General features: G+C 44.0%; 99 protein-coding genes and 5 tRNA genes (2 of these 104 cut by a window edge). 24 read left to right on the forward strand and 80 right to left on the reverse strand.

The features are described from left to right. Window positions 1-198: the 3' portion of a winged helix-turn-helix transcriptional regulator gene (locus B5X68_RS20250; protein ID WP_082216607.1), read on the forward strand. It extends 141 nt beyond the left edge of the window; only the last 198 of its 339 coding nucleotides appear in the window; its start codon lies off the left edge, out of view; it ends in the stop codon at window positions 196-198. A gap of 83 nt (window positions 199-281) precedes the next feature. On the opposite strand, the gene B5X68_RS20255 is transcribed toward B5X68_RS20250, so the two are convergent. The 3 genes from B5X68_RS20255 to B5X68_RS20265 all read right to left on the reverse strand — a co-directional run bounded on the left by B5X68_RS20255 (window position 282) and on the right by B5X68_RS20265 (window position 3882). Next, complete coding sequence (locus B5X68_RS20255) at window positions 282-848, reverse strand: cupin domain-containing protein (RefSeq protein WP_082216608.1); 567 nt, start codon at window positions 846-848, stop codon at window positions 282-284. Between the two features lie 221 nt (window positions 849-1069). Beyond that, a complete protein-coding gene (locus tag B5X68_RS20260; RefSeq protein ID WP_082216609.1) occupies window positions 1070-2389 on the reverse strand; it encodes a DUF389 domain-containing protein in 1320 nt (439 codons plus the stop codon). 71 nt (window positions 2390-2460) lie between these two features. Further along, the gene (locus tag B5X68_RS20265; protein ID WP_082216610.1) at window positions 2461-3882 is read right to left on the reverse strand and encodes an alanine/glycine:cation symporter family protein; all 1422 of its coding nucleotides are present in this window, start codon (window positions 3880-3882) and stop codon (window positions 2461-2463) included. Between the two features lie 251 nt (window positions 3883-4133). Between B5X68_RS20265 and B5X68_RS28980 the strand changes: the two genes are divergently transcribed. The 8 genes from B5X68_RS28980 to B5X68_RS20300 all read left to right on the forward strand — a co-directional run bounded on the left by B5X68_RS28980 (window position 4134) and on the right by B5X68_RS20300 (window position 10424). Continuing rightward, window positions 4134-4310 carry a hypothetical protein gene (locus tag B5X68_RS28980; protein ID WP_170916694.1) on the forward strand — a complete coding sequence of 59 codons (177 nt, stop codon included), beginning with the start codon at window positions 4134-4136 and terminating at the stop codon, window positions 4308-4310. A gap of 79 nt (window positions 4311-4389) precedes the next feature. Then, complete coding sequence (locus B5X68_RS20270; RefSeq protein WP_082216611.1) at window positions 4390-4869, forward strand: RNA polymerase sigma factor; 480 nt, start codon at window positions 4390-4392, stop codon at window positions 4867-4869. Then, complete coding sequence (locus B5X68_RS20275; RefSeq protein ID WP_082216612.1) at window positions 4866-5405, forward strand: hypothetical protein; 540 nt, start codon at window positions 4866-4868, stop codon at window positions 5403-5405. The genes B5X68_RS20270 and B5X68_RS20275 overlap by 4 nt, the downstream gene beginning before the upstream one ends. Window positions 5406-5624: 219 nt before the next feature. Continuing rightward, window positions 5625-6206, forward strand: coding sequence for a Crp/Fnr family transcriptional regulator (locus tag B5X68_RS20280; RefSeq protein ID WP_082216613.1), 582 nt, complete (start codon window positions 5625-5627; stop codon window positions 6204-6206). 78 nt (window positions 6207-6284) lie between these two features. Next, window positions 6285-6908 carry a hypothetical protein gene (locus tag B5X68_RS20285; protein ID WP_082216614.1) on the forward strand — a complete coding sequence of 208 codons (624 nt, stop codon included), beginning with the start codon at window positions 6285-6287 and terminating at the stop codon, window positions 6906-6908. A 503-nt stretch (window positions 6909-7411) separates the two neighbouring features. Further along, the gene (locus B5X68_RS20290; RefSeq protein ID WP_082216615.1) at window positions 7412-8056 is read left to right on the forward strand and encodes a pseudaminic acid biosynthesis-associated methylase; all 645 of its coding nucleotides are present in this window, start codon (window positions 7412-7414) and stop codon (window positions 8054-8056) included. Window positions 8057-8135: 79 nt separating this feature from the next. Further along, window positions 8136-9050 carry an LEA/WHy family protein gene (locus tag B5X68_RS20295; RefSeq protein ID WP_082216616.1) on the forward strand — a complete coding sequence of 305 codons (915 nt, stop codon included), beginning with the start codon at window positions 8136-8138 and terminating at the stop codon, window positions 9048-9050. A 24-nt stretch (window positions 9051-9074) separates the two neighbouring features. Next, complete coding sequence (locus tag B5X68_RS20300) at window positions 9075-10424, forward strand: alginate export family protein (protein WP_229208501.1); 1350 nt, start codon at window positions 9075-9077, stop codon at window positions 10422-10424. A gap of 10 nt (window positions 10425-10434) precedes the next feature. Here B5X68_RS20300 and B5X68_RS20305 read toward each other — a convergent pair whose 3' ends face one another. Next, entirely contained in the window at window positions 10435-12864 is a 2430-nt protein-coding gene (locus tag B5X68_RS20305; RefSeq protein WP_082216617.1) for an ABC transporter permease, read from the reverse strand. Between the two features lie 25 nt (window positions 12865-12889). Further along, entirely contained in the window at window positions 12890-14188 is a 1299-nt protein-coding gene (locus tag B5X68_RS20310) for an amidohydrolase family protein (RefSeq protein WP_082216618.1), read from the reverse strand. A gap of 196 nt (window positions 14189-14384) precedes the next feature. Between B5X68_RS20310 and B5X68_RS20315 the strand changes: the two genes are divergently transcribed. Then, the gene (locus B5X68_RS20315; RefSeq protein WP_082216619.1) at window positions 14385-16547 is read left to right on the forward strand and encodes a xanthine dehydrogenase family protein molybdopterin-binding subunit; all 2163 of its coding nucleotides are present in this window, start codon (window positions 14385-14387) and stop codon (window positions 16545-16547) included. Between the two features lie 64 nt (window positions 16548-16611). Next, window positions 16612-20037 carry a putative type IX secretion system sortase PorU2 gene (porU2, locus tag B5X68_RS20320; protein ID WP_229208502.1) on the forward strand — a complete coding sequence of 1142 codons (3426 nt, stop codon included), beginning with the start codon at window positions 16612-16614 and terminating at the stop codon, window positions 20035-20037. A 3-nt stretch (window positions 20038-20040) separates the two neighbouring features. Here the strand turns inward: porU2 and B5X68_RS20325 are convergent, their stop codons facing one another. Beyond that, window positions 20041-20424: a hypothetical protein gene (locus tag B5X68_RS20325; protein ID WP_082216620.1), complete on the reverse strand. Its 384-nt coding sequence runs from the start codon at window positions 20422-20424 to the stop codon at window positions 20041-20043. Window positions 20425-20465: 41 nt separating this feature from the next. Further along, window positions 20466-23915: a ThuA domain-containing protein gene (locus B5X68_RS20330; protein ID WP_082216621.1), complete on the reverse strand. Its 3450-nt coding sequence runs from the start codon at window positions 23913-23915 to the stop codon at window positions 20466-20468. Between the two features lie 125 nt (window positions 23916-24040). Between B5X68_RS20330 and B5X68_RS20335 the strand changes: the two genes are divergently transcribed. Next, window positions 24041-24766, forward strand: coding sequence for an NUDIX hydrolase (locus B5X68_RS20335; RefSeq protein ID WP_082216877.1), 726 nt, complete (start codon window positions 24041-24043; stop codon window positions 24764-24766). A 58-nt stretch (window positions 24767-24824) separates the two neighbouring features. On the opposite strand, the gene B5X68_RS20340 is transcribed toward B5X68_RS20335, so the two are convergent. Both B5X68_RS20340 and B5X68_RS20345 read right to left on the reverse strand, forming a co-directional pair. Continuing rightward, window positions 24825-26291, reverse strand: a complete 1467-nt coding sequence (locus tag B5X68_RS20340; RefSeq protein ID WP_082216622.1) for a Gfo/Idh/MocA family protein — start codon at window positions 26289-26291, stop codon at window positions 24825-24827. Between the two features lie 164 nt (window positions 26292-26455). Next, the gene (locus tag B5X68_RS20345) at window positions 26456-28681 is read right to left on the reverse strand and encodes an outer membrane beta-barrel family protein (protein ID WP_082216623.1); all 2226 of its coding nucleotides are present in this window, start codon (window positions 28679-28681) and stop codon (window positions 26456-26458) included. Window positions 28682-28925: 244 nt separating this feature from the next. On the opposite strand from B5X68_RS20345, the gene B5X68_RS20350 reads away from it, so the two are divergent. Together B5X68_RS20350 and B5X68_RS20355 are read left to right on the forward strand one after the other, a co-directional pair. Next, window positions 28926-29966, forward strand: a complete 1041-nt coding sequence (locus B5X68_RS20350; RefSeq protein ID WP_082216624.1) for a sensor histidine kinase — start codon at window positions 28926-28928, stop codon at window positions 29964-29966. Window positions 29967-29990: 24 nt separating this feature from the next. Continuing rightward, complete coding sequence (locus B5X68_RS20355) at window positions 29991-30695, forward strand: LytR/AlgR family response regulator transcription factor (protein ID WP_082216625.1); 705 nt, start codon at window positions 29991-29993, stop codon at window positions 30693-30695. Window positions 30696-30732: 37 nt separating this feature from the next. Here B5X68_RS20355 and B5X68_RS20360 read toward each other — a convergent pair whose 3' ends face one another. From B5X68_RS20360 to B5X68_RS20395, 8 genes are all read right to left on the reverse strand, one after another. Then, complete coding sequence (locus B5X68_RS20360; protein ID WP_170916695.1) at window positions 30733-31917, reverse strand: alpha/beta hydrolase family protein; 1185 nt, start codon at window positions 31915-31917, stop codon at window positions 30733-30735. Next, entirely contained in the window at window positions 31918-33693 is a 1776-nt protein-coding gene (locus B5X68_RS20365) for a RagB/SusD family nutrient uptake outer membrane protein (RefSeq protein WP_082216626.1), read from the reverse strand. It lies immediately after the preceding gene. Window positions 33694-33715: 22 nt separating this feature from the next. Continuing rightward, window positions 33716-36832 carry a SusC/RagA family TonB-linked outer membrane protein gene (locus tag B5X68_RS20370; protein WP_082216627.1) on the reverse strand — a complete coding sequence of 1039 codons (3117 nt, stop codon included), beginning with the start codon at window positions 36830-36832 and terminating at the stop codon, window positions 33716-33718. A gap of 238 nt (window positions 36833-37070) precedes the next feature. Continuing rightward, on the reverse strand, window positions 37071-38099 hold the full coding sequence (locus B5X68_RS20375) for an FAD:protein FMN transferase (protein WP_212568026.1): 1029 nt from the start codon (window positions 38097-38099) through the stop codon (window positions 37071-37073). A 12-nt stretch (window positions 38100-38111) separates the two neighbouring features. Next, on the reverse strand, window positions 38112-39323 hold the full coding sequence (locus B5X68_RS20380; RefSeq protein ID WP_082216629.1) for a Gfo/Idh/MocA family protein: 1212 nt from the start codon (window positions 39321-39323) through the stop codon (window positions 38112-38114). 99 nt (window positions 39324-39422) lie between these two features. Continuing rightward, window positions 39423-40724: an alpha/beta hydrolase family protein gene (locus tag B5X68_RS20385; protein WP_170916696.1), complete on the reverse strand. Its 1302-nt coding sequence runs from the start codon at window positions 40722-40724 to the stop codon at window positions 39423-39425. A 12-nt stretch (window positions 40725-40736) separates the two neighbouring features. After that, window positions 40737-41486: a glucosamine-6-phosphate deaminase gene (locus tag B5X68_RS20390; protein WP_082216631.1), complete on the reverse strand. Its 750-nt coding sequence runs from the start codon at window positions 41484-41486 to the stop codon at window positions 40737-40739. A gap of 37 nt (window positions 41487-41523) precedes the next feature. Then, entirely contained in the window at window positions 41524-42942 is a 1419-nt protein-coding gene (locus B5X68_RS20395) for a Gfo/Idh/MocA family protein (protein WP_082216632.1), read from the reverse strand. 127 nt (window positions 42943-43069) lie between these two features. On the opposite strand from B5X68_RS20395, the gene B5X68_RS20400 reads away from it, so the two are divergent. Further along, window positions 43070-44086, forward strand: coding sequence for a LacI family DNA-binding transcriptional regulator (locus B5X68_RS20400; RefSeq protein WP_082216633.1), 1017 nt, complete (start codon window positions 43070-43072; stop codon window positions 44084-44086). Between the two features lie 51 nt (window positions 44087-44137). Here B5X68_RS20400 and B5X68_RS20405 read toward each other — a convergent pair whose 3' ends face one another. Then, window positions 44138-44500 (reverse strand): hypothetical protein, encoded by a 363-nt coding sequence (locus tag B5X68_RS20405; RefSeq protein ID WP_082216634.1) that lies wholly within the window; start codon window positions 44498-44500, stop codon window positions 44138-44140. A gap of 125 nt (window positions 44501-44625) precedes the next feature. Here B5X68_RS20405 and B5X68_RS20410 point away from each other — a divergent pair, with 125 nt between their 5' ends. After that, on the forward strand, window positions 44626-45924 hold the full coding sequence (locus B5X68_RS20410) for a YihY/virulence factor BrkB family protein (protein ID WP_082216635.1): 1299 nt from the start codon (window positions 44626-44628) through the stop codon (window positions 45922-45924). A gap of 81 nt (window positions 45925-46005) precedes the next feature. Here the strand turns inward: B5X68_RS20410 and B5X68_RS20415 are convergent, their stop codons facing one another. Next, on the reverse strand, window positions 46006-46317 hold the full coding sequence (locus B5X68_RS20415) for a hypothetical protein (RefSeq protein WP_141110370.1): 312 nt from the start codon (window positions 46315-46317) through the stop codon (window positions 46006-46008). Between the two features lie 268 nt (window positions 46318-46585). Between B5X68_RS20415 and B5X68_RS20420 the strand changes: the two genes are divergently transcribed. Next, a complete protein-coding gene (locus B5X68_RS20420) occupies window positions 46586-46834 on the forward strand; it encodes a hypothetical protein (protein WP_082216637.1) in 249 nt (82 codons plus the stop codon). A gap of 103 nt (window positions 46835-46937) precedes the next feature. Here the strand turns inward: B5X68_RS20420 and B5X68_RS20425 are convergent, their stop codons facing one another. The 22 genes from B5X68_RS20425 to B5X68_RS20530 form a co-directional block, all read right to left on the reverse strand. Further along, window positions 46938-47330, reverse strand: a complete 393-nt coding sequence (locus tag B5X68_RS20425) for a hypothetical protein (RefSeq protein WP_082216638.1) — start codon at window positions 47328-47330, stop codon at window positions 46938-46940. Between the two features lie 288 nt (window positions 47331-47618). Further along, window positions 47619-49559 carry a KUP/HAK/KT family potassium transporter gene (locus B5X68_RS20430; RefSeq protein ID WP_082216639.1) on the reverse strand — a complete coding sequence of 647 codons (1941 nt, stop codon included), beginning with the start codon at window positions 49557-49559 and terminating at the stop codon, window positions 47619-47621. 42 nt (window positions 49560-49601) lie between these two features. Next, entirely contained in the window at window positions 49602-50567 is a 966-nt protein-coding gene (locus B5X68_RS20435; RefSeq protein WP_082216640.1) for an aldose epimerase family protein, read from the reverse strand. A 115-nt stretch (window positions 50568-50682) separates the two neighbouring features. After that, the gene (locus B5X68_RS20440) at window positions 50683-52827 is read right to left on the reverse strand and encodes a xanthine dehydrogenase family protein molybdopterin-binding subunit (protein ID WP_082216641.1); all 2145 of its coding nucleotides are present in this window, start codon (window positions 52825-52827) and stop codon (window positions 50683-50685) included. 2 nt (window positions 52828-52829) lie between these two features. Further along, the gene (locus B5X68_RS20445; RefSeq protein ID WP_082216642.1) at window positions 52830-53291 is read right to left on the reverse strand and encodes a (2Fe-2S)-binding protein; all 462 of its coding nucleotides are present in this window, start codon (window positions 53289-53291) and stop codon (window positions 52830-52832) included. 139 nt (window positions 53292-53430) lie between these two features. Then, on the reverse strand, window positions 53431-53760 hold the full coding sequence (locus B5X68_RS20450) for a DUF3467 domain-containing protein (RefSeq protein ID WP_082216643.1): 330 nt from the start codon (window positions 53758-53760) through the stop codon (window positions 53431-53433). A 136-nt stretch (window positions 53761-53896) separates the two neighbouring features. Then, window positions 53897-58219: a DNA-directed RNA polymerase subunit beta' gene (gene rpoC / locus B5X68_RS20455; RefSeq protein ID WP_082216644.1), complete on the reverse strand. Its 4323-nt coding sequence runs from the start codon at window positions 58217-58219 to the stop codon at window positions 53897-53899. Between the two features lie 90 nt (window positions 58220-58309). Beyond that, on the reverse strand, window positions 58310-62173 hold the full coding sequence (gene rpoB / locus B5X68_RS20460; RefSeq protein ID WP_082216645.1) for a DNA-directed RNA polymerase subunit beta: 3864 nt from the start codon (window positions 62171-62173) through the stop codon (window positions 58310-58312). Between the two features lie 321 nt (window positions 62174-62494). Beyond that, complete coding sequence (rplL, locus tag B5X68_RS20465; RefSeq protein ID WP_026631780.1) at window positions 62495-62881, reverse strand: 50S ribosomal protein L7/L12; 387 nt, start codon at window positions 62879-62881, stop codon at window positions 62495-62497. Between the two features lie 86 nt (window positions 62882-62967). Beyond that, entirely contained in the window at window positions 62968-63498 is a 531-nt protein-coding gene (gene rplJ / locus B5X68_RS20470) for a 50S ribosomal protein L10 (RefSeq protein ID WP_082216646.1), read from the reverse strand. 1 nt (window position 63499) lies between these two features. Then, the gene (gene rplA, locus B5X68_RS20475) at window positions 63500-64198 is read right to left on the reverse strand and encodes a 50S ribosomal protein L1 (protein WP_082216647.1); all 699 of its coding nucleotides are present in this window, start codon (window positions 64196-64198) and stop codon (window positions 63500-63502) included. Window positions 64199-64235: 37 nt separating this feature from the next. Beyond that, on the reverse strand, window positions 64236-64685 hold the full coding sequence (gene rplK, locus B5X68_RS20480) for a 50S ribosomal protein L11 (RefSeq protein WP_026631777.1): 450 nt from the start codon (window positions 64683-64685) through the stop codon (window positions 64236-64238). 77 nt (window positions 64686-64762) lie between these two features. After that, window positions 64763-65317 (reverse strand): transcription termination/antitermination protein NusG, encoded by a 555-nt coding sequence (gene nusG, locus B5X68_RS20485; RefSeq protein ID WP_082216648.1) that lies wholly within the window; start codon window positions 65315-65317, stop codon window positions 64763-64765. Window positions 65318-65353: 36 nt separating this feature from the next. Beyond that, complete coding sequence (gene secE / locus B5X68_RS20490; protein WP_082216649.1) at window positions 65354-65545, reverse strand: preprotein translocase subunit SecE; 192 nt, start codon at window positions 65543-65545, stop codon at window positions 65354-65356. A 16-nt stretch (window positions 65546-65561) separates the two neighbouring features. After that, a tRNA-Trp gene (locus tag B5X68_RS20495) sits at window positions 65562-65632 on the reverse strand. A 102-nt stretch (window positions 65633-65734) separates the two neighbouring features. Further along, window positions 65735-66922, reverse strand: a complete 1188-nt coding sequence (gene tuf, locus B5X68_RS20500; protein WP_026631774.1) for an elongation factor Tu — start codon at window positions 66920-66922, stop codon at window positions 65735-65737. 279 nt (window positions 66923-67201) lie between these two features. Then, window positions 67202-67273: transfer RNA gene (locus B5X68_RS20505), tRNA-Thr, on the reverse strand. Between the two features lie 85 nt (window positions 67274-67358). Next, a tRNA-Gly gene (locus tag B5X68_RS20510) sits at window positions 67359-67431 on the reverse strand. A 59-nt stretch (window positions 67432-67490) separates the two neighbouring features. After that, window positions 67491-67573, reverse strand: a tRNA-Tyr gene (locus B5X68_RS20515). A gap of 167 nt (window positions 67574-67740) precedes the next feature. Then, window positions 67741-68841 (reverse strand): hypothetical protein, encoded by a 1101-nt coding sequence (locus B5X68_RS20520; RefSeq protein ID WP_141110371.1) that lies wholly within the window; start codon window positions 68839-68841, stop codon window positions 67741-67743. Between the two features lie 10 nt (window positions 68842-68851). Further along, window positions 68852-69658 carry a hypothetical protein gene (locus tag B5X68_RS20525; protein ID WP_082216650.1) on the reverse strand — a complete coding sequence of 269 codons (807 nt, stop codon included), beginning with the start codon at window positions 69656-69658 and terminating at the stop codon, window positions 68852-68854. Continuing rightward, the gene (locus B5X68_RS20530; RefSeq protein WP_082216651.1) at window positions 69639-70229 is read right to left on the reverse strand and encodes an RNA polymerase sigma factor; all 591 of its coding nucleotides are present in this window, start codon (window positions 70227-70229) and stop codon (window positions 69639-69641) included. Before B5X68_RS20530 ends, B5X68_RS20525 begins: the two co-directional genes overlap by 20 nt. A gap of 159 nt (window positions 70230-70388) precedes the next feature. On the opposite strand from B5X68_RS20530, the gene murI reads away from it, so the two are divergent. After that, on the forward strand, window positions 70389-71198 hold the full coding sequence (gene murI, locus B5X68_RS20535) for a glutamate racemase (RefSeq protein ID WP_082216652.1): 810 nt from the start codon (window positions 70389-70391) through the stop codon (window positions 71196-71198). A 3-nt stretch (window positions 71199-71201) separates the two neighbouring features. On the opposite strand, the gene B5X68_RS20540 is transcribed toward murI, so the two are convergent. The 21 genes from B5X68_RS20540 to smpB all read right to left on the reverse strand — a co-directional run bounded on the left by B5X68_RS20540 (window position 71202) and on the right by smpB (window position 93993). Next, window positions 71202-73718 carry a glycosyl hydrolase gene (locus B5X68_RS20540; RefSeq protein ID WP_082216653.1) on the reverse strand — a complete coding sequence of 839 codons (2517 nt, stop codon included), beginning with the start codon at window positions 73716-73718 and terminating at the stop codon, window positions 71202-71204. A gap of 132 nt (window positions 73719-73850) precedes the next feature. After that, a complete protein-coding gene (locus B5X68_RS20545) occupies window positions 73851-74132 on the reverse strand; it encodes a CAMCR motif-containing small membrane protein (RefSeq protein WP_082216654.1) in 282 nt (93 codons plus the stop codon). Next, on the reverse strand, window positions 74129-74668 hold the full coding sequence (locus B5X68_RS20550; RefSeq protein ID WP_082216655.1) for a DUF420 domain-containing protein: 540 nt from the start codon (window positions 74666-74668) through the stop codon (window positions 74129-74131). Before B5X68_RS20550 ends, B5X68_RS20545 begins: the two co-directional genes overlap by 4 nt. Window positions 74669-74670: 2 nt before the next feature. Continuing rightward, window positions 74671-75300 carry a hypothetical protein gene (locus B5X68_RS20555; RefSeq protein ID WP_082216656.1) on the reverse strand — a complete coding sequence of 210 codons (630 nt, stop codon included), beginning with the start codon at window positions 75298-75300 and terminating at the stop codon, window positions 74671-74673. Window positions 75301-75309: 9 nt separating this feature from the next. Then, window positions 75310-75639, reverse strand: a complete 330-nt coding sequence (locus B5X68_RS20560) for a cytochrome C oxidase subunit IV family protein (protein WP_082216657.1) — start codon at window positions 75637-75639, stop codon at window positions 75310-75312. A 29-nt stretch (window positions 75640-75668) separates the two neighbouring features. Beyond that, complete coding sequence (locus B5X68_RS20565) at window positions 75669-76439, reverse strand: cytochrome c oxidase subunit 3 (RefSeq protein ID WP_082216658.1); 771 nt, start codon at window positions 76437-76439, stop codon at window positions 75669-75671. Between the two features lie 11 nt (window positions 76440-76450). After that, window positions 76451-77038 carry a cytochrome c oxidase subunit 3 gene (locus B5X68_RS20570; RefSeq protein ID WP_082216659.1) on the reverse strand — a complete coding sequence of 196 codons (588 nt, stop codon included), beginning with the start codon at window positions 77036-77038 and terminating at the stop codon, window positions 76451-76453. 19 nt (window positions 77039-77057) lie between these two features. Beyond that, window positions 77058-77951: a heme o synthase gene (gene cyoE, locus B5X68_RS20575; protein WP_082216660.1), complete on the reverse strand. Its 894-nt coding sequence runs from the start codon at window positions 77949-77951 to the stop codon at window positions 77058-77060. Between the two features lie 18 nt (window positions 77952-77969). Continuing rightward, window positions 77970-78995: a COX15/CtaA family protein gene (locus B5X68_RS20580; protein ID WP_082216661.1), complete on the reverse strand. Its 1026-nt coding sequence runs from the start codon at window positions 78993-78995 to the stop codon at window positions 77970-77972. Then, the gene (locus B5X68_RS20585) at window positions 78973-80853 is read right to left on the reverse strand and encodes a cytochrome c oxidase subunit I (RefSeq protein ID WP_082216662.1); all 1881 of its coding nucleotides are present in this window, start codon (window positions 80851-80853) and stop codon (window positions 78973-78975) included. The genes B5X68_RS20580 and B5X68_RS20585 overlap by 23 nt, the downstream gene beginning before the upstream one ends. Window positions 80854-80881: 28 nt before the next feature. Then, window positions 80882-81988: a cytochrome c oxidase subunit II gene (locus B5X68_RS20590; RefSeq protein WP_082216880.1), complete on the reverse strand. Its 1107-nt coding sequence runs from the start codon at window positions 81986-81988 to the stop codon at window positions 80882-80884. Window positions 81989-82009: 21 nt separating this feature from the next. Beyond that, window positions 82010-83365: a quinol:cytochrome C oxidoreductase gene (locus B5X68_RS20595; protein ID WP_082216663.1), complete on the reverse strand. Its 1356-nt coding sequence runs from the start codon at window positions 83363-83365 to the stop codon at window positions 82010-82012. 32 nt (window positions 83366-83397) lie between these two features. Continuing rightward, on the reverse strand, window positions 83398-84021 hold the full coding sequence (locus B5X68_RS20600) for a c-type cytochrome (RefSeq protein WP_082216664.1): 624 nt from the start codon (window positions 84019-84021) through the stop codon (window positions 83398-83400). Beyond that, window positions 84021-84551 carry a DUF3341 domain-containing protein gene (locus B5X68_RS20605; RefSeq protein WP_082216665.1) on the reverse strand — a complete coding sequence of 177 codons (531 nt, stop codon included), beginning with the start codon at window positions 84549-84551 and terminating at the stop codon, window positions 84021-84023. Before B5X68_RS20605 ends, B5X68_RS20600 begins: the two co-directional genes overlap by 1 nt. Window positions 84552-84586: 35 nt before the next feature. Then, window positions 84587-86020, reverse strand: a complete 1434-nt coding sequence (gene nrfD, locus B5X68_RS20610; RefSeq protein ID WP_082216666.1) for an NrfD/PsrC family molybdoenzyme membrane anchor subunit — start codon at window positions 86018-86020, stop codon at window positions 84587-84589. A gap of 50 nt (window positions 86021-86070) precedes the next feature. Further along, window positions 86071-89163: a TAT-variant-translocated molybdopterin oxidoreductase gene (locus B5X68_RS20615; RefSeq protein ID WP_082216667.1), complete on the reverse strand. Its 3093-nt coding sequence runs from the start codon at window positions 89161-89163 to the stop codon at window positions 86071-86073. Between the two features lie 46 nt (window positions 89164-89209). Continuing rightward, window positions 89210-90505, reverse strand: a complete 1296-nt coding sequence (locus B5X68_RS20620) for a c-type cytochrome (protein ID WP_082216668.1) — start codon at window positions 90503-90505, stop codon at window positions 89210-89212. A gap of 261 nt (window positions 90506-90766) precedes the next feature. Further along, window positions 90767-90840 (reverse strand) — tRNA-Cys (locus B5X68_RS20625). 82 nt (window positions 90841-90922) lie between these two features. Beyond that, window positions 90923-92749 carry a 30S ribosomal protein S1 gene (rpsA, locus tag B5X68_RS20630; RefSeq protein ID WP_082216669.1) on the reverse strand — a complete coding sequence of 609 codons (1827 nt, stop codon included), beginning with the start codon at window positions 92747-92749 and terminating at the stop codon, window positions 90923-90925. Window positions 92750-92948: 199 nt separating this feature from the next. Next, window positions 92949-93458 carry an HNH endonuclease gene (locus B5X68_RS20635; protein WP_082216670.1) on the reverse strand — a complete coding sequence of 170 codons (510 nt, stop codon included), beginning with the start codon at window positions 93456-93458 and terminating at the stop codon, window positions 92949-92951. A gap of 76 nt (window positions 93459-93534) precedes the next feature. Next, window positions 93535-93993, reverse strand: coding sequence for an SsrA-binding protein SmpB (gene smpB, locus B5X68_RS20640; RefSeq protein WP_082216671.1), 459 nt, complete (start codon window positions 93991-93993; stop codon window positions 93535-93537). A gap of 59 nt (window positions 93994-94052) precedes the next feature. Here smpB and B5X68_RS20645 point away from each other — a divergent pair, with 59 nt between their 5' ends. Further along, window positions 94053-94544 (forward strand): nuclear transport factor 2 family protein, encoded by a 492-nt coding sequence (locus B5X68_RS20645; protein ID WP_229208503.1) that lies wholly within the window; start codon window positions 94053-94055, stop codon window positions 94542-94544. Here the strand turns inward: B5X68_RS20645 and B5X68_RS20650 are convergent. Together B5X68_RS20650 and accD are read right to left on the reverse strand one after the other, a co-directional pair. After that, on the reverse strand, window positions 94541-95518 hold the full coding sequence (locus B5X68_RS20650) for a radical SAM protein (protein WP_082216672.1): 978 nt from the start codon (window positions 95516-95518) through the stop codon (window positions 94541-94543). The genes B5X68_RS20645 and B5X68_RS20650 overlap by 4 nt on opposite strands. Before the next feature lies 1 nt (window position 95519). After that, window positions 95520-96362, reverse strand: a complete 843-nt coding sequence (gene accD / locus B5X68_RS20655; RefSeq protein ID WP_082216673.1) for an acetyl-CoA carboxylase, carboxyltransferase subunit beta — start codon at window positions 96360-96362, stop codon at window positions 95520-95522. A 241-nt stretch (window positions 96363-96603) separates the two neighbouring features. Between accD and B5X68_RS20660 the strand changes: the two genes are divergently transcribed. Continuing rightward, window positions 96604-97146 carry an NADPH-dependent FMN reductase gene (locus B5X68_RS20660; RefSeq protein WP_082216674.1) on the forward strand — a complete coding sequence of 181 codons (543 nt, stop codon included), beginning with the start codon at window positions 96604-96606 and terminating at the stop codon, window positions 97144-97146. Between the two features lie 37 nt (window positions 97147-97183). Here the strand turns inward: B5X68_RS20660 and ftsZ are convergent, their stop codons facing one another. The 15 genes from ftsZ to B5X68_RS20735 form a co-directional block, all read right to left on the reverse strand. Continuing rightward, window positions 97184-98617, reverse strand: coding sequence for a cell division protein FtsZ (ftsZ, locus tag B5X68_RS20665; RefSeq protein ID WP_082216675.1), 1434 nt, complete (start codon window positions 98615-98617; stop codon window positions 97184-97186). Window positions 98618-98653: 36 nt separating this feature from the next. After that, on the reverse strand, window positions 98654-100012 hold the full coding sequence (gene ftsA, locus B5X68_RS20670; RefSeq protein ID WP_082216676.1) for a cell division protein FtsA: 1359 nt from the start codon (window positions 100010-100012) through the stop codon (window positions 98654-98656). Window positions 100013-100027: 15 nt separating this feature from the next. Beyond that, window positions 100028-100804 carry a cell division protein FtsQ/DivIB gene (locus B5X68_RS20675; protein ID WP_082216677.1) on the reverse strand — a complete coding sequence of 259 codons (777 nt, stop codon included), beginning with the start codon at window positions 100802-100804 and terminating at the stop codon, window positions 100028-100030. Between the two features lie 25 nt (window positions 100805-100829). Further along, the gene (gene murC / locus B5X68_RS20680) at window positions 100830-102221 is read right to left on the reverse strand and encodes a UDP-N-acetylmuramate--L-alanine ligase (RefSeq protein WP_170916697.1); all 1392 of its coding nucleotides are present in this window, start codon (window positions 102219-102221) and stop codon (window positions 100830-100832) included. Window positions 102222-102254: 33 nt separating this feature from the next. After that, a complete protein-coding gene (gene murG, locus B5X68_RS20685; protein WP_082216679.1) occupies window positions 102255-103352 on the reverse strand; it encodes an undecaprenyldiphospho-muramoylpentapeptide beta-N-acetylglucosaminyltransferase in 1098 nt (365 codons plus the stop codon). A 1-nt stretch (window position 103353) separates the two neighbouring features. Next, a complete protein-coding gene (locus tag B5X68_RS20690; RefSeq protein ID WP_082216680.1) occupies window positions 103354-104508 on the reverse strand; it encodes an FtsW/RodA/SpoVE family cell cycle protein in 1155 nt (384 codons plus the stop codon). Window positions 104509-104526: 18 nt separating this feature from the next. Continuing rightward, window positions 104527-105900 (reverse strand): UDP-N-acetylmuramoyl-L-alanine--D-glutamate ligase, encoded by a 1374-nt coding sequence (murD, locus tag B5X68_RS20695; RefSeq protein WP_082216681.1) that lies wholly within the window; start codon window positions 105898-105900, stop codon window positions 104527-104529. 130 nt (window positions 105901-106030) lie between these two features. Beyond that, window positions 106031-106363 (reverse strand): large-conductance mechanosensitive channel protein MscL, encoded by a 333-nt coding sequence (gene mscL, locus B5X68_RS20700; protein ID WP_082216682.1) that lies wholly within the window; start codon window positions 106361-106363, stop codon window positions 106031-106033. Window positions 106364-106388: 25 nt separating this feature from the next. Beyond that, on the reverse strand, window positions 106389-107312 hold the full coding sequence (locus B5X68_RS20705; RefSeq protein WP_082216683.1) for a DUF3078 domain-containing protein: 924 nt from the start codon (window positions 107310-107312) through the stop codon (window positions 106389-106391). 101 nt (window positions 107313-107413) lie between these two features. Beyond that, a complete protein-coding gene (locus B5X68_RS20710; RefSeq protein ID WP_082216684.1) occupies window positions 107414-108010 on the reverse strand; it encodes an RNA polymerase sigma factor in 597 nt (198 codons plus the stop codon). A 135-nt stretch (window positions 108011-108145) separates the two neighbouring features. Then, window positions 108146-108982, reverse strand: coding sequence for a translation elongation factor Ts (gene tsf, locus B5X68_RS20715; protein WP_082216685.1), 837 nt, complete (start codon window positions 108980-108982; stop codon window positions 108146-108148). Window positions 108983-109165: 183 nt separating this feature from the next. Then, the gene (gene rpsB / locus B5X68_RS20720; RefSeq protein ID WP_082216686.1) at window positions 109166-109993 is read right to left on the reverse strand and encodes a 30S ribosomal protein S2; all 828 of its coding nucleotides are present in this window, start codon (window positions 109991-109993) and stop codon (window positions 109166-109168) included. Between the two features lie 87 nt (window positions 109994-110080). Then, a complete protein-coding gene (rpsI, locus tag B5X68_RS20725; protein ID WP_082216687.1) occupies window positions 110081-110467 on the reverse strand; it encodes a 30S ribosomal protein S9 in 387 nt (128 codons plus the stop codon). Window positions 110468-110470: 3 nt separating this feature from the next. Then, complete coding sequence (gene rplM, locus B5X68_RS20730; protein WP_082216882.1) at window positions 110471-110914, reverse strand: 50S ribosomal protein L13; 444 nt, start codon at window positions 110912-110914, stop codon at window positions 110471-110473. Between the two features lie 166 nt (window positions 110915-111080). After that, window positions 111081-111785 (reverse strand): hypothetical protein, encoded by a 705-nt coding sequence (locus B5X68_RS20735; RefSeq protein ID WP_082216688.1) that lies wholly within the window; start codon window positions 111783-111785, stop codon window positions 111081-111083. Window positions 111786-111925: 140 nt separating this feature from the next. Between B5X68_RS20735 and B5X68_RS20740 the strand changes: the two genes are divergently transcribed. The 4 genes from B5X68_RS20740 (at window position 111926) to B5X68_RS20755 (ending at window position 115235) form a co-directional block, all read left to right on the forward strand. Beyond that, a complete protein-coding gene (locus tag B5X68_RS20740) occupies window positions 111926-112645 on the forward strand; it encodes a 3-keto-disaccharide hydrolase (protein WP_212568027.1) in 720 nt (239 codons plus the stop codon). 52 nt (window positions 112646-112697) lie between these two features. Continuing rightward, entirely contained in the window at window positions 112698-113501 is an 804-nt protein-coding gene (locus B5X68_RS20745; RefSeq protein ID WP_082216689.1) for a Rossmann-like and DUF2520 domain-containing protein, read from the forward strand. Between the two features lie 65 nt (window positions 113502-113566). Further along, window positions 113567-114088, forward strand: a complete 522-nt coding sequence (locus B5X68_RS20750) for a KdsC family phosphatase (protein WP_082216690.1) — start codon at window positions 113567-113569, stop codon at window positions 114086-114088. A 31-nt stretch (window positions 114089-114119) separates the two neighbouring features. Further along, complete coding sequence (locus tag B5X68_RS20755) at window positions 114120-115235, forward strand: acyltransferase family protein (RefSeq protein ID WP_229208505.1); 1116 nt, start codon at window positions 114120-114122, stop codon at window positions 115233-115235. A gap of 3 nt (window positions 115236-115238) precedes the next feature. Here the strand turns inward: B5X68_RS20755 and B5X68_RS20760 are convergent, their stop codons facing one another. Next, window positions 115239-115343: the 3' end of a polysaccharide deacetylase family protein gene (locus B5X68_RS20760; RefSeq protein WP_229208506.1), read on the reverse strand. 648 nt of this gene lie beyond the right edge of the window; 105 of the gene's 753 nt are visible here — the last part of the coding sequence; the start codon falls outside the window, past its right edge; the stop codon is at window positions 115239-115241.

The raw sequence follows: 115343 nt of genomic DNA on the forward strand, positions 1-115343 counted from the left end.
CCAGGCATCACAGATAAAACCTTATCCAAAGAGCTTAAAAATCTGGAAGGCAACAAGCTAATCACGCGGCGTGTTTACGATACCTTTCCGCCAACCGTTGAGTACACAATTACGGACCACGGCAAATCGTTAGAAAATGTACTTGAAGCACTACATTACTGGGGCTTAGCACATCGCGCAGTCGTGATAGAAAAGTAAAAGACTATGAATTGTATATTGGGAAGTTCAATTAATCCACACGCTACTAATTATTGTGTACAATGGGTTGGTAACATTATGTATTAATCCAGCTTTAGCGGTGGCCCTAATACCTTCATCCCGTTTGCTTCGAACAATTGCGCAATTTCCTGTTGTGAAGGCTCGTGCGTTAGCGCTGCCATTTGAACAAAAAAGTCTTCTAATTTTCCAGCCGGCTGTAAGGTTACCAGCATTTTTCCTTTGGGTGATGCCTGTGTCCAGGCATGAGGGACTTCGCGGGGCAAAAAGATGCTATCGCCAGCCGTAAGACTAAACCTTTGCCGATCGACAAGGAATTCGTAGGCCCCTTCGATCACGTAAAAAACTTCGTCCTGGGCCGGATGCACATGTAATGGGGTTCCACGGCCCTGACTTAATGAAGTTTGCTCGAAGATTGCAAAGCCGCCGTCTGTATCACTACCCGAAACCTTAACGTCCAATACATTCGCATTGACACCCTTTAGTTGGAGGTGCCCATATTTACGTCCTTCACCGTTTTTCGCCTTGAATACCTTTCCGATCTTTTTCGTCAAAGCAGCTGCCTTCGTAGATATAATCGAGGTAATTGAAGTGATGATAGCCATACTACCAATGAATGCATTTCTTTTCATATTGATCAATATATGTTGAAAGTTATTTCAGTCTGATGAAGGGCATTCAGAAGAGTGTCCAAATTTGCACATCTTGGGTAAACGATCGCGTAGGGTTTTCTTTGAGCCTAAACCGAGAGCATGTATGAACCGTGCAACCCAGCTGACATAAATATAAGGTTGCTAGACTTGCTAAGCGCTACCTCTAAATAATTTTATCCCTCTGACATGTAGAAACTCATTCAAGGAACTGCCTTTTCTACATACAATTTGATCGAGTCACTTTTTAGCCTGACCTGCAACCAGTTCTTTATTTTTGTAAAGTCCCTGCCGGTTTGCTTCACATTGCCAGAACCTAAAACAACAACTGTATAATTGCTTGTTTTACCCCCATTGGTAAAAAATGTTTGCCGATCAGCTGAGCAGTATTTGACGTCGGGGAATAGGGGTTTGATCTCATTTAACAAAAGACCGGTCGCTCTTTTAAGTGCGCCAATGCTGTCCTGCCTTTGAAGATTACGGCTGAGCTCGGTTTTTAGCTGATTAATTTCGGCCTGATACCGGTCGCTCTGTGTGAGCTCGCTTGAAACATCATTAATAGAAAACCCTTGCTGAACAATCAGCGTCGTTCTTGCAAGTCCATAAATTCCCTTTCGGCTGTTTAACCGTTTCTTTTCGGAGTCGTCGATCAGTTTTCCTCCATAAATAAGCTTGATCTGATTTTTAGCTGCATCCAGTTCGTGCTTTAAAAGGAAATCACCCTCGATATAGCTTTCATTGGTGATAAAATTGTTGGCATTTTGAATGAAATGCTCTTTTTGAACCAATAAGTAACCATAGTAAATACTGGGGATAGTAGTCAGGAGCACTAAGAAACTGACCCAGCGGTTTGCCATCTTCTTTTGGTACTGGTTGGCATAGTCACGGATGGGATATTGAAGCAGCCTTACAGTGATCAGGGTTGCACTTCCGATAAATACAGTGTTGATTGTAAGCAGATAAAACGCGCCAAAAAAAAAGCCCCAATTCGCCGTCGCGAGTCCATAACCTGCCGTACAAAGCGGCGGCATCAGTGCCGTTGCTATGGCAACTCCCGGAATTACATTCCCTTTATTTTTACTGGAAATCGCAACGATTCCGGCAAGTCCTCCCACCAACGCGATAATAACGTCATAAATATTGGGCTGCGTCCTGGCCAACAACTCAGAATGCGCCTGGTAAATGGGTGTAACATAGAAATACGTGGCAGACGTAAGCAGGCCGGCCACAATGGCAAATAAATAATTAACGAGTGCTTTTCTGAAAAGTGAAAAATCATAAGTCGCAATGCTATATCCCATGCCAAGGATCGGCCCCATTAATGGTGACACGAGCATAGCCCCAATGATTACGGCGGTCGAATTGACATTCAAACCGACCGATGCAATGAAGATGGCAAAAATAAGGATCCACAAATTTGTGCCTTTGAACTCAATCCCACTCTCGACTGTATCGTGAATCTTTATGTAGTCCTCCCGCTCAGAAGAAATGTCAAATCTTCTGAGTAACTTTTCAATGATCATAGCAGTGGCTTATAATGAGGTAATTGGCGACGGGCAGAATCACATGAAAAGATTCAATTTGCCCGATCATATCAGTTCCATTCTTCTGCATTTTTGACTCCCAACTCAGACGCCTTGTAGACCGGGTCCTTGCCTTGCTTTTTCTGCTGCTGGTAATCTTTAAGTGCGTCCAGCGCAGGTTTTCTCAGAAGCAAAATCGCTATGATATTCAGCCAAGCCATCATCCCAACACCAATATCCCCGATCGTCCAGGCCAGTTCCGCTGTTTTTACCGAACCATAAAATGTAGCAGCCATGATCAGGCCACGCAGGAGCCACAGCATAATTTTACTGTCGCCGTCTTTCATTAAATAACTTAGATTGGTTTCTGCAATGTAGTAGTAGGCCATAATGGTAGTAAATGCAAAGAAAAGCAGTGCTATGGAGACAAATCCGCTTCCCAGAGCAGGAAAGTGCGCATTGATGGCCTGTTGCGTAAATTCAGATCCGATTGCCATTCCTTTTACATTCTCGACCAAAAAGCCACCATTGGGATTGACCACATTGAACTTGCCTGTAAAAAGGATCATCAGCGCGGTAGCCGTGCATACAAACAAAGTGTCGACATAGACAGAGAATGCCTGAACCAGGCCTTGTTTAACGGGATGGCTGGCTTCTGCGGCTGCGGCAGCATGCGGCGCTGTGCCCTGCCCTGCCTCATTGGAATAAATTCCGCGTTTAACACCCCAGGAAACGGCCATACCAAAAATCCCGGCAAATGCAGGCTCCATATCGAACGCGGAACGGATAATCAGACTGAAAACGGCCGGAACTTGCGTGATATTGATGGCAATGATAACCAGGGCCATGAGAATGTACGCACCCGCCATAAACGGGACAACTAGTTCTGCCACCCTGCCAATCCGCTTTACCCCGCCAAAAATGATCAGCCCGAGCAGTATTGTAATGGCAGCTCCTGTCATTTCAACCGGAATGTCAAAAGCTGTTTTTGCGCTTGTGGCAATGCTGTTGCTCTGGACGCCAGGTAAAAACAATGCGGTGCTGGCAATGGTAGCAATCGCAAATAATGTCGCGTACCACTTCACACCCAGCCCTTTTTCAATGTAGAATGCCGGGCCTCCCCTGTATTGCCCATCTTTGACCTGCTTATAGATCTGTCCGAGTGTGGCTTCCACATAAGCAGATGCGGCGCCCAAAAAAGCAATGGCCCACATCCAGAATACGGCGCCGGGCCCTCCCATCGCAATTGCCGTTGCGACACCTGCAATGTTGCCGGTCCCTACCCTTCCAGAAATTGCAATCGCAAAAGCCTGAAATGATGAGACCCCTTTTTCGGATGCCTTGTTGCTAAAAAGCAGGCTAACCATATCCTTTAAAAACCTGACTTGTAAGAAGCGTGTAACGACCGAAAAATAGATCCCTGTTCCAAGGCAGAGTGCGATGAGCGCATTGCTCCAAATAACACCATTAATTGAATTGACGATTTGCTCCATGTATCGGGTTTAGAGAAGGTAGATTAAATGTTTCGGATCTGCTGCCTAAATAAAACTAAAATTTGTTGATTCCCGGCACCTTCCATCAAATACGATGCTGAACTTTACATTATACCAGGCGCATTTTGGCGATTATGTGTAATCATTTCACTGATCACTGCAAATTCGTATTCGGCAAATAAACATTTCTTTATCACTTGTCATCTTTTTCAATAAATCCCTACTAATGGTGCGGATTAACAGAAAAAAAGATGAACAGATTACAAATTTTTATACTCGTTGTTATTTGTGTACCAGGTCTTCCGACAAGATACATTGCCCAGACCCAGAAAGAACAGACTGACTTGATTGACCGTTATTTGAGCGTGCAGCAGCGATCAATTGGCTTTAACGGCACAGTAATGCTTGCCAGGAATGATCGAATTTGAAAAGATTCAGATGACACCATTAAAGGCCTCAAAGCCAATCTAAGGGGACAATCGATTCGTTTTTTAAAAAACAGATAGCATGGAAAAACAGTTTTTGGAGATGATCACTATGCATAAGGCCACCATTCATAAGGTGACACGACTTTACCGGGACAGTCCTGAGGATCGCGCGGATCTTTTTCAAGAGATCGTTTTACAGTTGTGGCAGTCTTTCTCAAAATTCGAGGGGAAGTCCAAGCAAAGTACTTGGATATACAGAATTGCCCTTAACACCGCAATGGCCTGCTATCGAAAGAAGAGCATAATATTATCATTCCCCGAACGATTACCTGACAAGGAAGATACCAACATTGATTATGAGAGTCGGGAGAGAGAAGAGCAGCTGTTTGTAATACTGAAAAAGCTAAATGAAGCAGACAGGGCTTTACTCGCATTGTATTTCGAAGACTTCGACTATCGCCAGATGGCAGAAATAACGGGGTTGAGCGAAAACCATATCGCCGTAAAAATGGGAAGAATTAGGTCCAGTTTAAAAAAAATATTAAATCCAGTAAAATGAATCTCGATGAACTTAAAAACGATTGGAAAAGCATTCAGCCAGAACATACCGGCATGAAAGAGCAGCCAATGCTAAAAAAAGGAACTAGCCAGTTAAATGCTATAAGGCTGCGGCTTGTGATAGAAATAGTGTCCTACATCCTATTTCTCGCCGTTTACTATACGATGTTTGATGGGGACAAAAAACCGTTGTACGCCAATTTCTTATTGGTAGGATCTTTTCTCCTGGTCATCATACATAGCTTGACGGGCTACCTGGCCGCAAAAAACATTGTATCAGGAGAAGATATTTTACAGTCGATGATTAAATATCACAAAAAGCTTAAAGGATATGCTATGGTTTCTTTGCTGACACGGACGGTCTCATTGATTTGCCTGTTAATTTTCTTTGTTTCTTCTGTAGAGCTTGATACTGAAAAAAACTGGATGCTAATTGGCCTTCTGTTGCTCGTCGCCTTTCAGGCTTATATAAATCATAAGATATGGTCTGCGAGAATAAACAGAATAGGGCATTGCATTGAAAATTGGCAGTCATAAACATAAGACATTAGGCTACCACAGCCACTAAGCCACCGTGGCGCGGCGGCGGCGCGGTTCGACTCTGTCATCCCGACAAAAACCTGGTCTTCGGACCGGGCTTTTTCGGTTTTAGTGCACTAGCGAAAAATATTGTAACTTGTTAAGTGTAACATAGCCAACGCAAAGCCCCAAAACGCTGGTGGCAGTGTAACAGAACGACAGTAACAACATAAAACAATGCAAGATTTATTATTTGACTTTATAGCAAAATACATTTCTCTGACAGATGATGAAAAGAACGCTATCGTTTCTTTAGACATATTCCGTTCTTTTAAAAAGGGAACAACTTTACTCAAAGAAGGACAAAGGTCTAATGATGGGTACTTTGTTCTTAAAGGTTGTATCCGGACCTATTATATAATAAGCGGAGAAGAAAAAACAACGGCATTCTACACAGAAATGGAAGCTTTGACGCCGCATTGTGTTATTAATAAAGCCCCTTCCGAATATTACATATCGTGTGTGGAAGATACAATCCTGATAATTTCAACCCCTGATATGGAAACTGAGATGTTTAGCAAGTTTCCAAAGTTTGAAAGCCTTTGCAGAATATTGGGAGAGGAACTTTTGGTTAAGCAACAAATTAATTTTGATGAGTTTAAGACCTCTTCTCCCGAACAACGATATTTGAATCTGTTACAAAAAAGACCTGACTTGATTCAACGTGTTCCGCAACACCAGTTAGCCAGTTATCTTGGTATAAAACCACAGTCATTAAGCAGGTTAAGGGCAAGGATTTTGGAAAAAGATAAAGGTTAAGAGTCATTTCTTAACTTAAGTGAACGTATTTAAGCAACCTGCTAATCTAATTTGCAGTATCATTTAACAGGAAAAGATATGCAAAAGAGATTTTTACGTTTCGCGTTAATTTTAATGATGGCAAGCACTCTACAAGTTAGAGCGCAATATGCCAAACAAGACAGCACCTATAAGAAGTTTTTTGTAGGGAGTACTTTATTCATGCTGGCTAATCTTATTCCTGATAACAATAAGCCTGAAATGGTTTATCTGAACTTAGGTTATCGCATTACAGGAAAAGATGTAATCTCACTTGAATTTAAAACCTGGAAATATGGCTGGCCAATTGGCATTCCTTTTGGAAAATCATATGAAGCAGAAGGTGAGGGGTTTCCAGGTTATATTCGAGAATACGGAGTTTCAGTTTCGTATTACAGGTTTTTATGGAAAGGTCTTTTTGCTCAAATTGACGTGATGCCTGCTTTGCAAACTTTTGCAAATGATAACGGTAATAAAATTGACAATGGCTTTCAAATCTTTAACACTTACTCCATTGGTTATCACGTTAAACTTTTCAAGGATAGGTTTTTTATACAACCTTCAATTGCAATAACGCATCGTCCCTATCAATCAAAAATGCCTGATTCGTTTAAACAGATTGATGACAGATGGTCAAGATTCTTCTTCGGGCAGCCGGGATTGCACTTTGGTTTTAATTTTTAAGACTGCAATGACAGGATGAAGGCAACTATTTTATTTCGATACCACAGCTCGGGGGCTGTTTTCATCGGGTAATCCAGGAATAAATTATAACCGCGCTATACTATTACCTCCGCCATTTCCGTTGTATCGATGGCATTGGCGATAGATAACTTGTAATTTAGTACTATCCAGTCATTTACCGGCATTCTTTCTTTGCAACTCAAACTGAAACAATTATTATTGTTTGACAGTTGCCTCCCTAGGAAAAACTGCTACACTCAACATCCTTTATTGGAATTGTGATCGTTCATATGGCGCTGATAACATAGCCGCCAAGATCTGACGCATCTAGCGAAATGTCCAAAATCCGATGCGACCAGCCGCAAAGAGTTTTAACGTTCGTAATTTTTGCACTAGCGCTGACGCTGTGCCAATATCGAGTATGAAGGCTGTGGCAATATATGTCCCACATTTCTCATAGAAAAACAGGAATTTATAATTAGTCAAATAAATCTAATTTAACTATGAAAACTGATCAGGAGAATTTCTGGAGTAAAAATTTCGGGCAAGAATACAGCGACAGGAATTCCTGGCAATCTGATGCAGAGTGGGATAAATTTTATCTGGACAATTGGGGCAAGTCAAAATTAGATATTAACAATATCGTGCTGGAAGGTTTGCCTAAGGATATCAGGATATTGGAAGTCGGCTGCAACATTGGTATGCAGCTAAGAGGTTTTCAGAGAATGGGTTTTGAAAATCTATATGGCATAGAGTTACAACATTATGCCGTGGAAAAAGCCAAGCAAATTAACAGCAAAATCAACATTATGCAGGGTTCTGGCTTTGACCTGCCTTTTAAAGATGCGTTTTTTGACCTGGTATGTACCAACGGGGTCTTAATCCATATAGCTCCCGCAGACCACAGCCGTATCATGAAGGAAATGTACCGCTGCAGCAATAAGTATATCATGGGATGGGAATACTATGCCGACGATATTCAAGATATCAACTACCGGGGAAATACCGGCTATCTCTGGAAAGCTGATTTCGCCGGCATTTTTATGAAAAACTTCCCCGATTTAAAGGAGGTCTCTCGTGCCAAAGTTCCTTATATCTCTGAAAAAGAAAAGGGGAATGTGGATGAGATCTATTTATTGACAAAATAACGAATACACATTTTCCTCTCACCGTTGGCTGGCATAAGAATTATATCGGGAAAGCAGAAGAAATCTTAATTCTGAGCACATGCGGTTCAACAAATGGTACATTATATCGCTATTAATATTGTTGCTGGCCGGAGCTGGGATCTGGTGGTGGAAATCGCCCAGTTCCGACCAGGCAAAAGAGAAAGCGGCCGATAAAGTAATGCCGACTATTGGCGTGGCATCGGCCAAGATCACCGATATCGATGCGGAGCGGATCAAGCTGGTTAGCCAGGTGACGCTCTATAACCCACTCCCGGTGGATATTAAAACAAGCCGGTTGAATTATATCATTTACATTGACTCGGTAAAGGTTATTGAGGATGCCTATGAAAAACCTATTAGTATCCAATCTTCGGACAGCTCCACAATAACACTTCCCATGCAAGTGCTGGCCAAACCCCTGGCACAGATTCTGACATATTTTGAAGATAAAAAGATTGATAGTGCTGACTATTCAATGAAGGCTTCTTTTGAAGTAGACGTCCCGATTGCCGGAGATCGGAAGTTTAACATGGATATCTCGAGACGGTTACCTGCATTAAGGTTTCCGAAAGTCAAGGTCAGACATGTTGACCTGAATGCGCTCAAATTGAAAAGCAAAGGGATGGACGTTGAAGTGGAAATCTTTAATCCAAATTTGTTCCCATTAAAATTAAGCGATGCCAAATTCCATTTTAGTGTTGAAAATGCATTGGAAATGGACGGTGTTTTAGAAAAAGTAATCCGGATTCCTGCAAAAGGGACTCAAAACGTTTCCATGCATGCGCTGATGACGGACGGGAATATGCTTAAAACCGGCTGGAAGATGCTGACAGACAAAAAGGATACGCAATTCGCTGGCAAATTTACCGGCAACATTGATTCGGAAAACAAAATGCTGAGCGGCAGCAAAATGAATGCCACCATCACAGGCACGCTTGACGAGATCGTAAACACCGTCAAGAAAGTGGACTAGGATTTGATAGATTATCAGCTAGTTTTGCATGACGAACAAGTATTTTTTGTGTCCAGGCTGATCTCCCCCAACCCTGCAATTCTTAATTTCTATTTTGTAGCGTTTCTAATCACGTTTTTTAGAGCCGGTGATTTGTCTGCACAATCGGCAGATACCTTACACCGGGAAATATCAATTGATTTTGAGTTAAGGCCCAGAGCTGAGTTCCTTGATAATTTTCGGTGGACAGCAGCCGATACGGCCAAGCCCAATTTATATATCACCCAGAGGAACCGGCTCAGCATTACTTACAAGACTAATCGCCTTAGTTTACACGTTTCGCCGCAGGAAATACATGTTTGGGGTGATGCAGGACGCTTTTCCCGCGTCGGCAGTGTTAATTTTTTTGAGCTGTACGCCGAACCCGTTCTTACTAAAAATTTTTCTGTCAGGATTGGCAGACAAGCTTTATCACTCGACAATGGCAGGATTTTCTCCGCTGCGCCCTGGGGACAGCAGAGCCGGGCGCACGAAGGTATCCGGCTGCTTTACAAAAAGAGATTAGAAACAGACCTGACATTGGCTTTCACCCGTCCATATGGACAGTATTTCGACCCCGCCTACTCACCGGTTGCTTCGCATACATATAAATATCTTTTTGTCCATCACCTGAAATACAGGTTCAGTAATAACATTACCCTCACAACGATCAATGCGATGGATGTATTCAGGAGAACGACCAACGACCGGCAGTACTATCAACGTATTAACAACGGCGGACGGCTTGAATACACTCAGGGCAGCATTTACGGAACAGTGAGCGCGTTTTATCAATATGGTGAAAACGCAGCATCGGAAAAATTACGGGCTTATTACATTCAACCCGAGATCAGCGCCAATACCGGAAAAACATTGTTCCGACTCGGTGCCGAAATATTGAGTGGCGAGAAAAATACTGCTTCGAAAGAAATATCCCGCTCGTTCGTACCGCTTTATGGGGTTGCCTGGAAATTTATGGGCAATATGAACCTGTTCACCAGGTTCCCGGCGGATGTTAATGAAAAAGGGCTGGTCAACCCTTACCTGTTTATCATTTTCCAGGCCGGTGAAAAGCTATCTTTGCGAAGCGATGCCCACCTATTTTACTCACAATATCCACTGCTGAATGAAGGCAATGAAATCGATGGAAAGTACCTGGGGTTTGAAAGTGACTTGTCTTTGAATTACAAGCCCCTCAAAGGAATAGAAATCACTTATGGGTTTTCGGTTACCGTTGCCAACAAGCGCATGGAACTACTCAACAAGATTCCGGATGCAGGAAAGACGCCGGTTTGGAGCTATCTGATGGTATCCCTCTCCCCTCGCCTGCTAAGCCGGAAATGGATTACGCTTTGAATTTGGATAGTTATTCTCTTTTTAACGATTCCGTTGGATTGGCTTTTGCCGCTTTAATTGTTTGCAGACTTACTGTAAGCACGCCCGTGAACAAAGCCAGCGCAGCTGCCAGAACAAAAGTCCACCATTGAATGTCTATGCGGTTTGCAAAATCCTGTAACCACCGATTCATTCCATACCACGCAACCGGGGAGGCGATCACGACCGCGATGAGAATCAGTATTATGAAATCCCGGGACAGCAACAAAGCGATTCCGGATACAGATGCACCCAGTACTTTTCTAATGCTGATTTCCTTTGTTCGCTGTTTAACAACTAATGCGGCCAGACTAAATAACCCCAAAGCGGATATTGAAATCGCCAGTAAGGCAAATGAAGTAAAAATGGAGGCCAGCCGGTTCTCTGACTCGTAGAGTTTTTGCAAATTGTCGTCAGCAAAGGAATAATGGAAATTTTCTGTTGGAAAAAATTCCTTCCAGGTCTGCTCAATGTAACGGATGCTTTCCGGAATATTTCGGTTATTCAGACGAATGTAAGTGGTTGTGCCAAACCATCCTTTTTTTGGCTTATAAACAAGCAATGGGCTTGTCTCTTTCAAAGTGGTAACCTGAAAATCATTTACGACGCCTATCACGGTCCCTTGCAATGCGCCGAGTTTTATCACTTCATTCACAGGCTGTTTTAATCGCAACGCTTTTGCCAGGCTTTCCGTGATAATAATTGGACTTTGATAAAGCAATTCATCGGCAAGCTTGGTGTCCGATTCCTTCCTCGCAGCTGTGTACAGCGAATCGTAATCCATGTAGTCACTTGGAGATTCGTGTGAAAAATCCCTGCCGCTTTTAACCTTTATGTCCATTGTTTTAAGAAAATCCTGATCGCCATAAACAAATCCAAAGTGTAAACTATGCGAACTATCGGCCGGATCGGTCATACTTGACGTGTTTCCTATGGAATTGCCTAAGTTAAGTTCTGCAAAACTGACGGAGCCAATATTTGGGCTGCTAAGCAATTTTGATTTGAATGCTTCCGGTTTACTACTGAGATGAATGGATGGTAAAATCAGCAAATGATCTTTATTGAACCCTAGCGGCCTGCTGTTGAACAAGTGAAGCTGCTGCCAAACAACGATAGTGGCAACAATGAGGACTAATGAAATGCTAAACTGCAATACAATTAATATTTTACGCAGACTGAAATTAATGTTCAGGCCACCACTCCTGTCTTTTAAGATGCTGGCGGGCTGCAATTTACTGAGGAAAAGAGCTGGATAAATTCCTGACAATGCCCCTGCCCCGAGTGAGATCAGGAGAAACAAAACCAGGTTTCGAAGGCAGAGAAGGTCACTTACCAGCAAATTGACCTGTAACAATTTGTTGAACACAGGCAACGCCAAAACTGAAACAATAGCTCCCAATCCAGTTGCAAGCACAAAAAACAAAAACGATTCTCCTATAAATTGAAAGGCAAGCTGAGCACGTCCGCTTCCCAATGTTTTCCGGATACCCACTTCCTTAACCCGCTGTAATGCCTGGGCGGTTGTCAAGTTCATGTAATTAATGCAACCGATCAATAATATGAGCACCGCGGCAATGCCAAAAATATATATGTAGCGGATGTCACTTAGATTTAGATTGGCACTTGAAATTTTACCAGTGCGTAAATGAATGTCGATTAATGGCAAAAGACGGATACTGGTGGTTTTATTCAGGTTGTACTTTGTCAAAACATTCTGCATTCTCGCTTCGACCCTGGCAATGTTGGCTTTGGGCTTAAAAAGTATATACTGCGGTAATCCTGAATAACCGCGAAAATTTAAAGTTTGGGTGCTAACAGGTTGAGATAAAATGACATCTGCACTGAAATGCGTATTTGCGGGGATATTTTCAGCGATGGCTGTAACCGTGTAATAGGTTAGAGCCCCATTGAACGATTTACGGGTCAGTGTTTTACCAACTGCGTCTGTGCCAGGAAAAAGCTTTTCAGCCGTTTCTCTGCTTAATACAATGCCAGATTTATCTTTCAAGGCAGTGGCTTTATCCCCTTGAGTGATTGGCAAATCAAAAATTTCCAGAAAATTGGGATTAACCATAATGGAATTCAACTGCACAGGCCTGTCGTCCACCAGATACGTTGTTTTGTAAGGGAGCAGGGAGGTGAATGTTTCAATCTCAAAAAATTCCGCAGCCAGTGTTTTTCCAAGTGCTTCGGGCGTTTGTACGGTCCTCTCGATTGGATCCGTGCTGTTCGACTCCATTACCAGATAATATATCCTGTCAGAATTGGAAAAATGTTTATCAAAAGACAGTTCATACCTAATGTAGGCGATGATCAGCATCACACTGGATAAGCCCACAACAAGTCCGAAAAGATTAGTGAAGGAATAAATACGCCCTTTCCTAAAATTCCGATAACCAATAGTCAAAAAGTTTCTGATCATAGCGCCGAAAATTTGAGAATCTAAGTCAGTTTTGAGCCTCCACCTCGCCGTTTTTCATCACCATTTTTACGTCAAAAAGAGCCTTCTTGAAGTCCATTTGCATATCCCCGTTAAAAACCGAGATATCTGCCTTGGCATTTTCTTTCAAAACGCCGATCTGACCCTGCATTCCCAATGCGATGGCAGCATTGTAAGTGGCCGTTTTTAATACATCAGCAGCCGACAACCCCGCATCGAAATAACCGGAAACACTATACTTCGCCAGCTCCCCTCTAGGTAGATTAAAGTCCATATAAGCATCCGAACCGGCTACGATCATGACGCCTGCCTTATGAGCGGCCTGTATTCTGTCCTGCAATGGTTTGAAATTTTTCTGTGCTTCCTGCTCATTAAATGCCATGTTCTGCCCCTTCATATAAATTCTCTGGAGATCTACAGAACCGTCTGTCGGAACCAGATAAATTCCCCTTTTTGCCATAGTATCAAGTGTAGCAGGCTTAAAACCGTAGCCATGTTCGAGTCCGTCAACGCCCGCTTCAATAGCCGCATGTACGGCCCAGTCCCGATCACAATGTGCAGTAACTTTGATTCTTTCGCTATGGGCAGCTTTTACGATTGCCTTCATTTCCTCCAATGTTAAGGTCAGGCGATTTCCGATGGCTGTGATCTTGATCACGTCGACACCCCGCGCAATATGCTCTTTCACCGCTTTTGTTGCCTCCTCTGCACCACTGACCATTGTGTACTCTTTGCTCGAATATTTATCAAATTCCTTAACCGGCATACCATACAGCTGCCCATCCATTGCGCTAATGATCGGGCCGGAAAAAATCATCCTGGGGCCTGGAAAATCACCTCTCTCAATTGCTTTATTAACTTCCAGATCCAGATATTGTTCGGAATTCCCCAAATCCCTTATCGAAGTAAAGCCTGCATTCAAATAGCTTTTTGCATAGCCAACAGCTCTCAGCACCCTTGTTTCGGGAGAGTTCATCATCCCGTCGAAAGCAAGATTTTCATTGACCCCCTGCCGAAAAAGCAAATGCGTGTGGGCGTCAATTAAACCCGGGGTAACGGTGGCATTGCTATAGTCCAGAACGGTTGTACCTGACGGCGCATCAAGTTTATCACCGATTTTCAAAATGATGTCGCCTTTGATCAGGATCTGTTTGTTTTTCAGAAATTGATTTTTTTCCGAATCATACATTTGCCCTGCTTTGATCAGATAATATTTCTCTGCGGGCTGGGCGGAAATTGTTTTTACAAAAAATAAAATGGTGAGGATACAAAGTGAAAGAGGTCTGGTAAAGTTTGTGAGCAGCATCAGGTTATATTTATTTTTAGTCTTCCAATAATAACAAATATTCTTAGTTCTGCAATAGGAAAATTCGCATTTGGTAGCAACTTGGTTACATCGGGCGATCCCATTGAAATCCTCCAGAAAAAGGACGTATCTCGGCACTTACATTCTTTTTTCGTATTATTATACAGCGAATTAGCGAAAATTTAGATTCGTAGCCATGGGACAAAAAGGAGATTTTTCCAGAAGAACTTTTCTGCAAAAGGCAGGTTTTTCTAGCATTGTACTGACACTCGGCTGGCAGTGGCCTGCATCAGGAGCAACCGCTTGTAATATTGTTCAGTTTGATAGTACAGCGCAGGCTGAAACCGAGCTGATGGCCTGGATATCCATAGATGGAGCTGGAAAAGTTACCATTTTTAACCACCGGTCGGAAATGGGACAGGGAACCTGGCAGGCAATTCCGCAAATCATTGCTGAGGAACTGGAAGTAAGCATGGACGATGTGCAGATCCGGTTTGCCCAGGCCAATCCTCAAAAATATGGGCCCCAGCCACAGGAAGGAAGCTTTTCCGTTCGAGGCTGGTATCAGCAGCTGCTAACCATCGGCGCATCTGCAAGGGAAATGCTCATTGCAGCGGCGGCAAACCAATGGAATGTTGATAAAGATCAGTGTTATGCGGAGAATGGTCATGTTCTCCACCGCGCCTCAGGAAAAAAGCTAGGCTACGGGATGCTCGTCAAAGATGCTGCGGCATTAAAGCCACCCCTGCTGGTTCAACTAAAAGCTAGAAAGGACTATAAAATCATCGGTAAGCCTCTTCGGCGCAATGATATTGTCTCCAAAGTGAATGGCTCCGCCGTATTCGGGCTCGACAAACAACTCCCCGGTATGCTGTACGCGGTTGTAGAGCGGAACCCCCGTTTTAGGGGAAAAGTTAAAAATTTCGACGACAAGGCTACCAAATCAGTGAAAGGGGTAACTCATGTGCTGAAAGTACAAAGGGTTGTGTTCGGCCTGGTGTACGAAGGCGTCGCTGTAGTTGCAGATTCGCTATGGTCGGCGATGAAAGGGCGTACATTGCTCAAAGTGGAATGGGACGACGAAGGTTTTGAGCACCTGGCTTCGGAACAGCTTTTTACAAGAATGAATGAGGATCTTGAAAAGCCCTTGCCATCTGATGATTTTGAAACAGCATTTAAAAATACTTCGAAAACCATTGACGCACACTATGAAATGCCCTATCAGTCGCACAGCTGCATGGAACCGCTCAATTGCATTGCCAATGTAAAAGACGACAGCATTGAAATTTGGGGTCCCATACAGGAAGCCAACTGGATCCAGGCCGATTTGAGCGACAGATTCAAAATTCCAATTGCAAATGTGAAGGTAAACATGACGTTTCTCGGTGGCGGTTTCGGGCGAAAAGCATTTCCTGACTATCCTTTGGAAGCCGCCCTTATTTCGAAAGAGATCAAGACGCCGGTGCAGGTCGTTTGGACGAGGGAAGATGACATGAGCATGGGCCCGTTCCGTCCGGGAGCCACATACAAATGCAGAGGCGGCGTGGATAACCAAAATAAGATCTTTTCATTCCAGATTATTTCTGCATCCCAGCCTATCGGACCCGGGCAGGACAAAGACGCCACTCCGGAGCTTGTAACCAAGAATACAGGCGGAATAGCCGGTCTTGTTGCTGATTATTACAAATCTATTCCGCATTATAGTTTTGGTGGTATGCCCACAAAATCTCCCATTCCTACTATGTGGTGGCGTGCACCTGGTGCCAATGTAGATACATTCGCCTGCGAAAGTTTTATTGATGAGCTAGCACATCTCGCCGCTCAAGATCCCCTGGAATTTAGAAAAGCACATTTCATCACTCCACGTTACCAGGCACTGATAACTAAACTCGCATCGGTCAGCGGCTGGCAGTCGAGGAATAAGAACGGTGGTTGGGGAATGGCTCTCACCGAATGTTTCGGCGGCATTGTTGGCCAGGCTGTGAAGGTTTCCCGCCAGCAGGACGGAAAGATCCGGATCGATAAAGTATATGCAGTTATGGATTGCGGCTGGTACGTTAATCCAGACATTATACGCGCCCAGGTCGAAGGCAGCATTGTAATGGCCATTGGCGCATCTGTTAACCACGCCACGCATTTCGAAGACGGAAGAGCCATTGAAAAAAATTTCCATACCTACCCTTTGCCGCGCATTGGCGAGATCCCGCAAATGGAGGTGCACATTATGGAAAATGATGAAAAGCCAGGCGGCGTAGGCGAACCCGGATTGCCCGCATTTGCACCCGCACTGTGCAACGCTATTTTTGATCTCACCGGCAAACGAATCAGGAAATTGCCTTTTAAACTGGATGAAGTTTAGATTTGACGCGGGTGACGCTTTTCCAAAATTTACCTCAGAATAACCCATATCGCACGGTTGCTAAATGGAGAAGTATTTAGTGGATTGTTCGCATTTCCTTGCAAGACAATGGCTTGAATCAGGCCGAGGTTTTTCGAGAAGCAATATGCGTTACCATAATCATACACTCATTAAATTAATATTTTTCTCAATTTGGCTATCTGCAAATGTGGCCAATGCGCAGTGGGGAGCGCCTTATGCCAACAACTGGATCGATTATACAAAGCCTTATGTGAAGATTGGGATTGAAAAAAAAGGACTCCATAAAATATCGCTTTCGGCCTTACCCAAAAGCTTTCCGACGAATTCCCCCGACAAGATTCAATTGTGGAGAAGGGGAAAACAAGTATCCATTATAAGCGCGTCCAATAAAGAAATCCTTTTCTATGCTGTACCCAATGACGGCGCAAGCGATTCGCTCCTGTACCGGCCGATGAGCTCCCGCGTCAATCCGTATTTTAGTATGTATTCCGATGAAGGTGCTTACTTTCTGACAGTCGGCGATTCGCCGGGCAACAGAGCTAAAATCATTGACGAGCCGATTGATAATAATGTGCCCTTATTGCCTTTTCACAAAGAAACATTAACAACGGTTTACCAGGATGATTATTCATTAAGTACGCTCAAAGCCATAAGCAAACCACCTTTTCTGAATAGCTATTTCGAGCTAGGTGCCAGCAGGACCGGAAAAGTGCAGGATAATGATGGTGCCGGCTTGATAACCGTAAATTTCAAGTTGCAAAATCATATAAATGCTTCTCAAAAACCCTTCATTAAGCTGCTGATCCATGGCAGAAGCGATAAGGAGCATAAAATTGAAGTCTATGTTGGTAAGAATCCAAAGTCGCTGCGGCATGTAACCGTGCTGACAAATTCACGATTTAGTCCCACAAAATATTCATTTGAATTAAAACAAGAGGATACGGATGCTGATAAAAATGGAGTGATCTCTCTTAAAACAGTTAATGCAGATAGATTGGACAGATTTTCGTTGACTTATTTCTCAGTTGAATTCCCACAGTCATTTTATATCGAAAAACAGGCAAGTAAGGAATTCAGGCTTTTTCCCGTCCAGGATGATCGGAGCAGGATCTCATTTAAAGGCGCTTCCGCAGACTTCACATTCACAGATATTTCTGATCCTGACAAACCCATTGTCATTAAAGCCAAAAATGAAAGCATTATAGTGCCTCGCCAGGCTGGAGAAGAACAAACCTTGTTTGCTACGAAAGAGGTTTTTAATGTTGATGTATCGAAAATAAAGGATATCAAGTTCCAGCCACTAATCCCAAAGGAACCGGACTACATTATCATTACCACAGACAGTTTGCTGGAAGGCGCCACACAATTTGCCAAATACCGGGCTTCACAATCTGGCGGTGGCTTCAAACCTCTGATTGTCAACATTCGGGAGATTTACAATCAATTCAATTACGGCGAGCCCAGCCCAGTTGCGGTCCGGAAGTTTATATCCTATATGCTTACTGAGGGAGGCAAGGATAAATATTTGTTCCTCATTGGCAAGTCTATTACACAAAATGAAGCAATGAAAAGGGAACTGCCAGACGAAGTGCCAACAATCGGGTACCCTGCTTCGGACATGCTGCTTGTAGAAGGACTAGCCGGAGCCCCACAGGATGTCCCGGCGATTCCGGTAGGTCGCCTATCTGCCGTTACAAATCAACATGTTATCGATTACCTGCAGAAAGTTAAGGATTACGAAAGCATGAAAGATTACAGCTGGCGAAAAAACGTGCTGCACTTGAATGGTGGAAAAACAGTCGAAGAAATCAGCCAGCTGAAAGGCCTTTTAAGCGCATTGGAGACCGATGTAGAAAATGGTGAACTGGGAGGAAAAGTGAAGCAATTTGCCAAACAACAGGCAATGCCGGAACCGGAGCCAGTTAATATAACGCCCGAAGTGAATGCGGGCGCCGGGCTGATCACTTTTTTTGGACATGGATCCTGGTATATTACCGATCTTGATATGGGCTACATAACCGATGCTGCACGCAGTTATAGCAATCTGCATAAATATCCAGTGTTGTATTTCAATGGCTGTGGTGTCGGGAACATTTTTGCTGACAAGTTTAATCAAAAACCAAAAACACCTAAATCAGCTGACCGGATCACGCTTTCGCTCGATTGGCTTCTGGCTCCTAATCGCGGAGCGATTGCCGTTATTGCCAACTCCTATGAAAGTTATGTAAGCCCTTCCGCAGCCTATCTGCAACGGTTGTATCATTATATGTTCATGGATTCCGCCACCGCCCATTTACCGATCGGAAAAATTCAAATGGCCGTGGCAAATGACATCCTGTCAAAGCATAAAGATGCGCACAGCATTGCCAATACACACCAGACTATACTACAAGGTGATCCTGCTTTGAAGCTCATCACGGTGGATAAACCCGACTATGCAGTTGATCCTGATGAAAGTATTGCACTGCAGGCGCAATCTCCGAATAAGTCGATAGAAGCCTCTGATTCCTTGAAAGTTCTGATCAAAATATCAAATAATGGCCGGTTTATTGCCAAACAACATGTGCCTGTTACTTTGACTTATTTTGGAAGAAAGGGCAACATTACTAAAACAGAGTCAATCAAATCATTCCCTTCTCAATTTGCATGTCAAGTCACCTTACTCAATTCCCGCGACATTCAGAAAATCCGTGTTGAAATCGATCCGAAACGTGCCATCAGTGAGCTGAATGTTGATAATAATGTTGCAGAACTGGACATTGACTGGGATTCAGTAAAGGATAAAAACGCATTCTCCTCAGAGCATGCAAAGGACATCGTCCCGCCGTTGTTGACCGTCAAATTTGACGATAGATTGTTGGAGCACAAAGAAACTATTGCCGCCAAGCCGCAGATAACAATCTATCTGTCAGATGACAAGCAGCTTTTAGCCGACACATCCCTGATTGAAATATTCATCAAGCATTGCGGAGATGATAAATGCGATTTTGAGAGGATCAGCTATTTAGAAAATAATATTAAAATAAACGCACTTGATTTAAAAGCGCTGAAACTAAATTTTGCCACGGACTTGAAAGCAGGCGCGTACGAAATTTTAGTTAATGCCAAAGATCGCGCCGGAAATGCAGTTGCTCAGCCTTACAGAATGCTTTTTGAGATAAGCGATGACGAAAATCCGCCTTCCGAACTCGTAGTAAGCCCAAATCCTGCCTCATCGTATTTACGTTTCGAGCTCAAAACTGCCGTTAACGCTGATCTGAAATCAATTAAATACATCATTTATAATCAAAGAGGCATTGTGGTTGAAGACAAAAGTCTTCAACCAGCCTCAGGAGCGCTCACAAATGAATGGTATTGGATGCCATCCGACCTGTCAGCCGGACTTTATATGTACAAGGTTTTGCTCGTGAATGCCCGGAACGAAACCTTCGTCACATTTCCGGGCAAAGTAATTATTTACGGAAAGTAAATCCTATTCTTTAATCCTCACCGCTGTCGCATCAAACATTCCGCTCATCACGGAGCCTTTCAAATGGTCATCATCCACTTTTGCAAGATCAAGCGAAACTTCCGTTCCCTGTGCTTCAAAATAGATGGTCATCTTATTTCCTTCCTCAATAATGTTCGAAATAGGCAAGGCATTCGGATTTTTGCCTGTCGGGTCTTTTAATTCGCCGGTCAGTTTACCCTCTTTTCTGGTGAGTTCCGTTACCAATTTCGAATCTCCGTCTGGCGTGCCCACGACAAGAATCTCCCATTTGCCCAAGAACAGGTCGTTGGGAGTTGCAGTTTGCGAAAAGCCATTCACGGCAATCCCTAAAAATAAAAATACGATAGCGATACAGGTTCTTTTCATTGCATAATTGATTTTAAGTGAGAATGATATATTGATAATTGTTATTGATTTTCAACAAGTTTGAATTCCGCTCCAAGAACGACCATTAGTGAATGTCCGTCTGCCGCCGGATTGGTAAAGACCAGATACACATCATGCAATTTGCCATCCGCCTTGTCCGAAACCTTAATCGGGACACTAAGCAGGTTCGGCTTAAAATCAAGCTTTTCAGAAGGTTCCAGAAATTCCGAGGAGCCTACCAAAGGACCTGTGGGGCTGTCCAGCCGGACTTCCACTTTTCCCCCAACAGCATTGAGCTGAGGTTTTGGTGCAACTGCCTGTAATTGCAACTCCGAAATTCCGTTCAAATCCGTTTGTTTCAGAACAATGTATGCGCCGGATTTGGAAGCAATTGCCAGGTTCATTCCACCATTGGAAATCTTCATAATGTCTTCGTACACATCAAAACTGTGCATATCCACCTTAGCATTTTTCAAAACAAGCGTTTTTTCGGATTTCAATGATGGCAATCCGCTCGCCCCGCCGTCTTCATATGCTGCCCTGACAATGTACACACCCTTGCCCTTATCGCCTGTTGGCACTTTGGCCACATAGCTGCCTTTCACCGGCATTGACTTCTCCTTCGGCTTCTCATTGGTAACATTCAAAATATATTTGACCATTTCCGACGCATCAGCCGCCGATAATTGCGGATGTGCCGCCATAGCCGTTTCACCCCAAACGCCTCCTCCCCCGGCAATCACTTTCTTCGTCAGTCTTTCAACGGCGGACTTATCGTCTTTATATTTTGTGGAAACCTCCCGGTAAGCCGGCCCGATGGACTTTTTATCCACACTATGACAAGCTTTGCAATCGCTGGCTTCAATTAGTTTTTTACCCGGGGCAAAAGCTGCGCTCGCGTCTGCCGATCGGTGTCCCTGGGCAATGGCAATTTTGTCAAAACCTTCTGCCAAGTAATCAATATTGACTGCAACACGCTCTGCATCAATGCCTTTTTCCAATGTCCCATCTTCCTTGTCCGAAACTTTGACGTCGTAGTTGAATGGTTTGTTAGCCGAATAGAACGACTTATTGCCCATCGGCATATTGAGGCTCAATACAGGCGGCTCATTCCCCACCGTAATGTCCATCGACTGCGTGTTAACGCCACCTTTGCCATCATTCACAGTCAATGTTGCTTTGTAAATTCCAAGTTTCGTAAGGGTTAAACCCGCTTCGGGTGTGTTGATCTGTTTGCTAAAACCATTTTTGGAGGTGATTTTCCATGAATAACTCAGCGGATCATTATCGGCATCGACAGTCCCTTTCGCATCCAGTTTCAATGCAAGCGGTGCGGCGCCTCCCATTTTATTGGCAGCCATTTGAATCTGCGGTTTGCGGTTGCCGCCGTTGTATTCAATGCGGATCAACCGGGCATCATCGTTCGCTGAAAACCAGCCTGTCCCGTATTCAAGCATATACAAATCACCATTTTCCGCAAATTCCATGTCCATTGGATTTGAGAATTTGTAGCTTGGCATAAACCGTTCCATCGCAGCAAAATTGCCTTCCTTATCCATGGTAACAGACATAATCCAGCCGCGCATCCAGTCGTAAGTGAGCAGCTTGCCGTTGTAATATGCTGGAAATGCATGAGGCGCATTTTTGAGACCATCCGAATAAAAGACCGGGCCCGCCATTGCGTTCCTTCCACCACTTCCCGTTAATGGAAACTCTTTGGACGTTCCATAAGGATACCAGATAAATGCTTTTTGAGCTGGTGGAAGCACTTTTAGGCCTGTATTACTTGGCGAATTATTCGTAGGAGCATCAACGTCCCACTTTTCCAGTGATTTACTTGCCGTGAAATCATACTTGTTATATGCCTTGTTGTCTCCTACAAAATGCGGCCAGCCAAAATTTCCGGCCTTACGCGCTTGCCCCACTTCATCATGGCCGGCCGGGCCTCTTAGCGAATCCGGTTTAGCCGCATCAGGGCCAACCTCTCCCCAATATACGTAACCGGTTTTCTGGTCAACCGAAATTCTGAACGGGTTTCTGTGGCCCATGGTAAAAATTTCGGGGCGGGTTTGTGGTGTGCCTTTGGCGAACAAGTTGCCGTCCGGAATGGTGTAGGTGCCATCCGGCTGTGGCTTAATGCGAATGATTTTCCCGCGCAGGTCATTGGTGTTGGCAGAAGATTTTTGCGCATCCCATGCCGATCTGCCCTCCCGCTCGTCGCTCGGACTGTAACCATTGGAGCCATGCGGATTGGTGTTGTCCCCTGTCGACAAATACAAGTTACCCGCTTTGTCCCAGGCAATTGAGCCTCCTGTATGACAGCATTCCTCGCGCTGTGTTTCAACTTCCAGCAACACTTTTTTAGAATCAAGATCCAGCTGGTCGCCTTTCATTTCAAACCTTGCAAGCACATTTTTCGGTGCTTCCGGGATAGAATAGTATAGGTAAATCCAATGATTCTGCGCAAAGTTGGGGTCTTTATTCAAACCTAAAAGGCCGTCCTCACCGGTTGATTCCTTGCCTTCCTTGTTTTTGTACTTTGTACTAACAGGAATGGTGGCAATGTTTTTCAATTCTTTGGTTTTAACATTATAAAGCCTGACTTCGCCCTTCCGCTGAATAAACAGGATACGGTCGTTATCCAGCACGCTCAGCTCCATGGGCTCATCCAATTTTTCTTCCAGAATAACCTTGGTAAATCGGTTCTCCTCTGGTCTGGATTTAGTAAAATCGACTGCCTTAGGTGCATCGCCTCCCGTTGTATATTTTATGCCGGCATAAAGGTGATTCAAGAAAAGAGGATCTGAGAATGTCTCATCTGTGTGTCCCATAGCGGTATAGAAAGAACGGCCTCCGTCAAATTCCTGGTACCAGCTCATAGGGTGAAAATCAGGGTTTTTACCGCCTATATAGCTTTTTTCATCGATTTTAAGCACGACATTGATCTTCGGGGAAATATCTTTGAAGCTGTAAAATTCATCTGTTTTCTCAAACTCATCGGGCATGCCTTGCGTAGCCCAATGGTTTTTTTCTGTTACAATAAACTTCCCCTTCTGCACATTGCTGGGCGTCATCGGATGATCCAGAAAATACGCTCCGGCCAGCTGTCCATACCAGGGCCACTCGTACTCCGTATCCGTGGCTGCGTGTATACCCGTGTAACCTCCGCCTGCCTGAATGTACCGCTCAAATGCAACTTGCTGCTCGTTTGTCAGCACATCCCCAGTTGTGTTCAGAAACACAACCGTATTGTATTTTTTCAGATTGGACTCGTTGAACTGGCTGGCGTCCTCAGTGAAACTGACACCAAAACCTTTCTCTTTCGCCATCTTTCCCAATGCTGTTTTGCCAGCACCAATGGATTCATGCCTGAAAGAAGCCGTTTTGCTAAAAACCAACACATTGACCTTCGCGGTTTGCGCAACAGCCGTCTTAAACACCATACAAAAACTCAAAGTGAGCACCTGCATTAGTAGAAATTTAACTTTCATCCGATATCTTGGTTTTTGATTAAGTGAAGCAAAGCTATAATTAATTTATTTATTGTCTAAAAATTAGACAATAAATATTTTTCTATTTTACATTTGTATTGTACTACACTCCCTAAACCTACATGATGCGTAATCCTAGTGAACAAAACTATATCCAACAGCTGTCTATCGACTGTGTGATATTCGGTTACCACGACAAGCAATTAAAAGTATTAGTGCCTAAGCTCAATTTCAATGGAGATTTCTGGGCTTTGCCAGGCGGGTTTGTTTCGCAGGATGAAGACATTGACACAGCGGCAAACCGCATTCTTCAGCAACGAACGGGAATCAGTGAAATTTATCTCGACCAGTTCTACATTTTTGGTAAAGCAGCCAGGAATAGCCTCTTGTTCATGAACAAGCTTATTGAGCTTAATCCTCAGCTTCTTAGTGAAAATGGTCAGCACGGGAAAGAATTTGACTGGTTTACGCGGAGGTTTGTTTCAATTGGCTATTACGCTCTTGTTGACCTGAATAAAGTCGTCCCCGAAAAAACGGATCTGGACTCGTCAATCGGTTGGTATAACATTAAAGAGCTGCCCGAAATGATCATTGATCACAACGAGATCGTAGAAAAAGCATTAACTGCACTGCGGTTCAATCTGGATGAAAAGCTGATCGCCTTTAACCTCCTGCCCGAAACATTTACAATGAAAGATGTGCAGGAGCTTTACGAAACCATTTACGATAAGCCTTTTGCGAGAAACAATTTTCAGAAAAAGATCCTGGATTTGAATGTGCTGGAACGTTTGGAAAAGAAATTTACCGGAGCCGCAAACAAGGCGCCTTATTTGTATCGGAGGAAGGGTTAGAGCATGAAAAAAGCCGTAACGATCGTTACGGCTTTTTTGGCAAATATTTATGTAAATTTTAAACCCCCAAGCTCCAACCGTCCCGATAGTTGCGGCGGACGAATTGGTTTACTTCATCGAAGTTGGTCACCTTCATATTTTGGGCATCCCAAAGCATTTTCATATTGCTTCCCGGATACGTGAAACCTTTTCCATCTTCCCTTGCCTTTGGCATATCTGCGCCGCGGATGGCCAGGTTGGCTCCCAGGATCGCTTCGGTCAATGGCCCGGCCAGCTCGAATGGTGAGCTTAACTCCATTTTACCATAACCTGCGATGCAGCCTTCCACCCATTGCGCATAGTGACCTTCGGCGCTGCCTGGCACGCGGGCAAATTTTTGTTTTACTTTCACTTCCTGCATTTTGCTTAGCGGCAGCAAACGTGGATTGGCTGCATATTCGCTGGCCATCATCTTGCCTTTTGAGCCCACAAACAAAATACCACTGTTACCGTCTCCAAACAATTCATTTGGGCCAAGCTCTTCCGGACGTTCCGGCTTGATGCCGCCGTCCATCCAGTGCATGGTTACCGGGCCTTTGGTTTTGGCCGTTTTTGGGAAAGTTAATGTCGCGTGGCTCGACGGCGGGCAGCTGTCCGGGAAAATGCCTCTTTTTCCAAATGCTGTGAAAACACTTCCCACACTTGCCTGCATATCAGTCGCATATTTAAGTCCAAGCACGCGGAACGGCGCCTCCATCAAGTGGCAGCCCAAATCGCCCAACGCGCCGGTTCCATAATCCCACCATCCTCTCCAGCTTCCCGGAATGAGGTTGTCTACGTAATCTTTCTTGGGAGCGGTTCCAAGCCAGAGATCCCAATCGAGTTCTTTGGGAACAGGCGGTTTTTCCGATGGCCAGGGAATGCCTTGTGGCCAGATCGGCCGGTTTGTCCAGATATATACGGTGTCGACGTCGCCAATGATGCCGGCGTCATACCATTCATGCAATGTCCTTACACCGTCGCCGGATGAACCCTGGTTTCCCATTTGGGTCACGACTTTGTATTTCGCGGCCGCTTCGGTGAGTTTTCTAGCTTCGTAAATATCATGCGTCATTGGTTTTTGCACATATACGTGCTTGCCCAGCTGCATCGCGGCCATAGCCACGACTGCGTGCGTGTGGTCGGGTGTTGAAACGGAAACCGCATCAAAGTTTTTGGATTCCTTTTCAAACATTTCCCGGAAGTCCTTATAATATTTGGCTTTGGGATAATTGGCAATACTTGTAGCCGCGCGGCGGTCGTCTACATCGCACAGGTATGCAATGTCAGCTTTGCCGCTTTTGGCAAAATTAGCAAGATCTGATGTGCCTTTTCCACCGACTCCAACACCGGCAACAGTCAGCTTATCACTGGGAGCTGTAAAGCCTTTTCCACCCAGCACGTGCCTTGGGACGATCATAAAACCGGCTGCGGTCACACCTGCCGCTTTGACAAAGTCTCTCCTGGAAGAGGTCGACTTTTCACTTGTTGTACTCTTTTTTTCCATCTGGGTTTTGGTTTAGTGCTTTTGCTAGCAGAAAATATAGCGTTTCAACATTCATTGCACACATATTAATTTGTTAAGCAGGTTATTTTCATAATTTACTCGAAAATAATTCATGGACGCTCCTGCCTCCTTAATGCTACTCCAAAACACCGCGATCGTACTATTTAATCGATCCTGCCTTTTTCCTCATCCGAGGCATTGTTATTGTGACGGCGTTTGCGCATAAAGGCTTCTTTACCAAAACGATAGGTCATTGCAAAACTGATACGCTGCGAGTCCGATTCACTGGTTTGAAAATACTCCGATTGTTTGAGGCTTAACGATTTGTTATTATATACCCAGGAGTGAAACAGGTCATCAAAAGCAACACGCAGACTGCCTTTTCCTTTCCAGATCTTTTTCTGTACCGCGCCATTCACCCGATACATTCCCTTGGTTAAAGTTTGTCCGGTCATATCGCGACTAGCATAATAACCGCCCAGTTCTGCACCCCAGTTTGGGCTGATCGTAAAGTAGTTGTTTATTTCCAGCCGCAGAATATTCACGTCAAAATGCAGGTTTTCAGTATAAACCCGCCCATTCATCCCAATTTTTGACAGACGCGCAGTATAATTTAAATACCACCATTTGGCAGGAGAAGTGGATACGGTTGTGTTCAGCAAAAGCATAAATCCGCCCGCAATGTTCTTGGGCCGCGTTGTAAAAACGTCATTAACCGCTTCCGTAGTCTGGAAAATAAGGTCTGAAAATGTATTGTAGCTCAAACCCATATTCAGAAACTGCTTATGCTGATATTTCAGCTCTATCCGGCTCTGGTACTGCGGATTAAGCATTGGATTTCCCGAAGTATATGAATATTGGTCACGATAAAAAAGAAAGGGATTCAACAACTGATAATTGGGGCGGGTAATCCTCCTTACGGCCATCAACCCCAAAGTGTTATTGCCCAGCGTGTCCAGTTTATAGCTGATATAAGCACTCGGAAACAGGCCTCTATAATTCTTATTAAAACTGCTGCCCTGCACTTCATCATTTCCCAATTGCCTGCCACGGACCATTGTATTTTCAGTGCGCAAGCCAATTTGTACTCCCAACCTTTTCCATGACTTCTGACCATTTAAATATACTGCATTGATATTTTCATGATATTTAAAATGATTGGACTTGCTGTTATCAATCGTTTGCTCCGCACCATTCACATCATAGAATCTGTTTACGTTATCATTATCCACAATGCTGGATTTGAAACCCGCCTCCAATCTGGCCTTGTTTTTCAATGGATGCACATAATCCGCTTTGGCTGTGTAGATGTCAATGCCGGCTGGAATGATGTACCGAAACTTTTCCTGTCCAATTAAGGCGCCTTTGGGTGCATACGTGAAGTTTTGCAAAGCCTGGTTTCCGTTGGATTTATAATTCAGATAATTAATGTCTGCTGAAAGCTCCTGGCCTTTTTTATCGAATTTATGCTGCAAATTGAAATTGAAACCCAGGTTCGTCCTGGTGTCTTTCGCTTTTGTATCACCTGCTCCGGTGCGTTCTAACTGATTTTTTGCATCAAAATCGCTGCTTTCATAATCAAACATCCCATTTCTGCTGCCCTTATTTACATTGAAGATAAAACCGTAAACCGTCTGCGCACTCGCCGTATAGTCCATTCCGACATTGGCATTGAAACCGCGGTCTTTATAAACTAAATTGTTTTGCAGATCAACTGTCGAGAGCAATGCGCCGCCTTCCTCGAAAAAGCGCCGGTCGAAATGATCTTTGCGGTAATTTTTTTCATAATTATAGCCGAGGTTTGCAAACAGGTTAAGCTTTTTATGATTGTAGTTCAAATTAACCGCATCATTGTTCCGGGCATATTTACCGATTGACGCGCCGAGGGAGACGCTGCCGGTAAGCCCACCTATCCTATTCTTTTTCAGCCTGATATTGATGATTGCATTGCCCGACGCGTCGTACTTTGCAGATGGATTGTCAATGAGCTCGATCTTATCCAGATTGCCGCCGGGTAAGGACCTCAGGTAAGCCGCCAGGTCTTGGCCAGACATGTAAGTGTTTTTCCCATCTATCAGCACCAGCACGCCGCTGCGGCCATTGAGGCTGATCTCGCCGTTGCTGTTGATAGAAATCCCGGGCGTTTTTTCCAGAACTTCCATTGTGTTGCTGGCAGCCGCGCTGATCATGGCCTCCACATTCACAACCGTTTTGTCAATTTCCTGGACGATCAATGGCTTTTTGGAAACAATGGTCACCTCAGTCAAATTGATATCTTTGGCTTTTTCAGGAGCTTTCACGGCAGACGGCGCAGTTTGGGTCGCCGGCGTTTGCGCTATCGTATGCATGGAAAGCAATGCGGCAAACAGGAACATGATGTACGTTTTCATTTTTTCAGGTTTTATGGCTAATCAATTTTGATGGGTCAAATATTGACGAAGCAGAAACCGGATGAAAACATGTGTGTCGGACTAGCGCATTTTACTGACGGAACGCATTTTTGGTGTGTCAAACCGATTCGGCCAAACGAAAGGGCATTTCGTCAGGAGCCAGGCTGTGTATGACAGGAATACTTTGTTAAATTGATGCGGTTACGAACATTTGCAACATATTTAATACACAGATGAGTGAGCCATGAAGCAGTTAGCAGAGAATGAAGCGGTGAAAATTGTGCGCGACAATATTTATTATGTGCTGGCGGCCATTGCGTCTGTGCCCATTTGGCTGGCTATTGATGCTTTTGCAAATGCTGTTGGAACCAATAATGACGAAGCCGTGGCAGCAGCGGCGACGGGCTGCCTGATTATTTGCATTTTCCTGGGCAGGCATTTCGGGCAATTGTGGGCGTTGAAACACACAACGATTTCCAACGAAGTGCTTACTACGCTCTCTGTTATCACATTTGGCAGTATCGTATTCCTGTTTGTGCATGCCGAATATCTTCATGACGACTACGGCCCGCTCAATTTGCTGTTGTATTGGGTCCCGTTTTTGCTGAGTGGCCTTACATTGGGAATGCTTATTAAGCTGGCGCGTAGCGTCACACAAAACCAGCTGAAAGAAGCACGTGCAGCGGCCGAACATAATAAAAGTGAGCTGCATTTGCTGCAATCGCAGCTTAGTCCGCATTTTTTGTTTAATACACTGAATAATTTATACGGCTTGTCGCTTACCCAGCATGAGCGGATTCCGCCTTTGCTTTTGAAACTCTCGGATCTGCTCAGATACTCCGTTTATGAAGCCAATGAGGTTTTTGTGCCGCTGAAAGACGAGCTGATTTACATTCATAACTACATTGAATTTGAAAAAATACGGATTGGCGACAGGCTCATTCTAACAACGAATTTTGAAGAGATAACCAGCCCTGACTTGAAGATCGCCCCGATGCTTTTGATTGTTTTTATTGAAAATGCATTTAAGCATTCCAAAAACACAGCCGATGAAAAAATCTATATTTCAATTGAATTAAAAACATGGGAAAATCTGATCCTGTTTTCCATAAAAAACTCCCATGATAAGCGTGAAAAAGAAATTTCAGTAGTTGAAAAACACAGCGGGTTTGGCCTTGCAAGCGTAAATAAGCGTTTGGAATTGCTTTATCCCAATGAACATGAGCTTACGATCAAAAACGAAGAAACTGTTTATCAGGTGGTTTTGAGGTTAAAAAACAAGTAAAATGCTTTTCACGAAATCCATTCAATGCAAAAATTCAATTGCCTGATCGTTGACGACGAGCCTATTGCGCGGGATATCCTGAAAACCTACTGCGGGCATCTGGATAACCTGGAAGTGGTGGGATTATGCGGCAATGCATTGCAAGCGAAGACGGTTATGCAGCAACAAAAAGTCGATATCCTTTTTCTGGACATTAATATGCCGGTTATGGACGGGATCGCATTTTTGAAAACACTCAAAAAACAGCCGGAAGTCATTTTTACAACAGCATATAAGGAACATGCCGTGGATGCTTTCGACCTGGCTGCCTGTGATTATTTGCTCAAACCATTTTCCCTGGAACGCTTCATTATTGCCGTAGACAAGGCGCTGGAACATTTGCAGGAACCGCCTGTGCAGGAGCTTTATAATGATAAGACAACGGACTATATTTTTATCAAAGCCGGTGATAAAATCTACAAAATCCAGCACGATGAGCTGCTATATGCCGAGGCAAATGGAAATTATACCAAAATCGTCACCACCCGGAACACGCTTTCTCCGGCCATGACTTTTTCAGGCTTTGAAGAGCTTCTGCCCGCAACATTGTTTCTTCGCATTCACCGCTCTTTCATCATCAATAAGGCAAAAATCAGCCATATCGAGGGAAACCGCGTTTTTATTAATGGCACAGAAATCCCGATCGGCCAAAATTACCGGGATAGCTTTTTGAAGAGCATTGGCTTGTAAAATGTAGAGGTTCCCCGGTTTTTTGAGACTTGCAATCTCAGCCCCGCAACCATCGATCAAACCAGTCAAATGCATCGGCCTGCATTTGCGCATCAAACTTATGAGGGCCGTCGTAAAAACCTGCTCGATACTTTTCAGATGAGCCCGCTTTGGCAAAAACCTGCTTTAACATGTCATCCGCCTGCTTCATTTCCAACAATGTAAACAATGCATCCTGGTTGTTGTTCTGTACAAAAGTGGGTAACGGAGCACGCAGACCCAGTATTTCAGGGAAATCCATATAATTTGCCAGCAACGGCGCAAAGGTCATCCAGGTGTGGTTGTAAGATCGGTTCATGACGAGATCTTTGAATGTGGTCATAAATCCAATGCAAACGGCGCATTTGATACGGTCGTCCAAACCGGCCAGATAAACAGTCCGCACCCCGCCGCCCGACAATCCGGCACAGCCAATCCGCTCACTGTCAACGTCTTTACGAGCACTCAAAACGGACAATGCAGCCTGATCCTCAGCCAGACAGACGCCCGGCCAGGTTGTTCCGGCACAAAACAGCGACTTGGACATGACATGCTCATGCTCTTTGGACCACTCATTATAAGCCAAAATATGCTCCTCGTTGTCCGGCTTTTCGTCTGTTTTATCCCCGGTTTTCAATGGCCCGTAATCCAGGCCTTTCACGTCTTCATAAAAAACCCTTCGACTTCCAAATGCGAATGTGTCATGCACCAGCACGGCATAACCGCGCTTTGCAATGTCGTTAGCCCAGGCATTGCCGCTGTAAACCGCAGTCTGATGTTTCGCAATCAGCGGATGCTGCGTATCAGAAGTTTTGACCAATTTGGGAAAGCCAAAGTATTTTTTCCCCGCATGATCATGCAGCGCGAGAATGGCTGGCAACGGCTTCGTGCTTCCCTGCGGTTTCAGAAAAATGGCCTTCGTGGGCTTCCCGTAAGGCAACTGCCACGAAAGTTCTTCTATGTCCAATCCATCGTAAACATATTTTTTTTCAATCTTAACCACGGTTGTCTTCCCCGTTTCAGGCGCTGAAAGAAGTTCGGTTGCCTTCGCCCTGGCTTTTGTTTTCCAATCAGCAACATTTTTCCAATTGGCATTTCGGAACGATAAGCTTGCGGGTTTGTCTGCCAAATTAGCGAAATAGGTTCCGTATTCACCGATGAGGCTTTTTTGGGGCGGGATGTCTGAGTCAGCCTGTTTCATCATTTATTCAATTGTCATCAGCGGCTCCACATTCCGCTCCGCGCCGTCATAACCCACATTCTGGTTGATCACCCCCTTCGTATTAGCAGTAATCACAAGCGAAGGGATGGGCCATAAAACGTGGAATGGGGCCATATTAGCAGTGTTACCGAGCAGCTGCACCTTCTTTTCGTAAGTATTATTGTAGTGCATCACCCGGTCGTAGAAAAAATTTTTCTCGCTGAAACTGGCCAGGTTATAACCGCCCAGGTTAGATTTTGCCATAATATAGGAAACTCTCACCAGTTCTGAGTGACGGGGTTCCTCGGCGAACAATTCCCTGGCGCGCTCATTCATGATAAAATCAATGGTCACCTCGCCGCCGGAAATGGGCAATGCTTTGGCGCGTTCGCGGACTTTGTTGATGTCGGCGGCTGCTAATGCCTGCTGATTTTTCCAATAATATGCCTCAGCCCTTAGCAAATAGGTTTCTGCCAGCCTGAAAATATACCAGTCACCATTGCCGCCTACAGTGCGCGCAAGCTTGTCGTCCATGGGGTTGTACATAATGTAATGCGGCATGGCGTACACGTGCTTGAATGTGTCGATCGGATTTGCCAGGAATGCGGTGTTGATCACTTTCCCATAATCCACAGACGCGGGATTATTGTAGCGCAACTCATGCTTGTCTACCCAGTTAATGTCGCTTCTGCGCAAATCGGTCGTATTCTTCCACGTCTGGCCTTTATAAGCCCAGATATCGTATTGATAGTAACCCGTCAGCCGCACATTTGCATTGCCAATACCCAGCGAATCGAGCATAGGGCCGCTCCTTACCATACCCGGCTTGCCCTGACTGTCCAGAACCTGCGGTTGAAAATACTGGCAATTGTACATTCGCATTGTATAAAGTCCTTCCGAGCGTGCTCCCGGAGGTGCTTCGTAGCGGTCGATGGAAGCCAGGATCGTTTCTGTGTTTTGCGCAATGCTGAAATTTTTAGAGCGGTGCAAATCCCAGATCAGGTTGCGGTAAGCTTTGTCGGCATCCAGGCCAAAACGCTGGTTCATTAAAGCATAAGGGCCGTTGATAACCTTTGTAGCTGCTTCAATGGCCTTGTCAAATTGCAGGTTGGCGAGGTAAATTTTTGTTAATAAATGATTGGCAGCGCCTTTTGTAATCACACCGGGTTTGGCGGCAATAGGCAACCATTCCGCCGCATATTCCACGTCCGACTGGATTTTATTCAGGATAGCCCAGCGGCTGTGCGTGCGGAAATCCAGCTTGGCACCCTGGATTTCCTCATTGATAAAAGGCACATCACCATAGGAATTGATCAAACGATAATACCAGTAAGCGCGGTGCCAGTAAGCCTCTGCCAATATTGCATTCCGCTCCTGATCAGACGCCCATTCAATGTCATCAATTCTGGAAATGAGAACATTGGCATTTTTTACGGACGAATAAATAACCGTAAACATCGATAAATAGCGATAATACATGTCGGTGTTGGGCGTAAGATTGTAAAAATCCAGCTGTGACCACGGCGAGGCGAGATCCGATGCTGCGAATTCCATCGTCAGGTTTGGCATGATCGTGGATTCGGACAATGTGCCTGTATTTTCTGTTTTGAGATCTTTGCGCATGGTTATGAGTAAAGATTCAAATCCTGCTTTGTCGGTAAATACATTTTCGGGGCTAAAAAAAGACAGCGGTTCCGGTTTAAGCCAATCTTTTTCGCAAGATGATTGAGTCAGAAGCAGCACAACCGACGCTAAGAATATGTTAATAAGACGTTTCATGATATTTTGGGGTTCTTGATTTTTACAATGACAGGTTCAAACCGAGCGTAAAATTCCGGGGCATGGCCACATTCACGGATTCTGGGTCCCAGCCAGGCCATTTGTCAAAACTGTATAAGTTTCGGCCAGACGCAAATACCCGTAAGCTGCTCAATTTCAATCGCTCAGCAATTGCTCCCGGCAATGCATAGGATAGGTTCACATCCTGAATGCGGACGAAAGAAAGCGGCTTGTAAATTTGAATTCCCCCTCCGAAAACGTTCGTGTTGGTGTTGAGCCGTGCGTATTCGTTATTGCCATTTTCAGGCGTCCAGTAAGGAAAATCATTGGTATTTCTCCGGTCGTAAGTGTCAGATCCGCCCGAACGCAGCCCTTCCTGAAACGGCGCCATATGGCCAAACTCGCCTCGCAAAAACACAGATGCCGAGAAATATTTAAGGAAAGTAAATTCATTTCTAAGCCCAACCCGGAAACGGGGCTGGCGATAACCGATGAACATTTTGTCTGCTAGGGCCTCATATTTGCCGTTTCCATCCACGTCCGTGGCCTTGAAATCGCCGGGTTGCAACTTGTAGGCTTCGGCTGCTTCTTTTTCATTCAATTGCCAGATTCCTGTCACATCGTAGTTCCAGACGCGATCCAATGCCTGACCGGGAAACCATTCATTAGAATAATCGGGCAATTCGGTGCTGACGGTTTTCCCATCCACCGTTTTCTCCTCGTAATCGCCAAAAAGCCGCTTGATTTTGTTTCTATTGAATGAAAAAACCACGCTCGACCGCCAGCTGAAATTCCGTTTCTCCGTATTAATGGTGTTTACGGTCATTTCAAAACCTTTGTTGCCTAATTCACCCAGGTTGGATGTAATGTTTTTGAAACCTGTAATTTCTGGCAGCAACCGGTTCATTAACAAATCCGTAGTGGTCATATCGTAATATTCCATACTCAGGTCCACACGGTTTTTGAGCAAACTCAAATCCATTCCCAGGTTAATGGAGCGCGTTTTTTCCCAGACAAGATCCGGATTTGCCAGCGAATTGTTGTAAACACCAACCTGCACATTGGAACCATCGTAATATTGGGTCGAAAGCAGTTGTGCAAGTGCCGAGTAAGCGCCTATATCCCGGTTACCATTCACACCCCAGGAAGCGCGGAGCTTCATTTGGCTAATAAAATCGAGGTGAAAAAACTTCTCTTCCGAAATTTTCCAGGCAATTGCTGCTGCCGGAAAAGTTGCTCTCGGTTGTTTCGTTCCAAAGGCCGAAAAACCATCTCTGCGAACGGAGGCCGTGATCAGGTATTTATCCAGCAATGTATAATTAAGCCTGGCCATGGCGGCGTCACCGGTAATCTGTGTGTCGTTGGTCAGTAATGCAGGATTGGTCCCATATTGCAGGCCATGAAATCCAAGATTCTGATTGGGTACAAAAGTCTGGTTGCTGATTGTTGAGGCCCAACCACGGTTACGCTCGGAGCTGTAAAGCAATGTAAGGTCAAACCGGTGTGGGCCGAATTCTTTGTTCCAATGCAGCAGGTTATCTAAAATCCATTCATAAGTGGAAGAATCGTCCCGCGTCCCGTAACCATTGCTGCGCGTAGAACCTCCGTCCAGCGTTTTCGAAGACCAGAAACTGTAATCTTTCAGCGTTTCGTAACGTGGCTGGAAGGAGATTTTATAGTCAAAACCAAACGGCAGTTTGATCTTCGCATAGATAGAAGCAAACAATGTGTTAATCTTTCTCATCTTCTCCTGCCCAAAGTAATTGATTAGCGGATTAGCCGTTGCAAAACTGTTTGGATACCAGGAAACGTCGCCATTATCTTCAAACATGGACCCATACGGGCTCATAATGAACATTTGGCCCAAATTTGCCGTCACAGCGCTCTCGTCCCGGTCGGCAAACTGCGTGTTTACGCCCACATTCAGGAAGTCGGCCACTTTGAAATCCACATTCAATCTTGACCGGATCGTGGAGAACTTGTCGCCGCGCAAAACGCCTTCATTGTTTTGATAACCTAATGACCAATAATAAGTTACTTTGTCCGAACCACCACCAATGCTTATATCGTAATTCTGTCGTTTTCCTTTCCGGATGACCTCATTATACCAATCCACCGAATTCCCTGCAAGGTAATTTTCTGTTTCAATGGGAAAAAATCGAAGACGTCCGAGCCATTCCTGGGTGTTGTCCGTTTGCGGATTATTGCTCGCATTCCGCCATTGCTCAATGGTGACGCCAGCCGGTAATTGGGCGGGGTTATCATAGTAAAACGGCGGATTGTTCGGGTTGGTGGCTTTGAGTAAATCCCTTCTGAATGTGAGATATCCGTCCTTATCGAAAGGCTTGAAATCATTGGTCGTTTCCGTAATCCCGACATTTACAGAAAAATTAATGACCGGCTTTCCGGTTGCGCCTTTTTTGGTTGTGATGAGAATTACTCCTCCCGCTGCCCTCGCTCCAAACACTGCCGCCGAACTGGCGTCTTTCAGAATGTCCATCGTTTCAATGTCAGCCGGATTAATGTCCGCGACGCTGCCATTGAAGATCACACCATCCATCACGACCATTGGATTCGTGGATGCATTCAGCGATTTTGGCCCTCTCACCTGCAACGAGCTCCCACCCGCGGCTGTTGGTCCCTGATTCGCATTGAACCCGGCAACTGTCCCGGTTAGCATGTCTGTAAGCTGGGTCATAGGCTGATTTTTGAATGTTTTGGCATCCACCCGGATCACTGCACCGGTTAAATCACTTTTTTTCATGGTGCCGTAACCGACCACAACCAGCTCGTCCAATGCATTCACGCTCGGTTGCAGCGTCGTTTCAATGACCGATTTTGTCCCCACGGGAATTTCTTTCAAATTGTAACCTACAAAACTGAAAGTGAGCACTTCCGCACTGCCCGCCTGGATCATGAAACGGCCTTCGGCATCCGTTGTGGTTCCGCGTTGCGTTCCTTTTACAATAACCGAAACGCCCGGTAACCCGACCGTGGTGACGCTATCGATTACATTGCCTGAAATGTTTTTCAGGTCCTGCGCATGAAGCCAGGCCGGTTGCAGCCACGCCGGGACTGTGAATAAGGCCAGCATCATACAGATTCTCAGGAATTTCTTCTGTCGTAATTTTGGTTTCATAAGAGTTTGGTTATCAAATTTTTTGCATAGCAATTCTGCTTCACAATTGAGTATTGTGAAATTTTAAACTTGCATTTCGCCGTTAGTCAGAATTTAATTTGGAGGCAGAACAATGTTACAATGAATTCATTCTGGTTCCATGATATTTGCAGAAAATAGTAGCGAGAACGTTACCGTTAACGTTCTCGAAATTTAAGAATGCGACTTTCAGCACTAAATAAGTGAAAACAGCTTCCCTTTAAGGCTTCAAAAATTTTGAGAATCCGGCAGTGGTTGTATCGGCAATGGAGCCGTCCGGTTTTTGGTAAATGAAATAAGCATGCAGGTTTTTATGCTTTTTCATCAATTTCATGGAATGCTTTAAACCCATGAGAAGCAATGCATTGTCATAACCATCCGCAGTGATGGCATCCTTTGCAATAACGGTCACGCTAATGATTTCCGTGGAGGCAGAATAGCCTGTTTTCGGATCGATAATATGCGAGATCCGTCGGGAACCGACTTTTCGAAAGTTACGGTAACTGCCCGATGTCGTGACTGCGCCCGCGGGAACCTGGATCACTTGCCGGATGCCTGTGGACGAAAAAGCATTTTCGGATGGCGTTTCGATTCCGATGGACATAGGCGTATTTTCAGGATGCTTTTTCCCCTTAACCCTGATTTCTCCTCCTATTTCTACCAAATAATCTGTTATCCCATTCGATTCCAGAAAGTCAGCCATTACATCCACGCTATAACCCTGTGCAATGCCATTTACATCGATTTTAACACACGGTAAACTTTTCTCAAGGCGGCTGTGGCTTAAACGGAGCTTTTCAGATCCAATACAAGGCATTAAGGATTGAATTTCCGCAGAGTCTGGAATGATGCTAACCCGCTCATTTCCAAAACCCCAGGCGCGAACAAGCGGATAAACCGTTATGTCAAATGCGCCGTCAGTTGCTTTGTGGATTTCCAGCGATTTCCTGACAACATTGTAGAAGTGCTTGTCAATTTCCACGCCAGCATCGGATTCATTAAACTGGCTAATGATAGAGTTTGGATTATAAATCGAAAGTGACTGATCGAGCTCACTGAAAATACTGTCGATCCGGGGCTTTTTCACTGATTCGGAATCGCTGTAATAAGTGATGCTATAAGTCGTTCCCTGAGCCAAGCCTTCAATTTGGAAGCGCTTGGTATTCTTGCTTTCAAAAGGGTTTTTAATGCAAAAAGCAGACAAAACCAAAATGGTTATGCCTGCAAACAAAGGGTTTATATAATGCAAAAGCCGCATGGCTCAGACCGAATATTCAGGTTTCCAGATCTGTACGGCTTCCGTATCCGCGGCTGCATTACCCATATGGATCGCTATGGAACCGTCGCGGCCGGTTTCGACATTGGAAATGGGCTGCTTTTTATCCTTAATGCATTTTACAAAATCCTGCAAAGCATAAACAGTTGGTTCCAGGCTTTCTTCACCGGCCTTGCCATAAGCCACTTCCACGCCTTTTCCCTGCGTGGTCACTGCCAATGTTGCCCCTGTAACGCCGTCCACTGTTCCTTTGGCATTATTCGTGCTTTCAGTGTAAATGTATGCTTTGTCCCTGAGGATTTCTACGGTTGCTTTATCGCCTAAGATCCTGATACTGTAACCATTATAAGCATTGGAAAGCACAGAAGTCACGCTTGCTTTTACGCCGCCGGGATAATCATAAACTGTCCTGATGTTGTCATAAGTGTCCCGGCCATCTTTCCAATAATTAATACCGCCCAGCCCGACTACTTTCAAAGGGTGGCTGTCGACCAGGTAATTCACTACATCAATTTCATGTGCGCAAAGCTCCGAAAGTGGCCCGCCGCAATACTCGCGATACATTCTCCAATTGATCTGGCGCTCCATTTTCGGATCCTTTACCGGGAAACGCCAGTTGGAATTGCGGTTGTACTGACATTCAAAATGGGTAATTTTTCCAAGCCAGTTTTCCTTGATAATTTCCTTAACCCGATGATACAAACCATAGTAACGATACTGGTATCCAATTTGAAAAACCAGCTTTGAAGCATTCACTTTTTTGACCAGATCAATGGCCTGCGGAATGTCGTAGGTCATTGACTTCTCCAAATAAATGTGCTTTCCTGCTTGTATCGCTGCAACAGCCATGGGATAGTGCAGGTAAAGCGGTGTTGCAATAATAACCGCGTCAAGACTTTTGTCGTCCAGTAATTTGCGATAATCGGAGTAACCTTTTGCTCCTTTTTCAGCCAGGCTTAAACCTTTTTGCAGATTCTCAGGAATGGTGTCGCAGCACGCAACCAGCGCAATGTCAGGCATTTCCTTGATCAATGTGCATAAGCCGGCTCCCCTGGAACCCGTGCCTATAATGCCCAGGCGTATCTTATCAGCAGCTTTCGGCCGCGCTGCAAAAAGCGGGTTACTGATGACCGACAAGCCTGCTGCAGTCAGGCCGGTTGCAATAAATTGTCTGCGGGAATTGGATTGAGCTGCCATGATTGATACAATTGGTTACGGGCACGTGCCCGTAAATGTAAACAATTTTTGCGATTTCCGTATATAATGATCAGGGTGCGAGATTTGGTAGTTTTTAATTCATTTAAGCCACTTATCAAACCAGTCAAATGCATCTTTTTGCATAGCGGCGTCAAACTTGTGTTGGCCGTCGTAAAATTTGGCCAGATATTTATCTTTGGCACCCGCTTTGGCATAAACATCTCCTAAAACTTTATCCGCCTTTTTCATCTCGGGCAGCGTGTAGAGCTCGTCCTGATTATTGTTCTGAACCAATGTCGGCAACGGAACACGCAGCCCCAGGATTTCCGGAAAATCAAGATATTTAGGTAAAAGCGGTGTGTAAGTCATCCATGTGTGGGTTACGGATTTGGTTAAAATCAAATCCGTCCAGGTTGTCATAAAGCCGACACATACTGCACATTTAACACGTGGGTCCATTCCGCCCAGATAAACCGTCCGCAGACCACCGCCCGACAAACCGCCACACCCTATACGTTGCGGATCCACGTCCTGACGCTGTTCTAAAATATCCAGCGCGATCTGATCCTCTGCCAGAAAAACGCCCGGCCAGGTTGTGCCCGCACTAAAAAGCGACTTGGACATTACATGTTCATGGGCGCCAGACCATTGGTTATAGGCTTCAATGTTCTCACTTTTCTCCGGGTCTTTGTCTGATTTACCAGCCGTGCTTACGTCGCCCCAATCCAACCCAGCTACGTCCTCATACATGACGCGCCTGCTCCCGAAGGTGAACGTGTCATGCACCAGCACCACATATCCGCGCTTGGCAACTTCATTAGCCCACGGAATTCCGCTATAATCGCTATTCCGGTGCTCCACAAGAAGCGGATGCTGGTCGTCGGATGTTTTGACGATTTTTCTATAACCAAAATACTTTTTCCCGCCATGATCATGCAAGCCCAGAATCGCCGGAAGCGGCTTGGTTGCGCCTTGAGGTTTCAACACAACTGCCTGCGTTTTGCGTCCATAAGGCAGCTGCCAGGAAATTTCCTCGATTTCCAGGCCGTCGTAAATGTATTTCTTATCCACCGTAACCTTCGGCAAGGGCGATTTTGGCGGGCTGGCGATCAGTTCCTGCGCCTTTTCGTACGCTTCTTTTTTCCAGGCGGTCAAATCCTTCCATTTGGGATCCCTGAACGACAGCGGCGGAACAGGTTTCAGTAAGGAGGCTGCCCAGCTTCCATAATCGCCAATAATGCTTTTGTCCGGTAATTGCGCGTTTTCAGAAACTATGTTTTCCATCGGGATAAAATTTGATATTGCATTCACATTAAAGCTAAAAGGAATTGCCATAGCAGTCAATGACGTTTTCAAAAATTCCCGCCTTTCGTTATTTTCCTCCGGATTTTCAGGTTTCATATTATATTCAGGTTAGGCAACTACTTTTTCTGGCAGCAGGGATGCAGAGCTTTTGTCGAGGAAAAAAGTGCAGTGCGCGTGATTTTGCAAAATGCTCGCCGGGTAAATGTTACTTACTTCCTGCAACAGACTATTCCTAACAGCCAGCGCCTTACGTTCATCCGGCACGGAGCAGACAATGTATCGGGACTTCATGATCTGCTTCACCGTCATGCTGATCGCCTGCAACGGAACTTCGTCCAGTGAGCCGAACCAGCCTTCGCCCATTTGTTGCATTCGGCAAGGTTCGTCCAGGTTGACAACGTGATAAGGGTTTACATTTTCAAAATCCGCCGGCGGATCATTAAATGCCAAGTGCCCGTTTTCGCCAATGCCCACCAAGGCCACGTCGATCGGGTGCTGACTGATAATGCTGTTCAAATTAGCGATTTCTTCCTTAATGTCGCCTTCGCCGTTGATAAGGTGAACGGCTTTTAATGCCGACACTTTATTTAAAAAGCGCTCTTTCAGATATTTCCTGAAACTTGCTGCATGTGCTAACGGCAGGTCAATGAATTCGTCGAGGTGGAACATGGTTACTTTTCCCCAATCGATATTTTCTTCTTTAATTAATTGTTCCAAAGTTTGAAACTGGCTGGTTCCTGTGGCAAGAATGATGTTTGCAAAACCTTTTTCTGCGATGGTTTTGCGCATCAGTTCTGCCGCAAGCTTTGCAGCCTTAATTCCCAACTCTTGCTTAGTATCCGAAATAACAACTTTCATTATAATCTGATCTTGATTAAGATTTTTATTAAAAAAATTACGATTTCACACCCGTATTTCCGCCTTGCGAAAGCGCAATGTCGACGGGCTTGTTGGATTTCCAGGCCCCGGCCGTGAAATCAGGAATATCTATGGAATTGGAACGATGAGCAACAGACCATTCGCTCAATGGCGAGATTACGCTCCATGAAGCGGCATCATAAACGTCCTGGTCAAGTGGTAAGCCGTTTCTCAGACAGTCGATCAGGCGCCAGTCCATCAGGAAATCCATGCCTCCGTGCCCGCCTACTTTCTTCGCCAGCTCGCCTATTCTTTTTACAATTTCAGGCTGGTATTTTTGTTCCAATGCCTTAAATTCCGCGTCTTTCAGCCATTCATGACCTTGTGCAATGCGTCCTTCCGGGCCTCCGGCAGGGCCTCCTTCCGGCAATGGATATTTTTGTGCGGATCCTTTTGTGCCACTGATCACATGCAACCGGGAGTAAACGCGGGGAGAGGTTACGTCGTGTTGCAGCATGATCGTTTTGCCTTTTGCAGTCCGGATCGTTGTCGTGTTCATATTTCCCCGGAATGTCTTTCCCTTGAATTGTTTGAATTCCGGATCTTCGGCAGCCAGCTTTTCGGCACGGGCCTGCAGCATGAAATCATTGCTGGCCATGCTTACGAGGTAATCCATTTTATCGCCGCGGTTAATGTCCATGATTTGTGCCACCGGGCCTAAACCGTGAGTTGGATACAAGTTACCGTTGCGCTGATTTTCTTTTAAACGCCAGAGATCAAAACGTTTGGACTTATCAAAAAATGAATCGTAAATATCGTGTATATATGCGCCCTCAGCATGAATAATTTCGCCGAAATAGCCTTGTCTGGCCATATTAAGGGTTAGCAATTCAAAAAAATCATAGCAGCAGTTTTCGAGCATCATGCAATGCTTCTTCGTTTTTTCCGAGGTTTCAACGAGTTTCCAGCAATCGTCAACCGTTGTTGCAGCCGGAATTTCTACGGCCGCATGTTTGCCGTGTTCCATGGCGTAATTAGCCATAGGCGCGTGCAGGTTCCAGGGCGTGCATATGTAAATCAGGTCGAGATTTTCCTGCTCACACATTTTTTTCCAGGCATCGGCTGTCCCGGAATAGACTTTGGGATTGTGGCCTGTGCCTTCAAAGGTTTTTTTCGCTTGCTCCGCTTTTTCTGTCCTGATGTCACAAAGGGCCGTTACCTGCACATTTTCGAGCTTTTTTATCCGTTGAATGGCTCCGCCTCCTCTGTTGCCAAGTCCAATGTAACCGATGCGAACGGTTTCTATTTTCGGTGCAGCATAACCACTCATGTTGAACTTAGGGGCTGCCGGGATAACCTTTGCAGGAAGATCGAGCGGGCTAGCATTTGCGTAACCGGAATTCAGCAATCCGATGCTGCTCAACCCGGTAAGTTTAAGGAAATCTCTTTTTTTCATGGGTTTAGTTTGATATACTTACAATTTTACAAGGATTCGATCAGCTATCTCGGACATTCCAGTTAATTATTAACGAGAACGTTATCGAAATCACCGTTCCTTTTTCCTGCTTTCAGCACCTGAACCCATGCGCAGATTCGCCACAATCAAGGACATTGCAAAAGCGCTCGGCATATCGGTCGCCACTGTTTCGAGGGCTTTGCGGGATGCCTATGACGTGAGCCCGCAGACGCGGAAGCTGGTGCTGGAAAAGGCTGAAGAAATGCACTATAAGCCCAATTTCAATGCCACGGGCCTGGTGAAAAGCAGCACGCATAAGATCGGTGTCATTATCCCTGCCATCACCAATTATTATTTTTCGACCGTGATCACCGGCATTCAGGAAGTGGCTCAGAGTAAGGGTTATAACATCATTTTATACATTACCAACGATTCGCCCGAGCTGGAAAAAAAGATTGTCTACGATCTTTCGCTGAGCAGCCTGGATGGTTTGCTGGCGTGTGTTTCTTCACCTTCGGACGCCTGCAAACATTTCCAGGAATTGATCGATGACGGGCTTCCCGTTGTATTTTTCGATCGGGTGCCTGAGGAGATTAATATTTCAAAAGTGATGCAGGACGATTATAACGGCGCATACCAGGCTGTGAAACACCTTATTGAAAAAGGGTACGAAAAAATAGCGCATATCACGGGCCCAAAAGGCGTTTTCCTGACTGAGAACCGGCTTCGCGGCTATCAGGATGCCTTACAAGACCATAACCTTGCACTTGACAACAAATGGGTCGTTTATTCCGGATTTTCCCAGAAAGATGGTGAATCGGATGTTGCGCAATTATTTACCGAAAACCTAAAAACGCCTGACGCGATTTTCGCTGTGAATGATCGGAAGGCGATTGGTGCAATGGTGGCTTTAAAACGTAAAAATATCCGTATCGGAGCCGAAGTAGGCGTTATTGGTTTTACCAATGATCCGATTTGTGAGATCATTTCCCCTACCTTATCGACTGTGGCCGAGCCTGCTTACGAAATTGGCCGCAAGAGCTGCGAATTGTTGCTGACCCACATTAAAAAGAGCACTTTCATCGGTGAAGAAGTCGTTCTTTCCGGTGAGCTGATCGTGCGGGAATCGACGTCACGCGTATAAAAAATGGCCTGCCTTTTGAGACAGACCATTTACCCAGAGTGTTATTGATAATTAATTTTCCTTCTTAGATGCTGATTTATCGTCTTTTTTCAGCGAAGCATCTCCTTTATTCATTTTTGTAGCATTGGGTTTGCCTTTGGCTTCATTCCCTTCTTTCCCCGTTCCACTGGTTGCATTGGAACCATTGACCTGTCCGGCTTTACCCGGTTGCGTGGCTTTATCATTTCCTATTTCATGGTTTGCGCCCTGGGTTGTTCCCTGCGTATCAGTCCCCTCATTTTTGCCACCCGCCTTACTGCTGTCTGCCGTTGCAGTCCCCTGCTGTTTAGGATTGGTCGATTGCGTGGTCGTTTGCGCATAAACTGCGGATGTGATGGCGAAAACGAATATGAAGCTTGCTATTAACTTTTTCATGATCTGAATGATTAGTTGATGAATTTAATGAGCCTCTCTTTAAAAATCATACCCGCAACGCCCGATCATTTCACTGGCATGGATATTTATCAATGGTTGGCGTTTAACAGATAGCACGCTTTACTATGAACATCACTACATCACGGCCAAAATTCGTATTGGCGCTTTTCAAGGACAGCTTTTCTGAGTTCATGGAAGATAACTGCCTCAAATTGAGCGCTGCATTATCTTATTATACCATATTTTCCCTTGCTCCCATGCTGCTGGTGATCATCTCCATCGTGAGCATTGTGTTTGGTAAGGAGGCATTCCAGGGAGAGCTGTTTGGGCAAATAAGCGGGCTCGTGGGCAAGGAGGCTGCCTCGCAATTGCAGGAACTGATTAAAAATGCAGAGCTTTCCAATAAGTCGGGCGTTGCAGCCACAGTCGGGATCATTACGCTGCTGATTGGTGCTACGGGGGTTTTTGCAGAAATCCAGGATTCGATCAATTATATATGGTCTATTAAATCAAAACCGAAGAAAGGTTGGCTACAATATCTTAAAAACAGGCTGCTTTCCTTTTCGATCATCATTACGCTGGGATTTCTGCTCATTGTTTCGCTCGGTGTGAACACATTGGTCGACCTTATGAGTACACGGCTGGAACGTTACTTTTCGGAAGTGTCTGTTATCTTTTTCTCCGTGTTGAATGTCGTCGTGGTGATGGTGATTATTACTGCGCTTTTTTCCGTCATATTTAAAATATTGCCCGATGGCCATGTGCGCTGGAAGGAATGCATTGTCGGTGCTGCTTTCACCGCCGTACTTTTTGCTATTGGTAAGTTTGCGATCAGCTTTTATCTGGGCAAACAGGATCTGGGCGCAACTTATGGTGCATCCGCTTCCATCGTGATCCTGCTGACCTGGGTCTATTATTCATCCATCATACTATACTTTGGAGCCGAATTCACAAAAGTCTATGCAAAGACGGACGGTGTTGGCATATCGCCCAATGAGCATGCAGTATTGATGGTAAGAAAGGAAATGGAACAGGACCACCCGGCAGATATGACAAAAGAAGCGGACTCGCAGACATTTAGTCCAAAGGAGGTCACACACAAAATGATGGACACTGTCACCCAATTTATTGATGACAAGTTGAATGCGATCAGGGCGGAGATCAAGGCGAAGATTGCAGAATTTACGGCGCCTTTTTCTTATTATGCTTTTGCAGCTGTCATTGTGTTTATGATCGTGATTACCGTGGTTGTTTTGATAGGTCATTTTTTAAATAACGCCTTTCATAGCGATTATCTTGGCTTTGTAGTCCTGCTTGGCTTTACATTAGTTCTATTTTCGCTCTGTTTTATCTTTCGGGAAAGACTGCTCGAATCCATCAGGAAAATCATCGCTAAAAAGGTGCAGGCGAAAAGCAAACCTTAAAGTTCACATGAAACTGGTCATAAATAAAGGGACCTGCAGAAGTCCCTTTATTAGTAACAGATGAAGTTGAGGTGCGGCATACTAATTGTCTCGTTTTTGAATTACCCACATCCAATTTGCAGGCCACGCATCTGAATTGATGCTGTCATGCCTCACGAGTTTTTCGTCTACCAGCTCGTAGCCAATCAGCCTTCCGCCCTGGCTTTCCACATCGGCGCGCGCGTAGTTGTGAAGTTGTATCCAAACTTCGGGGCCTATCAATTCTGTTGAAACAAAGCTCAGTCGTTTCCATTTGGGATCGGCCGAATCGTTTACATAACGAAGTAACAGATAATGTTTGAAGGTCTCATTACTTAAAGACAAAACTGTTTTTCTAATGTTTCCCTTTGTCATAATTCGCAGATTTAGATTATCCTAAAATATATTTAAATAATATTATCCATGCGCCAATATACGCTATAGGCAATGAAAAGGATTGTCGAGTATGTCCGATAAATAAATTCTACTTTAAAATTCTACGTTAAAAAAGCCTTGCCAGCTTTTTTTGTATAAATAATTCTACTTATTTGTACTACATTTTAAAATCTCATATTTACGGCACTTGGGAATTTAAATTTTGGCACAAAAATTTAAATCCGCCAAATAGTAAACACATAAACCTATGGTCACATTAAATTATATGAAGGACGACTGGGTGAAGGAAAAAAACGGATCCCGGATTATGCAAGTTGACGAATATCAAATTGTAGAGACTGTAACTTATGGCAACGGAAACTCAACGCCTACAACCAAAAGAGCTTACAACGGGAAAGTGTGGTGCACATGGGTCAATGAAAACAAAGCTGTTGTGACCCAACCATTTCCCGAATCGGAACTGGAACCGGCAATACCCGAAGTTGCACATTACTGAGCCTGCAGTGACATTCGTTTTCCGACCATAAAGCGATTGCGAAGTGAATTAAAATGCCCGGAATTTCTGTTCCGGGCATTTTGGCTTTAAGGAATGTTGATGGTTAAGGTTTCTTGTTAGGATCGGTGACAGTTTCTGTTGCGTTCGATTCCGCTTCATTTGCCGCTTTTTTATTTTTTTTACGGTTCATTTTTTCCGCTTTTTTGTCTGCGGGCATAAGTGAATCCTTTATTATGGCGCCGGAAGTCTGCTGGTCTTTAATCAGCGTATCTTCCGAAGGCGTGTTGGATGGCCTTACCGGCGATTGCGGCGAGTTGAATTCGGCTTTTTTCTCAGTTGTCGGATTGGTCGATGCCGGGTTCGTTGTTGTAGGATCCTGCGTCGGCACGCTCTGTGGCTGTGTCGGTGACGTTGGTGTCGTAGGGACTGTTTGCGCATAGCCCGCGGCGGAAGCCGTCAATGCTGCTACTATAATAAATGTTTTTAACGTTCTCATTTTCAGTTCAGTTTAGATGTTGATGGTCTGATACATTCAGTTACATCCAAAACTATTCCCAAAAACCAGAAATTTGTATTGCAAAACAGATTTCAGTGATTGCCTGTTTAAGGCTGAACAGGGCCATTTTTTAAGCATCCCAGTTAGTTAGACAGGCCGGTATCTTCTTAGTTATAAATTACTTATCCACAAAATGCGCATTGTCTTACCCAAAATTCCAATTATGAGCATGTTGGAACAAAAATTAAGTAATTTTCTAAGAGACGAAGTAATTCGACTGATAATTTACTAGCTATATATCCTTTTCATTCGGATTTTTTCACTTGGCGTAAGAACCAGTGGCACCTTCTCGACTTTAACCGCACTACTATCCAAGCCAAACCACTTGTCTTCCGACGTTGTAATGCTTTTAATGGCGAAATAGATTTTCATGATTACTTCTTCGGTAAAAGGCAGGTTATTTTCAAGTGACAGGTAACGCTCGAGAACAATGAAACGGAAGTCGCCGGTAATGTTCTGCCGGTTCAGCGATTCGTAACGGCTGGTAATGTCCACTTCTTTATTAACGACCATATCCTCAACCACTTTTCTGAAAAAAAGGTTAATACGCTGCTCGATCCGGAAACCTAATCTGAATGTCACTTTAATCACGTCGTCTTCTGCCATAATGTTAACGTGATAGTCCATCGTATAGGGCTCATCGGTTGTTTCAACATGTACAAACCAATAGATATCAGCTCGTTTAGGGCGCTTATAAAAAATGGAATAAATGATCTTATTTTCAATTTCCGATTCATGTGATGCGTTCGACATGAAAATCAGGTGTGTTGAATATTTTGGTATACTGATGTCATTGCTGAGCTCACGCAGCGGGCCAATGTATTTTTCCAAACTTTCAAATTCGGTGAGCCTCAATTTGATAAAATAAGCTTTCAACCAAACGGTTATCACCAATCCAATGACCGTCGCCAGCAGCAGTGAAACCCATCCGCCGTGTGTGAATTTGAGCAGGTTTGCAGCCAGAAAAGCACCTTCAATCGCCAAATAAACCACGATAAAGATTGCAAGCAACCATTTAGGAACCTTATGAACATACAAATACACCGACATTAATATGGTGGTCATGATCATGGTCATCGTAATGGCCAGCCCATATGCGGCTTCCATATGCGAAGATTCCTTGAAATAAAGGACAATCCCCACGCAGCCAGCCCACAAAAGCCAGTTGACACTTGGCACATATAGTTGTCCCTTTTGATCACTTGGGTAAACCAATCGCACTTTGGGCCAGAAATTGAGACGGATTGCTTCTGATATCAGTGTAAATGATCCGCTAATCAGCGCCTGACTGGCAATTACAGCAGCCATGGTTGCAATCGCAATCCCTGGCAGCAGCCACCAGTCGGGCATCATTTCGAAAAATGGCTTTTTGCCATTCAGATATGTTCCTGAATTGGCTATCAGCCATGCACCCTGACCAAAATAATTGAGTATCAGGCAGGTCTTTACGAAAACCCAGCTGATACGAATGTTACCACGCCCGCAATGTCCCAGATCGCTGTATAATGCTTCGGCACCGGTTGTGCAGAGAAAAACTCCTCCAAGCATCCAAAATCCGCCGGGATGATTTGCCAGTAACTGATAGCCATAATAGGGATTCAACGATTTGAGGATCTCCAAATGGCCACTCACCTGATACAGGCCTAATACGGCCAGCATTACGAACCAAATCATCATAACAGGTCCGAAAGCACGTCCCACTATGGTTGTACCAAATATCTGAATGATGAAAAGCAGTGTGAGAATGCCGATGACGATCGGGATGGTCTCAATATTAGGATAAAGGATTTTCAGACCTTCTACCGCAGACGATACGGAAATGGGCGGCGTAATAATCCCATCTGCCAGCAATGTACTGGCACCGATAATGGCAGGGACCGTGAGCCATGTCGCATTTTTACGCACTAAGGCGTATAATGCGAGAATTCCGCCTTCACCTTTGTTATCGGCGCGGAGAATGAGGATTACATATTTTAATGTAGTTTGAAGTGTCAGCGTCCAGAAAACACAGGAGACCGCTCCATAGACAACCTCGGCTGAAATTGCTTCTTTGCCAATAATGGCTTGCATCACATAAAGCGGCGAGGTGCCGATATCCCCAAAAATAATTCCTAATGCAACGAGAAGCCCCGCTGCCGACGCTTTATCCAGATGTTTATGCGATCCCATTTAATGTATCAATGAAGTGTGCGAAATTAAAGACCGGCTGGTTTAAAAAGTGTAGAACTCATAATTAATATTCCATTTTGTTTCTTCACCCGGCTTTGCACTTATTTGAATGTAAGGTTCCGGACACGAAGTGGTTGGGCAGGCCCAGTAAACCAGTTTTTCCAAAGGCTTATCACCCGTTATCCTAACACCGGCGGACGTTTTAATGTTCTCGATGCGAATGTCATAATCTTTCGCAGTCGGGCCAAAGCCTTTCAAACCGCTACTGAACACCTGATCGCCTTTTCCCATTGGCCTGGAATAGCTGAGTGTTTTGTCCTTTGCATTGATGATCGTTCCGAAACCAGCTCCTTCGCCACTGACATCAAAAGGGAATACGACCCTGATATTTTCGTTGGTTGGCTCCTTATCAATCATGAAAAAATTGTGATTGTAGGTGCTTGTTTTAATTTCTTTTGTGCCGGTATTTTTAAGGCTGTGCTCTAAAACCAGTTGCGGTTTTCCCTTTACCAGCTTCAATGTTTTTGTATAAACATAGCCGTATCCCGTCGCGTCTTTCAGCGTGTGCGTAAATGTTACCTGATCGCTCTTTTTGTCGACCGTCCATTTGCCTGCATCTTTCACTTCATAGTTTGTTGCAAACGCATATTTCTTGTCATCGGGTTTTACCAATGTGCCTACGCCAATTTTCACAAACGTTTCACCTGGTTTGACTGCATCAAAATCAAGGGCGACAAATTCCTCAACCGGTCCCATAATGGCATCATGCAATTTAGGATCATATGTGCTGTTCCATTGACCGAAATAGGAATGTCCTTTGTAATCCAGGCTTTCGACCTGGCCAGCCCAATCAAAACGGGTGCCGCGATAATATCCCGTATTACCGTCGGGTAAAAGCAGCTTTGCACTGATAATGCCGTTAGAAATTTTTGCCTCTGGAAAATCGGCCAGCCTGAATGCGGTGACAAACAAGCATATAGATGCAATGAGCAGTATGACTTTCTTCATGTGAATGGTTCAGGAATGATTAGGGACTAAATAAAAGACAGTAAGATAAAAAATGCCGCCGGACATTTTCTCTTACTGTCTGAATTATATTATAAATGCAGGTGCAATAAAAAAACTATGATATGCCTTTGAAGACCTCTTCATTCACAAATGGCTGATTACGCAGCCTTTGCTTTGTCGCTTTATAGAAAGCATTGGCCATTGCACCACCAGCAGGCGGTAAGGCCGGTTCGCCCAAACCCGTCGGAGAAATGCCATTATTAACAAAATGGACATCCACTTCCGGGATTTCGTTCATCCTGATCAGGCGGAAGCCATTAAAGTTGCTTTGATCCGGCGCACCGTCTTTGAATGTCATGTTACCATACATTGCATGGCCCAATCCGTCAACAACTCCGCCCCTAACCTGCTGCAATGAACCGCTTTGATTGATCACAATTCCGCAATCGACTGCTGCAATTACATTTTTCAATACAGGCTTGCCTTTTTGCATGACAATTTCCCCTACTTGCGCAACATATGACCTGTGTGAAAAGTAAACGCTGAATCCCTGGAAAACACCTTTCTTTTTGCCCCAGTTGCTTTTTTCAGCCGCCAGTTTGATCACCGCGATCATTCTATCGACATCATATTTGATGGCATTAACCGGCGATTTTTTGGCTTTTTCAAGTAGTTCAAGCCTGAATGCAACCGGATCTTTTCCTGCTGCTTCTGCCACTTCGTCCAGGAAAGACTGCTCTGCATAGGCCAGGAAGTTTGTGATCGGTGCACGCCAGGGACCTGTTGTAATGGGTGATTTATGCTCAACCGAGTCGATTAGCAGGTTATCAACCGATCCGGACGGGAAATTGTCTTCGCGTGTGGAGTTACCTGAGTTCATTCCAACGCCGCGCAATTTATAACCGATCATTGTGCCGTTTTTATCCAAAGCTGCTTCGAAGCGATAACGCACTGCGGGGCGGTAAGTGCCGCCAGTCATGTCGTCTTCGCGCGTCCAAACCACTTTTACAGGCGCTTTCACAAGTTTTGAAACGTGGGCTGCTTCAATAACAAAGTCTGCTGATAGCCTGCGACCAAATCCGCCTCCCTGACGTGTAATCTCAACGGTAATTATTTCTGGGGCAATGCCGGTAAGTTTGGCAACTTCGGTGCGTGCACGCTCGGGTGTTTGTGTAGGCCCAACGAGCTCAACGCCATCCTCTCGTACGTGTGCAAAGAAATTCATGGGTTCCAATGGGCTGTGCGGCAGAAAAGGACATTGATATTCGGCCTTAATGACCTTCGCAGCGCCTTTGAATGCAGCATCCACGTCTCCGTCTTTGCGCCTTACCGTTGCTTCGCCATTATCCATCAGCTGTGTGAATATGCGGTTATGATCGGCAGTGCTTTCAAGTTCAGCTGCTTTTTCATATTCAATTTTCAACGCGTCTTTGGCTTTTTTAACCTGCCAGGTTGATTTCCCAACCACGGCTACGCTGTTTTCGAATGTTACGACGTCCACAATCCCCGGCATTGCTTTCGCTGCTGCGGAATCGACGGATTTAAGTTTTAATCCAAATGCTTTTGGTCTCTGGATCAAGGCAAACAACATTCCTTCTTTATAAAAATCAAGTCCGAAAAGAGGCTTACCTGTTGCTATATTATGGTTATCAACATTGCGAACAGATTGTCCGATCAATTTGAAATCCTTTTCCTCCTTTAACTTAACCTCCGTTGGCGCAGTCAATTTGGAAGCTGCTTCTGCAAGCTCCCCGTAAGAAGCAGATTTCCCCGAAGTTTTATGTAAAACCTTGCCATTTTCAGTGGTAAGCTCAGTTGCGGGCACATTCCATTTTGCTGCGGCTGCTTCGACCAAGAGATGGCGTGCTGTTGCTCCTGCTTTGCGAAGTCGCTCCCATGAATGCGGAACGGCGCCGCTGCCGCCAGTAACTTGTCTTTCGAATATTCCGGTATCAAGATTTCCCTGAACCGTTTTCACTTGTTTCCAGTCCGCATCCAGTTCCTCGGCAACCACCATCGGGAATGCGGTCTTAATTCCTTGCCCGATTTCCGGGTTTGGAGAAACAATGGTTATAATGTTATCCGTGCCAATAGAAAGATAACTATTAAAATTGATCGATCCGGCAGCAATGCTTTTTGCATCAACAACAACTGGTAACGCAGATGAATTGGTCCAATTGAAACCCAAAAACAGCCCACCACTTGCCGCAGCTGCAATTTTCATAAAATTGCGCCTCGAAGTTTGTTCTAATGTCTGCATGGTCAGTTGGTTTTGGATGCTGCTACTTTCACTGCCTCACGAATACGGTGGTAAGTTCCGCAACGGCAAATGTTGCCGCTCATGGTGGAGACTATTTCTTCGTCAGTTGGCTTTGGTTTCTCTTTCAGCAATGCTGCGGCAGTCATTATCTGACCAGCCTGGCAATAGCCGCATTGCGCAACATCTACTTCATCCCAGGCTTTTTGAACCGGATGATCGCCTTTTTCTGACAGGCCTTCAATTGTTGTCACTTTTGCTTTTCCAACAGCCGAAACAGGAAGCACGCAAGAACGTACTGCTTTTCCGTCCAGGTGGACAGTGCACGCACCGCATTGGGCGATCCCGCAGCCGTATTTGGTGCCGACGAGTCCCAGATTGTCCCGGAGCACCCATAACAATGGAGTGTCCCGCTCGACATCTGCGTCATAGGCACGGTTGTTAATTGAAAGTTTGAATAACGCCATGGTGAAATTATTGGGTTCGGAAATGATTGCTACTTATGCAGATACCGAAGTTACAAAAAATGTCAAAAGTACGGTGACATTAAGCGACTTAAGTTAGATCGCCAATCAAAAGAGGTCAATAAATAAACTCCCGATAATGCTATGCTTCGCCGCCGGGCCCACCGAAACTGATCGGGAAATTGAACGTAGGCTCACTATCCTGAGAGTTCGGAATAGGTCCATACTGGTCTTCATACTTTTGAATATTGTCTTTTAATGCTGCTATCAGGCGTTTTGCGTGTTCCGGTGTAATGATAATGCGTGCTTTCACTTTCGCACGGGGAACTCCGGGCATTAAGCGAATAAAGTCGAGTATAAATTCGCTGTTTGAATGTGCGATCATGGCTAAATTGGAATAAACCCCTTCGGCCATTTCTTCTGATAATTCTACGTTGATCTGTTGTTCGTTTTCTTTGTTGTCGTCTTCCATCGGTTGGTTTTTATGAGCGCCGTGGCGCCTGGCAGCGATTAATTATCTCTGCGGAAATTACTAAAAATTAGCGTTAAAACAGCAAAGAGCCGGTCCCACTTGCGCAGAACCGGCTCTTTTATTTATTCAGATTGATCTAAACCAATTCCTTTTTCTTACGTGAAAGTTTTTCACGGGAATCAGTCAAGGCATCGAATTCTTCTTTTGATCCAACGATCAGGCTTTCGTATTGACGCATTCCTGTTCCGGCTGGGATCAAGTGACCTACGATCACGTTTTCTTTCAAGCCTTTCAGTTCGTCGCGTTTTCCACGAACAGCTGCTTCGCTCAATACTTTGGTTGTTTCCTGGAACGAAGCCGCAGAAACGAAACTTTCAGTACCCAATGAAGCTTGTGTGATACCCATCAAAGTAGGTTTCGCAACTGCTGCCTGCGCATCACGAGCAGTAACCAGTTTCAAGTCACGACGTTTCAAGCTTGAATTTTCATCACGCAAACGACGAACAGAAATGATCATACCCGGTTTCAGTGTTTCAGAGCTTCCTGCATCTTCAACCACTTTCATGTCAAGGATCTTATCATTTTCCTCACGGAACACAACACGGTCAACCGGTTGCATTTCAAGGAAGTTGGTATCACCTGCATCCAGGATCTCTACTTTCTGCATCATTTGGCGTACGATACATTCGATATGCTTATCGTTGATCTTCACACCTTGCAGACGGTATACTTCCTGAATTTCATTTACAAGATATTCCTGAACCGCTGTTGGTCCTTTGATAGAAAGGATATCAGCTGGCGTGATCGCACCGTCAGATAATGGATCCCCTGCTCTTACGAAGTCACCATCCTGAACCAGAATGTGTTTCGAAAGCGCAACCATGTAACGACGTTGTGTTCCGTCTCTTGATTCGATATGAATTTCACGGTTACCGCGTTTTACACCTCCATAAGAAACTACACCATCGATTTCAGAAACAGTTGCTGGGTTTGACGGGTTACGAGCTTCGAAAAGTTCAGTTACACGTGGCAAACCTCCCGTAATGTCGCGTGTTTTACCAACAACACGTGGGATTTTCGCCAATGGCTGACCTGCCTTAATGTTCGTTCCGGCTTTCACCACCAAACGTGCTCCAACAGGAAGGTTATAACCTTTTTCTGTCTGATCTTTCAACAACGTTGACTTACCTTTTACCACGATAGCCGGGTTTTTGGTTTTATCACGTGTTTCAATAATCACAGATTCCTGGAAACCAGTTTGTTCATCAAATTCTTCACGATATGTAATGCCTTCTTCAATTGCATCGAAAGATACTACTCCGGTGAATTCCGAAAGGATTACTGCGTGATATGGATCCCAAGTACAAAGTTCTTGTCCTTTTTGAACCTTCTCTCCATCTTTTACCAAAAGATGTGCTCCATAAGGAACGTTGTTTGAGATCAATAGCTGGCCAGTTTCTGGGTTAGTGATTTTAACTTCTCCTGAACGACCCATTACTACTGTCACGTCGTCGCCTTCTGAATTAACAGACTGAACAAGACGCAGATCTTCAAAACCAATCACACCGTCGAATTTCGCCTTGATGTTTGCTTCAACAGAAATGTTGGAAGCTGTACCACCGACGTGGAATGTACGAAGTGTCAACTGTGTTCCCGGCTCACCGATAGACTGCGATGCAATTACACCCACAGCTTCACCAATGTTCACCATATGAGCAGATGCCAATGAACGTCCGTAGCATTTCGCACAAACACCATTACGTGTTTCGCAAGTCAATACTGAACGGATTTCAACTGTTTCAATGCTCGTTTCATCAATGTAAGAAGCGATTTCTTCCGTAATTTCCTGACCAGAAGCCAGGATCATTTCGTTAGACAAAGGATCAAATACATCGTGAACACTTACACGTCCAAGGATACGCTCAGAAAGTGGTTCAACGATATCTTCGTTGTCTTTCAAAGCAGAGATTGCAATTCCACGAAGTGATCCGCAGTCTGTTTCGATAACAACAACATCTTGTGCAACGTCATGCAAACGACGTGTCAGGTAACCCGCATCAGCCGTTTTCAAGGCTGTATCGGCAAGACCTTTACGTGCACCGTGTGTTGAGATAAAGTATTCTAGAACGTCTAAACCTTCTTTAAAGTTGGAAAGGATCGGGTTCTCGATGATTTCACCTGCACCACCCGCGATGTTTTTCTGAGGCTTGGCCATAAGACCCCTCATTCCACCCAGCTGACGGATCTGCTCACGCGAACCACGTGCACCTGAGTGCATCATCATATAAATCGAGTTGAATCCGCCTTGGTCAGTTTCCAACTGCTTCATCAACGTCTCTGTGATGCGTGAGTTAACACGTGTCCAGATATCGATAACCTGGTTGTAACGCTCGTTTTCAGTGATAAGACCCATCAAGTAGTTGCTCCAAACGTTTTCCACGTCCAGTTTCGCTTGCTCGATCAGTTTCACTTTTTCGTCTGGCACCATTACGTCATTCAATCCCATTGACAAACCGCCTTTGAAAGCCATTTGGAAACCAAGTTCTTTGATTTCATCCAGGAATTGAGCTGTACGCGCAACACCAGCCAATTTGAACACCAAACCAATGATCTGCTGCAATTTCTTTTTAGTCAGCAATTCATTGATGTAACCTACTTCCTCAGGAACAGCCTGATTGAAAAGGATACGTCCGGCAACGGTATCAACCATTTTCGTTTCAAATGTTCCGTCGTCATTACGAACGCGCAGGCGGCATTTGATATTCGCATGTTTTGACAATTTGCCTTCGTTGATGGCAATGATTACTTCGTCCGGACCGTAGAAGATCATTCCTTCTCCGATAATCGGATAATGATCTGTGCTTACGCGGCCTTTTGTAACATAATACAGACCCAGAACCATGTCTTGTGATGGAACCGTAATCGGTGCACCGTTGGCAGGGTTAAGAATGTTATGCGACGAAAGCATTAACATTGAAGCTTCCAAAACGGCTTCCTGACCCAATGGCACGTGAACGGCCATCTGGTCACCGTCAAAGTCAGCGTTAAATGCAGTACAAACCAATGGGTGCAACTGAATCGCTTTTCCTTCGATCAGCTTAGGCTGGAATGCCTGTATACCCAAACGGTGCAATGTTGGAGCACGGTTTAGCAGAACAGGATGTCCTTTCAAAACGTTTTCCAAAATATCCCAGATCACAGGATCCTTACGGTCTACGATCTTCTTCGCTGATTTTACTGTTTTAACAATTCCACGTTCGATGAGCTTGCGGATAATGAACGGCTTGAATAATTCTGCCGCCATATCTTTTGGCAAACCGCATTCGTGCAATTTCAATTCAGGTCCAACGACGATTACCGAACGACCAGAATAATCGACACGCTTACCAAGCAAGTTTTGACGGAAACGTCCTTGCTTACCTTTCAGCATATCAGAAAGTGATTTCAATGCACGGTTACCTTCTGAACGCACCGCGTTTACTTTACGGCTGTTATCGAAAAGTGAATCTACCGCTTCCTGCAACATCCGTTTTTCGTTACGCAAGATCACCTCAGGTGCTTTGATCTCGATCAGACGTTTCAAACGGTTGTTCCGAATGATTACACGACGATAAAGGTCATTCAAATCGGAAGTCGCAAAACGACCACCGTCCAAAGGCACAAGCGGACGAAGTTCTGGTGGAATAACCGGAACCATCTTGATCACCATCCACTCAGGACGGTTTTCAATGCGTGTGTTTGCATCGCGGAATGCTTCTACAACTTTCAGGCGCTTTAATGCTTCTGCTTTACGTTGCTGCGAAGTGTCCGTTGCTGCCTGGTGACGAAGTTCGTATGAAAGCTCATCCAGTTTAATTCTGTTCAAAAGCATTTCAAGCGCATCCGCACCCATTTTCGCGATAAACTTGTTTGGATCCGTGTCCGGAAGCATTTGGTTTTCGCGTGGCAATTTGTCGATGATATCCAGGTATTCATCTTCTGTCAAAAAGTCAAGATAACCTACGCCATCTTCTTCTTTAACACCAGGCTGAACTACTGCATATCGCTCGTAATAAATGATCTGATCCAATTTCTTGGTCGATAATCCCAACAGATAACCGATTTTGTTCGGTAAGCTGCGGAAATACCAGATGTGCGCTACCGGAACCACCAATTCAATGTGGCCCATACGCTCGCGACGTACCTTTTTCTCAGTAACCTCTACACCGCAACGGTCGCAGATGATTCCCTTGTAACGGATACGTTTGTATTTACCACAATGACATTCCCAGTCCTTCACAGGACCGAAGATCCTTTCGCAGAATAATCCGCCCATCTCCGGCTTGTAAGTCCGGTAGTTGATGGTTTCAGGCTGGGTTACTTCACCAAATGAGCTCTCAAGGATAGACTCAGGTGAAGCCAGACTGATCGTCATTCTGGAAAAATCACTATTAAGTTTTTTGTTCTTTTTGAAAGACATAATTAAAAAGTCGTTTGTCTGTTAGTCGAAACTCAAATTGATTTCATTTCTAAGCAGCGCATCTTTCAATGCGCTGCTTACGACTAAAAATTAGTCCAGTGTAATCTCCAATGCTAGTCCACGAAGCTCGTGAACAAGTACGTTGAATGACTCCGGAATATTTGGTTTCGGAAGGTTTTCACCTTTCACGATTGCTTCGTATGCCTTGGCGCGGCCAACCACGTCATCGGATTTAACTGTCAGGATTTCTTGAAGAATGTGCGATGCACCGAATGCTTCAAGCGCCCACACTTCCATTTCTCCAAAACGCTGACCTCCGAATTGTGCTTTACCACCCAATGGTTGCTGTGTGATGAGTGAGTATGGCCCGATAGAACGCGCGTGCATTTTATCGTCAACCAAGTGACCCAGTTTCATCATGTACATCAAACCAACTGTAATTGGCTGATCGAAGCGATCTCCGCTCAAACCATTGTAAAGGAATGTACGTCCCCAATCCGGCAATCCAGCTTCTTTCAACTCTGCCGCAACTTCCGCTTCCGTTGCTCCATCGAAGATCGGAGTAGCATAGCGACGACCCAGTTTCAGACCTGCCCAAGCAAGAATGGTTTCATATATCTGACCAATGTTCATACGTGATGGCACCCCAAGTGGGTTCAACACGATATCCATCGGCGTTCCGTCTTCAAGGAATGGCATATCTTCATCACGAACGATACGGGCAACAACCCCTTTGTTACCGTGACGACCTGCCATTTTATCCCCAACTTTCAATTTGCGTTTCTTGGCAATGTATACTTTCGCCAATTTTACGATTCCAGCTGGAAGCTCATCACCAACTTCAAGCGCAAAACGATCGCGTTTGAAACGGCCCATCAATTCACTGCGGGCGTTCAGGTAATTTTTAAGAACCAATGAAACTTGTGCGTTGGTTGTAGCATCCTCAGTCCAGGAATCTGTCAATACGTCACCGATAAGGTTTACTTCTTCGGCCACTGCATATTGAGATTCATCGCGGTATGGGTTGTTTGCAGGGAAAAGGTTCTCCGAGATATTTCTCACATTGAACTTCATTCCTTTGCTGATCAACTCATCACCAAATTTATGTTTAACACCCTGGCTGGTTTTGCTATCAACAAGTTCAACCAACTTCTCAATGATACGTCCACGAAGCGCTGTAAGCTCGCGACCGTATTTTTTCATCAATAAACGAAGTTCGTCTTTGTGTTTAGCACGCTCTTCTTTGGTTGGGCGAGAGAAAAGTTTGGTATCGATAACCACACCTTTCATCGACGGTGGCGCTTTTTTCGAAGCATCCTTAACGTCACCAGCTTTATCACCAAAGATCGCACGAAGTAGTTTTTCTTCCGGAGTTGGATCGGACTCTCCTTTTGGAGTGATCTTACCGATTAAAATATCTCCTTCTTTTACTTCTGTACCAACCTGAACGATACCATTTTCGTCAAGGTTTTTAACTGTTTCCTCACTTACGTTTGGAATCTCAGCAGTAAGTTCTTCTTCTCCACGTTTTGTATCACGCACTTCCAATTCAAATTCTTCAATGTGAATAGAAGTAAAGATATCTTCACGAACCACTTTCTCCGAGATTACAATCGCATCCTCAAAGTTGTATCCTTGCCAAGGCATGAACGCAACCAAAAGGTTACGGCCCAATGCAAGTTCACCACCTTCTGTACCATATCCCTGGCAAAGCGCTTCTCCTTTTTTCACCTTTTGGCCTTTAAGAACCATTGGTTGAAGATTAAGGCAAGTATCCTGGTTGGTACGACGGAATTTAACAAGATCGTAAGAAACGCTGTCTTCAATGAAGCTTACCAGGCGCTCGTCGTCTGTTCTGTCGTATTTAACAACGATTTTCTTCGCATCAACAAATTCAATAACACCGTCACCTTCTGCGACAACCAATGCTCTTGAATCCATTGCAACACGCTTTTCAAGGCCTGTTCCTACGATTGGCGCTTGTGGACGCAACAATGGAACACCCTGGCGCTGCATGTTAGATCCCATCAAGGCACGGTTGGCATCATCATGTTCCAGGAATGGAATCAATGAAGCGGCAACCGAAACGATCTGGTTCGCAGCAACGTCCATAAATGAAGCTTGTGAAGGATCCACCATCGGGAAGTCACCTTCAAAACGCGTCTTGATTTTTTCTACCGTAAAGTTTCCTTCTTTATCCACCGAAGCATTAGCCTGGGCAATGTATTTGGAATCTTCTTCTTCGGCAGTCATATATATAAGCTCGTTCGTCAGCTTTCCGGCGCCGTCAATGACACGGTATGGCGTTTCGATAAAGCCCATTCCATTCACTTTCGCAAAAACGCAAAGTGATGAGATCAAACCAATGTTTGGTCCCTCAGGAGTTTCAATCGTACACAGACGACCATAGTGCGTGTAGTGAACGTCACGAACCTCGAAACCAGCTCTTTCACGAGAAAGACCACCTGGCCCAAGTGCCGACATTCTACGCTTATGCGTAATCTCAGCCAATGGATTGGTTTGATCCATAAACTGCGACAATTGGTTTGTACCAAAGAATGAGTTGATAACAGAAGACAATGTCCGCGCATTGATCAAATCAACAGGCTTGAAGTCCTCATTATCACGCACGTTCATACGTTCCTTAATGGTACGCGCCATACGTGCAAGACCTACACCAAACTGAGCATAAAGCTGCTCGCCTACTGTACGCACACGACGGTTTGACAAGTGGTCAATATCATCGACAACCGCTTTTGCATTGATCAATCCGATCAAATACTTTACGATGGAAACGATATCACCTGTTGTAAGAACGCGAACGTCCAAACTTGTGTCAGAACCTAATTTTTTGTTGATCCTGTAACGGCCAACATCACCAAGATCGTAACGTTTGTCACTGAAGAACAAGCTCTGAATTACATCGCGAGCAGTTTGTTCATCCGGTGCCTCAGCATTACGCAACTGGCGGTAAATCTGCTCAACTGCCTCTTTATCAGAGTTTGAGCTATCTTTTTGAAGCGTATTATAGATAATGTTATAATCCGCAACATTCATATCTTCTTTGTGCAGGATGACAGATTTCTGTCCTGATTCCACGATTACTTCGATGTCCTCAGCAGAAATAGTCGAATCGCGTTCAAGTAACACTTCGTTACGTTGAATAGAAACCACCTCGCCAGTATCCTCATCCACGAAATCTTCTGTCCAGGTTCTCAAAACCCTTGCAGCCAAGCGACGGCCAACAGCTTTTTTCAAGTTGGTTGGTGTTGCACTGATTTCTTCTGACAATCCGAAAAGGTCAAGGATATCTTTATCAGATCCGAAACCGATGGCACGAAGCAATGTTGTAACTGGGAATTTTTTCTTACGGTCGATGTACGCGTACATCACATTGTTAACGTCTGTCGAGAATTCAATCCAAGATCCCTTGAAAGGAATAATACGCGCAGAGTACAATTTAGAACCGTTGGTGTGCTTGCTCATGGAGAAGAACACACCTGGTGAGCGGTGAAGTTGTGAAACGATAACGCGCTCAGCACCATTGATTACGAAAGAACCTCTTTCGGTCATGTAAGGAATGTTTCCTAAGAAAACCTCCTGCTCAATGGTTTCAAATTCTTCATGATCAGCATCATTACAGATCAAACGTAATTTAGCTTTCAACGGCACTGCATAAGTCAGTCCGCGATCAATGGATTCATCGACAGAATATTTCGGCGGTTCAAGAAGATAATCAATGAACTCCAACACGAAATTGTCGCGTGAATCGGCAATAGGAAAGTTTTCTGCGAAAACTTTGTACAATCCTTCTCCCGAACGATCTTCAACCGATGTATCAAGACTAAAGAAATCCCGGAATGATTGAACCTGGATTCCTAGCAAATCTGGATAATCGATAATCTGATTAATCCTGGAAAAATTCTTTCTAGGTGTTGCTTTAATTGTAGCCAAGGCTATGTTTGATTTTGGTTAGTAGAAAAACTAATGCGTTGAAGTGACCTTTACGCAACGCAATCGTAATAATTAGTTTTAAACCTAATCTTTTGCCTCGTAGAGATAAATAACTGCCCCTATTCTCCTTTCCTACGAGTAAAGAAGTGTTTCGCGCAAATTATTTGAAAAGAAGAATGATAAACCCGGAATTAATGAAGGGCTATCTAAATACAAACGCAAAAAACAAGTTTTTCGTTTGGTATACACATAAATAGGAAAAAGACCTGACGCAAATCAGGCCTCATTCCTTAGAATTATAGGCTATTGGTATAAAGCAAATTACTTCACTTCAACTTCTGCACCTGCTTCTTCAAGTTGTTTTTTCAAAGCTTCTGCTTCGTCTTTTGCAACTCCTTCTTTAACAGGCTTAGGAGCGCCGTCAACTAGTTCTTTCGCTTCTTTCAAGCCAAGACCAGTAAGGTCTTTAACCAATTTCACAACAGCCAGTTTGCTTGCACCAGCTGCTTTCAAGATCACATCAAAAGATGTTTTCTCTTCAGCTGCAGGAGCATCTGAACCACCGCCAGCAGCAGGACCTGCTACCATAACTGCACCAGCAGCTGCAGGCTCAATACCGTACTCGTCTTTAAGAATTGTAGCCAATTCGTTCACTTCTTTAACCGTAAGGTTAACAAGCTGTTCTGCGAAAGCTTTCAAATCTGCCATTTTTATTTAGATTTTTTGATTATACAATAAGATGATTTTAAAAGCTCCATTTTTTGTCCCGGAGAGCTCAGCCTGGCTATTAAATATTAGTCTTCTTTCTCAGACAAGGTCTTCAAAATACCAGCCAATTTGTTTCCACCGCTTTGTAGGGCGCCGATAACATTTTTAGCAGGCGATTGCAACAATCCAATAATCTCTCCAATCATTTCTTGTTTTGATTTCAGAGAAATCAGAACGTCAAGCTGGCTTTCACCAACGAAAACAGATGAATCAACAGAAGCTCCTTTAAATTTAAGCTTGTCACTACCTGATTTCTTCTTGAATTCTTTAATCAATTGTGCAGGAACCTTACCTGACTCCGGGTGAAACATTACTCCGGACATTCCTTTCAAAACTTCGTCAAAAGAAGAATAATCCGTATCTAATGTTTCTAGTGCTTTCTTTATCAATGTATTCTTAACAACACGATACTCCACACCACGTTCGAAGCAAAGGCCTCTTAGTGTATTAACTTCGCCTACGGACATGCCGCTTGCATTGGTTATATAGAAGTATGGGGTGCTAGCGAATTTTTGACTTAATTCGTCTATAATTACTGCTTTCTCTTCCCGTGTCATATTATAATCCTGGAATCGTGTTTTTATCAATAGTAACACCCGGGCTCATCGTGCTTGACAAGTGAATGCTTTTAACGTAAGTACCTTTTGCCGAAGATGGTTTAAGGCGAACCAGAGTATTGATAACTTCTTGTGCGTTCTGTACAAGCTGGTCGTTTCCAAAAGAAACTTTACCTACGCTTGTATGAATGATTCCCGTTTTATCAACTTTGAAATCAATCTTACCCGCTTTCACTTCCTTCACAGCTTTCGCTACGTCCGGAGTTACCGTTCCTGATTTAGGGTTTGGCATCAATCCGCGAGGACCTAAAACCTTACCTAACCGTCCCACTTTTGCCATAACGCTCGGCATTGTGATAATTACGTCGATGTCAGTCCAGCCTTGTTCTATCTTTTGGATATACTCATCAAGACCAACGTAATCTGCTCCTGCTTCTTTCGCTTCTGCCTCCTTATCCGGAGTACACAAAACCAATACACGAACTTCTTTTCCGGTTCCGTGTGGCAATGTTACCACGCCACGTACCATTTGATCAGCTTTACGCGGATCTACGCCTAAACGAACGTCGATATCCACAGAAGAATCAAATTTGGTATAAGAAATCGTCTTAAGTACGTCCGCTGCCTGCTCAAGAGAGTAGACTTGATTTGCGTCGAATTTCGAAAGAGCTTCTTTTTGCTTTTTGGTCAGTTTTCCCATGTTCTTTGTTTCTTTCAGCGTATAAAAATTTCTACGCTCAGTTGTTTTCTTCCCACGGGGCTTTGCCTGCTACAGTAATACCCATACTACGAGCCGTTCCCGCAATCATTTTCATAGCAGAATCAATCGTAAAGCAGTTTAAGTCTGGCATCTTTGTCTCAGCGATCGTACGAACCTGATCCCATGATACCGAACCTACTTTCAAACGGTTTGGCTGAGCCGAACCTGTCTTTACTTTTGATGCTTCCAGAAGCAGAATCGCGGCCGGGGGGGTCTTAATGACGAAGTCAAAAGACTTATCCTTATAGTATGTAATAACTACCGGCAATACCACACCCATTTTATCCTGGGTACGGCCATTGAATTGCTTGCAAAACTCCATGATATTCAAACCTTTCGATCCTAATGCAGGACCGATTGGAGGTGAAGGGTTGGCTTGGCCACCTTTTACCTGTAGTTTGACGTATCCACCTATTTCTTTTGCCATTGTTTTGTAATTTGTCGGTTCATTGATTGTTTAACGGCTTAACATGCAAGTGGAAGCTTACCCTGCCCGTTACTCTTTCAACTATCCTTTTCTACTTGTGCGTAACTGAGTTCCACGGGTGTATTACGCCCGAATATTTTTACAACTACATTGAGTTTTTTCTTCTCATCAAATACTTCTTCGACTACTCCGATAAAGCCGCTAAAAGGACCATCAACAACTTTGACAGTTTCCCCTCTGATAAACGACATGCTCGGCGCTTCCTCATGCTGCTCAGCTTCATCTACTTTACCCAAAATCCTGTTGATTTCAGATTGACGAAGTGGTACAGGAACCTTTGAGTTACCTTCTGCATTTCCGAGGAAGCCAATAACACCAGGAATACTGGTAATTATGTGAAGAACTTCTCCTTTAGATAAATCAGCCGAAATGATTATGTATCCAGGAAAAAAGTTTTTTTCCCTAACACGTTTCTTTCCATTACGCATTTCGTATATCTTCTCAGAAGGTATCAGAATCTGCGGAACGAATTCATTAAGTTTCTGCCGTGTTATTTCATTTTCAATGTAGGACTTGATTTTTTTCTCTTGTCCAGACACTGCTCTCAATACAAACCAATTTAGACTACTCATACCATTCCGGGGGTTGCCACTATAATAAAAATAGCCTTAAAAAGACTGATAAAACAAGTTCAGTGCATTTTCAAAGACAAAATCCATCACGCCTACCACAAAGGCGAAAATAAGCGAACCGACAAGCACAAGTGTCGTATTGGCCTGAAGCTCGTTAAAAGGAGGCCATGTCACGTGCTGGGTGATTTCTTCCCAGGAAGCTTTCAAAAAAGAAGTAAATTTTTCCATTTTTCCTTTTATTATGCACGGGTGGAGAGATTCGAACTCCCATCAACGGTTTTGGAGACCGCTATTCTACCCTTGAACTACACCCGTTTATCACACGACCCGTACTTTCGGGCTGCAAAGATACGATTTATTTATAAAAAACAAGTGCATCCCAGAGGAAATGCACTTGTTTTAATATTACAATCTTGATTAGTCAAGAATTTCAGTTACCTGACCAGCACCTACGGTACGTCCACCTTCACGAATCGCGAAACGAAGACCTTTTTCCATAGCAATCTTGTTGATCAATTTCACATCAATTGTGATGTTATCACCAGGCATAACCATTTCAACACCGGCTGGTAGAGAAATTTCACCTGTTACGTCCGTGGTACGGAAGTAAAACTGAGGACGGTATTTGTTAAAGAATGGAGTGTGACGTCCACCTTCTTCTTTCGAAAGTACATAAACCTCGCCTTTGAATGCAGCGTGAGGCTTAACTGAACCTGGCTTGCAGATTACCATCCCACGACGGATATCTTCTTTGTTGATACCACGAAGCAAAAGACCTACGTTATCACCAGCTTCTCCACGGTCAAGGATCTTACGGAACATCTCAACACCAGTTACTACTGATTTAAGACCTTCTGCACCCATACCAAGGATATCAACTGCTTCACCAGAGTTGATTACTCCTCTTTCGATACGACCAGTTGCAACAGTTCCACGACCAGTGATCGAGAATACGTCTTCAACAGGCATAAGGAAAGGAAGATCAGTCATACGTGGAGGAATTGGAATGTAGCTGTCAACAGCGTCCATCAATTCTTCGATCGTTTTAACCCATTTTTCTTCGCCATTCAAACCACCCAAAGCAGAACCTTGGATTACAGGAATGTTGTCTCCATCGTAATCGTAGAAGCTCAAAAGCTCACGGATTTCCATTTCAACAAGTTCAAGAAGTTCTGGATCATCAACCATATCCACTTTGTTCATGAACACAACAAGCTGAGGAACACCAACCTGGCGAGCTAAAAGAATGTGCTCACGCGTTTGTGGCATTGGTCCATCAGTAGCAGCAACTACGATGATAGCGCCGTCCATCTGTGCAGCACCAGTTACCATGTTCTTTACATAATCCGCGTGACCTGGACAGTCAACGTGAGCATAGTGACGGTTTGCTGTCGAATACTCAACGTGGGATGTGTTAATCGTAATACCGCGCTCTTTCTCTTCAGGAGCATTATCAATTGATGAGAAATCGCGAAGTACTGCTAGACCCTTTTTCGCCAACACAGTTGTGATAGCTGCAGTAAGGGTAGTTTTACCGTGGTCAACGTGCCCGATAGTACCAATATTTACGTGGGGTTTCGAGCGGTCAAACGTCTCTTTTGCCATGACTTAAGTACGCTTAAAATTAAAAGTTACAACGAATTTATTAAACACTAATGATTGATCCTGTTTAGCTTACACTAGCCAAGCACTCCAAAATCAATTTAACTAAATACAAGGATCAAAATCTTGTCTTACTAACTGCCAATCTATATTAACAATTAAAAGCAAAAGAACGTTTAAAAACATCCTTCCGAGCTTTTGAGGGGATTTGAACGGCACCGGCCGCCCGGCCCTGACCTCTTCCTTACCAAGGAAGTGCTCTACTCAACTTCTCATCTTCCGAGCTTTTGAGGGGATTTGAACCCCTGACCTCTTCCTTACCAAGGAAGTGCTCTACCCCTGAGCTACAAAAGCAGAAAACCGATTACAGCCAAAAAGCGATTAGCGAAAAAGTATCTAATGAATGTTTTCGCTAATCGCTTCGATGGTGTTTTAAATGAGCGGAAGACGAGGTTCGAACTCGCGACCTATAGCTTGGAAGGCTATCGCTCTACCAGCTGAGCTACTTCCGCATTTGTTTTTGCCTTCTCCTGAAACTGGTAATTTCAGAAGCTCATTATGGCACAAACTGTGGGGGCGGATGGATTCGAACCACCGTAGGCATACACCAGCAGATTTACAGTCTGCCCCATTTGGCCGCTCTGGTACACCCCCAATCAACATTTCAACACAACCGTGAAAACCGCTTGTTTCACTTTTTGGAGTCGCAAAATTATACCCTTTTCTTAAATTCTCAAATTCTTTTGAAAAAAAAATAAAGAAAAATAGCGGCCCAAACAAAATACATTGTTTTAAACCGCTATTGCGCGCATTTGGGCATTTTAAAATAATCTTACTCCGAAGCTCAGCATCCTTACCGAAGGCCCCCTGCCTCCTTCGTAAAGGTTATTGAAATCATAATTTACAAAAAAGTCCGGAAAATTTCTGATGCCCAATTCGGCGGCTAAACCATAGCGCAAATCCTCGATATAAAAGTTTTGCCTCACGTGGTCCACATCCTTACTTCCTTCACGTCTCAATTTCGTATAGCTGCCTATTCGGTAACCTCCATAAACACCAGCGCTTATATATGAGATGAAAGATCGCGGGAAACTGAGTGTTGGCATAATGGAAATATTCACATATGGCACAACCAGCTTGCTCTTCTTCATGATAAGTTCGTTCCCATCTTCATCCTCGACCGGTGAGAAATCGACTTTGAGAGAATCTTTTGTAATCGTATTATTTCCGTCGAACATTAAGTTATACCAGGAAAAATCAACTCCAAAATCAAGATGCAGCCTTGCATTTTTCCCACGGACGACGGTTGTACTGGCTATGTAGCCTAAGCTCACAAATCGGGAACCGAATGGTTTGAGGTCATAAGTCGTCTTATCAAAGCCCGGGGTTGCTTCATTGGTTCCGTATGTATTTAGTCCCAATGCAATGTTAAAACCTTTTCTAGGACTTGAACCGCCTCCCGACTTGTAGAAGCGCTTTCCCGTGTGTCTGTAATTCGAATCGGTGGTAACTGTGTCTCCATCGTTATTCACTTCAACGCCCTTTGCATTGATCCGCACTTCCGTGTCTCCGCCCTTGATATGAATTCCGCGCAGACCGATCCGCACATAATCTTCGTCATTGGACTTGTCCTTCAAATATTTGTTACCATTAATCTCCTCCCTCAAATATGTAGTGTCCGCGCTGGAACTGTCGAGTTTGATTTTCAGATCTTTAAGCAATGTATTGAGGTCATACTGCATTATCTTATCCAGTTCCTTCCGGTTTTCTCCATAGATTATAAGCCTCGTTTTATCGCCAAAAGTTACTATGATAGAATCTTTTTCGAATTGATGAGCCGGGTAGGGGTTGTCGAAATCTCTTGCGTTAATGTTCATCGCAAAAAGCAGAATGAATGCAGCGGTATATAATTTCAGTTTCATGGCTGTGATTTTAAAGTTTTGTTTTCTCTTTGAGGTTATGATATTTTTCCGACACTTTTTCTTCTCCATTGCGCAATCGGTCGTCTACTTTTGCAACCAGGCTTTTTGGATTAAAACCTACTTCTTCCCAATCCACAGGCTCGCCCGCTCTCGCATTTTTTAGCTGACGAAATACTTTCGAAAATTTGGAAGACTTAGGCTTTTCCTCGTCCAGATCATTTGTTTCCACAGCCACCACAACAATCCTTGTCGGCTCAACCGGCGTTGGTGTAACTTTGGCTGCAAGAACTTCTTCTGTTTTTGGAGAAACCTTTTCAAGGATCGGCAACTCCGCAATTGGCTCTTCTTTGACTAGTGCATCATTGGTCGCCAGATTTTGCGGTTCAGCGGTTTGGTTTTGGCCTTCTGCATTGATCTGCTTCTCTGCTTTCGGCTTAACATTATTTGACGGTTTCAACGGTCGCCTATTTACATTAGCTGCAAGCTCACTAGAAGCAACCGGATTTTCCTTTACTTCAACTTGCACTTCCCGGACAATTTCTGGCTTTTGTTCCTCTGCAACATTTGTCGGCTTAGAAACTACGGCAAGTCGCTTTTCCTTGCCAATCGTTTCAATGTTGGAACGCTCGCTATTCCAGACGATATAACCGGCCACAAGCGTTATCACAATGCTCGCCGCGGCATACCAAACCCAACCCGCTAGCCGGCGCTCCTTTTTTGTCCTAGTTTTAATTTTTTCCCAGGCAGCGGATGAAGGAGTTTTTTCCAACTCCGAAAGCCTGCTTTTAAAAAGATCATCAACCGGATGCTTTTTCATATTCTACTTTTTTTTTAAACTCATTTTCCCAATCCGCCACCATTTTCTGCAGCATGGCCCTTGCCCGGTGCAATTGCGATTTTGATGTACTTTCTGCTATGCCGAGCATTTGCGCAATTTCAATGTGCGGATAACCTTCAATAGCATATAAATTGAAAACCGTTCTGTATCCGGTTGGCAGCGTTTCAATCAGATTTAGTAATTCCTGCGTTTCCAGATTCTGGTCGGCATGCGCGTAATCCGGAATGTTGTTTGCCTCGTCGGATAATGTATCTTCCAGGATGCGTTTTTGTTTTCTCAAATATCCCAGCGCTTCATTCACCATAATCCTGCGAATCCATCCTTCAAAGCTGCCTTCCTCATTGAACTGCTCTATTTTGGCAAATACTCTGATAAAACCCTCAACCATTACATCCTCGGCGGCCATATCATCACAGATATAACGAAAGCATAAAGCCAGCATGCGAGCGCTGTATTTATCGTACAACTGTCGCTGTGCCTTCGGATCTTCCTTCCTAAGCGCTTTGATCAGCTGTCCCTCGTTACTAAAAAGTGATAAAATTCGACCCATTAATTTGGCAGTTTCAATAGCAAGATGCGCATTCCTGATCGGGAGGTTGCATCAGTTCTCAAAAAATTTATGATTTGATTTAATTTTTAAAGTTTATTCCAACCGTTCCTTTAGTTTTGAACCAAATATCTGTTAACACAAAGATTCACCCCATCCAATATGTTTGATTCTTCTGCCCCAATCGGGATTTTTGATAGTGGCATTGGCGGAATGACCGTTGCCAGTGCAGTTACCAGGCTTCTTCCGCAGGAGAATACGATCTATTTCGGGGACACTGCGCATCTTCCTTACGGCGACAAATCCACGGCCGCAATCCAGGCATATTCTATTAAAATATGCAATATGCTTTTGCAGCAAAATTGTAAGCTGATCCTCATAGCGTGCAACTCGGCTTCTGCTGCTGCATATGAGCTGGTAAGGGAATATGTAGGAAGTAAGGCAAAGGTTTTGAATGTAATTGATCCTGTGGTGGATTACATTAAGGAACATTATGACGGAAAGACGATCGGTCTTATCGGAACAAAGCAAACTGTCCTTTCTAATGTTTACAAAAAGAAAGTGGATGCTTTGGGGAAAAATATTCAATTAAAATCGCTCGCAACGCCACTGCTGGCACCGATGATCGAGGAAGGTTTTTTTGATAATAACATTAGCGAAAGCATTATTACAAGTTATCTTTCCGATCCTTCTCTTTTAGACATTGAAGCATTGATCCTGGGCTGCACGCACTATCCGCTGATAAAAAACCAAATCGGACAATTCTATAATGGAAATGTTGAGATTCTTGACACTTCTGAAATCGTGGCTTTTTCGTTGAAATCGTGGCTCGAACAGCATTACCTGGTGAATGAAAAAGGCGAAGGCAAACGCGCATTTTATGTATCCGATTACACACTTTCTTTTGAGCAATCAACGAACATTTTCTTTGGCAGTCAGATCCAGCTTGCACATTATCCGCTTTGGGAGTGAGGTTTAATGGAAAAGGATCTTTACCGGCCCCAACAGGCCCGATGGCATAGGCTCCCATTTTGTCGCGTCAAACTTTTTGTAAGTGATGTCGACAATGTTAATGTCATGAAATTTCTTCCAATCCGGCTTTTGTGTATCCCGGAGCCGCATATAATTAGCTGAAAGATTTGTTACTTCAATTTCAAGCACATTACCCTTCGCTTTGAGCTGTTCTGAAATTTCTAAGTGAAAAGGAATGCTCCAAGCCGTTCCTATGGGCTTACCATTCAACTTAACGGCCGCCACTTCCCTTACATCACCCAGATCCAGGATTTTGATCCCGCTTTTCAGCAGGTTATCAGGACAATCGAATCGAACTTCATATCTGGCCGTTCCTGAAAAGTAAACTGCGGAGTCGGGCAAGCTTGTCCAGGTTTTCAGTTCATTCAACTTTGCTCCTGCTGGAATTGAAGGTCTGCCTTTTAGAAATTTCAGGTCCCATTTCCCCTTTATTTCAAATTCCTTGTCTGCAATGTTGACCTTTTCTTTGCTTGCATTTTTTGTTGTTTCTCTCAGAAAACATGACTGTCCTGGCAGAAGCTTCAAATAAATTGTATCTCCATCTCGTGGAATCGGTTTCCATGAAGCATTTTCATCCAGTGCATACAGCTGTTCTAATCCGCCGGCAATGCTAACCTTAATCCAGCCTTCCTTGAACTGGTTAGCCAAATTGCTAATAAAATAAAGTCGTTTGTTATCCTGTGTTTTCTTTCTAATAAATGTCAGGCCTTTGGCGGCGAACGATTCGCGGAATGCACCGCTAGTAATCAGCTCTTTTTCAAAATCACTGGAAACTCGGACAGTTTTCTCTTTTTTCAATTTACCTAAATCGTTCAAAAAGCTATTCTGCTTTTCAGGACCATTTGAATAACCCGTTGTTTTTTCAGGAAAATGATCCTGGAAAATGATTTTTGCTCCTGCCGCTGCGAGTCTTTGCAACTCTTCTAGTGTTTCTGCGGGCATGTAGGTGCTTGCAGGAATGATGAGGGATTTATAAACTGCATTTTCGCTTGTGAGGTCACCATTGCTGTCCAGCTTCAATCGGGTAAGTTGTAAATCCGAAACGTAGTCAAAACCGAAACCCTTTTTCCAAAGCTCCTGTGCCAGCTTACCAAAAGGCAAGTCCAGCAGCCAGCGATCCACATGATGCACTTCCAGTAAATGAGCATTACCGGATGACTTTGCTTTCGTTGCCCAAAGATCATGTATCGGAAAATAGACCAGCACATCATTGTCCGACTTGCTATTTTGCAGCAGCTCCTGACAGCGCTGTACGTATTTATTCAGTAAAGAAAAGTGCTCAGCGAAATGTGAAGTCGATCCAAAGTTCGTGGAAGCGTAAAATAACCATCCTGGAAATGGCTCCTGCGCAGGCGAATATGTGCTCCCGTGATAGAAAATGTGGTTAATGCCTGCTGTGAAAAGCTCGTCAATCTGCGGCTTAACCTGCGATAACGACACTTTAAAATGATTCGCTAGCCAGGTTCCTGTTTCCGAACTCACCAGTTTCTTACCAGAAAAATGTGCAGCCGAAGAAGCAAATTTCATAGCCAGTGGATCGGGTGTTCCAAACTGATCGATAGAATAATCCGGGTCAATGCGTAAGCCAGGAACGGAAAAGCGGCTGGTGCCAAAAGATTCCGTTTCGGGAATGTCCGCTGCGTCGTAGAGGTCCAGCAAATTTCCAGGCGAGCCGTGTGCCTGATATCTTGTCAGAAACCCATGATCTTTGCTCCAATCCGTCCACGGTTTTGCGTAGCGTTCCCGAAGCAATTCAGACAATGTTTGATGATAATCAACCCGAACCAATTCAGAGCCTGCTTTTCCAGTTGAATCTATTAGCAATGTCAGGTTTTTATCCAGATCATAACCTCGTCGTTTCTTAAATTCTTGCAGAAAATCATCCGTCCAGTTGGCGCCGTATGCCTCATAGGAATCATTATACATCGAACGGGGCAGATCTGTTTTGCCCGCAAAAGCCGAATCAAACCTCGTGAGATAACGCGACATGGCTGCTGAATGGAACGGATCAAGCACCAACCCCTCGCCACCCGGCGCAGCGCGTTTTACTTTTTGCTTAGTAGGCTGAATTATTAGTGCATTGTTTTTGACCGTCATATTCTTTGCTCCCAATTCCTGCGAAACATTCGGGCCGCCAAATGGCCAGCCGGTCCCTGTGGTTAGATCCACACCGAGGCCTAATCGCTTGCCTTCACGCACTGTATGCTGCACCAAATCCAGCCATTGTGGAGTCAGGAAAGGAACAGATTGCGACTCATACCCTTTCACTTCGTAGATGGGGATAATGTGAACGCCGCCTACTCCCGATTTTTGAAAGTATTCTAACTGGGTTGTGATGTCCTTTTTATTCACTGCACTACCCATCCACCACCAGAAAGTCCAGGGTTTGGAAGTTGAAATTGCCTGGGCATTCGCTAATGCGCCATTCAAAAGCAGGAGAAGAAAAAGTACCAGTCGCATAGATCTAAGTTTCTCATTAAAGGCTTCAAAATTCTTTTCTACGCCTTCAAACGATATTATTTATGTTTGAGATTAGCGCAAAAAAAAGCGAAGCAGATTGCTGCTTCGCTTTATATAGTAGTATCTTAAATCTTATCCTTGATATGCCTGCTTTACGCGGGAAGCAATGAACTGCCGCTCCTGCAAATTCTTTTTGCTATTGCGATACCACAGATATCCAATCACAGCAACCAATAAGTAAGGCATTACAAATAAGAACATGATCCCCGTATTAAGGCCCACGCCAACATTGTTCCTGCCATTTCCCATTGAGCTTTCCACTGATCCGCGGCACATGGCACATTGCGCCCAGGTGTCAACGCCTGAAAGCACGAACAACATTACAAAACCGAATATGATCTTAAAGTTTTTCATACGTAATAGGGACTAATCATCAGGTAAACTACAACGCCGCTGATACTCACATAAAGCCAGATCGGCAAAGCCCATTTCACCGCTTTTCTGTGCTCCATAATTTGATTGGTATAACCAAAATACACCGCACGCAATACAAACCAAACGACCACAATCGACAATGTAATGTGCGAAATCAGTAAAAAGTAATAAACTGGCCTCACAAAACCCTCACCACCGAAAGGTGTTGACTTGTTCGAAATGTGGTACAAAATATAACAAACCAAAAACACGGCGCCCAGTAAAAACGCGCCTGTCATCGCCTTGCGATGTGCACTAATGTTATTATTCTTAACAAAATAAAATCCTGCAATCAAGAAAACGGCTGTCAGCGTATTAATAACACCGATAACGTGAGGAAGCACTTTTGTCCATGCACCGAGTTCTACTTTCTGGCGAATTCCTAACAATGCCGCAACTGCAATCGGAATTACAATAGCCAGAATGTTGATAATGCGTTCGTATTTCGGTTTCTTTTCTAAGACTAATGTTGCCATAATTATGGATAAGCACTTGCTTTATTCTCGTAATTTAAAATTTTCACTTCCGCCATCAGGCGGTCAATCTCCTCGGAACTGGCTCCGTTGTAAAAACCTCTTGTATAGCCCTTGCTGTCTATTAACATTAACCTGCTTTCAACCTGATAAAGTTCGGGTTTTTCTTGCAAAGAAGCGGATTGCAAATTTAGAAGCTTGCCCGCCTCTGCGTTCGTAGCTCGAAATATATCCCAACCTTCCTTGCCCAACTCTTCAGGATATGCCGGGGACGCTAAGACACTATCCTCCGAGAGCGTTTTAATGGTTAAGCTATTCGTTTCACTGCGCATGTCATAAACCCTTTCCAGGTTGGATAGTACAAGCCTGCAAGTGTCTGAGCATGCTCCTGGCAAAAAACTGATTACCGAGATGTCATTCCCAAGCTTATATTCTCCCGAAGCCAGTTGTAATGCTTCACGCTTGTGAAAAACAGTATCCCCATTTACGATGACAATTTTTCCGTCGCTACCCACTTGCGGATTGAAATAAGGAAGATCGTAGTGATTGGTTGCGAAAAGCCTGAGCATCACAAAAATCAAAGCCGGTATTACTAATGTTACGATCAGCAATCCGGCCTTGGGAAAATTCTTCATGCGAACTATTTAATCGAATATAGCTTCAAAAATCGCGTTCCCTTCCAACATTAACGCCAATATTAACCAGGCGACAAATATAACAGGAACAAGGATCGACCAGATCAGCGACTTGGTCTCATGCTTTAAGTGCATGAACTCACCAACTATATAGAATGCCTTAACGATCGTCATCACGATGAAAATAGTGATTTTCAAAATTCCGTGGGGGACCGTAAAAGCAATAAGGAATTCGACTGCTGTTAATACAAGGAGAATCCAAAAAGTTTTCCAGATTGCTTTGCGTTGCTCGGCACCTGCGTTTGGATCCTGGTTGTGAATATGATGTACTTCCGACATTTGATTAGGAATTAATATTATTAGATGAATTAAACCAGATAAAAGAATGTAAATACGAATACCCACACCAAATCTACAAAGTGCCAGTAAAGTCCCACTTTCTCAACCATTTCATAGCTTCCTCTCTTATCATAAAAACCTGTTGCTGTGCGGAAGAAAATAAGAATGTTAAGGATAACACCGCTGAAAACGTGCGTTCCGTGAAAACCAGTGATGAAGAAAAAGAAGTCAGCAAATGCCGGAGGACCATATTGATTTTCCGTCAGGTTTGCCCCGAATATTGTTTTATCGACCCAAGTGCCGTTTTCAATCACTTTCATTACACTTCCCGTATCTGTGCCATGGATAAAGTGAGCCCATTCCCAAGCCTGACAGCCCAAGAATGTAAATCCTCCCAGGATTGTCCAAAGCATATATTTTTCAACGTTGGCACGGTCCATACGGTGGCCTGCTTCCACTGCAAGCACCATTGTCACGCTACTCGCGATCAAAATAAAGGTCATGATTCCCACAAAGACAAGGGGAAGAGAAATTCCATGAAGGAAAGGCACCGCCTCATAGACCTTCTCAGGAATCGGCCAATACATGTTTGAAAATGTAAAATCAGCTACATCGCCCGAATAAGCAGGGAAGCTGAACCGCGCTGTACCGTAGGCAACGAGTAGGGCTGAGAAAGTGAAGGTATCTGAGATAAGGAAAAACCACATCATCAGTTTACCATAACTTGCTTTCATAGGCTCAATTCCCCCCATCCACATTTTGGGTTCTACCGCGCCAGGTGTTGTTACATTTGCAGCCATTGAAAAAAGTATTAATTAAAAGTCAATAAAAAAACAAAAAGGTATAACCAAAGTAAATCTAGAAAATGCCAATAAGTGGCACAGATCTGAATGCGTCTTAAATTCTTTGCATGCACTTTTAACTTAAATGCAGCTGTCAGTGAATAAAGCAAAACAATTAATCCGCTGATAATGTGGAAACCGTGTAATCCGGTGAACACATAAAAAAACGAACCAGAAGGATTTCCAACGAAATAAACATTCATGGCAACCAGCTCTTTCCATCCCTCAAACTGCATCCAAAGGAAGGCCAGACCGAGTACAAAAGTAATAGAAATTGCTACTTTCAATTGTTTGAACTGATCTTTTTTTGCCGAAAAGAAAGCCCATTGCATAGCGGCACTGCTCATCAAAAGAACACCTGTGCTATACCAGAAAATCTTTGGCATCTCAAATTCAAGCCAGTTCCCTTCTGCTCTTCTCACTAGATATGCGCTGCATTGAGAAGCAAATAACATGATAATACTAACCAAAAATAACCACAGGATAAACTTCATTGGGTCCATAGCCAATGTTGCCTGAGGTTCTTTATCTACTTTATACTGCTGAACACTTTCCATTTTCACTGATTTTTCATTTTCACAATTTATCCAACAAAAACGCGATCTGCACAATTGGCAAATATATGAACGATCCGAACATCAATTGCTTTGCCGTTTTATCCGTGCAAGTGCGCATTAAGTGGAAAGTTTGAGCCAAGAACAAAACGCCAAATACCGTAGCGACAAAAGCTGAATTGATTCCCGTCATACCCAATTCGTATGGTAACCAGCCTATCGGCAGCAGGAACACGGTATAAATCATTATTTGCAAAGTCGTATTAACATCCTTTAAGCCGTTGGCCGGAAGCAATTTAAACCCTGCTCTCTTATAATCTTCGTCTAACACCCAGGCAATGGCCCAGAAGTGGGGAAATTGCCAGAAAAATTGAATCGCGAACAAAATGCCCGGCTCTAAACCAAAGTGATTTGTTGCTGCAACCCAGCCAATCATTGGAGGAAATGCGCCTGGGAAAGCTCCCACAAAGACCGCGATCGGGCCAACTCTTTTTAATGGTGTATAAACAAACCCGTATAAAACCAGCGATAACAGCGAAATTAAACCAGTGCTGAGATTGAATACGAGCACAAAAATCGCCATCGACATAACGCCTAAAAATGCGGCCCAGATTATCGCCTGATCTACTGTGATCCTTCCGCTAGGCAATGGTCGGTTGGCAGTTCTTTTCATTAATTTATCAAAGTCCTTTTCAAGAATTTGATTGATAATGTTGGCTGCGCCTGTTACGGCAATTGATGCGATAACAAAAAGAACCAATTTGCCTGTTTCAACTTCCTTAGCACCCAGGCAATAGCCCATTGCACCTGAAAAAGCAATCAGCGATGCCAGCCTGAATTTTAACAACTCAAATAAAACGCCTATTCTTTCCCTTATCCTCCCAACTACTCCTAAGCTCTCTTCAGCTGATATCATTACAACAATTATTTATTTCTAAATCGTACTTTTCTCTAACCGGATATCCGATGAATACTTCAAATACTTATTCCCGTTTACAACAAGCCAAATCACGAATTGTAATCCAATCAACAATATGGCAAACGTCAAATGTAACGGCTGAGCAAAGGGCGGAACACCGAAATAAGCCATCAAAATCCCGGTAACAATTTCGAGAATTAATATCCAGAAGCATGCAAATGCTATTTTTCCTGCTATCGATTCCCTGCCTTCCGCTTTAAAAATCCTATTGATCCAATACAGATTAACAATGAATACAAGAATCGAGAAAGACCTGTGTATGTAAAAATTCAATCCCAGTTCATCAATCCACTTGTTTCTTGCCTGATAACCCAATTTATGGATCACTTCATCCATCGCCTCCCTCACCTGTGTTCCCAGCAAGATCTGAATCAGCGATAATGTAATAACCAAAACGCCTATTCCACCAATTGCCTTCTTACTCGACTCTTTCAGCTGCAAAATGTTGCCCGCATAAGCTGACCACGTAAACAAAAATAAGAGTAGAAAGACGATCACAATGGCCAACAGCATATGAAGCGTTACAACAATTGGTAACAGTTCAAAGGACACAACTTTGGCGCCGAGCCACCCCTGAAATCCTACCAAAATGAACGCTGACAAACTGTAATAAAAAATACGCTTGTTGCCGGATCTGAGAAAAGGAATAGAGGCTAGCAGGGTCAGAAAAATCATTACTCCTGTAAATGCGCCCAGAAGTCTATTCACGTATTCAATCCACGTTTTAACGGGATTAAATTCTATCTCGCCTTTGAGCTTTGCGCCGTAAAGCTCCTTGTAATTGGCTGGTAACTGCGAAATTTCAGTTGGCGGAACCCATCTCCCGAAGCATCTGGGCCAATCCGGACAACCCATTCCAGCACCCGTGCTTCTCACTACCCCACCCGCTATAATCAGAAAATAGAGTACAATGACAGTATTCAAGGCCAACCGACGAAAACGTCGGTTGGCCTTGATATCAATGTGCGTTGAACTGGTCATTATAATTTTGTGACTCAATCGCCTTTTCTGTGGCTATCAGTTCATTCTCATGCGGGAAGTTAGATTCCAGAGTCTGAGAATATGGTATGTTTTGCGGAATGAAATCTTCCTTCGCTCCTGGCTTGCTATAATCGTAGGACCAACGATAAACTGCCGGGATTTCTCCAACCCAGTTCCCATGTCCAGGGTTGATTGGTGCAGTCCATTCCAAAGTATTTGAGTTCCAAGGATTTTGCGGCGCTCTTCTTCCTTTGAAAATACTGTAAAAGAAGTTCCATAGGAAGATAAACTGTGCAAGGAACGACAAGATCGCAGCGATAGAAATGAACATGTTCATGTCCATAAACTTATGCGTAAAGTCGTAGCTGGTGAACTGGTAATATCTACGCGGGAAACCTGCGATACCGACATAGTGCATTGGGATAAACACAAGATAAATACCAATGAATGTCAACCAGAAGTGAATCTGACCCAATGTCGTATTCATCATTCTACCAAACATCTTAGGGAACCAGTGGTAAACACCTGCAAAAAGTCCGAAAGCTGATGCCGCTCCCATCACAAGGTGGAAGTGAGCTACAACAAAGTAAGTATCATGAAGTTGAATATCAAGTGCACTGTTTCCAAGAATAATCCCGGTCAAACCACCTGATACGAACAATGAAACAAGACCGATTGAGAACAACATCCCTGGTGTGAAAACAATGTTTCCCTTCCAGAGTGTCGTAATGTAGTTAAAGCCTTTCACCGCAGATGGAACCGCAATGATCAATGTAAGGAACATAAATACAGATCCTAAGAACGGATTCATACCTGTTACAAACATATGGTGAGCCCAAACAATAAAGGCAAGGAATGCAATACCCAGCATGGACGCAATCATCGCACGGTAACCGAAAATCGGCTTACGAGAATTGGTTGCAATAACTTCCGAAGTGATTCCAAGTCCTGGCAACAATACAATGTAAACCTCAGGGTGTCCCAGGAACCAGAACAAGTGTTGGAACAAGATCGGGCTACCACCCACGTTTGGCAGCGCTTCACCATTAATATAAATGTCTGAAAGATAGAAGCTCGTTCCGAAATGGCGGTCAAAAATCAGTAACAATACGGATGACAAAAGAACCGGGAACGAAATCAGACCCAATACAGCCGTAATCAGGAAAGACCAGATCGTTAGCGGAAGGCGGTCGAACGACATTCCTCTTGTACGCAAGTTGATAACCGTCGTAATGTAGTTTATACCCCCTAAAAGTTGAGATACAATGAAAAGTGCCATACTCGCCAACCATAGCGTCATACCCATTCCTGAGCCTGGATGCGCTTGTGGCAAAGCACTTAATGGCGGATAAATTACCCAACCGCCGGCAGCTGGTCCTGCTTGCAAAAACAATGACGCGAACATGATAACACTGGCAAGGAAAAAGAACCAGTATGATAACATGTTCATGAACCCAGACGCCATATCACGCGCTCCAATTTGAAGCGGAATCAGGAAGTTACTGAATGTACCGCTCAATCCGGCCGTCAATACAAAGAACACCATAATAGTTCCGTGCATAGTAACCAAAGCGAGGTAGAAGTTGGGATCCAATTTGCCTGAGTCGCTAATCCAACCACCCAAAATAGGTTTAAGCCAGGAAAGATTCGAATCCGGCAAACCCAATTGAATACGGAAGATAACAGACATGGAAATCCCAATCACCGCCCACATAATCCCGGTGATCAGATATTGCTTCGCTATAACTTTGTGATCTTCACAAAATATATATTTCTGCCAAAAGTTTTGTGCTTCATGGTGGTGTTCATGCTCAGTTTCGTGGTGATGAGCTGTTTCCAATCCTTCAATAGCTGACATATACTTTTAATGTATTTAAATTAACAAATTAGCGTAGACTTGTACTTGATCCTGCTCCTCCTGTAGAAGTTGCTGAACTATCAGCAGGAGTAGCCGCTTCGGCTGGCACATATTTCATCGCCTTCGCTTTCAAATTCTCCGGAACTTTTGCAAGATACTCTGGATATGTCTGCAAGAAAGTAGCTTGCTCTGCACACCATTTTTTGTAAGAAGCTTCGTCTTCTACGATCAATCGAATCTTCATTGAAAAGTGTCCCTGACCACAAACCTCTGTACAAGCAATTTCATAATCAAAGTTTGGGTTACCTGTCTCAGCGCGCATGTCAGCAGTTGTTTTATCCGGAACGAACCAAAATTTAGTTGGCATCCCCGGAACTGCATCCATTTTCACACGCATGTGCGGAATGAATACACTGTGCAAAACATCTCTCGCGCGAATTTTCAATAGAACAGGGCGATTCACAGGAATGTGCATTTCGCTTGGATTTGTAAAATCGTCAAACGAATTTTCGTCGGAAAGATCAATACCAACCTCATTTTGGGAATCGATCAACTTGTAGTTGTAGTCACCTAACTTGTTGTCACTAACCCCTGCATAACGCACGATCCAGTTAAACTGCTTACCTGTGATTTCAATAACTTCTGCATCTCTCGGAGCGTCAGATGTAATGTCGGACCAGGCTTTCCATCCGGTAAAAACCAGAAGTGCCATAACAATGGCGGGAACGATCGTCCAGATAAGTTCCAGCTTATGGTTATCAGGGTAAAATGATGCACGATGGTTTTTCTTATGCTGATATTTCCAGGCAAAGAAGAATATAAGGAAATTGACAATGATAAAAGGAATCGTCAAAATCCCCATTGAGAACCAAAACAAATCATCCGTTCTGCGGCCGTGAATTGAAGATGCCTCGGGCAAAAAGAATTCGCGAGCATGAAGATAAGACCAGGTAATGCTCACCGCACCTACAATCAGAATGACGATAAACATCGCTCCATTCCATTTGTTACCCGATGGCTCCGCATCTGGTGAATCCGATTTATTTACACTTTTAAGGACATTCTGAAGCCTGGATATCACGACGCCTGTGAGAACCAGAAAAACAAGAGCAACTAATGCGATAATAATATACATGATGATAAACTGGTTTTGCAATTAGGCGATATCGTGATGCAATGATTCTTCCAACATTGGATGATTCCTTGGTATCAAGTTGGCCTTTTCTAACTGACTTGCAATTGAATAACCGAACGCACAAATAAACAGAAGGAAAAATCCCCATTCCAACGGACCGAACCCTGCACTTGACCCAAGTGTTCCGGGCATTATATTGGTATAAAAATCCATATAATGACCAATGATCACACTCCAGCAAGCCACTTTAAGAATTGAATGTGTATACTTCGCATCCCGTGTCATTAACACTAGGAAAGGGAAGAAGAAATTCAGGAACAATGTAATAAAGAACGGTGCTTTGAAAAATCCGTCATGTCCTCTGAAACGCTCTAAGAAATAAATCGTCTCTTCTGGTAAGTTGGCGTAGTAAATCAATAAAAATTGAGCAAACCATACGTAAGTCCAGAAAATGCTGAATGCGAATACAAATTTACCTAAATCGCGAAGGTGGCTTGAATTAACCGCTCTCAAATACCCACGCTCTCTCAGCATTACAATGGTCAGCGTTATCACAGCCAGACCAGCTACATGCCAGCTCGCTAATGTATACCAGCCGAACATTGTGCTAAACCAGTGTGTGTCAATCGACATTACAAAATCCCACGCTGATGTGGATGAGGTAACTCCAAAAACAACCAGGAATGCTGTTCCGAAACGGATTGACTTTTCGTAAAATTCAGTTCCTCCAATTTCATCTTCTTTCAACGACAAATTACGGATCACTCGCCACATTCCGTACCACACAACGAAGTAAAATACAAGTCTGAAAACAAAAAATGGAGTATTTAAGAATCCTCTCTTACCAGCTATAATTGGATCATATTCAGGACCACCAACTTCATAAAGACCTTCATGTGTCCAGTGGAACAAGTCGTGGCCACCGAAGAAAAATGTCAGCAACATTACTACTCCTGTGATTGGCAAGAATGCTGGAAGTGCTTCCGGAACTCTCTTAAACACTGCTGACCATCCAGCCTGTGCCAGATAATTGTAAGAAATGAAGAACATTCCGACAACCGCCATACCGGTGAAATAAACACCATTCACCCAAAGATTAGCCCAGATACGGGTTACCCAGTTTGCTTCATGATGTCCGGTTGCTGCTGCGGCCTCGTGACCGGCAGCTCCGTGTTCAGCTGCACCATGCCCAACTGCGGCAGCTGCTTCTGCACCATGTGCCGCGGCTTCGTGTCCGCCACCACCATTAGCCGCTAGATAAGCACCCAATACGATTAGCGCAACGCCTATACCGCCGCCTATGATTAAATTTCTTTTAGCCCCCGATGTAAATTCAAACCGTTCTTCAATAGAAGGAATCGAATGTGCTGATGCCATTATTTATTTATTTCTCTGTTATCAAAAAGTAATTAAGCTCCCTTCTGCAATTTTTGTACATAATGTACAATTTTCCAGCGCTCCTCAGGATTGATCTGAGATCCATGAGGCCACATACGTGCTTTTCCATGTGTGATGACGTGGAAAATATGACCCTCATTCAGATTCTTGTAGGCGTCGCTCGCGTAATTAGGAACCCCTTTATACATTGCAGCAACTTTCCCGTCTCCGGCTCCGGTTGCGCCATGGCAATGCTGGCAATATCTGTCGTAAAGCACTTTACCTTCCGCCAAAGTATTCTCATTCAATGGAATAGGGTTTTTCAAATCACGCTCTGCGATAGCAATACTGTCAGCCGGAATGTTATAAACCATCAAATCTGTGCTCGCTGAATCTGCTTGCCCGAAAGACGTTTGATAGTTACGTCTAGCAACTGTTCCTGCAACTGGTAATCTCATTGTCAAACCCATTGGATTAATAGGGTTGGCTTTTTCCTGCTTGTACGGTTCATAACCAACAGGGAGATACATATTCGGCGCATACTCTTTACCCGGATCATTAGGATCCCTTTTGCAACCAGCCGCGGCGGTAAGGATTACAGCAACAACTAACAGATATTTATATAAATTTTTAAATTTCATTTTCTCAAACTCCATTAAAATTGCTTAATGTTGACTTCTTCTGCTCCGCTGTCTTTTAACGCTCTTGATATTTCGTCTTCTGACATTGAATTTCTTCCCAGATCAATCGCCATTACAAATTTGTTATCTGTTGAGCGTACGTCGAATCTTGGATGAAAGTGAGTACCGGGTCCCAGGCCATTTGATATAAAGAATGTTGTTACCATTCCAAATGCTGTAAATAATACAGTAAGCTCAAAAGTGATGGGGATATAGTTAGGAATCGAAATCGGATCCTTACCACCGACGATCATCGGCCAGTCAATTCCCATTGTCCAGATCATTAGCGTCAATGCGACGCAGCATCCTGTTACACCAAACATGAATGCGGCAATCCCGATTCTTGTTCTTGGATGTCCCAAAGCTTCATCCAGTCCGTGAATTGGAAATGGAGAATACACTTCCTTAATTTTTACTCCTGCTTTTCTGAGCTTTGGCACTGCGTGAAGAACAGTATCGTCATCGTCGTAAACTCCGACCAAATATTTACCAGATAATTCTGCCATATCAATACTTATATTAAAATACCTGTCAGTCTATATTATTCTTTGTCCTTATCAAAAGCCGGTTCTGCTGTCCCGCGTTGTCTCACTTTGGCAACACCCGCAATTTTTGTCGGCAGATTAGCTGAAGTTGAACGGATCACCGCTTTTACTTCGGCCATATTCACCACTGGCAAATATTTCGAGAACAACAAGAATAAAGTAAAGAACAATCCGAATGAGAAAATGTAATCACCAATGTCATAGCGTGTTGGCGAGAACATTGCCCAGCTCGAAGGAATATAGTCACGGTGAAGTGATGTAACAATGATTACGAAACGCTCAAACCACATCCCGATGTTTACAACTACCGAAATGAAGAATGTGAAAGTGATGCTTCTGCGCAGTTTTCTAGACCAGAAAAGCTGTGGAGAAATTACGTTACAAGTCATCATCGCCCAGTATGCCCACCAGTAAGGACCAGTCATACGGTTAAAGAATGCATAATATTCATATTCTACACCTGAATACCAAGCGATAAAGAACTCAGTGATATAAGCCACACCAACCACAGAACCGGTCAATGTGATAACCTTGTTCATGGTTTCAATGTGCTCTAATGTAATATAATCTTCAAGCTTGTAAACAACCCTTGTGATCAACATCAGGTTTTGAACCATCGCAAATCCAGAGAAGATCGCACCTGCAACGAAGTAAGGAGGGAAAATCGTAGTATGCCATCCTGGAATCACCGACGTTGCAAAGTCCATACTTACAATCGTGTGAACCGAAAGTACAAGTGGTGTAGAAAGACCTGCAAGAATTAAGCTGATGTACTCATAACGAGCCCAGGTTTTTGCTGATCCGTCCCATCCCATTGCGAATGTTCCGTACATCAATTTTGAAATTTTGCTTGTAGCACGGTCACGGATTGTAGCAAGGTCAGGAATAAGACCGATGTACCAGAATACCAATGAAACCGAGAAATATGTACTGATCGCAAAAACGTCCCAAACAAGCGGAGAGTTGAAGTTAACCCAAAGTGATCCGAATGCGTTTGGAAGCGGAAGTGCCCAATATGCCATCCATGGACGGCCCATGTGCATTAGGATAAATGATGCAGCGCAGATAACGGCAAAAATGGTCATCGCTTCTGCCGCACGGTTAATAGATGTTCTCCATTTCTGACGGAACAAAAGCAGGATCGCTGAGATCAGGGTCCCGGCGTGACCGATACCCACCCACCAAACGAAGTTGGTAATATCCCACGCCCAGCCAACTGTCTTGTTAAGACCCCATACGCCAAGCCCTTCCCACCAAGTCCATGCAAGACAAACCGATCCATAAGCCAAAACAATCAGAGAAAGCCCAAAAGCAATTTTCCATTCCTTGGTTGGAGCTCCTTCAACATGCCGACATATGTCTTCCGTTACGTCTGCGTACGTTTTCCCGCCTTGAATCAGCGGTTCTCTTACAGGTGAAGTAACATGCATACTACTATAATTTATAATGATTTAATTCTTCTTTAAACTCTATTTTCAAATTAAGCGTGTTCCTTTTTTTCAGGAGCTTTCGAAGCAGCGTCTTTGTTACGAACCTTGGTCAGGTAAGAAATTTGAGGACGAACATTGATCTCTTCCAGCATGTGGAATGCACGGCCTTCTTTCTCAACTTCAAGCAATTTCGAAATTCTGCTTTCCGGATCATTCATATCTCCGAAAGTGATCGCATTGGTTGGGCAAGATGAAGCACAAGCAACATTTACTTCACCATCCACGATGCGTCTTCTTTCTTTCTTAGCAGTCAATTTAGCATCCTGGATTCTGTGAACGCACATTGAGCACTTTTCAATAACTCCCCTCGAACGCACAGTTACGTCAGGGTTGATCACCATTTTACCTAAATCATTATTGAAGTGGTAATCAAAGTTATCGTTATCAAAATATTTGAACCAGTTGAAACGGCGTACTTTATAAGGACAGTTATTTGCACAATATCTCGTACCAACGCAACGGTTGTAAGTCATTTGGTTAAGCCCTTCTGAACTGTGCGTAGTTGCCAAAACGGGACAAACTGTTTCGCAAGGCGCATTGTTACAGTGCTGGCAAAGCATCGGCTGGAATGTAACTTCCGGATTTTCAGAAGCGATTTCCAATCCTCTCAAATCTTCAACATCCGCATCAGAGCTGTAATAGCGGTCGATACGCAACCAGTGCATTTCGCGACTGTTGATTACTTCCTGACGTCCTACAACAGGAATGTTGTTTTCGGCCTGGCAGCTAATTACGCAGGAGCCGCATCCAAAACATGTGTTCAGGTCAATGACCATTCCCCATGAGTGGTTTTTATATTTATGTCCATTCCAAAGAGACAGATCAGTCGCATCTACTACGCCATCTGATGTCGGGATTTTCGGAACAAACCGGCCCGCCATCGGATCTTTCTGGAAATGAGCCAAAACTGTTTCTTGCAAAACTGACTTACGGTTCATCACCGTATTGTGCGTCTGAGTCTGAGCGATTTCCCTAGTTTCTCCTGTTTTTGAGACAGTTGCTTCACCTGGAGCAAATGTCAAATAGCCATCAGCAAATGCAGCCAGAGGATAAACATTCTTTCCAACACCATTAGCAGACTTACCCGCTTTTTCACGACCAAATCCAATTGCAATCGCAACCGTGCCATTAGCTAGACCTGGCTGAATGATCACCGGCACTTCAACCGCTTTTCCTTTAATATCTACCTTAACCACATCTCCTTGCTCGAAGCCAAGTTCCGCAGCTGTTTTTTGGGAAATACATGCATGGTTATCCCAGCACGCTTTCGTTATCGGCTCAGGCAATTCCTGCAGCCATGGGTTATTTGCGTGGAATCCGTTACCAAGACCGATGTTCTCAAATAAGGTGAGTTCGATTCCGGTAGAAGAAGCTTTATATTTTTTAGCAATTCCCGAAGCTGCTGCACTCAGATTTCCTGAGAACGTCGCACCGGAAGCTGCAGTAGTTGAAGGCGCATCGTAAACACCGTCGTGAAGGGACTTGATCCAGAATTTTTCGAAATCTCCCGTTCCTCCCTGCGTGTAGACATTTTTTCTCCAGTATGCCTTAATGTATTCGTGATAGTCAGATGCTAAACCTGCCCATTTCAATAAGCTTGCCTGTGCCTGCCTTGTACTGAAAATCTGGCTGATCGCTGGTTGTATCAGACTGTAAGATCCTGCAACCGGCTCTGCATCACCCCATGATTCCAGGTAATGTGGTGCAGGGCAAATGTATTTCAATAATGAAGAAGTTTCATCTGCCCGATCATTAAATGAAACGCTCAGCGAAACTTGTGGTAGAGCAGCCGCTAATTCTGCGCCGCGAGGATGATCGTAAACGGGATTAGCACCAAACAAAAGCAATGCTGCCACCTTTCCACCTTTCACCTCGTCAACCAAACTATTCATCGCCACATCATTTCCCTGGCGATAATTGGCAGGCTTGTCAAGATTAATGGTCGCTCCATAGCTTCCTAGTAAGCTGTTCAAAGCATTTACAACTACCTGAACAGAAGCATCGTTGATGCCGCTAACAACCAGTGACTGACCTTTCGCTGCCACTAACTCCGTAGCTGCTTTGTCAAGGTTAGGAACATCTATCGCAGCAGCTGAGATCGGAGATCCACCTAATTTTGCTGCTACCTTATTATAAAGAGCGGCTGCAACCAGTCCCAGCTGTGACGGTTTTACCGCTGTGCGGTAATCAGCATTAGATCCGGTTACTGAAAGAATGGATTCGAACTGATAATGGCGCGACATTTCTTTTTTACCTTCCTTGTCGCTGCTAACCCGGCGTGTTTCTGCAAATTGAGCAGAGAATGTGTCAGGGGAAACCCAAGTTCCCAGGAAATCAGCGTCAATGCCAACGATAACCTTTGCTTTGCTGAAATCGTAAGTCGGGAAAACGGCTTTGCCAAATGAAAGTTCATTTCCTTTAACAATGGCAGAAGAAGAATTCGCATCGTACATGACGTGCGAAGTCGTCGGGTATTTTGTAGTAAAGTCAGCAATAACCGACTTTGTAGACGGGCTCAGAATAGTTGAAGAAAGAATTCTGATTGCTCCGCCCTGTGCTGCTATTTTGGTAAGTTGGTCAACGATTTCTTTGTCAACAACATCCCAGGTAACTTTTGTATCTGAACCCTTTTTAGGACCTTTTAATTTTTCGTTATCATATAGTCCCAAAAGCGAGGCATGAGCGCGGGCGCTAACACCAAATGATGTTTTGGAAAGTGAATTGCCTTCAATTTTAACAGGCCTTCCTTCGCGGGTTTTAACCAGGATACTTGCGTAATCACCACCTTCCGCGTATGTGGATGCGTACCAGTTGGCAATTGTTGGGAATTCCCCCTCAGGCTTATTAACGTATGGTATTGCTTTCTTTACAGGTGCTTCGCAAGCCGCCAGTGATACCGCAGCCATTCCAAAACCCAGCACTTTCAAAAAATCTCGGCGGTGGGTTCCAGCACCATCAACCAAACTTTCGTATTGGCCTTCGGTTGGTCCGTCGGAAAACTCAGAACGCGCTTCTTTTACAAACTTCTCGTCATTCCGCAGCTCTTCAAGTCCCCGCCAGTATCTTTTATTAGTATTTTCCATAAAACTATTCAATACAAATGAGTTGTATCAGGTATTATTTTTTTGATTAATAGTGGCATTTAGAACATTCTAATCCACCTATATCAGCAACTTTCAATGCTTCTTTGCTTTCGCCAGCGTGCAACTGTACCAACTTGTCGTAGTACTTATTGTCTTTTGTATTAACCTCCGTTTTACGGTGACAATCAATACACCATCCCATTGTCAGGGATGAGCGTTGCTGGATTACTTCCATTTTTTCAACTTCGCCGTGGCAATTCTGGCATTCCAGTCCGCCTACGTTAACGTGCTGGGCGTGATTGAAATAAGCCAGATCAGGCAAGTTGTGAACCCTCACCCATTCAATTGGCTGGTTGTTCTCAATAGAAGTATAAATTTTCTGAATTTCAGGAGATTCCTTTTTGATGACGCCATGGCAGTTCATACAAATGTTGGCAGAAGGAATGTGCGCTGATTTACCACGGTTAACACCTGTGTGGCAATAGTTACAATCAATCTTGTACTCTCCTGCGTGTAGTTTGTGCGAAAACGAAATTGGCTGTTTTGGCGCATAACCCTGTTGAACACCAACACTATACGCACCATCCAATGTCGCCTTCAAAACCAGTAAAACAAAGATCCAGATCGTTGCAGAACGAATCGCAGGATCGGAAGCAATTCTTTTTAGTGAGTTACCAAGGCGACCCATAAAGTCTCCTTTTTCAACCACTTCACCTTCACCGCTAACCGCCTTAGAAAGCAGTGAAACAATAACAAGCAGAACGCCTAGCACGAGGAGCATTACGACTACCAGCGCACCAAGGACAAGGACGAATAGATCAGAAGGGCCGCCACCTTGAGCAGAAGCACTTCCTCCTGCTGCCGCGCCACCCGCTGGTGCAGCCGCTGCAGGAGCAGCAGTTCCAGCTTGATCTACATATGCAAAGATTCCCTTAATATCATCATCTGATAAGTTCGGAAAGCTTGTCATCTGCGCTTTTGAATATTCATTATAAATTTTGACTGCATAGGGATCGCCGGAAGCGATTACAGCCTGGGAGTTACGGACCCACTTGGCAAGCCAGGCAAAGTCATGACGACCGCTGGCTCCTTTAAGACCTGGACCAACTACGCGCTCGTCTGTAACAGCATGACATTGCGCGCAATTGTTTTTGAATAACGTTTCACCTTTGGCGGCATCTCCTCCACCAGCTGGTGCTGCACCCGCGGCGGCTGTGCTGTCCTGCGCATATATTAAGCTAGGAACACTTAATAAAATAGCAAGAGCAATACTGGCTATAAATGTTTTTGAGTAACTTAAGAAGGAACAAAACTTAGCGTCCTTTCGGAATGGTATATTCATAATCAACTATTCATTATTCTTCAACAGACAAAACTAGTTCACGATTTTTTATCCACAAAAGTATTTGGGGGATATTTTGGGTGCCTATCTTATTTATAATTTGTCTAATTTATCCACACTTTTTACTCAGATCTTCGGTTGAAAATTTCGTTGATATTCAAGTACTTAACAATAAAAAATGCCATTTGGAAACCTATTCCCAGGTTTCAAACAAATGGCATTTTTTTACTATAAAATTGTGTGCCAATTTCATCATGACACTGGAGGTTCCGAGCGGATTCGAACCGCTGTACGAGGTTTTGCAGACCTCTGCCTAGCCACTCGGCCACGGAACCAAATTTGGATTAGCTGCTGCTCTCGCTGGCAGCTAATCCGGGTGCAAAAGTATCAAAAAAATTGGCTACTCCGCACTATTTATTACTTTTTTCCTTTCTTTTCGCTTTCTTCCATCTGCTCTTTCAATGCTGAAAGAACGCTCAAGTCTCCGAAAGTAGATTTCTCTCCTTCTTTGGTTGAGTCCGAAGCAGGCGCGCTTTTCGCAGGAGCAGAAGATTGTGCCTTCGCAGGACGGTCTTCTTTTTTCTCCTCAGGAGCAGGTGCTGCTTTCGTAACTTTGGAATGCGTAAGAACGATTTTCTTCTCGTCTTTCAGGAATTCAAGCACTGTGAAGTCAAGGCTTTCCCCTACTTCTGCCACTGTGCCATCTTCTTTCGTCAGGTTTTTAATAGCCGAAACGCCTTCGATTCCGTAAGGAAGTTCAAGTGTTGCGAACTTATCACCTTTTGCAACGATCGTAGATTTATGAACAGAACCCACTTCAAAGATGCTTTCGAAAGTATCCCATGGGTTTTCTTCAAGTTGTTTGTGACCAAGAGCCAGACGCCGGTTGTCAGCGTCCAGTTCAAGAACAACAACTTCAAGCTCGTCATTTACTTTAACGAAGTCAGAAGGATGTTTGATTTTCTTAGTCCATGAAAGGTCAGAAACGTGAACAAGGCCGTCGATTCCTTCTTCTAGCTCGATGAACAAGCCGAAGTTAGTAAGGTTACGAACAACTCCTTTGTGACGTGTTCCGATTGCATATTTGTCTTTCAACGAAGCCTGAGTCCAAGGGTCTTCAGTCAATTGCTTAATTCCAAGAGACATTTTACGCTCGTTACGATCCAGTGTCAAAACTACTGCACTGATTTCGTCATTTACGTTCATGAATTCCTGAGGATTGCGCAGGTGCTGAGACCATGACATTTCAGAAACGTGGATCAAACCTTCAACGCCTGGTTTGATTTCAAGGAATGCGCCGTAATCAGCAACATTTACGATACGACCTGTAACTTTCGAACCAACCTGGATTTCTTCTGCAAGAGAATCCCATGGGTGAGACTGAAGTTGTTTCAAGCCAAGAGAAATACGTTTTTTCTCTTCATCAAAGTCAAGAACAACCACGTTCAATTTCTGATCAAGCGCAAGCAGGTCAGATGGGTGGTTGATACGACCCCATGAAATATCCGTAATGTGAAGAAGACCATCTACACCACCCAGGTCAATGAACACACCGAAGTTTGTCATGTTCTTGATAACGCCTTCCAGAACCTGACCTTTTTCAAGGTTGTTCAAGATTTGCTGACGTTGTGCTTCAAGATCTTTTTCGATCAATATTTTGTGAGATACAACTACGTTATCATTTGCGTAGTTAATCTTAACAACTTTAACTTCCATACGCTTCCCAACAAAAATGTCGAAATCGCGGATTGGCTTAACATCGATTTGTGAACCTGGCAAGAAAGCCTCGATGCCGAATATATCAACAATAAGACCACCCTTAGTTCTTCTCTTCACGTTAGCATCGATAACCACATCCTCGTCAAACGATTTCTGAATGTTATCCCATGCAGTAATAACTTTTGCTTTTTTGCGTGAAAGAACAAGCTGACCTTGTGCGTCTTCCTGGTTTTCTACGTAAACTTCCACTTCGTCGCCAATTTTCATTCCTGGCAAATCGCGGAATTCATTTGAAGAAACGATACCATCAGATTTGAAACCGATGTTAAGGATAACTTCACGGTCAGTAATACCAACTACAATACCTTTTACTACTTCTTTTTCCTGAACAGGAGAAATGGTAGTCTCATACATTTGTTCTAGGCGATCACGGTCTGCAGTTGAGTAACCAGTACCGAAACCTTTGTCTGCTGCTTTATCCCAATCGAAATCAGGAAGAGTTTGATTTTGAGTTTCCTTAGACATAAATAGGAATTATTGCTCTGCATACATCAGCTTCCGAGCTAAATAGCTGAAAATTAGTTAAACAAGTATTTTTTGAAAAAATAGAGCGCAAAAGTACGCGTTTTCAAAATAAATTCCCAGAATGCCTGGATTTTTATTTGAAAATCAGAAGAAAAGGAATATTTAAACGAGATGAGCGTCGTGAAAAGAAGGGCAAATATCAGTAAGTCCGCTCTTTAACACCCAGATACGGAAGCCATTCGTCATCGGCCAGGCCCGAAAAATCGCGAATGAACATAAGGAACGAAGGGCGGAACGGGCGCTGGCGAAGCGGCATGCCAACTTCCTCTGGTGTATGGTCTCCTTTTCGTGAATTGCAGCGCTTGCAGGCGGTGGCCAGATTGTCCCAGGTTGTTTTGCCTCCTCTGGATTTGGGTATAACGTGATCGAGTGTGAGATTATCGTGTGTTCCGCAGTACTGACATCGGTTGCTATCCCGCTTGAAAAGATTCTGCCGGGTCATGACAACACCGCGATAAGGAATATGAATGTAGCGGTTGAGGCGGATGACAACGGGCATGGGAAATTTGTCATTGACCGTTCGGAGATAATGTCTGGGAGATTCGGCCAGCATTTCGGCCTTATTCATATAGACTAATAAAAACGCCTTTGGAACCGTGCAAACACTTAACGCACTATAATCTTGATTAAGAACCAGTACTTTACCCATGAGCCCTTGAGGTATTTAATTCCGACAATATAGGAATTTTTACCTTAAAAAACGCGCCAGGAAATCCAATATTATACTAGAAATTCATCCGGTCTGTCTCGCGCTTCACGTCCCTTTCTTTGATCGTATCGCGCTTGTCATAAAGTTTCTTTCCCTTGGCCAAAGCAATGTGCAACTTGGCCAGTCCCCGCTCACTCGTAAAAAGGCGAACCGGAATGATTGTTAGCCCCTGGTCTTTCAGGTTTTCAGTAAGCTTTTTCCTTTCACGTTTGGTGATCAGCAACTTACGATCGCGCATCGGGTCGTGATTGTAATGTGTGCCTTCGGTATATGGGGATATGTGCAAACTGCGGATATATAGCTCTCCGTCCATGAACAGGCAGTATGCATCCTGAAAATTAACTTTGCCTTGTCTGATCGATTTAATTTCAGTGCCTGTTAATGCCATTCCAGTCGTAAACTCCTCAATGAAGAAGTATTCGAATGATGCCTTGCGATTTTTAATATCTACTTTTTTAACTATTTTTTCAGACATATTGATTCTCAAATTCAAAAGGGGCTCAAAATTAAGCTTTTGTTAAAACTATACCAATTATGAAAAAACACACGCGTATGAGCCCTTTGAAATTTACCCTGTTGATTTCCTGCTGTCTGTTTTCTTTCACGAACGCTTTCAGCCAAGCATATGATCCTGAAATAATGCTGACTGTAAAGTTACTTTTCGATGGTATGCGTGCAGGAGATTCAACAAAAGTCCGGAATGCCTTTGCATTAGGCGCCGTTATGATGTCAGTCCCAAAAGATCCGAAAGATTCTCTCGCTGTCAAGAAGAGTTCGATTGATGGATTTGTCAAAGCAGTAGGCACACCGCATCCTGATAAGTGGGATGAGCAGATATATAATGTCGACATTTCCTGTGACTTACCGATGGCAATAGTTTGGGCTCCCTACAAATTCTATTTGGGAGATAAGTTTTCACATTGCGGTGTTAATGTCTTCACATTAATCAGAATGAGCAATGGTTGGAAAATTACTTCCGTTACAGATACACGCAGAAAAGAGAATTGCCTGGTGTCTGCAAATTAGAATTTCACCATCTGCTTCCAAGTCCCCTTAATGCGGTTATATTTAATCGTGCTTGGAAGCGCTTTCCACCAGTATTTATTCATTTCTACGGCAAATGAAGGCTGCATATAGCAGTTGATCGCACAGCTTTCGCATGCTGGCAGTTTCCCTTCCAGTGCGACAAGTTTTTGCACTTCGTCGGAATGATACAGGTCAAAGAGATTTCCTTCTATGGCAAAATCTTTCAACCCAAGGTGATAGCAAGGCAGAACAAGTTTATTTTCAGGAGAAATAACAATGGTTGTGCTGGCAGCTTTGCAAACCGGATCATCCACGTGATTTCCACCATCAAGGCGCAGTTGGACAAAAGCATCATTGAGGTAAATGTTCTTCTGTTTTCCCCACCAGGTAAGCTCATTCAATGTTTTTTTGGAAAGATTGGAGCCTACATTGTTATATTCAAAAACAGGATTTAAGATAAGGATGAGGTCATTAGGCAAACAAACTTCTTCCCATAATTGCCTGATTTTGCCAACATTGTCTTCAAAAACAGTAAAAATAATGTCCGGCCGTTCACCTAATGATTTAGCGATCGCTATGGATTCCATCACCTTGTCAAAACATTTGACATTTCTGGATCTATCATGCTCGTCGCGATCGGGGGAATCCAGCGAAAAATGAAGCATATCAATCAGGCCGCGAAGTTTTTCGGCTTGTTTGGGATAAAGCAGGCCGTTGCTGGTCACGGTCGTAATCATTCCGTGATCTTTGGCTTCTTTTAAGAGCACTTCCAATTGCCTGTGAAGCAATGGTTCGCCGCCTGTAAAGTCAATGACCTTAACACCGAGCTTTTTTAAATCCCTTAAATTTTCCCTTAAATTCTCAACCGTAATGTATGGCGAAGGCTTTTCCCAAATGTCGCAGAAACTACATGATGCATTGCAGCGATAAGTCACATAGTAATTGCAAAGGACCGGATGGGAAATCAAACGCATATCAACGAAGCATGGTAAGCAGACTGGTTAATTTATCTTTCAGGTCTTTGCGGTCAACGATGAAATCCAGGAATCCGTGTTCAAGCACAAACTCTGCACTTTGAAATCCTTTTGGCAAATCTTTTCCAATAGTTTCACGAATAACGCGTGGCCCTGCAAAGCCGATCAGAGCTTCCGGCTCAGAGATGTTAAAATCACCTAACATTGCGTAGGAAGCTGTAACGCCACCTGTTGTAGGATCGGTCAAAAGCGATATATAGGGGATTTTGGCCTCCGATAACTGCGCAAGGCGCGCAGATGTTTTTGCCATTTGCATCAATGAAAACCCTGCCTCCATCATCCGCGCTCCGCCCGATTTCGAGATCATCAAAAAAGGATGCTTGTGTTCCAATGAATAGCTGATCGCGCGTGCAATTTTCTCTCCTACAACCGACCCCATAGATCCGCCTATGAAATTAAAATCCATACAAGCGATTACAATGTCCAGCTCATTCATCTTGCCGTGCCCTGTCCTAACAGCGTCTTTCAACCCTGTTTTCTGCATTGTGGATTTAATGCGGTCGGGATAGGCCTTCGTGTCTACGAAATGAAGCGGGTCGCCGGACGTAAGATTTTCGTCGAGCTCGATAAATTCGTTATCATCAAACAAAAGGTTGAAATAAACATCAGAACCCACTTTTTCGTGGTAATTGCAATGTGGGCAAGTGAAGGCATTTTGCTTATGTTCTCTGGTAGGCGTAATCTTTTTGCAGTTAGAACACTGATACCACAAACCATCCGGAGCTTCACGCTTCATTTCGGTGGGTGTATTAATACCTTTCTCTTTCCGAATAAACCAGGACATATTATTACGTGAGTTAATATCTAAAAACCTGAATATCAGATTTTTAACTGCTTTTCATGATGATTATAGGGCTCAAATATAGCAATAAATGTTGTGTATAGTGAAACCAAGTACATCGTAACATTGACTCCGCAAACTGTTTAGTGCCGTAACTTGAACAATTTTGTTCTTAATTTGTTAATAAATCAGCCCATTATGACCGGCTTTACTGGCGCCGGATGTTTATACTTTTGCTTTTCTAATGACAACAACTTCATCCCCTATCGTGATTATCGTGGGTACCAACAGGCCCAACTCAATGTCGCGAAAAATAGCTGACTATTACCAGGAAATACTGAATAATCTGAACGCTCCGAGCACAATTCTGGATTTGGTAAACTTACCGCACGACTTTACGGTGTCTGCGATGTACGAAAATTCAGGAAAGAATGACGACTTTAATAACCTCAAATCCCTGCTGGAACAAACGGATAAGTTTGTTTTTATCGTTCCTGAATACAATGGCTCCTACCCCGGCGTTTTAAAAGCTTTTATTGACGGACTTCCCTATCCCAATAGTTTTACCAACAAAAAAGCTGCCCTGGTGGGTTTGTCATCCAATATGCATGGCGCTGCATTGGCATTAAGTCACTTGAATGACGTATTCAGCTATCTGGGAATGAATACGTTAGCTTTACGTGTAAAACTTGGCCAAATCCGTACGCATTATCATGAGCGCGTGATATCGAATGCTTTATACAAAGAACTTCTGGAACTGCAAGCGGGCCAGATGATTCACTTCTAAACAAAATAGGGAGCGTTTGCTCCCTATTTTGTTTATTTTATTTCAACCAATGCTGTTCCATTTCGGTGGCTGGCACTGCGGGGCGTTTCCAGAGCTCCACTCGGCTGCGGCGGAACGCCGGTCCTTCAAGATCTCCATATTTAACCAGGCCGTCTCTAAAGGACGCAACCATTACATCCAGTTTTTCAATTTCGTCATTATTCCAATCGTTATTGCCTTCGATGTCGGTGATCGGCAAATGAGCGAATCCGTCGGAGATTATATTGCGATCAATGACCAGATCAATCGGGCCGGTTGGCGTTGCATCTTCCAGCTCGCCGGTTACAACCAGATCAGCTTCAAATGCTGGCTCCTCGATTGGCTTTATTTCTTCAATAACAGGTTTTGCCTGAGGTGTTTTTGATTTAATTCCGTTTTTCAGTTCTATTCCCGGGATAGGCGACTCAATGCTGTCAAATCCTGCCGCAACAATGGTAACCCTCAATTTATCACCCAAAGAATCGTCCGTGATCGTTCCCAACTTGAACATCCGCGCTTCTCCGCCCACTTGTGAGAGCACATAACGCCAGATTTCACGCTGTTCCTTCATTGTGGCTTCTTTCTTCTTGCTCGTAGCCAGTGTTACCAGGATGCGTTTCGCTCCACGGATATCCCTGTCATTTAAAAGCGGCGAATCCAATGCTTCCCTGATGGCCGTCTGTGCACGGTCGGCTCCGGTTGACTCAGAGGTTCCCATTACGGATTGTCCTGCGTTTTTAAGGACTTTTTCAACGTCTTTAAAATCCGTATTAATATTTCCGTTCGTCGTAATGATCTCGGAAATACTTTTTACCGCATTAAGAAGAATTCCGTCTGCCTCGGCGAAAGCCTGCGTCAGGGTCATATCCTCGTAAAGCTCTTCCAGTTTATCATTCAGAACAACGAGCACCGTATCACTGAACTCTTTTAATTGCTCAATTCCTTCCAGTGCCTGCTCTTTCTTGTCGAGTCCTTCCCACGTATAAGGCGCGGTCACCACCGCAACGGTAAGCTTGCCCATTTCCTTCGCAAGCTGTGCAATGACAGGCGCTGCACCGGTTCCGGTTCCGCCACCCATACCGGCTGTGATAAACACCATTTGAGTAGATCCTCCGAGCAGTGCTTTGATCTCTTCAATGGTTTCCAGCGCGGCTTCCTTACCCTTTGTAGCATCTGTTCCGGCTCCCAAGCCCTGCGTTAATGTAGCACCAAGCTGGATTTTTACGGGCACAGGGCTGTTGGCAAGCGCCTGGCGGTCTGTATTACAAACTGCGAATTCTACATCTTTGATTTTCCTTTCAAACATGTAGTTTACAGCATTACTTCCCCCGCCCCCAACACCAATTACCTTGATAATGGCCGGTTCTTCCTGATGTTCGCCAGTGGGCTGGTCTTTGATGATTTCATTTACAATGTAGTCCTGGTCCAGAGATTGCAACAAGCTTTTATTCATATTATCGGAGATTGAATGCGTTTAATTGCTTTGTTTTCAATAGTCACTCAGACCATCATCTTTCTTACGGATAATACTATTAAAACTGTCCCAGAAAGTTCCGTTCTTCTTGCCTGGTTCGTCTTTTGTCACTTCTTTAACTTTTTCCCGCTGCACAACCGTCGCTGTATTCGAAGACGTAGCAGGCTTGCACACTGACTTCACCCTCGGGTCAATGTTTCTGAGTCCTGCCCAAGCTAAACCAATGGCTGTGCTATACGAAGAATTGCTTACCGCGTCTGCTTTTGCAGTTCTTTCAAGGTTTTCAGGATATCCAACCCGCACAGACATGTTTGTAACTTTTTCAAAAAGCTTTTCGATCTCGTCAATGTTGGCAGAGCCTCCCGTCAGCACCAGGCCGCCGATCAGCTTGTCGAGATATCCTGATTTAATTATCTCTGCATAAACCATTGCTGCGATCTCTTTCAGGCGCTCTTCAATGATCAGTGCAACGTTTTTCTTTAAAACCTGTTTTGGAGCACGACCTGCGAGAAAATTAACTAATATTTCGATATTCAGTGGAACGTCGGCAGATATGGCAACACCATACTCCTGCTTCAAACGTTCTGCATTTTCAACCTGAATTCCACAACCGGTCGCCAGGTCATTGGTAATGTGCCTGCCGCCTATCGGAAATGTAGCAATGTGTCGTACAATGCTGTCGTGATAGATAACAAGGTCAGTCGTATGGTCCCCGATGTCGACCAGCGCAATGCCGGCTTTTGTTTCATTTTCATTTAAAACCGCAAGACTGGTTGCCAACGGCGCAAAAACCATCTTATCACATTTCAGGTTTTGGTCAGCATCAGCCAAACTCTTCTTTGTGCGTAGAACAGACTGGCTGTTCGCTGAGATGATCAGGAAGTTGCCTCCCAGTTTGATGCCCGTTCTGCCCACCGGCTCGCGTACATTCATGGAGTTGTCCACCACGAACTCCATTGGTAACACATGCAATACGTCATAATTTGGCTCAATTTTAGCGCGATACATATCGTCTACCAATTGATCTACGTCCCTTTGTGTGACTTCCTCACCAGAAGATGCGGAAGGCCTGATGACACCATCATTATGCTGGCTTACTTTCACCTGTGTGCCGCCGAAACTAACATTCACCACAGCAATATCCAGGTCTGAGCGGGAAGACGCCTCTTGCAGTGCTTCACGAACCGCGCTTCCTACCTGCTTTATATTTTCAACTGCTCCGTTTACAACCGCGCCTTTGGGAACAGGAACTTCGCTAAAACCTAAAATTTCAATATTGTTTTGACGGGAACCCGATGCGGCTCCCTGTGCAGCAACCACGGTAATTTTCGTGCTCCCAATATCTACTCCTACTACAATCTTGTCGTGTGCCATGCTGATGGTGAATTATTATTCACAAACTATTTGATTCTGAAACTTAATACTAATTTTTTTATACCTGCTCCAGTCCTGGCTCAGTATCTCGTTGTAAAACATTTTAAGCTTGTTGAACTTGGCCTGGTAATTCTCTGCTGTCCCAAATTCAATGCGCTGATCGCCCATGACCGTCATGAAAGAGATTTCACCATCTTTATCTGCATTCAACTGTGCTACTTGTGCCTTCCAAAACGGATCGGTGTTCAAAAAACGCAAAAGCTCCATTAATGAAGCCCCTTTGGTCGTTTTCAATTTCCCCGCATCGCTGAAAAACGAACCGGAAACAAGCAACGCTCTTGCAGAATAACTATCCGATAACGGAAAAAAAACGCCTTCATCACTGATATAATAACCAGATGAATTGCGCATTTCGCCATTTTCAGAAGTGTTGATCCATCTGGCCAGCGGCCTTTCCTGTTCAACCTCCACCACCACATTTCCCTTCAAGTCACGATAAACCTGACATTTCCTGATCAGCTTGTTCCTGCGGACCCGATTTTCAAGATCATTGAGCGCAACGTCGCTTAACCTGCTGCCTAACAGTGGGTCTGCACCGTTTTCAGTAACCAGCATCCGCACATCCATCTGATTAAGGAACCGCGTACCGGAATCTCCTTCTATGGATATTACAAGATTCGTACAACGCTGATTACCAAGCTTATTTTCTGCCATACCTATCCCGGCTATTGGCAAAATGAGCCACAAACTGCGTTTTAACAAAAGCCATGGATAGTCAAATTTACGTAACATCTTAGTAATATTAAAAATGCTTTGACTAATTATTCACAATTGAATTTCTCAGCAAGTTCCTGATTGGTTCCACCAATGTATCAATGTCTCCGGCCCCAATTGTCACCACAATATCCGTATTTAAATCAGCTAAAACGCTCAAAACTTTATCTTTAGTGATAAGTTGTTTCTCCTTTGCCGTTATCTTTTCCATCAGCATTTCCGAATTTACCCCTGTAATCGGCAATTCTCGTGCGGGATAAATTTCAAGCAGCAGAACCCGGTCCGCGAGTGACAAACTTTCGGAAAAACCAGCTGCAAAATCACGGGTGCGGGTGAACAAATGCGGTTGAAAAACAGCCGTCACGTGCCGCCCCGGATACAATCCCTTCACGGATGAAAGAAATGCTTCAATTTCTGTCGGATGATGCGCGTAATCATCAATGTAAATCTGCCCCTCCTCTTCGAGCTGATATTCAAAGCGACGTTTCACACCTCCATAACTTTCCAGTGCCTCTTTAATTTTGTCGGGTTCCACACCCAAATGTAAAGCTACGGCGCTGGCTGCGACAGAATTTTCAATGTTATGATAACCCGGGATCTTCATCGCGATACCATCGATTTTTCCATTAGGATAAACCAGGTCGAAAACGAAACGTGCCTTTTCAATGTGAATGTTGTCTGAAAAATAATCTCCTGAATCCAGCGAATAAGTGAGGACCTTGGCATTGGTTGATAATGCCAGATCTAATCCTTCCCGCATAAAAAGCACGCCATCGTCGTCAATCTGGCTCACATAGTCACGAAAAGATTCTAAAACGGCCTCATGCTCGCCGTAAATATCCAGGTGATCTGCATCCGTAGAAGTGACGATTGCTATTTCCGGAAACAAGGTTAAAAACGAACGGTCAAATTCGTCTGCTTCAACTACACAGAAAACCTCTTCAAGATTATCTGTTGGCTCATTAAGGAGTAAATTTGTTCCATAATTCTGGGTTATCCCTCCTAAAAACGCCGTGCTGTTTACTTTCGCATGGCGGAGTATGTGCGCAACCAGCGAAGAAGTTGTTGTTTTTCCATGAGTTCCGGCAACGCCGATCGTCCTAAGATTCTTGGTCAGTAAACCTAAGACCTGTGAGCGCTTCAAAATCAGGAAGTTATTATCCCTGAAATAGATCATTTGTTTGTGCATAACCGGCACAGCGGGTGTGTAAATAACAAGCGTTTCCGAAGGTTCGGCAACGAATTCGGCGGGAATTGTGGCAATCTCATCTTCGAGCGTCACCTCAATGTTTTCATCCATTAATTTTTGGACCAATGTGGTCAGCGTTTTGTCATAACCTGCTACATTAAATCCATTGGCGTTAAACCATCGGGCCAAAGCGCTCATGCCTATTCCACCGATTCCAACAAAATATATGTATTTCCAATTTGTCATAGATGATGACATAAGATCGATTCCTGAGGTTTTTTACTTGATTAATTTGAAAACTTCTGCTGCAATATCATCGGCAGCATTGGGCCGGGCCAGCTTCCGGATATTCAATTTTAGCTCGTCCTGTTTCACAATATCCTTCAAAAGTTCAAGCGCCTTGGGAACGAGCTCCTGCATGGTTTTTGAATCCTTGATCATCAAAGCTGCATCCTGCTCAACCAATGTTAAGGCATTCTTGGTCTGATGGTCTTCGGCAGCGGCCGGAAAAGGGACCAGTATCGAAGGCTTGGCAGCCAGACATAATTCGGAAACGGATAATGCCCCGGCTCTTGAAATCACTACGTCGGCGACTGCATAGGCAAGGTCCATTGTATAAATAAAGTCAAATGCTTTTACTTTGTCTGTTCCCAGATCGGCGATGGTTTGTTTGGCTGTGTCAATGTAGGCTCGGCCTGTTTGCCACAAAATCTGATACCCAGCTTCTAGCAGTTGAGGCAAACCTGCATTGATACTCTCATTAATAGACCGTGCACCCAGGCTTCCACCCATGACAAAAAGTGTCTTATGCGCGCCATTTAACCCGAACTCAACAAGTGCTTCCTTATTTCTTGCCGATACATCCACGATATCGCTTCTGACCGGGTTTCCCAAAAGCGATATTTTATCCGCAGGAAAAAATGCTTCCATTCCCGGGTAAGCCACGCATATTTTCCTGGCTTTTTTTCCCAAAAACTTATTCGTAATCCCTGCATAGGAATTTTGTTCCTGAATTAATGTTGGAATTCCTGCCAAGGACGCCATCATTAGCAAAGGCCCGCTGGCAAAACCGCCCACTCCCACCGCAACGTCGGGTTTAAAATCCTCAATTATACCTTTGGCTTTCGACAAGCTATTAATGAGTTTAAAGGGGACAAGGAGATTATCGAGGGACAATGATCTTTTTAAGCCCGCGATGGGCAAGCCTACGATCTCAAAGCCTGCGCGAGGCACTTTTTCCATTTCCATTTTGCCCAAAGCGCCTACGAAAAGCACTTCGAGCTCAGGGTCTTTCTTTTGTAAAGCATTGGCTATCGCAATTGCAGGATAAATGTGCCCGCCAGTGCCGCCTCCGCTTATAATGACTCTTTTCGACATTTTAAATCTTTTTCTCTTCTACTGTTTCCCCGCGGCTCACACTCAGGATCATACCCATTGCGATGCCGGTAAAAAGCAAAGATGTTCCGCCCTGACTAAAAAATGGCAATGTTTGCCCTGTAACCGGCACAAGTCCCACTGTAACGGCCATAGCTGAAAAAGCCTGGCTTACGACGATGAATGTGAGCCCGGCTGAAAGCAGCCCGCCAAATGGGCGTTTCGTCGCTTCGATGGCTTTTAAGCCCCTATACAAAAGAATGAGATAAAGAACGATGAGAACAGTGCCGCCTAATGTGCCATACTCTTCTACGGCAACGGCAAAAATGAAGTCCTTCTGAGGCTCAGGCAGGAAACGGCGCTGACGGCTTTTAGCGACACCTTCTCCGTATAATCCGCCCCGCGCCATAGCCATATAGGATTGCTGGGATTGATATACTACAACATCTTTATCAAAAAAAGCAGAAATCCGGTTTTGTGCAGTTCCCGATCTTTGTGTTGAGTTGAGCAGGATGGCAATGGTTGCGAAAAACACGAGGCCCAATGCTGTGAAGAACAAATAATGCAGCGGAACTTTGCCTACAAACATTAAAAGAAAGCAAATGCCGGCCAACATAACGGCAGTGGAAACATTACTCGTAAATATCAGCCCGCAAACGATCCCTACCAATGCAAGCGGCTCGGTAAAGAGTTCCCGCGTGTTCCAGCCACCTTTAATGTGCCTTGCCAGGATTAGGGATAAATGTGCTATTAATGCGACTTTTGCCCACTCCGAAGGCTGAAAACGCTGGCCAATTACCGGAATCTCAATCCATCTCGCCGCATCATTTACGGATGTCCCGAAGAACATCGTGAAAATCAGCAACAATATCGAACTCCAGACCGCTAGCCGGGTAACGTAGACAAATTTGATATAGGGAATGCGATGGACGAAATACATGACCATCAATGACAGAAAGCATAACAGGACGTGCTTATAAAGATAATATTCTGTGTTCCCGTCCATTTGGCTGTAAGCGTCCTTCACACTGGCGCTATACACCACCACGATGCTCCACATTAGCATTACGATGCAAATTCCCCAAATCCAGGGATCGCCTTTAAGGTTTTTGCTGAACCATGCCTGTGTGTCTTCTCTTGATTTTAGCAAGAAATCCATATGGGTGACCGGTAATGCTTAATGATGATTTTGACTGGTAAGATTTCTGACCGCCGCTTTGAATTTATCACCCCTATCTTCGTAGTTCTTAAATAAATCAAAACTCGCGCAGGCAGGAGAAAGAAGTACAATATCACCCGGAACACTCCATTCCTGCGCCTTATTAACCGCATCCTGGACATCCTGGGTTATGTATATTTGAGGGACAATTCCGGAAAAGTAAGTTTCCAATTTCTCGAAATCTTTACTAAGAACTATCAAAGCCTTCACTTTATTACGCACGAGCGTTTCTATCTGGCTATAATCATTGCCTTTATCTACGCCGCCTGCGATTAAAACGACCGGTCGTTCGAAACTGCCTAAGGCGTAAAAAACCGAATCCACATTGGTTGCTTTGGAGTCGTTAATGTATGTCACGTTGTCGATAACTTCCACTTCTTCCAGCCTGTGTGGCGCATTGGTGAAAGATTTCAGGCCTTCGGCAATTTTCTCTGCACTTACGCCTACAAGCTGCGCAACCGCTATTGCTGCCAGTGCATTAATCGCATTATGCGGGCCTTTGATTGGTAATGCTGCAAATGTTTGCTCAAAAGTGCTGTTACCAACATTGGAAACCAGTTTCCCTTCATCCAGATAAGCACCTTCGGTTAATTTATTTGCCAGCGATATTTTTACTTTTTGAGCATTAATGATCCGTTTCAAAAGCTCAGCGGTGATCACTTCGCTGTCTTCAAAAAAGATGAAATGGTCTTCGGATGTCTGGTTCTGGACAATGTTGAATTTTGAATCGATATAATTCTGAAAATTATAGCCGTAGCGATCCAAATGATCGGGCGTAATGTTGAGCAAAACGGCGATTTTCGGGTGGAAGTCCTGAATGTTATCCAACTGGAAACTGCTGATTTCTAAGACATAATAGTCAAATTGCTTTTCGGCAACTTGCCACGCAAAACTATCCCCGATATTCCCTGCCAAACCAACATTCAGCCCGGCGTTTTTCAGCAAATGATAAGTAAGAAGCGTGGTGGTGGTTTTACCATTGCTCCCTGTTATGGCAATCAACTTGGCAGTTGTATATCGGGATGCAAATTCGATCTCCGAAATGACCGGAATCCCTTTTTCCTTCAATGCAACAATCAGCGCCACCGTGTCCGGAATGCCCGGGCTCTTAATAACGAGATCGCTTTCTAAAATCCTTGACTCTGAATGACTTCCCTGTTCAAACGGAATATTCTCGCTGTTAAGGACGTCAATGTATTTTTGGTTTAATAGTCCACGATCTGATAAAAACACACCAAAACCTTTGGATTTGGCCAGGATCGCGGCTCCGGTGCCACTTTCTCCTCCACCCAAAATAACGACCTTTTTTTGCACAAGACTACTTTTAAACATTGAACAAACAGCACTAAACACGAAGGTAAATCTTTTCCAGAAAAAAATTTTGCCTATTAAATTAATAACTTAATAAAAAACGAGGCACATCAAATGCACCTCGTTTTTACTGTTTTTGGAATAAAAACAATTATTCTTTCTTAACAAGCGACTCGGAAAACCGTAGTCTGTTGGCGAGTTTCACAATCATAAAAATGACCCATGCAATGATGATAAACTGTATCAGAACCTGAATAAAATTACCATATTTAATAGCGACCTCAGGCGTTTTACCTACTGCTTCCTTCAACACGATTTTCAACTGAGTAAAATCCACGCCGCCGATCAGCAGACCCAGAACGGGATTAATAATGTCTTCGACAAGTGAGGTTGTGATCTTTCCAAAAGCTGCACCGATAACAACACCGACAGCTAAATCGAGAACATTCCCCTTTGCAATAAAAATTTTAAATTCCTGCAGCATAACAAGTTGAGGTTAGTTGGAACAATTAGAATGAGTATAAAAATCCGATACTTAAAGCTTGCGCAAACTGCACTTTATTACTCTGGTCGTCATCATATACCATAATAGCTCCCAGATTTACATTCACATACTTGTTAATTTTCGCCGTCAGCATGGCATCCAGGCGGTTATCTATGTTCCCCGGATGCTTGAAACTTGCAAACATGAGATATCTGAACTTCAAATTTACATCTTTGGCGATGTCCTTATCAAAGTTGGCTACGATCTGCATCAATGCGGCCTCTGTCCTGATTCTTTTCCCAATGGGCACACCGTAGTTTTTCTGGTCTGGCGTGTTTACATAAAGCTCCTTATCCACAACAATGGTCTGCCTTAATGCGCCGGGTGCAAAGTCAATAAAGAAATAAGGCACAGGACGATATTCAATACCGATGGCCTCCGTCAGATATGCAGGAGAAAGTATTCCTGAAACTTTCTTTTTTAGATCAGCGGAATCCGGGTTGGAGGAATAATTATAACCCGCGCCAAATTGGGAGAGAAAGTTGACATTAGCAAAAAGGCTCCATTTAGCTGCGATGGATCTGTTGTATTTAGTATCAAAAAATATCCGGTCTACATTCTTGCGACTTTGTTGCCCTTTGTTCCGAACAATCCCGTATTGAGACTGGAAATCATTTCTCCAGGCATTTTTGCCCTTTATTTTTTCATTCAATGCATTAAAAAATAATCCCAATGCAACCGAATTTACACCTCCACCCGTCCAGTTAGAACTGAATGATCCCTGGTTTAGATTTGCTCCGAATTCAATTTTTTTCCATGTGGTGTCGCCGGGTGTTTTGAGCTTTCCGGCATTAAGAGAATTGCTTAAGTCTACTGTTTGCGCGAAACCTGGTAATGTTAATGCAAGCAACGCGATGATTAAGAGGTGACGCTGAAATTTTCCGCTCATTTCGAATGTTTTTCGTGAATAAAATAAGTGAAGTTCACTTTAACGCGTGAGGGAAGAGGGTTTCCGGGTGTAAGTAATTAATAGATTATCGAAATTCATAACTATTTGCAGAAATTCCCCAAATATTCAATTTCCATATATACGCGTCTGAGCTTCTCACGAGAGCGCATAAGGCGCATTTTAACTGCGCTTTCGGTTAATTGGGATGTTCCTGCTATATACCGTATGCTCCGGTCATCCATATACTTCATATAAAGAAGGGCCTTTTCGTCAGGCTGTAACTGGTCCAAAGCCTGTCGCAATATGTTTATATTAACCTCTTCAACCCCAAAAACTTTATCCAGATCCATGTGCTCAACAGAGTCGGCGCTGTCCTGACGTACGGTTATGACCCGTTTTTTGTTGGACCGCATCAGGTCCATGCAATGGTTATACGTGACGGTGTAAAGCCAGGTGGAGAATTTCGCGCCTTTTTTGAAAGTGTTCATTTTGAACACCAATTTAAGAAACACATCGTGGGTGAGATCTTCGGCGCGACCGGCGTCTCGTGTTAATGAAAGGCATCTCTGAAACACTTTGAGCGCGTATCGGTCGTATAGTTTTTCAAAATATCGGTCATTCCCGGATTCTAGAAAAAGCTTAACCAATTCCTCGTCTGTTACGTTATGCCATGCATAACCTGCGAATGTTTCAACCATCTTAAATCAATATCACTGAGAGTGTGTGTCCAAAAAATTAATGGATTAATCAATTTTTTGTAAATATTAAAAAACAACGCCTGGTATACAAATAGATACCAGGCGTTGTCAATATTATTTTATAAGAAGTGCTTTTTACGCTCCGATAGCGACTCTTTTGAAAGATTTCACCGTTAAACCCTTTGCAGTTTTCTCTAGTAACTGGCGGATAGTTAGCGAAGAATCCTTTACGAATTCCTGATTCAACAAGGTATTATCCTTATAGAATTTTTGAAGTTTTCCCTGAGCGATTTTTTCAAGCATTGCCTCAGGCTTACCTTCTGCTCTTGCTTGTTCTTTACCCACTTCGATTTCGCGCTCAACTGTTGCTGAATCCACTTCGTCTTTATCCAAAGCGATAGGCTTCATGGCAGCGATCTGCATGGCAACGTCTTTTCCAAGCTCAGCAACATCTGTTCCGTTAACACCTTCAAATGCTACCAAAACGCCCAATTTGCCATTGGAGTGAATATAAGGGACTACTTTGTCAGCTGTTACATTTTCGTAAGCAGTGATTTCAAGTTTTTCTCCCAATTTACCCACCAGGTCAACAATGTGCTCGCTAACAGGACGGCCGTCAGACAATGTAGCTGAAAGCAAAGCGTCTTTATCAGCAATGTTATCTGCTACTGCTTTGTCCAAAATGCTTTGTGCGAGATTTTTGAAATCTTCTACATTAGAAACCGGCTCAGTTTCGCAGGCAAATGCGATCAGTTTACCATTTGTTCCGTCAGCGCTGATCGCTACAACCACTGTTCCTTCTGAAACTGCGTTATCAGCACGTTTTGCTGCAACTTTTTGTCCTTGCTTACGAAGAATATCAACGGCTTTGTCAAAATCACCGTCAGCTTCCTGAAGTGCTTTTTTACAATCCATCATGCCCGCGCCAGTCATTTGGCGGAGTTTGTTTACATCTTGTGCGGTGATTGCCATGATCTATTTTTAATATTGGTTATTACTGATTTGAATGGAAACGGCTGTTAATGTTGTGTTAGAAAACAGTTAACAAATCCGCATCCGGTAGAATTTTAAAAAACTGTAGCCCATAGCAATAGGCTATGGGCTACTTTATCTGTTCAGACAGGAAAGGCGAAAACCTATTCCATATCGCCCTGATTACTCTTCATCACTTTCAGCAACACTTGTCTCCGCAGGAGCTTCGGCACGCGGAGCTGCTGCAGTTTCTTCGTTGCCTTTGTCAACCTGACGTTTCGCTTCTTCCTCTTCTACCATGCGCTGATCGTCTTTATCTTGTTTGCGTTCCATCAAACCTTCTTCAATCGCTTTACCAATTGCCAAAGTGATCAATGAGATAGCTTTGTAAGCATCATCATTGCTTGGGATTGGGAAGTCAACAAGATCTGGGTTTGAGTTCGTGTCGCAGATCGCAAAGATGGGTATGTTCAATCTTTTTGCTTCTGAAACTGCAATGTGCTCGCGTTTTACATCAACGATGAAAAGGGCAGCAGGAAGACGAGTTAAGTCAGCTACACCACCTAACACTCTTTCCAGTTTATCCTTTTCACGTGTAAGCATCAGGCGTTCTCTTTTCGCTATATTGCTAACCGTGGTTTCGTCTTTTAGCATCTTCTCAAGAGTCTGCATTTTTTTCAAAGACTTGCGAATTGTGCCGAAGTTTGTAAGCATACCACCCAACCAGCGATCAGTTACGTAAGGCATTTTAAGGCGTTTTGCCTCTTCCGTTACGATTTCCTGCGCTTGTTTTTTAGTAGCAACAAACATGATCTTACGTCCTGAACGAACGATCTGCTTCAAAGCGGCTTCCGCCTGATCGATGCAGCTCAAAGTTTTATTCAGGTCAATGATGTGGATCCCGTTTTTCTCCATGAAGATGTATGGAGCCATGCGTGGATCCCACTTGCGGGTAAGGTGACCAAAGTGTACACCTGCATCCAATAGTTCTTTATATTCTATTTGTGCCATTACAGATTAATGTTTTAAAAAATGTCTTAATAAAATTACGCAGCACAGCACATCGGGCACGATAAGTACTGTCTGGACATTTGAATATTAACGTTTCGAGAACTGGAATCTCTTACGAGCCTTAGCGCGTCCGTATTTCTTACGCTCAACCATACGAGGGTCACGGGTAAGGAATCCTTCTTTCTTCAACGCACCGCGGAATTCTCCGTTGTATTCGCAAAGCGCCCGGGAAATAGCCATACGGATTGCTTCCGCCTGTCCTGAAATCCCACCGCCTCTTACATTGACTTTAAGATCATAACCGTTGCCTCCACTGATCACAGCAAAAGGCTGCTGAACAACGATCTGGTGCACTTCAAAAGGAAAATATTCCTTGTAATCGCGTCCGTTAACCTTAATATCTCCTTTGCCGGGCGTCATATAAATACGGGCCACAGCTGTTTTTCTCCTACCTATTTTGTTGATCACTTCCATGAATTACAACTTGATTTCTTTTGGTTGCTGAGCGCTGTGCGGGTGTTCTGCATCAGCATAAACAAACAGATTTGTGAATAAACGACGTCCCAAACGATTCTTTGGAAGCATGCCTCTTACGGCTTTCTCGATTACACGACCTGGGTGTTTTTCGAGCAACTCACGGGGAGTTTGAAAACGCTGACCTCCCGGATAACCTGTATGGCGAACATAAATTTTGTCCGTCATTTTCTTTCCTGTCAACTTGATCTTATCGGCGTTGATAATGATAACATTATCACCACAGTCCACATGAGGAGTGTAACTTGCCTTGTGCTTGCCTCTGATAATTTTCGCAACTTCACTTGCCAAACGGCCTAAAATTGCATCCTGAGCATCCACAACAACCCACTCCTTGTTCACTGTGTTTTTGTTCGCCGAGATGGTTTTGTAGCTTAACGTATCCACGATTAACAAAAATTTTAATTGATTTTCAATAAATTACACTGTAACAAGACAGTCCCATCGCAAAATGGGAGTGCAAATATAGAGTTTAACAAATTGAATAACAAGTATGTTTGTGAAATTTCACCCGGCAGCAGGAATCAGGGCACATTGCAAGTTTCCGTAATGCCTAGTGAAGCAAAGGAAAACTTACCGCAGCATACGGCATGCCGTAGTTTTGCGAAACACGGCGTTGATTATTGTCCAGGAACACTTTGCCGTCTGCAACATTCTTTGTCCTATACGCAATATGCCCATACACATAGCCGATTTTGACACCAATGCGCCTTGTTAGATAAATGCGTGCATACGCCTCGGACTGTCCGTTATAGTTTTCCAGAAACAGTGGGGCAACATTAAAAATCACCGGCGAAGTTTTCAACCACATCTCGTTATTAGGAGATCCCGTTCCAGGCTCGGTTATATTTCTTTCATAGTAACCGCGTCGCTGAGAACCGAATGACGCCCCAATTAAGTCTGTATTTATCCCCAGATCAATTTTCCAGAACCTTAAATTGGCTCCAACTACAAAGCTCAGTCCGTTGGCGGAAACTTTGTCATATTCCAGATAATCCTGTGGAGAATCGGTTTTTGTATACAAATTCGTCCGGTTTGCATAATAGCCCCACGCCCTGATGCCCAGCCCAAACCTGAACCACGGGATTCTGTTCATGCTCACCTGTTCATAATAAAGGACGGAAGGCGCAAAAGAATTGTCGTCACTGAAACCCGTTCCGACATCAATAACAGCGCTTGCCTGCGATTGCGTTTGACCGTAAACATTCACGGCGCTTAGCGCCGCTATCAGAACTGCAAAAACGTAGAAAACTTTCATTCGAAACATTTCAATAAATTTTAGTGTGAGAAAATTAATTTAATCATCGTAACCTGAATCCAAATATAGGTCACAGCATTTGAAGAATTGCGATATTGCGTCATTCCTGATCCTAAACCTTGATGATTAAAATCATTAACATGAGAAACTCTATTTTTAAACATTATGTGATGGCAGCGCTGGCTTTTGCCGTGACGCTCCATGTAAGCTATGCTCAAACTCCTGAAAATCTTTCTTTCAGGCCGCTTTTTAACGGAAGAAATCTGAATGGCTGGGTGGATGTGAATACATCCAAAGACACCTGGAAAGTGAAAAACGGAACCCTGATCTGTTCTGGCAAACCTATCGGCGTGATGCGATCCGATCGCCAGTATGAAAATTTTATACTGGAAGTTGAATGGAAACATATGGAGGCTGGCGGCAATTCAGGCATTTTCGTATGGAGCGAAGGCACTCCGCAGGAAACTGACCCACTTACCAAAGCAATAGAAGTGCAAATGCTGGAACTCGATTATGCCAGACAACATAACGCAACGGATGATTATGTACATGGTGAGCTGTTCCCGACGATGGGCATGACGGCCGTTCCCGATAATCCAAGAGGCATCAGGAGCAAATCCCTTGAAAAAAGGTGTAAAGGAAAAGGGGAATGGAATAAATATGTGGTGGTTTGCGTGGACGGAACTGTGAAGCTTTCTGTGAACGGTAAATTTGTCAATGGTTTGAGAAACTCCGAGAGAAAACGCGGCTATATATGTCTCGAAGCAGAAGGCGCCGAAATCCATTTCCGAAACATGCGCATTATGGAACTGCCCGATGGCATAACCAGTGCTGCGCAGACGGCCCCACTGGTCAACTGATTTGCTAAATTAACTTTATGCCATAACTTAGGGCGGATATAACGCTTTTTGCATGAAAATCTCCTTCGTTGGTTCCGGAAACGTGGCCTGGCACCTTGCCCAGGCCTTTGAAGATGCCGGTCATTGGATTTGTGAAGTTTATAGCCGCGACACCCAAAAAGCCCGTCAACTGGCTTCCTATCTTTACGATACCAACATTCAACCGGATCTTAATTTTTCCGAAAGCGAAGCCGATTTGATCGTTATAGCCGTTTCTGATGATGCACTGGAAAGTGTTATCGAGCGCATTGTGCTACCCGAAGGCGTTATACTGGTTCACACTTCGGGAACCAGATCACTCGCGGAATTTCAAAATCTGGTGGAGATTTACAGTGACGTATATGTGCATACCGGTGTTTTTTATCCGCTTCAAACCTTCACAAAAGGATTGGAAATGGACTACAAGGAACTTCCTTTTTGTATTGAGTCAAAAAGTGAACTGATTGAAAATAAGCTTATTCTGCTTGCACAAAGCGTGAGTGACAATGTAAGCCGCATGGATTCTGATGAGCGCTTCATTCTGCATGTGGCGGCGGTGTTTGCCAGCAACTTTACCAATTATCTTCTTACGGTTTCGCAAAATATGCTGGAAAGGGAGCAATTGAACTTTGATCTCTTAAAGCCCCTGATCCAGACAACCATTCACAAAGCATTGCTTTCCAATGACCCTGCGCTTGGCCAAACGGGTCCTGCGCGCCGTGGCGACTGGAAAACGACCAACCGGCATTTGGAATATTTGCAGGAAACCAATGAAGATTGGACCGAGATTTACAGGCTCATGACCGACAAAATCAGGAACTTCTACATCTCAAAATAATAGGTCCCGGTGCTGTCTCCTCAAAAGTTAGGCTATATTTGCGGAATTCATTATCCTGATTTTTCATGAATGCAGCATTAACAGACCGCTTTAAACGCATTACAACCTTTATTTTCGACATTGACGGCGTCATGACAGACGGCAGCGTGATTGCGCTGGAAAGCGGCGAGCAGCCCCGGAGTTTTAATGTAAAGGACGGTTATGGCATCAATCGTGCGATCAGGATGGGTTATCGGGTGGCAATTATTTCTGCACAAAATCAAATGGGTGTCCGCAAACGACTTGAATATCTCGGCGTGACGGACATCTTCATCGGAACTTCACCGGATGGTAAATTACCGGTTTTTAAAAAATATCTTGCAGAAACCGGTCTCACCGAAGACGAAATCGTATTCATGGGCGACGACCTGCCCGATTATGAGGTAATGCGAACCAATGTGCTCAGTGCTTGTCCGGCTGATTCGGTGGACGAAATCCTCGCATTATCAGATTATATATCTCCCAAAAACGGTGGTCACGGCGCAGTCCGCGACCTGATCGAGCAAGTAATGAAGGTTCAGGGCAAATGGATGGCTTGGTTTCAATAATCAGTCAATGCAGAAATCAGGCTTAGCATAAGTGGAAAAAAAGCGTTACTTCCCAAATCTCAATGGTATCCGGTGCATTGCGGCCATGTTGGTCGTTTTCCATCATCTGGAACAGGCAAAACATGCCTTGGGAATTGCCAATATTTATGAGCTTCCGATCATCCAGCATGCCGGACGATTGGGCGTCGGGCTTTTCTTCGTCCTGAGCGGCTTCCTTATTACCTATTTATTGTTGGAAGAACGTGGCCGGTTTGGCGATGTCGATGCTAAGAAATTTTATCTGCGCAGGGTTTTCAGGATCTGGCCTATTTATTTTCTGATCATTGGTCTTTCCTTTTTTGTATTTCCACACATTGAGCTGCTCAATTTTCCGGGAACGGACGAGAAGCTTACTGTACACGCCGCTGAACGACTTACATTGCTCCTATTGGTTTTGCCCAATTTCGCCTTCGTGCTTTACGATCTGCCTTACTGGTGCGCTCAAACCTGGTCTATTGGCGTAGAAGAGCAGTTTTACTATCTCTGGCCCTGGCTGATCAAATATCCTAAGCGGCGCATTCCTATCATTCTGCTTTTTTTGGGCATAACGGCTGCTATTCTTTTCATTGGCTTACATTATGTAAATGTTGATGAAGAAACAAAGAGCACAATGATCTCCACTTTTTTAGGTCAATTCAGAATCCAGACCATGGCTTTGGGCGGGTTGTGCGCCTGGCTGGTTTACAATCAAAAATCGCAGATACTGCAAGTCGTTTTCCGCAAAGACCTGCAAATCGTTGTGTATACGCTCTTACTTGCACTTTTTCTCTCAGGTATTCACTTTTACGGCTTTCTGGAAGTTTACGCGCTTTTCTTCGCCTTCTTTATCCTGAATGTTTCGTGCAATCCAAATACAATTATTAGCCTGAACAATGCAGTAATGAGCCATCTGGGAAAAGTCTCCTATGGACTATACATTTACCACGTTTTTGTAATTGTATTGATTATCAATATCTTGACTAAATATCTCCCGGACTGGACTGGCACATCATATCATATTAGTTTGTATGTGATCACCTTTGTGGCATCCGTTGCAGTCGCTTCGTTCTCTTATTCCTATTTTGAAAAGCCCTTGCTGGCGTACAAAGACAAGCGATTCGGGAGATAATGATCACTTCGTTTGGGGAAGCTCCGACATGGTGTAGAATTTCAATTTCTGGCGGTCGGCTTCCTTTAATATTTTTTCAAGAAACGGCACATTAAAGCCATATTCACC

The organism is Dyadobacter psychrophilus (genome assembly GCF_900167945.1).
In the GTDB taxonomy this organism is placed as follows: Bacteria; Bacteroidota; Bacteroidia; order Cytophagales; family Spirosomataceae; genus Dyadobacter; species Dyadobacter psychrophilus.

Bases quoted from the DNA above. Each gene is read 5' to 3' on its own strand.
- B5X68_RS20255 (WP_082216608.1), bottom strand. From the start codon at position 848: ATGAAAAGAAATGCATTCATTGGTAGTATGGCTATCATCACTTCAATT.
- B5X68_RS20260 (WP_082216609.1), bottom strand. From the start codon at position 2,389: ATGATCATTGAAAAGTTACTCAGAAGATTTGACATTTCTTCTGAGCGG.
- B5X68_RS20265 (WP_082216610.1), bottom strand. From the start codon at position 3,882: ATGGAGCAAATCGTCAATTCAATTAATGGTGTTATTTGGAGCAATGCG.
- B5X68_RS28980 (WP_170916694.1), top strand. From the start codon at position 4,134: ATGAACAGATTACAAATTTTTATACTCGTTGTTATTTGTGTACCAGGT.
- B5X68_RS20270 (WP_082216611.1), top strand. From the start codon at position 4,390: ATGGAAAAACAGTTTTTGGAGATGATCACTATGCATAAGGCCACCATT.
- B5X68_RS20275 (WP_082216612.1), top strand. From the start codon at position 4,866: ATGAATCTCGATGAACTTAAAAACGATTGGAAAAGCATTCAGCCAGAA.
- B5X68_RS20280 (WP_082216613.1), top strand. From the start codon at position 5,625: ATGCAAGATTTATTATTTGACTTTATAGCAAAATACATTTCTCTGACA.
- B5X68_RS20285 (WP_082216614.1), top strand. From the start codon at position 6,285: ATGCAAAAGAGATTTTTACGTTTCGCGTTAATTTTAATGATGGCAAGC.
- B5X68_RS20290 (WP_082216615.1), top strand. From the start codon at position 7,412: ATGAAAACTGATCAGGAGAATTTCTGGAGTAAAAATTTCGGGCAAGAA.
- B5X68_RS20295 (WP_082216616.1), top strand. From the start codon at position 8,136: ATGCGGTTCAACAAATGGTACATTATATCGCTATTAATATTGTTGCTG.
- B5X68_RS20305 (WP_082216617.1), bottom strand. From the start codon at position 12,864: ATGATCAGAAACTTTTTGACTATTGGTTATCGGAATTTTAGGAAAGGG.
- B5X68_RS20310 (WP_082216618.1), bottom strand. From the start codon at position 14,188: ATGCTGCTCACAAACTTTACCAGACCTCTTTCACTTTGTATCCTCACC.
- B5X68_RS20315 (WP_082216619.1), top strand. From the start codon at position 14,385: ATGGGACAAAAAGGAGATTTTTCCAGAAGAACTTTTCTGCAAAAGGCA.
- porU2 (WP_229208502.1), top strand. From the start codon at position 16,612: ATGGAGAAGTATTTAGTGGATTGTTCGCATTTCCTTGCAAGACAATGG.
- B5X68_RS20325 (WP_082216620.1), bottom strand. From the start codon at position 20,424: ATGAAAAGAACCTGTATCGCTATCGTATTTTTATTTTTAGGGATTGCC.
- B5X68_RS20330 (WP_082216621.1), bottom strand. From the start codon at position 23,915: ATGAAAGTTAAATTTCTACTAATGCAGGTGCTCACTTTGAGTTTTTGT.
- B5X68_RS20335 (WP_082216877.1), top strand. From the start codon at position 24,041: ATGCGTAATCCTAGTGAACAAAACTATATCCAACAGCTGTCTATCGAC.
- B5X68_RS20340 (WP_082216622.1), bottom strand. From the start codon at position 26,291: ATGGAAAAAAAGAGTACAACAAGTGAAAAGTCGACCTCTTCCAGGAGA.
- B5X68_RS20345 (WP_082216623.1), bottom strand. From the start codon at position 28,681: ATGAAAACGTACATCATGTTCCTGTTTGCCGCATTGCTTTCCATGCAT.
- B5X68_RS20350 (WP_082216624.1), top strand. From the start codon at position 28,926: ATGAAGCAGTTAGCAGAGAATGAAGCGGTGAAAATTGTGCGCGACAAT.
- B5X68_RS20355 (WP_082216625.1), top strand. From the start codon at position 29,991: ATGCAAAAATTCAATTGCCTGATCGTTGACGACGAGCCTATTGCGCGG.
- B5X68_RS20360 (WP_170916695.1), bottom strand. From the start codon at position 31,917: ATGATGAAACAGGCTGACTCAGACATCCCGCCCCAAAAAAGCCTCATC.
- B5X68_RS20365 (WP_082216626.1), bottom strand. From the start codon at position 33,693: ATGAAACGTCTTATTAACATATTCTTAGCGTCGGTTGTGCTGCTTCTG.
- B5X68_RS20370 (WP_082216627.1), bottom strand. From the start codon at position 36,832: ATGAAACCAAAATTACGACAGAAGAAATTCCTGAGAATCTGTATGATG.
- B5X68_RS20380 (WP_082216629.1), bottom strand. From the start codon at position 39,323: ATGGCAGCTCAATCCAATTCCCGCAGACAATTTATTGCAACCGGCCTG.
- B5X68_RS20385 (WP_170916696.1), bottom strand. From the start codon at position 40,724: ATGAAACCTGAAAATCCGGAGGAAAATAACGAAAGGCGGGAATTTTTG.
- B5X68_RS20390 (WP_082216631.1), bottom strand. From the start codon at position 41,486: ATGAAAGTTGTTATTTCGGATACTAAGCAAGAGTTGGGAATTAAGGCT.
- B5X68_RS20395 (WP_082216632.1), bottom strand. From the start codon at position 42,942: ATGAAAAAAAGAGATTTCCTTAAACTTACCGGGTTGAGCAGCATCGGA.
- B5X68_RS20400 (WP_082216633.1), top strand. From the start codon at position 43,070: ATGCGCAGATTCGCCACAATCAAGGACATTGCAAAAGCGCTCGGCATA.
- B5X68_RS20405 (WP_082216634.1), bottom strand. From the start codon at position 44,500: ATGAAAAAGTTAATAGCAAGCTTCATATTCGTTTTCGCCATCACATCC.
- B5X68_RS20410 (WP_082216635.1), top strand. From the start codon at position 44,626: ATGAACATCACTACATCACGGCCAAAATTCGTATTGGCGCTTTTCAAG.
- B5X68_RS20415 (WP_141110370.1), bottom strand. From the start codon at position 46,317: ATGACAAAGGGAAACATTAGAAAAACAGTTTTGTCTTTAAGTAATGAG.
- B5X68_RS20420 (WP_082216637.1), top strand. From the start codon at position 46,586: ATGGTCACATTAAATTATATGAAGGACGACTGGGTGAAGGAAAAAAAC.
- B5X68_RS20425 (WP_082216638.1), bottom strand. From the start codon at position 47,330: ATGAGAACGTTAAAAACATTTATTATAGTAGCAGCATTGACGGCTTCC.
- B5X68_RS20430 (WP_082216639.1), bottom strand. From the start codon at position 49,559: ATGGGATCGCATAAACATCTGGATAAAGCGTCGGCAGCGGGGCTTCTC.
- B5X68_RS20435 (WP_082216640.1), bottom strand. From the start codon at position 50,567: ATGAAGAAAGTCATACTGCTCATTGCATCTATATGCTTGTTTGTCACC.
- B5X68_RS20440 (WP_082216641.1), bottom strand. From the start codon at position 52,827: ATGCAGACATTAGAACAAACTTCGAGGCGCAATTTTATGAAAATTGCA.
- B5X68_RS20445 (WP_082216642.1), bottom strand. From the start codon at position 53,291: ATGGCGTTATTCAAACTTTCAATTAACAACCGTGCCTATGACGCAGAT.
- B5X68_RS20450 (WP_082216643.1), bottom strand. From the start codon at position 53,760: ATGGAAGACGACAACAAAGAAAACGAACAACAGATCAACGTAGAATTA.
- rpoC (WP_082216644.1), bottom strand. From the start codon at position 58,219: ATGTCTTTCAAAAAGAACAAAAAACTTAATAGTGATTTTTCCAGAATG.
- rplL (WP_026631780.1), bottom strand. From the start codon at position 62,881: ATGGCAGATTTGAAAGCTTTCGCAGAACAGCTTGTTAACCTTACGGTT.
- rplJ (WP_082216646.1), bottom strand. From the start codon at position 63,498: ATGACACGGGAAGAGAAAGCAGTAATTATAGACGAATTAAGTCAAAAA.
- rplA (WP_082216647.1), bottom strand. From the start codon at position 64,198: ATGGGAAAACTGACCAAAAAGCAAAAAGAAGCTCTTTCGAAATTCGAC.
- rplK (WP_026631777.1), bottom strand. From the start codon at position 64,685: ATGGCAAAAGAAATAGGTGGATACGTCAAACTACAGGTAAAAGGTGGC.
- nusG (WP_082216648.1), bottom strand. From the start codon at position 65,317: ATGAGTAGTCTAAATTGGTTTGTATTGAGAGCAGTGTCTGGACAAGAG.
- secE (WP_082216649.1), bottom strand. From the start codon at position 65,545: ATGGAAAAATTTACTTCTTTTTTGAAAGCTTCCTGGGAAGAAATCACC.
- tuf (WP_026631774.1), bottom strand. From the start codon at position 66,922: ATGGCAAAAGAGACGTTTGACCGCTCGAAACCCCACGTAAATATTGGT.
- B5X68_RS20520 (WP_141110371.1), bottom strand. From the start codon at position 68,841: ATGAAACTGAAATTATATACCGCTGCATTCATTCTGCTTTTTGCGATG.
- B5X68_RS20525 (WP_082216650.1), bottom strand. From the start codon at position 69,658: ATGAAAAAGCATCCGGTTGATGATCTTTTTAAAAGCAGGCTTTCGGAG.
- B5X68_RS20530 (WP_082216651.1), bottom strand. From the start codon at position 70,229: ATGGGTCGAATTTTATCACTTTTTAGTAACGAGGGACAGCTGATCAAA.
- murI (WP_082216652.1), top strand. From the start codon at position 70,389: ATGTTTGATTCTTCTGCCCCAATCGGGATTTTTGATAGTGGCATTGGC.
- B5X68_RS20540 (WP_082216653.1), bottom strand. From the start codon at position 73,718: ATGCGACTGGTACTTTTTCTTCTCCTGCTTTTGAATGGCGCATTAGCG.
- B5X68_RS20545 (WP_082216654.1), bottom strand. From the start codon at position 74,132: ATGAAAAACTTTAAGATCATATTCGGTTTTGTAATGTTGTTCGTGCTT.
- B5X68_RS20550 (WP_082216655.1), bottom strand. From the start codon at position 74,668: ATGGCAACATTAGTCTTAGAAAAGAAACCGAAATACGAACGCATTATC.
- B5X68_RS20555 (WP_082216656.1), bottom strand. From the start codon at position 75,300: ATGAAGAATTTTCCCAAGGCCGGATTGCTGATCGTAACATTAGTAATA.
- B5X68_RS20560 (WP_082216657.1), bottom strand. From the start codon at position 75,639: ATGTCGGAAGTACATCATATTCACAACCAGGATCCAAACGCAGGTGCC.
- B5X68_RS20565 (WP_082216658.1), bottom strand. From the start codon at position 76,439: ATGGCTGCAAATGTAACAACACCTGGCGCGGTAGAACCCAAAATGTGG.
- B5X68_RS20570 (WP_082216659.1), bottom strand. From the start codon at position 77,038: ATGGAAAGTGTTCAGCAGTATAAAGTAGATAAAGAACCTCAGGCAACA.
- cyoE (WP_082216660.1), bottom strand. From the start codon at position 77,951: ATGATATCAGCTGAAGAGAGCTTAGGAGTAGTTGGGAGGATAAGGGAA.
- B5X68_RS20580 (WP_082216661.1), bottom strand. From the start codon at position 78,995: ATGACCAGTTCAACGCACATTGATATCAAGGCCAACCGACGTTTTCGT.
- B5X68_RS20585 (WP_082216662.1), bottom strand. From the start codon at position 80,853: ATGTCAGCTATTGAAGGATTGGAAACAGCTCATCACCACGAAACTGAG.
- B5X68_RS20590 (WP_082216880.1), bottom strand. From the start codon at position 81,988: ATGTATATTATTATCGCATTAGTTGCTCTTGTTTTTCTGGTTCTCACA.
- B5X68_RS20595 (WP_082216663.1), bottom strand. From the start codon at position 83,365: ATGGCATCAGCACATTCGATTCCTTCTATTGAAGAACGGTTTGAATTT.
- B5X68_RS20600 (WP_082216664.1), bottom strand. From the start codon at position 84,021: ATGGAGTTTGAGAAAATGAAATTTAAAAATTTATATAAATATCTGTTA.
- B5X68_RS20605 (WP_082216665.1), bottom strand. From the start codon at position 84,551: ATGGCAGAATTATCTGGTAAATATTTGGTCGGAGTTTACGACGATGAC.
- nrfD (WP_082216666.1), bottom strand. From the start codon at position 86,020: ATGCATGTTACTTCACCTGTAAGAGAACCGCTGATTCAAGGCGGGAAA.
- B5X68_RS20615 (WP_082216667.1), bottom strand. From the start codon at position 89,163: ATGGAAAATACTAATAAAAGATACTGGCGGGGACTTGAAGAGCTGCGG.
- B5X68_RS20620 (WP_082216668.1), bottom strand. From the start codon at position 90,505: ATGAATATACCATTCCGAAAGGACGCTAAGTTTTGTTCCTTCTTAAGT.
- rpsA (WP_082216669.1), bottom strand. From the start codon at position 92,749: ATGTCTAAGGAAACTCAAAATCAAACTCTTCCTGATTTCGATTGGGAT.
- B5X68_RS20635 (WP_082216670.1), bottom strand. From the start codon at position 93,458: ATGGGTAAAGTACTGGTTCTTAATCAAGATTATAGTGCGTTAAGTGTT.
- smpB (WP_082216671.1), bottom strand. From the start codon at position 93,993: ATGTCTGAAAAAATAGTTAAAAAAGTAGATATTAAAAATCGCAAGGCA.
- B5X68_RS20645 (WP_229208503.1), top strand. From the start codon at position 94,053: ATGAAAAAACACACGCGTATGAGCCCTTTGAAATTTACCCTGTTGATT.
- B5X68_RS20650 (WP_082216672.1), bottom strand. From the start codon at position 95,518: ATGCGTTTGATTTCCCATCCGGTCCTTTGCAATTACTATGTGACTTAT.
- accD (WP_082216673.1), bottom strand. From the start codon at position 96,362: ATGTCCTGGTTTATTCGGAAAGAGAAAGGTATTAATACACCCACCGAA.
- B5X68_RS20660 (WP_082216674.1), top strand. From the start codon at position 96,604: ATGACAACAACTTCATCCCCTATCGTGATTATCGTGGGTACCAACAGG.
- ftsZ (WP_082216675.1), bottom strand. From the start codon at position 98,617: ATGAATAAAAGCTTGTTGCAATCTCTGGACCAGGACTACATTGTAAAT.
- ftsA (WP_082216676.1), bottom strand. From the start codon at position 100,012: ATGGCACACGACAAGATTGTAGTAGGAGTAGATATTGGGAGCACGAAA.
- B5X68_RS20675 (WP_082216677.1), bottom strand. From the start codon at position 100,804: ATGTTACGTAAATTTGACTATCCATGGCTTTTGTTAAAACGCAGTTTG.
- murC (WP_170916697.1), bottom strand. From the start codon at position 102,221: ATGACAAATTGGAAATACATATATTTTGTTGGAATCGGTGGAATAGGC.
- murG (WP_082216679.1), bottom strand. From the start codon at position 103,352: ATGTCGAAAAGAGTCATTATAAGCGGAGGCGGCACTGGCGGGCACATT.
- B5X68_RS20690 (WP_082216680.1), bottom strand. From the start codon at position 104,508: ATGGATTTCTTGCTAAAATCAAGAGAAGACACACAGGCATGGTTCAGC.
- murD (WP_082216681.1), bottom strand. From the start codon at position 105,900: ATGTTTAAAAGTAGTCTTGTGCAAAAAAAGGTCGTTATTTTGGGTGGA.
- mscL (WP_082216682.1), bottom strand. From the start codon at position 106,363: ATGCTGCAGGAATTTAAAATTTTTATTGCAAAGGGGAATGTTCTCGAT.
- B5X68_RS20705 (WP_082216683.1), bottom strand. From the start codon at position 107,312: ATGAGCGGAAAATTTCAGCGTCACCTCTTAATCATCGCGTTGCTTGCA.
- B5X68_RS20710 (WP_082216684.1), bottom strand. From the start codon at position 108,010: ATGGTTGAAACATTCGCAGGTTATGCATGGCATAACGTAACAGACGAG.
- tsf (WP_082216685.1), bottom strand. From the start codon at position 108,982: ATGGCAATCACCGCACAAGATGTAAACAAACTCCGCCAAATGACTGGC.
- rpsB (WP_082216686.1), bottom strand. From the start codon at position 109,993: ATGGCACAAATAGAATATAAAGAACTATTGGATGCAGGTGTACACTTT.
- rpsI (WP_082216687.1), bottom strand. From the start codon at position 110,467: ATGGAAGTGATCAACAAAATAGGTAGGAGAAAAACAGCTGTGGCCCGT.
- B5X68_RS20735 (WP_082216688.1), bottom strand. From the start codon at position 111,785: ATGAAAGTTTTCTACGTTTTTGCAGTTCTGATAGCGGCGCTAAGCGCC.
- B5X68_RS20740 (WP_212568027.1), top strand. From the start codon at position 111,926: ATGAGAAACTCTATTTTTAAACATTATGTGATGGCAGCGCTGGCTTTT.
- B5X68_RS20745 (WP_082216689.1), top strand. From the start codon at position 112,698: ATGAAAATCTCCTTCGTTGGTTCCGGAAACGTGGCCTGGCACCTTGCC.
- B5X68_RS20750 (WP_082216690.1), top strand. From the start codon at position 113,567: ATGAATGCAGCATTAACAGACCGCTTTAAACGCATTACAACCTTTATT.